General features: G+C 56.6%; 74 protein-coding genes and 2 tRNA genes (1 of these 76 running past the window's edge). 48 read left to right on the forward strand and 28 right to left on the reverse strand.

All coding sequences use genetic code 11. The features are described from left to right. The 6 genes in view from atpB to H5T64_02150 are tightly spaced (at most 28 nt apart) and all read left to right on the forward strand, a layout consistent with a single transcriptional unit that may run on beyond the window. Nucleotides 1-213, forward strand: the 3' portion of a protein-coding gene (atpB, locus tag H5T64_02125; GenBank protein ID MBC7263137.1) for a F0F1 ATP synthase subunit A. It extends 513 nt beyond the left edge of the window; 213 of the gene's 726 nt are visible here — the last part of the coding sequence; its start codon lies off the left edge, out of view; the stop codon is at nucleotides 211-213. 18 nt (nucleotides 214-231) lie between these two features. Next, complete coding sequence (gene atpE, locus H5T64_02130; protein ID MBC7263138.1) at nucleotides 232-501, forward strand: ATP synthase F0 subunit C; 270 nt, start codon at nucleotides 232-234, stop codon at nucleotides 499-501. A gap of 8 nt (nucleotides 502-509) precedes the next feature. After that, a complete protein-coding gene (locus H5T64_02135) occupies nucleotides 510-1,295 on the forward strand; it encodes a F0F1 ATP synthase subunit delta (GenBank protein MBC7263139.1) in 786 nt (261 codons plus the stop codon). A gap of 28 nt (nucleotides 1,296-1,323) precedes the next feature. Next, complete coding sequence (locus tag H5T64_02140; protein ID MBC7263140.1) at nucleotides 1,324-2,832, forward strand: F0F1 ATP synthase subunit alpha; 1,509 nt, start codon at nucleotides 1,324-1,326, stop codon at nucleotides 2,830-2,832. Next, the gene (locus tag H5T64_02145; protein ID MBC7263141.1) at nucleotides 2,829-3,182 is read left to right on the forward strand and encodes a cyclic-di-AMP receptor; all 354 of its coding nucleotides are present in this window, start codon (nucleotides 2,829-2,831) and stop codon (nucleotides 3,180-3,182) included. The genes H5T64_02140 and H5T64_02145 overlap by 4 nt, the downstream gene beginning before the upstream one ends. A 10-nt stretch (nucleotides 3,183-3,192) precedes the next feature. Next, on the forward strand, nucleotides 3,193-4,119 hold the full coding sequence (locus H5T64_02150) for a F0F1 ATP synthase subunit gamma (GenBank protein ID MBC7263142.1): 927 nt from the start codon (nucleotides 3,193-3,195) through the stop codon (nucleotides 4,117-4,119). A gap of 85 nt (nucleotides 4,120-4,204) precedes the next feature. Here H5T64_02150 and trxB read toward each other — a convergent pair whose 3' ends face one another. Then, nucleotides 4,205-5,143, reverse strand: coding sequence for a thioredoxin-disulfide reductase (gene trxB / locus H5T64_02155; GenBank protein MBC7263143.1), 939 nt, complete (start codon nucleotides 5,141-5,143; stop codon nucleotides 4,205-4,207). A 137-nt stretch (nucleotides 5,144-5,280) separates the two neighbouring features. Here trxB and H5T64_02160 point away from each other — a divergent pair, with 137 nt between their 5' ends. Beyond that, the gene (locus H5T64_02160) at nucleotides 5,281-6,009 is read left to right on the forward strand and encodes a methyltransferase domain-containing protein (GenBank protein ID MBC7263144.1); all 729 of its coding nucleotides are present in this window, start codon (nucleotides 5,281-5,283) and stop codon (nucleotides 6,007-6,009) included. Between the two features lie 10 nt (nucleotides 6,010-6,019). Here the strand turns inward: H5T64_02160 and H5T64_02165 are convergent, their stop codons facing one another. The 6 genes from H5T64_02165 to H5T64_02190 all read right to left on the reverse strand — a co-directional run bounded on the left by H5T64_02165 (nucleotide 6,020) and on the right by H5T64_02190 (nucleotide 12,292). Continuing rightward, nucleotides 6,020-7,657, reverse strand: a complete 1,638-nt coding sequence (locus H5T64_02165) for a glycosyltransferase family 39 protein (GenBank protein MBC7263145.1) — start codon at nucleotides 7,655-7,657, stop codon at nucleotides 6,020-6,022. Between the two features lies 1 nt (nucleotide 7,658). Then, nucleotides 7,659-9,296 (reverse strand): glycosyltransferase family 39 protein, encoded by a 1,638-nt coding sequence (locus H5T64_02170; protein ID MBC7263146.1) that lies wholly within the window; start codon nucleotides 9,294-9,296, stop codon nucleotides 7,659-7,661. Next, a complete protein-coding gene (locus tag H5T64_02175) occupies nucleotides 9,297-10,925 on the reverse strand; it encodes a glycosyltransferase family 39 protein (protein MBC7263147.1) in 1,629 nt (542 codons plus the stop codon). It lies immediately after the preceding gene. 5 nt (nucleotides 10,926-10,930) lie between these two features. Further along, complete coding sequence (locus H5T64_02180; protein MBC7263148.1) at nucleotides 10,931-11,302, reverse strand: DUF2304 domain-containing protein; 372 nt, start codon at nucleotides 11,300-11,302, stop codon at nucleotides 10,931-10,933. 94 nt (nucleotides 11,303-11,396) lie between these two features. Further along, nucleotides 11,397-12,176 (reverse strand): hypothetical protein, encoded by a 780-nt coding sequence (locus H5T64_02185; GenBank protein MBC7263149.1) that lies wholly within the window; start codon nucleotides 12,174-12,176, stop codon nucleotides 11,397-11,399. Between the two features lie 42 nt (nucleotides 12,177-12,218). Beyond that, nucleotides 12,219-12,292, reverse strand: a tRNA-Val gene (locus tag H5T64_02190). Between the two features lie 347 nt (nucleotides 12,293-12,639). Between H5T64_02190 and H5T64_02195 the strand changes: the two genes are divergently transcribed. From H5T64_02195 to H5T64_02255, 13 genes are read left to right on the forward strand one after another with little or no spacing between them, the layout of a single operon-like run. Then, the gene (locus H5T64_02195; GenBank protein ID MBC7263150.1) at nucleotides 12,640-13,485 is read left to right on the forward strand and encodes a fumarate hydratase; all 846 of its coding nucleotides are present in this window, start codon (nucleotides 12,640-12,642) and stop codon (nucleotides 13,483-13,485) included. A 9-nt stretch (nucleotides 13,486-13,494) separates the two neighbouring features. Then, nucleotides 13,495-14,061 (forward strand): hypothetical protein, encoded by a 567-nt coding sequence (locus H5T64_02200; GenBank protein ID MBC7263151.1) that lies wholly within the window; start codon nucleotides 13,495-13,497, stop codon nucleotides 14,059-14,061. 10 nt (nucleotides 14,062-14,071) lie between these two features. Beyond that, nucleotides 14,072-14,617, forward strand: coding sequence for a Fe-S-containing hydro-lyase (locus H5T64_02205; GenBank protein MBC7263152.1), 546 nt, complete (start codon nucleotides 14,072-14,074; stop codon nucleotides 14,615-14,617). Next, the gene (locus tag H5T64_02210) at nucleotides 14,617-15,027 is read left to right on the forward strand and encodes a 4Fe-4S dicluster domain-containing protein (protein ID MBC7263153.1); all 411 of its coding nucleotides are present in this window, start codon (nucleotides 14,617-14,619) and stop codon (nucleotides 15,025-15,027) included. The genes H5T64_02205 and H5T64_02210 overlap by 1 nt, the downstream gene beginning before the upstream one ends. Nucleotides 15,028-15,050: 23 nt before the next feature. Beyond that, on the forward strand, nucleotides 15,051-15,938 hold the full coding sequence (locus H5T64_02215) for a CoB--CoM heterodisulfide reductase iron-sulfur subunit B family protein (protein MBC7263154.1): 888 nt from the start codon (nucleotides 15,051-15,053) through the stop codon (nucleotides 15,936-15,938). Further along, nucleotides 15,935-17,272 (forward strand): CoB--CoM heterodisulfide reductase iron-sulfur subunit A family protein, encoded by a 1,338-nt coding sequence (locus H5T64_02220; protein MBC7263155.1) that lies wholly within the window; start codon nucleotides 15,935-15,937, stop codon nucleotides 17,270-17,272. Before H5T64_02215 ends, H5T64_02220 begins: the two co-directional genes overlap by 4 nt. A gap of 29 nt (nucleotides 17,273-17,301) precedes the next feature. After that, nucleotides 17,302-19,008, forward strand: coding sequence for a CoB--CoM heterodisulfide reductase iron-sulfur subunit A family protein (locus tag H5T64_02225; protein ID MBC7263156.1), 1,707 nt, complete (start codon nucleotides 17,302-17,304; stop codon nucleotides 19,006-19,008). A 26-nt stretch (nucleotides 19,009-19,034) separates the two neighbouring features. Further along, nucleotides 19,035-23,576, forward strand: a complete 4,542-nt coding sequence (locus H5T64_02230; GenBank protein ID MBC7263157.1) for an FAD-dependent oxidoreductase — start codon at nucleotides 19,035-19,037, stop codon at nucleotides 23,574-23,576. Nucleotides 23,577-23,628: 52 nt separating this feature from the next. Next, nucleotides 23,629-24,267, forward strand: a complete 639-nt coding sequence (locus tag H5T64_02235; protein MBC7263158.1) for a CBS domain-containing protein — start codon at nucleotides 23,629-23,631, stop codon at nucleotides 24,265-24,267. A 47-nt stretch (nucleotides 24,268-24,314) separates the two neighbouring features. Further along, nucleotides 24,315-24,737 (forward strand): hydrogenase iron-sulfur subunit, encoded by a 423-nt coding sequence (locus H5T64_02240; GenBank protein ID MBC7263159.1) that lies wholly within the window; start codon nucleotides 24,315-24,317, stop codon nucleotides 24,735-24,737. A gap of 3 nt (nucleotides 24,738-24,740) precedes the next feature. Beyond that, nucleotides 24,741-25,871, forward strand: coding sequence for a 4Fe-4S dicluster domain-containing protein (locus H5T64_02245; GenBank protein MBC7263160.1), 1,131 nt, complete (start codon nucleotides 24,741-24,743; stop codon nucleotides 25,869-25,871). Nucleotides 25,872-25,889: 18 nt separating this feature from the next. After that, nucleotides 25,890-26,582: a 4Fe-4S dicluster domain-containing protein gene (locus tag H5T64_02250; GenBank protein ID MBC7263161.1), complete on the forward strand. Its 693-nt coding sequence runs from the start codon at nucleotides 25,890-25,892 to the stop codon at nucleotides 26,580-26,582. 50 nt (nucleotides 26,583-26,632) lie between these two features. Then, nucleotides 26,633-28,240, forward strand: coding sequence for an FAD-binding protein (locus H5T64_02255; GenBank protein ID MBC7263162.1), 1,608 nt, complete (start codon nucleotides 26,633-26,635; stop codon nucleotides 28,238-28,240). Between the two features lie 8 nt (nucleotides 28,241-28,248). On the opposite strand, the gene H5T64_02260 is transcribed toward H5T64_02255, so the two are convergent. The 8 genes from H5T64_02260 to nusA form a co-directional block, all read right to left on the reverse strand. Further along, nucleotides 28,249-29,700 carry an RtcB family protein gene (locus H5T64_02260; protein MBC7263163.1) on the reverse strand — a complete coding sequence of 484 codons (1,452 nt, stop codon included), beginning with the start codon at nucleotides 29,698-29,700 and terminating at the stop codon, nucleotides 28,249-28,251. 12 nt (nucleotides 29,701-29,712) lie between these two features. Next, a complete protein-coding gene (locus H5T64_02265; protein MBC7263164.1) occupies nucleotides 29,713-31,050 on the reverse strand; it encodes a bifunctional riboflavin kinase/FAD synthetase in 1,338 nt (445 codons plus the stop codon). An 8-nt stretch (nucleotides 31,051-31,058) separates the two neighbouring features. Continuing rightward, a complete protein-coding gene (truB, locus tag H5T64_02270) occupies nucleotides 31,059-31,958 on the reverse strand; it encodes a tRNA pseudouridine(55) synthase TruB (protein ID MBC7263165.1) in 900 nt (299 codons plus the stop codon). A 17-nt stretch (nucleotides 31,959-31,975) separates the two neighbouring features. Then, nucleotides 31,976-32,974 (reverse strand): bifunctional oligoribonuclease/PAP phosphatase NrnA, encoded by a 999-nt coding sequence (locus H5T64_02275; protein ID MBC7263166.1) that lies wholly within the window; start codon nucleotides 32,972-32,974, stop codon nucleotides 31,976-31,978. Then, complete coding sequence (gene rbfA / locus H5T64_02280) at nucleotides 32,934-33,311, reverse strand: 30S ribosome-binding factor RbfA (protein ID MBC7263167.1); 378 nt, start codon at nucleotides 33,309-33,311, stop codon at nucleotides 32,934-32,936. Before rbfA ends, H5T64_02275 begins: the two co-directional genes overlap by 41 nt. 22 nt (nucleotides 33,312-33,333) lie before the next feature. Next, entirely contained in the window at nucleotides 33,334-35,565 is a 2,232-nt protein-coding gene (infB, locus tag H5T64_02285; GenBank protein MBC7263168.1) for a translation initiation factor IF-2, read from the reverse strand. A gap of 464 nt (nucleotides 35,566-36,029) precedes the next feature. Beyond that, a complete protein-coding gene (locus H5T64_02290) occupies nucleotides 36,030-36,317 on the reverse strand; it encodes a YlxR family protein (GenBank protein ID MBC7263169.1) in 288 nt (95 codons plus the stop codon). 49 nt (nucleotides 36,318-36,366) lie between these two features. Further along, a complete protein-coding gene (gene nusA / locus H5T64_02295) occupies nucleotides 36,367-37,905 on the reverse strand; it encodes a transcription termination/antitermination protein NusA (protein MBC7263170.1) in 1,539 nt (512 codons plus the stop codon). Nucleotides 37,906-38,199: 294 nt separating this feature from the next. On the opposite strand from nusA, the gene H5T64_02300 reads away from it, so the two are divergent. From H5T64_02300 to H5T64_02310, 3 genes are all read left to right on the forward strand, one after another. Continuing rightward, nucleotides 38,200-38,454 (forward strand): translation elongation factor-like protein, encoded by a 255-nt coding sequence (locus tag H5T64_02300; protein ID MBC7263171.1) that lies wholly within the window; start codon nucleotides 38,200-38,202, stop codon nucleotides 38,452-38,454. A gap of 101 nt (nucleotides 38,455-38,555) precedes the next feature. Next, a complete protein-coding gene (locus H5T64_02305; protein MBC7263172.1) occupies nucleotides 38,556-39,962 on the forward strand; it encodes a DUF5107 domain-containing protein in 1,407 nt (468 codons plus the stop codon). A gap of 31 nt (nucleotides 39,963-39,993) precedes the next feature. Next, nucleotides 39,994-40,371: a hypothetical protein gene (locus H5T64_02310; protein ID MBC7263173.1), complete on the forward strand. Its 378-nt coding sequence runs from the start codon at nucleotides 39,994-39,996 to the stop codon at nucleotides 40,369-40,371. Nucleotides 40,372-40,441: 70 nt separating this feature from the next. Here H5T64_02310 and H5T64_02315 read toward each other — a convergent pair whose 3' ends face one another. Both H5T64_02315 and H5T64_02320 read right to left on the reverse strand, forming a co-directional pair. Next, nucleotides 40,442-41,137, reverse strand: coding sequence for a type II toxin-antitoxin system HicB family antitoxin (locus H5T64_02315; GenBank protein ID MBC7263174.1), 696 nt, complete (start codon nucleotides 41,135-41,137; stop codon nucleotides 40,442-40,444). Between the two features lie 39 nt (nucleotides 41,138-41,176). Next, nucleotides 41,177-43,597: an FtsX-like permease family protein gene (locus tag H5T64_02320; protein MBC7263175.1), complete on the reverse strand. Its 2,421-nt coding sequence runs from the start codon at nucleotides 43,595-43,597 to the stop codon at nucleotides 41,177-41,179. Here H5T64_02320 and H5T64_02325 point away from each other — a divergent pair. Continuing rightward, a tRNA-Pro gene (locus H5T64_02325) sits at nucleotides 43,568-43,641 on the forward strand. The two genes, H5T64_02320 and H5T64_02325, sit on opposite strands and share 30 nt — an antisense overlap. Nucleotides 43,642-43,651: 10 nt before the next feature. On the opposite strand, the gene mazG is transcribed toward H5T64_02325, so the two are convergent. From mazG to H5T64_02365, 8 genes are all read right to left on the reverse strand, one after another. Continuing rightward, nucleotides 43,652-45,118: a nucleoside triphosphate pyrophosphohydrolase gene (mazG, locus tag H5T64_02330; protein ID MBC7263176.1), complete on the reverse strand. Its 1,467-nt coding sequence runs from the start codon at nucleotides 45,116-45,118 to the stop codon at nucleotides 43,652-43,654. Between the two features lie 279 nt (nucleotides 45,119-45,397). Beyond that, nucleotides 45,398-49,714 carry a PD40 domain-containing protein gene (locus H5T64_02335; protein ID MBC7263177.1) on the reverse strand — a complete coding sequence of 1,439 codons (4,317 nt, stop codon included), beginning with the start codon at nucleotides 49,712-49,714 and terminating at the stop codon, nucleotides 45,398-45,400. 337 nt (nucleotides 49,715-50,051) lie between these two features. Next, nucleotides 50,052-50,750, reverse strand: a complete 699-nt coding sequence (locus H5T64_02340; GenBank protein ID MBC7263178.1) for a response regulator transcription factor — start codon at nucleotides 50,748-50,750, stop codon at nucleotides 50,052-50,054. Further along, complete coding sequence (locus H5T64_02345) at nucleotides 50,743-56,832, reverse strand: GAF domain-containing protein (protein ID MBC7263179.1); 6,090 nt, start codon at nucleotides 56,830-56,832, stop codon at nucleotides 50,743-50,745. Before H5T64_02345 ends, H5T64_02340 begins: the two co-directional genes overlap by 8 nt. 7 nt (nucleotides 56,833-56,839) lie before the next feature. After that, the gene (locus tag H5T64_02350; protein ID MBC7263180.1) at nucleotides 56,840-57,574 is read right to left on the reverse strand and encodes a methyltransferase domain-containing protein; all 735 of its coding nucleotides are present in this window, start codon (nucleotides 57,572-57,574) and stop codon (nucleotides 56,840-56,842) included. Nucleotides 57,575-57,592: 18 nt separating this feature from the next. Next, nucleotides 57,593-59,191 carry a GH3 auxin-responsive promoter family protein gene (locus tag H5T64_02355; protein MBC7263181.1) on the reverse strand — a complete coding sequence of 533 codons (1,599 nt, stop codon included), beginning with the start codon at nucleotides 59,189-59,191 and terminating at the stop codon, nucleotides 57,593-57,595. A gap of 72 nt (nucleotides 59,192-59,263) precedes the next feature. Further along, complete coding sequence (locus H5T64_02360; GenBank protein MBC7263182.1) at nucleotides 59,264-59,833, reverse strand: DUF1295 domain-containing protein; 570 nt, start codon at nucleotides 59,831-59,833, stop codon at nucleotides 59,264-59,266. Between the two features lie 20 nt (nucleotides 59,834-59,853). Continuing rightward, on the reverse strand, nucleotides 59,854-61,365 hold the full coding sequence (locus H5T64_02365) for a radical SAM protein (protein ID MBC7263183.1): 1,512 nt from the start codon (nucleotides 61,363-61,365) through the stop codon (nucleotides 59,854-59,856). Nucleotides 61,366-61,745: 380 nt separating this feature from the next. Between H5T64_02365 and H5T64_02370 the strand changes: the two genes are divergently transcribed. From H5T64_02370 to H5T64_02485, 24 genes are all read left to right on the forward strand, one after another. Beyond that, a complete protein-coding gene (locus H5T64_02370) occupies nucleotides 61,746-62,576 on the forward strand; it encodes a FadR family transcriptional regulator (protein MBC7263184.1) in 831 nt (276 codons plus the stop codon). A 1-nt stretch (nucleotide 62,577) separates the two neighbouring features. Further along, nucleotides 62,578-63,483: a 4-hydroxy-tetrahydrodipicolinate synthase gene (gene dapA / locus H5T64_02375; GenBank protein ID MBC7263185.1), complete on the forward strand. Its 906-nt coding sequence runs from the start codon at nucleotides 62,578-62,580 to the stop codon at nucleotides 63,481-63,483. A gap of 144 nt (nucleotides 63,484-63,627) precedes the next feature. After that, on the forward strand, nucleotides 63,628-64,671 hold the full coding sequence (locus H5T64_02380) for a proline racemase family protein (protein ID MBC7263186.1): 1,044 nt from the start codon (nucleotides 63,628-63,630) through the stop codon (nucleotides 64,669-64,671). An 84-nt stretch (nucleotides 64,672-64,755) separates the two neighbouring features. Next, on the forward strand, nucleotides 64,756-65,790 hold the full coding sequence (locus tag H5T64_02385) for a 4-hydroxyproline epimerase (GenBank protein ID MBC7263187.1): 1,035 nt from the start codon (nucleotides 64,756-64,758) through the stop codon (nucleotides 65,788-65,790). Nucleotides 65,791-65,886: 96 nt separating this feature from the next. Beyond that, complete coding sequence (locus tag H5T64_02390) at nucleotides 65,887-66,204, forward strand: (2Fe-2S)-binding protein (protein ID MBC7263188.1); 318 nt, start codon at nucleotides 65,887-65,889, stop codon at nucleotides 66,202-66,204. After that, complete coding sequence (locus tag H5T64_02395) at nucleotides 66,204-67,295, forward strand: FAD-dependent oxidoreductase (protein MBC7263189.1); 1,092 nt, start codon at nucleotides 66,204-66,206, stop codon at nucleotides 67,293-67,295. The genes H5T64_02390 and H5T64_02395 overlap by 1 nt, the downstream gene beginning before the upstream one ends. Then, nucleotides 67,292-67,792, forward strand: coding sequence for a 4Fe-4S binding protein (locus H5T64_02400; protein MBC7263190.1), 501 nt, complete (start codon nucleotides 67,292-67,294; stop codon nucleotides 67,790-67,792). The genes H5T64_02395 and H5T64_02400 overlap by 4 nt, the downstream gene beginning before the upstream one ends. Nucleotides 67,793-67,799: 7 nt before the next feature. After that, a complete protein-coding gene (locus tag H5T64_02405) occupies nucleotides 67,800-68,093 on the forward strand; it encodes a (2Fe-2S)-binding protein (protein ID MBC7263191.1) in 294 nt (97 codons plus the stop codon). Then, nucleotides 68,083-69,222: an FAD-binding oxidoreductase gene (locus H5T64_02410; GenBank protein MBC7263192.1), complete on the forward strand. Its 1,140-nt coding sequence runs from the start codon at nucleotides 68,083-68,085 to the stop codon at nucleotides 69,220-69,222. Before H5T64_02405 ends, H5T64_02410 begins: the two co-directional genes overlap by 11 nt. Before the next feature lie 180 nt (nucleotides 69,223-69,402). Then, a complete protein-coding gene (locus H5T64_02415; protein ID MBC7263193.1) occupies nucleotides 69,403-70,686 on the forward strand; it encodes a branched-chain amino acid ABC transporter substrate-binding protein in 1,284 nt (427 codons plus the stop codon). Nucleotides 70,687-70,781: 95 nt separating this feature from the next. Beyond that, on the forward strand, nucleotides 70,782-71,744 hold the full coding sequence (locus tag H5T64_02420) for a branched-chain amino acid ABC transporter permease (protein ID MBC7263194.1): 963 nt from the start codon (nucleotides 70,782-70,784) through the stop codon (nucleotides 71,742-71,744). Nucleotides 71,745-71,953: 209 nt separating this feature from the next. Continuing rightward, nucleotides 71,954-72,829, forward strand: coding sequence for a branched-chain amino acid ABC transporter permease (locus H5T64_02425; GenBank protein MBC7263195.1), 876 nt, complete (start codon nucleotides 71,954-71,956; stop codon nucleotides 72,827-72,829). Between the two features lie 58 nt (nucleotides 72,830-72,887). Next, on the forward strand, nucleotides 72,888-73,730 hold the full coding sequence (locus H5T64_02430; protein MBC7263196.1) for an ABC transporter ATP-binding protein: 843 nt from the start codon (nucleotides 72,888-72,890) through the stop codon (nucleotides 73,728-73,730). Further along, entirely contained in the window at nucleotides 73,711-74,424 is a 714-nt protein-coding gene (locus tag H5T64_02435) for an ABC transporter ATP-binding protein (protein MBC7263197.1), read from the forward strand. The genes H5T64_02430 and H5T64_02435 overlap by 20 nt, the downstream gene beginning before the upstream one ends. Before the next feature lie 166 nt (nucleotides 74,425-74,590). Next, the gene (locus tag H5T64_02440) at nucleotides 74,591-75,823 is read left to right on the forward strand and encodes an aspartate aminotransferase family protein (GenBank protein ID MBC7263198.1); all 1,233 of its coding nucleotides are present in this window, start codon (nucleotides 74,591-74,593) and stop codon (nucleotides 75,821-75,823) included. 236 nt (nucleotides 75,824-76,059) lie between these two features. Next, nucleotides 76,060-77,325 (forward strand): aconitase X catalytic domain-containing protein, encoded by a 1,266-nt coding sequence (locus H5T64_02445; GenBank protein ID MBC7263199.1) that lies wholly within the window; start codon nucleotides 76,060-76,062, stop codon nucleotides 77,323-77,325. Further along, on the forward strand, nucleotides 77,322-77,759 hold the full coding sequence (locus H5T64_02450; protein MBC7263200.1) for a DUF126 domain-containing protein: 438 nt from the start codon (nucleotides 77,322-77,324) through the stop codon (nucleotides 77,757-77,759). Before H5T64_02445 ends, H5T64_02450 begins: the two co-directional genes overlap by 4 nt. A 77-nt stretch (nucleotides 77,760-77,836) precedes the next feature. Then, a complete protein-coding gene (locus H5T64_02455; protein ID MBC7263201.1) occupies nucleotides 77,837-79,579 on the forward strand; it encodes a hypothetical protein in 1,743 nt (580 codons plus the stop codon). Further along, on the forward strand, nucleotides 79,576-81,249 hold the full coding sequence (gene ilvD / locus H5T64_02460; protein MBC7263202.1) for a dihydroxy-acid dehydratase: 1,674 nt from the start codon (nucleotides 79,576-79,578) through the stop codon (nucleotides 81,247-81,249). Before H5T64_02455 ends, ilvD begins: the two co-directional genes overlap by 4 nt. Nucleotides 81,250-81,433: 184 nt before the next feature. After that, a complete protein-coding gene (locus H5T64_02465; protein ID MBC7263203.1) occupies nucleotides 81,434-83,332 on the forward strand; it encodes an aldehyde ferredoxin oxidoreductase family protein in 1,899 nt (632 codons plus the stop codon). A gap of 170 nt (nucleotides 83,333-83,502) precedes the next feature. After that, on the forward strand, nucleotides 83,503-83,784 hold the full coding sequence (locus tag H5T64_02470) for a MoaD/ThiS family protein (protein MBC7263204.1): 282 nt from the start codon (nucleotides 83,503-83,505) through the stop codon (nucleotides 83,782-83,784). A 45-nt stretch (nucleotides 83,785-83,829) separates the two neighbouring features. Next, nucleotides 83,830-84,597 (forward strand): SDR family oxidoreductase, encoded by a 768-nt coding sequence (locus H5T64_02475; GenBank protein MBC7263205.1) that lies wholly within the window; start codon nucleotides 83,830-83,832, stop codon nucleotides 84,595-84,597. Nucleotides 84,598-84,683: 86 nt separating this feature from the next. Beyond that, nucleotides 84,684-85,676 (forward strand): hypothetical protein, encoded by a 993-nt coding sequence (locus H5T64_02480; protein ID MBC7263206.1) that lies wholly within the window; start codon nucleotides 84,684-84,686, stop codon nucleotides 85,674-85,676. Nucleotides 85,677-86,123: 447 nt separating this feature from the next. Then, nucleotides 86,124-88,880 (forward strand): calcium-translocating P-type ATPase, SERCA-type, encoded by a 2,757-nt coding sequence (locus tag H5T64_02485; GenBank protein ID MBC7263207.1) that lies wholly within the window; start codon nucleotides 86,124-86,126, stop codon nucleotides 88,878-88,880. A 78-nt stretch (nucleotides 88,881-88,958) separates the two neighbouring features. On the opposite strand, the gene H5T64_02490 is transcribed toward H5T64_02485, so the two are convergent. The 3 genes from H5T64_02490 to H5T64_02500 all read right to left on the reverse strand — a co-directional run bounded on the left by H5T64_02490 (nucleotide 88,959) and on the right by H5T64_02500 (nucleotide 92,409). After that, nucleotides 88,959-89,834 (reverse strand): energy-coupling factor transporter transmembrane protein EcfT, encoded by an 876-nt coding sequence (locus tag H5T64_02490; GenBank protein MBC7263208.1) that lies wholly within the window; start codon nucleotides 89,832-89,834, stop codon nucleotides 88,959-88,961. After that, nucleotides 89,835-90,719, reverse strand: a complete 885-nt coding sequence (locus H5T64_02495; protein MBC7263209.1) for an ECF transporter S component — start codon at nucleotides 90,717-90,719, stop codon at nucleotides 89,835-89,837. It lies immediately after the preceding gene. Between the two features lie 64 nt (nucleotides 90,720-90,783). After that, on the reverse strand, nucleotides 90,784-92,409 hold the full coding sequence (locus H5T64_02500) for an ABC transporter ATP-binding protein (GenBank protein MBC7263210.1): 1,626 nt from the start codon (nucleotides 92,407-92,409) through the stop codon (nucleotides 90,784-90,786). Nucleotides 92,410-93,222 lie beyond the last annotated feature (813 nt).

Below are 93,222 nucleotides of genomic sequence, written 5' to 3' on the forward strand. Positions count from 1 at the left end.
GTCCTCAGCGGTGAGTTAATAGTGGCCGTTGTGGCCATGCTGGCTCCACTCATTGTACCGTTGCCCTTACAGGTTTTCACTATGATCACCGGCGTATTGCAATCCTATATTTTCACCACACTGGCCACCGTTTACATTGGCGCTGCAGTGGAAGTTGCAACGGCTCCCACTCACCGGGATAGCACAACAAACGAAACAAGCCACACTAACTAGAAAGGGAAGGTATGTAGCATGGACTCCGGACTGCTAATCACTCTGGTCACTATTATCGTCACTGCCCTTGCCATCAGTATCGGCACTATCGTGCCCTCATTGATGGAAGGTTGGGCGGTCGTCAAAGCCTTGGATGGGATCGCCCGACAACCCGAAGCAGCAGATAGCATTCGTGCCACTTTGTTTGTCTCCATAGCGCTCCTGGAGTCAGTGGCCATTTATGTGCTGTTGATCTGCCTGATCCTGCTCTTCGCCAACCCATTGGTTGGCCGCGTTCTTGGCTCATAGGAGCACCGATGCTGGAACTTGATTGGGCTACGTTGATTTTCCAAGTCATCAATTTCCTGATCCTGATAGCGCTGCTGTACCGGTTCCTATTCCGACCAGGCTTGCAAGCAGTGGAACACCGTCGCCGACAGGTACAGGAGATGATCGAGCGAGCGCAGAAGGAGCACGAGGAGGCAGAAGCGTTACGTCAGGAACTGGAAGCGCGTTTGGCCCAAGTGGAGGAGGAGACAGAGATCTTGCTTTCGAAAGTTCGAGCCACTGCCTCCGAGGAAGCACAGGCTATCCTGGAGGCAGCCCGGCAAGAAGCAGAGGAGATTCTGGCGGAGGCACGTGCGGAGGCTCAGCGGGAGCGCGATCACGCCCTCGGCCAATACGCCGAGGAGATTGTAAACACCGTGTTGTACGTGAGTGGGCGGTTGTTGGGGCCCGTAACACCGCCTGAGGTGCACGATGCTTTGGTTGCCCGACTCAATGAGCACGTCTATCAAATGGGCCAGCATTCTGAACAGATCCAGATGTTCCGCCAGACGCTAGGGGATCGGAACCTGACTGCCCAGGTCTCCACTGCTCGCCCACTCACCATGGAACAGCAAGGACAACTGGCACGCACTCTGACCGCCCTCGCTGACCAGCACGTGGATCTGGAGATCACCGATGACCCAACTCTCATCGCCGGACTGCGCGTTCGCCTGGGCGATACTATCATTGACACAAGTCTGGCTGGCCAATTGGAGCAACTCAAGGAGCGTGTGCTCTCGACATTGGAGGAAAGGTTGACTCGTGTCCGAAGTTGACGCAGCGAAACGAAGCCCCCTCAATGTATTGGGCATCGCAGATCTGATTCGAACAGGGGCTGCCGCATACGAGTATCGCCCCCGGGTCTTGGAGGTTGGGACGGTGCTGCGCGTGGGCAATGGCGTGGCTACTCTATCGGGGTTACTCAGTGCTCGCACTGAAGATGTGGTTGTATTCCCTACCGGTGTGCAGGGCATGGTCCTCAATCTAAACCGCCTTCAGACGGACGTGATACTGCTTGGGCCGGATCAGGGCATCCAAGGGGGGGACATTGTTCTCAACACCGGCCGTCGCCTACGTGTCCCTGTGGGGTGGGGATTCTTGGGACGGGTTGTAGATCCCCTTGGCAAGCCGCTGGATGGCCGAGGTCCCATTGCTCCTTCAGAATGGTCACCTTTAGAAAAGGAGGCGCCGGGCATCATTGCTCGCCAGCCTGTGAACACGCCTTTACAGACGGGCATTAAGATCGTGGATGCGCTGGTGCCCCTCGGTAGGGGCCAGAGGGAGTTAATCATCGGAGATCGGCAGACCGGCAAAACTGCTCTCGCCCTAGATGCTATAATCAACCAGCGTCGAGGCGATGTTCTATGCGTATATGTGGCTATTGCGCAGAAAAAGTCATCGGTGCATTCGGCAATACAGGTGCTCCGCCAATATGGAGCGATGGATCATAGTATTGTAGTGGTCGCTAACCCCGACGATCCACCTGCACTACGCTACTTAGCCCCGTACGCGGGTTGCAGCATGGCGGAATTTTTTATGTACGAGGGTCGTGACGCGCTCATTGTATACGACGATTTGACGAAGCATGCTGATTCCTATCGTGAACTGAGTTTACTGCTGCGTAGGCCGCCAGGCCGTGAGGCTTACCCTGGAGACATCTTCTATCTGCACGCCCGGTTATTGGAACGCGCCTGTAAACTCAGCGAGGAACACGGTGGTGGTTCTCTGACCGCGCTCCCAATTGTAGAAACACGCCGCGGCCATATTGCTGCTTACATCCCCACCAATCTGATTTCCATCTCGGATGGTCAGATCTATTTGGATGCTGACCGGTTCAATCGCGGCTTTAAGCCGGCAGTTCACGAGGGACTTTCAGTCTCCCGCGTTGGTGGTGCGGCACAAACGCACGCTATGCGCGCCGTTACTGCTCACTTGAGACTGGACCTATCCCAGTTTGAAGAAGTAGCCCACTTCGCCCGGCTGGGCACCGAAGTAGACGCCGCTACGCGACGCCAGATCGCTCGTGGGCAACGCCTGCAGGCCGCGCTGAAGCAACGCCAATACGCACCTCTCTCAGTAGGTGAACAGGTTATACAACTATATGCTGCTACCTCCGGTTATTTGGATGATCTCTCAGTGGACGAGGTACCAGCCTATCTGGAGGGGTTACCCGACTTCATAGAGCGAGGGTACTCTCATGTGTACTATCCTTTGGAACGCACTAAAGAACTCGATGCGGAGATAAAAGAGGCCCTCGAAGAGGGCTTAGAAGCCTACCATGCGTATTGGAAAGAGAGGGCATTAGGGTCATGAAGATGATAATGGCTGTGGTACAGCGGGCAGAGGCCAGACAGTTGCTCGATGCACTGGTTACCGCTGGTTATGCTGTTACCTATTCCGAGAGTCGGGGGGGCCTCTTGCATCAGGCCAGCGACACACTTTTCATTGGTGTGGAAGACGAGGCTGTGGACTCGGTATTGCAGATCATTCGCGAAAACTGTCATGCCTGTGTCGCTCTCCGCGAGACTACGGCTGCTGAGGCCTCCGAGCAGTTGAATGAAAGTACCACGACGAGCCCTCTGGCTCCACCCCGCCATTCTGAAATCACCGTTGGTGGAGCAGTGGTCTTTGTCTGGCCTATTGAACGCTTCGAGAAATTCTAATCTCTGATCCATGGAAGATATCGAGCAGGTTGAAGCCCGGCTGCGCAATATCCGTAGCATCACGCCTATCTTGAGCGCCCTCCGCACCATTGCCCTTGGTGGCTGGCGGGTGGCACTTGCCAGACTGAATGCGGTGCGAGCCTATCAGGAACAACTGACCGATATATTGTACCTGATATTGCCCCGCTTGTCCGGGACTCGCTTGCACGGTCAGCCAACTAAGGCAACTGTCGCACGTCGAGGCCTGTTGGTCATTGGCAGTGAACGGGGACTGTGTGGTTTATTCACGACTTCCGTTGTCGCTGTCGCGGAGGCGGAGTTGGCTCGGTGGCGAGCCATGGGAATTGAGGGCGAACTCATGGTCTTAGGAGAGAGGGCCAGGCGCGAATTCCGTCGCCGCAACTTATTTCCTGTCTGGGAAGCCAGGTTGCCTGTGACAGGCGTGCCCTCCATCTGCCTGGCTGCTGAATTGGTGGCCAAGACGTTACCGCGTTTCAATAGAGGGGAACTGGAGGCAGTTGCGGTTGCCTACAATCACTATCTCGGTCCAGCGCGTTACGAATCGCGGGTACTGGAACTTCTGCCTCTGGTCTGGCCCCACCGTGCTGTAAGGAGACCGCCCTGGCCCCCGCCTATTATAGACACAGACCCCTACAGTCTGTATCAACAGATCACAGAGCAATTAGTGTTGATCGCCTTTTTCCGCGTGCTTCTGGAATCAGCCGCCGCGGAACAATCGGCTCGCTTTCAATTGATGGAAGGTGCCAGCCAGAATAGTCATCGCTTGATTGATGAACTCACGCTGGCCTATCATATGGCTCGGCAGCAGAGAATTACCATGGAGATGCTCGACTTGGCTGTGGGAGCAGGGCTGGTGGGCCAAAGCCAGACTCAGTGGTCAGAGATGTCTTCCACCGATATGCCCGCTGATTTGTAAGATTGCCTTGCACTCCTCATCGTGCAGGAATTAGGCCAAATGGTCTGGGCAGCAGGGCCTGGACACAGTCCATTAGTAGCAGTCATCACTGGCGCGGAGGATAGGCTCGGTCTTCCAATTCCGCCAGGAACTTGTCGGCTTCCATCGCCGCAATAGCGCCCGTACCAACCGCGGTGGCGATCTGTTTCAACACTAATTCCTGCACATCTCCAGCGGCGAAGACCCCCGGGACACTGGTGTGGCAGCGCCGGTCAGTGACAATATAGCCGTTGGCGTCCAGTTCCAGTTGCCCGACGAACAGTCTTGTATTGGGGTCGCTGCCGATGTAAATGAAGACCCCATCCACCGGCAGTGTGGATTCCTCGCCGCTCTCCATGTTGTTCAGAAGCACCGCATTGACGGTCTCCGCGCCGAGGATGGCACGGACCACACTATTCCAGATGAAACTGATATTCTCTCGGCGCCTGGCTCGATCCTGGGCTATTTGTTGGGCGCGCAGGCGGTTGCGACGATGAATAACATAGACCTTGTCTGCCAAACGGCTCAAATACAACGCCTCCTCCACTGCAGCGTCGCCACCTCCGACGACGGCTACCGTCTTACCCTTGTAGAAGAAACCATCACAGGTGGCGCAGTATGAGACCCCTCGGCCTGTGTACTCTTTTTCGCCTGGCACCCCCAACTTGCGCGGGGCAACACCGGTGGCGATAATCAGCGCTTCGGTCTCATAATTGCTGCCGTGAGTGGTAAGTTTGAAGGGGCGGCTGGATAAGTCTGCGGCAGTTACTTCATCGATTACTACGCGGGTTCCCAGACGCTCGGCTTGCTGTTTCATGCGCTCCATCAATTCGAAACCGGAGATGGCCTCCGGAAACCCGGGATAATTCTCTACTTCTGCTGTGAGTCCGGCCTGCCCACCCAGAACGTTGCCGGATATAATCAGCGGGCTGAGTCCCGCCCGGCAGGCATAGATAGCAGCGGTGTAGCCCGCTGGCCCTGAACCCATGATAATGACCTTTTCCATCGAGAGACTGCCCTCCTCCACGCGGTTAAGTTTCCGGTATCTATTCTAACTGCGCAAAACCTGCCTGGCAAACCACCTTGTTTGAGTGGCAGCATCTTTTTGGCACTTCCCACTCCTTCGGTTAACATTATTTCGCTATGGATGAAGATGCCAAGGCTATCCAACTCGGTCATCCCAGTTACGTCTGGCGCTTTGGACAAGACCGACGCCTGGCTTTGATCGCTCGCTATGCCCGGCTCGATGGAGCGCGTATCTTAGATGTAGGTTGTGGTCTGGGAACCTATGTGCGCAAACTGCGCCGCTTCAGCGAGGAAGTCTATGGTGTGGATGTGGACGCCGATCGCGTCGCCGAAGCCAGCCAGACATTGCCCAACATCGCCTGCGCCCCAGCCGAGAAACTCCCGTTTGACGATGGCTTCTTTGACACGGTCTTGCTCCACGAGGTGTTAGAACACGTGAACGATGACCGTCAGGCCATGAGTGAAGCCTGTCGAGTGCTCCGGGTTGGTGGACGTGCCGTGATTTTCGTGCCCAACCGCCTTTACCCTTTCGAGACGCACGGTGCGTATTGGGGTGGGCGTTACCATTTCGGCAACATACCTCTCATCGGCTATCTTCCCAATGCACTACGCCGACGCCTGGTCCCTCACGTCCGGGCATACACCGCGCGCGAACTGCATCGTCTGTTAGACGGCTTGCCCTGCCGCATCGTAGTGCACACCCAGATATTCCCCGGCTACGACAACATCGCCCACCGTTACCCGCGTCTGGCGCAGGTTCTGCGCAGTCTCACTTATGCTCTGGAAAAGACCCCGCTGCGGGCGCTTGGACTCTCTCACCTCTTGGTGGTGGAAAAGACCGGCTGACCCCCGTTCCTCATGGGGCAGCCACAAGGCGGTATACAATGACCGCCCATTTTCCCCCTGAGAATTTCCGCACGAATTCCAGTTCCGGTGGTGGATTCGTTGTGTCCGCGAGGAAACTCAATTGTGGACGTATCACTGTTACCTCACGCTCGTCCACTACCCAATATTGGACGCGGTTTTTGCGGGCATAGTGGATGAGGCGCTCGTAGGGTTCATTGGCCGATGGAATCCAGGGCCTTTCAGCATAAAATGGCACCTGGGTATCACGGGTCATGAGCAGCGTCTCCGGTGGAGTGTTCGCCTTAAGCCATAGTCCTGCCTCTCGTGGCGCAGGGTTCATGTCAGCCAGACCATTGGCCACAACAAACGGTTGCAAAGCGAGGAAGAGCGCGCAGAGTGCGAAGGCTGGCAGGCGTGTTCCCAAGGCGAGCCAGGCTGGGTGGGGCTCGTGCCCCATGAGGTTGGAAACCGTCTCGCGCCACCAATGACCCAATTCCGTGATCCCTTCCGCCACCCAGAGGAGAAGCACTGGGAAAAGGGGGGCGAAGTATCGTAACTCGATGTGGAAGGGCAGGAAGGATGCCAAAGGCAGGCAAAAAGCCAGAAGCATCGCCATACTCCAGACCCGTCTCTGATCCCACTTTCGAGCGAACCACGCCAGAGCGACTAACCCTAGCAGATAAAAAGGAAACGCCTGGTGAGAGAAGAGCGATTGCTCTAATGCGTTGAAGTTATGCCAGGTGCGATATAGGAATAGGCGAGGGTCTTGGCGGATGTAGTCGAGCAAACTGTACTTGAAACGATCTGGAGAGAACCAGATGATATGCTCGCCGGCCTCGTCAAGCCGCGCCAACTCGCGGTCGTAAAGCACGGGGTCGCCTATTACTACCCCTAACCCTGCTGCGTAGGTCACGCCTAATTTGCCACTGAGCAGAACGCGCCCGGTGTATCGGTATAGGTACGCTATGTATGGAGAGATCACCATAATGAAAGCCAATGCAGCCAACGCCAGATTGGTTATTGTCCTGCGGTCTCGCATTGTTCTGGTAGCCAAGCGGTAAAGTGTTACAATAGCCCACAAGAACGCCATGTGAAGCAGCGCCTCGGGTTTGGTAAGGTAGGCCAAGCCCAGCAATACACCCGCCCCTAGATGCCACCTGGCCAGGTTGGTATCCAAAGCGCGAAACCAGGCGTAGAGAGCGGTAAGGAGGAGCACGACGTACATGGGCTCAATCATCGTCCCCCAGAAGAGCACCCCTGCAGACAAAGGGGGAAAGACGCCCACTAGCGCTGCTGTGATGAGGGCAGCTGTCGTTCCGCTTGTCCGTCGGGCGACCAAATACGTGCACAGGGGCAACAGGGTGCCGAAGATCAGATAGCAGAGGTCGCTTGCCCGTTTGGCGTCACCGAGCACCAGGCCCAACGTTCCAGTGACAATGGGGAAGAGGGGTGCGTAATGCAATTCGGGCACTTGGCCTACGGTGAGCCCCCGGCCAGAAAATAGGTTGATGCCCATCAGGAGGTAATCCGGTTCGTCCCAACGCACGATGCGATCCACGCGCAGCAAGAGCAGCCGCAGGACGAAGGAAACCAAAATAATGGCATATATCGTGAATTTTGTGGCGCGCTGCTTTCCTACGTTCTCCATATTACTCTTGCTCACTCAGCCGGGCACGCAACGTGGCCCCACTCGTACTAGCCACAAGTTGGGAGTGAGCCAGGATATACGCTTGCGTGTCGCTACTCAATTGCCGTGCCGTTCGGGCATCGAGTACAACGTAATCCGATGACTGGAACAAGGCCAATATCGCATCCTGAGCCGGTTGCCGGTGGAAAACGTCTATGGCATTGGCCTCGTTGTCTTCGTTCGTTCTGCCCGAGAGCGCAAACAGCGGTGTGTTCGCCATCCCCAAGTTAATATATAACATTTCGCCATAACTGTCCACGAAGAAACCACCATCGCGCAACCCCGCCAACGGTCGTGACGACAGGAAAGTGTAGTTGGGCTCGAATACGAGCACGCTGGCTCCTTCTGGCACCTGGTCGCGCAACACGGCAGCCATCTCCAAGTGCACAGGTTTGATCTGACACAGAGCATCTCGAGTGGCCTTGGCTTGTCGGACTAGGTTACCCGCGCCGAGTACACACACCAGGGCGATCAGGCCAACTTGGAAATAAGGTAGTGGCATCTTCGCTATCTTCAGATTTGCGAACCGGTCGCTCAGCAGCCCTCCAGCCCACACCGCGAGCGGAAAAGCCAACTGGGAGAAATAAGTCGCCCAGTACGTTCTGGAAACGAGATTGAGCAACAAAGCCGTTACGCCCCAGCCGATGATCACAAGCCACTGTTCACGCTGCCCGTCCTGCCGTAGCGTCAAAATGGCGAAGACCAAACCCAATAATCCCAGGCGTACAGTGAGCCAACTCCAGGTGTAATTCCATATCTCTATCAACCGGGCGATGATACCAACCGTGCCATCAGGAGGGCGCAACAGGTGAAAAAGGTACATTTGTTTGAGGTATTGTTCCGGGCACGTGATCAGGAAATAGCCTGCCAATAGCAGGTAGGTAACTGCAACAGTCGCAGCGAAGATGAGCAAGGCGCGAAATCTTCGTTGCAGTAGTACATGCAACACAATCAATACTGGAACTATTAGCGCTGTTCCCTTCGACAAGAGCGCTAAGGTAGAGCACACGCCCGCCGCTGCCAGCGGTAGGCGTTTTTCGCTTTCTATGGCTCCCAGATAGGCGAAGAGGGCCAAGAGGGTGAACAGATTACTGGGTGCCTCGAGCATGGCACGGCGGTCCTGAGCGACCACGATGCCATCCACCGCCACCAGAAATGCAGCCAGTAGCCCCGCCCACCGCCCGCCGACTTTGCGCCCGATGAGATACGTTACCAGCACTGAAACGGTGCCCATCGCCACGCACAGATAACGGACCGCCATGAACCCGCTCGGGCTGCCCCACGGTGTGTAAGTCAGGCGCAAGATCGCAGCGAAAAGGTGGAGTGCAACAGGAGGGATAACCGCGAAGAAATCCCGGTAAGGCAGGTAGCCTTGGAGCATCAACTGGGCGCTGGTAAGATATGCCCCCTCGTCAGCGTCTTGGGCATAACGAAGTCCTTGTTCCGGAGGCACAAGCCGATACAGGCGCAGGCTTAGCGCCAGAAGGAGCACGATGATCAATGTTGCGATTTCTGTAGCGGCTGCCCTTTGCCGAAGGTTCATCATCCCCCTTGAGATACTGGCCAATGCCGTGAAACGGGCATCACCACGCGTGGGCACTCACAACATTACCTCATACACCACCATGCGCTCGCCTTGGAGCGTTTCAGAGTAGATCAGCCGTAGCCAGGCAGGCACTGCCTCGCCGGAAATGAGCCCCTCAAATTGCGGTCGCAATCTCACTTCTCGTTCATCCAAAACCCAATAGCGGACGTTTTTAGCCTGCAAGTAATCGGTGATCTCCCCGACCTCTGCGTTGGGCGTGGCAGCCCACTTCGTGTCTGCATGGAACGCAATGGCCGGATACCGTGACATAATCACCGTATCCGGCGTGACCTTATCTCGCAGCCACAGACCTATCTCCTTGTGCGCCGGACGCCAAGAACCGGTGCTGGTCTTGTTTAGCATGTTCGGCTGCATAGCCAGACAGTAAACCAAGACAAACAGCAATGGGATCAGGTTCAGGAAAGATCGGATTACCTTAGGCATCGCACCAGGAAGGCGCAATTGAGTCGCGGTGTCGGATAGCCATCTCCCTAATTCCCACAAGCCCGCTCCCAACCATACCAACAAGCCTGGCAGTACTGCCGCGATGTAGCGCTCCTGGACGAAGAACAGCACGAATCCCAACACTGGAGCAATGCTTGCCACCATGAACAACTGGCGCTGTAAGTAGAGCCTGTCCCATGGCTTCTGGAACAGTGCCAGGCCGACTGGTATCAGGAAGAAATAAGGGAAGAGCCGCCAGGTGAATAGCAGTTCGATAAATGCCCAACTGTTGCGCAGGATCAGTTTCACAAAAGCGGTTCGAGTGATGGTTGCTCCGCCCACCTCCACCAGGTAACTCTCAGGCGAGAAGAAGTAGACCTCTTTTCCTGTGCTATCCAACCGCCAGGTGGACTTATCAAAAGCAGCGGTATTGCCGTACGCCAAGCCGATGCCAGTCTCAAACGTTACCCCTGCCTTCTCGGTGATCATCCAATGACCGGTGTGGTATGCCGTGTAGGCGGCATAAGGTAGCACGAAGAGGGCCGCGCTGGCCGCAAACAGCACCAACCCTGCTAACACAGGGCGGTGGAAGAGTCGCCGTGAGAACAATTTCATGGCCGACAAGAACAAGAACAAAACCACGATGTATCCGATAGCCTCTGGGCGCACGAGATAGGCCGCTCCGAAGAGCGCGCCTGCCAGGGCATAGGCCCAGCGGCGCTCGTCCTCCAGGGCCACCAAACAAGCGTAGAGGCCACTGTACACGAGGGTGTAGTATGGTGCTTCCGTCAATGTGCCCCAGCGCAGGATCGCGCCCGTCAAGGCAGGATAGAGAGCAGCGAGCAGTCCTGCGAAGGTAGCAGGGGGACCGTAGATACGCCGAGTGATCAGATAAATCGGCAGGGGGAGCAAGGAACCGAAGACCAGGTAGCAAAGATCCGAACTCAGTTCCATATTGTGTGTGAGCGGGTAAATAATACCTGTGAGAAAGGGATAGCCAGGGGTATGATGCACATCAGGGTGACCCGTGAAACTATAACCCTGGCCAGTGATCCAATTCCTTCCTAACCAGAGGTAGAAAGGCTCGTCACCCCACACTACACGGTCAACTTGGAGTAGTGCCAGCCGCGCCAAAAACGCGATGAGGATGAGCAAAGCGATGGTGAAACGCTCTTGTCGGGACAAGGATGGCTGCGTCATATTCACTATTTCTCTGCCTCGTTCAGGTTGTTTTCTAATTCCCTCACCCGCCGTTCCAGCAAAGCGATCTCTTGGGTTAGCACCTTGATACGGTCGCCAAAATCGGAGATGGTGGTAGAGAACTGGAACAGGATCAGCACAAAAAGAAGGAAGGCGATCGTGAAGAACAGAGCGGGTGGGTAATCAATGCCCAAGGCATAGGCGATGCGATCGAGTGAGTTTATTACAATGGGCGAAATGGCAAACAATGCCGCAATTGCCAGCCAGAGGAGAGCATACTGTTCACGCAGTTTCTTGGTGCGAACCAGGTTAATCACCGTGACGAGAACAGCCAGTCCCAGGAGGCTGAGGAAAACCTGAGCACGTGGTTGCATCATCGTCCCCCTTTCAATAGAATTGCCATCGTGGCGATTTCTAAGCAAGGAGATGATACCATAGCGGGGCTATCCGGTCAATCGTGCGGCCGAGGTTCTATTGCGAACGGGCGACATGCAGGGGTCTTACCATCCACCACAGCGTCACCTCAATGGCGAAGTGGAGAGCCAAGCACAACCACAGATTATGGGTGAGGGCATAGGCAGTTGCGGTTAAGAAACCCAGGCTTCCCAAAAGCAAATACTCCTCCCGACATCCCACCGCCCGCAAGAGCGTTCGCAATCCTGGGTCCACCAAAGCGACCAGCAGTACAAAGACGAAGCCGGCATACGCGCCGTAGTAGTCGCCAAAAGCGAAGACGAAAGGACTGCGACAGAACGCCCAGGACACTTCCAGATAGATGCTCTCTCTTAGCAGAAAAGCCCATCCCCACGGCTGGTCAAGGACGGCCAGGCGGGTGAATCTCCGCCTTCCATTCTCGGACAGTCTGCGGAGCAACCGTGCCATGAGCGCCAAAAGCATGTATCCCAAGATGCCAACGACAACAGCCCAACCGATCCCTGCGATCCAATCTGATCGGGCCAGACCCATATCCCGCAAATTGACAAACCCCAGATAAAGGGCCACATAAGGCAGCCCTACGTAGTAGACCAGGCGTAGGATTTCGGCAATATGGTATTGAGCGAGAGTGGTCATGATCTGTTGCCAGCGATATCGGACTGGCTCTTGCGCCCGCTGAGATGCCCACCAGATCATGAGGTTTGCGGCGATGGCAAGGAAAGCGTAACCTAGCACGCAAGCGATGAGGCGACCGAGGTAGTTTAGTGCAAAACCCGACAATGGCGCGCCCTCCATAGCCCTGATTAGAAAAGCCACGGCCAAGCCTCCCCCTAGGCCTTGCCATGGCTCAAACATAAATGGGCGAGATAGGGCTCGAACCTACGACCTCACGGATGTGAACCGTGCGCTCTGACCGACTGAGCTACTCGCCCACAGGTAATTCAATTATACCTGCTTTGTACGAATTTGACAAATTGCGCTTTTCGACCCAAACTAAAAGACCTTGGGTACTGGCAAACCGTTCCGCTGGACAACTCGACGCAAAGGTTGTAAAATATGTGATTGGGAGATAGGCTCGATGAAGAGCCATGACCACATTTTGTTGAACACAGACAAAGGCTCCTGGTCACCGCGCGGCAGTGGACACTTGGTCACCGCGCAGTGCCAGTACAAGTGGATAGAGTACAGGCCATCGGCTTCGGGGACATCGCGGGCTGGTCGTAAGGGCGTTTGGTAGGCGGCCTTGTGATGTCCTCATTTTTGTAAAGGAGGTGGGACAGTGCGCGAAATAAAGGCCGATGAAATCTCTGCAACGGTGGCTAAACTCTGCATCGACGCCAATTACTACCTAGGCGAAGACGTCTTGGATGCACTGAGAGCGGCCAGAGCACAAGAAATATCGCCGGTAGGACAGGCTGTGCTCGATCAGATCCTGCAAAACGCGGATGTGGCACGAGAGGAGCAGATGCCCCTCTGCCAAGATACCGGGATGACGGTGGTCTTCCTTGAGCTGGGACAGGATGCGCACATTGTCGGTGGTAGTTTGGTGGATGCGATTAACGAAGGTGTGCGTCGCGGTTATACGGAGGGCTACCTTCGCAAGTCGGTGGTAGAGCATCCCTTCTCTTCCCGCATTAATACGAAGGATAATACCCCGGCCGTGATCCACACTGACGTCGTTCCCGGTGACCGCCTTAAAATCACTGTCGTGCCCAAGGGCGGCGGCAGCGAAAACATGAGTTACCTCAATATGATGGCTCCGGCGGCGGGACGGAAGGGCATTGTGGACTTCGTCGTGGACTGCGTGGATAAGTCCGGCGCCAATCCCTGTCCACCTATTATCGTGGGTGTGGGCATCGGGGGGACAGCCGACAAGGCGATGCTCATCGCTAAGAAAGCGCTCCTGCGCCGGGTCGGTGCACCCAACCCCGATCCAGAGGTCGCGTCGTTGGAGGCCGAAATACTGGAGAAGGCCAACAAACTGGGTATAGGGCCCCAAGGCTTTGGGGGCCGGGTGACCGTATTGGCGGTGCATGCCGAAACTTACCCTTGCCACATCGCCTCAATGCCAGTGGCCGTCAACATCCAGTGCCATTCAGCGCGGCATAAAGAAGCCGTGCTGTAAAGACCTAATATGTGCAGACTGTTATCTGCTGTCTGCCTAGCGGGTTTTGTCGTCACTGTGACTGGATGTGCGATTCTGTCTACCCGCTTGACGCCTACGCCCTCCGAGCCCTCTGCCATTACTGGCTTAGTGATGTTGGAGAAAGACGGCAATTACATCATTGGAGTGAATTGGACATCGCGTTCGCGGGTAACATATCGGGTGACAGGCGGTGACACGACTCTCCTCAGGAATTATGTGGGCGAGACTGTGACGGTGCACGGGGTAGTGTTCGAGAAAAGCGCTTTCTTGAAAGAGTTAGTCATCCAGCGAATAGATACTGAAGTTGCCCAGCCCGGCAGCCTTTCTCAGCGAAGCGGCATTGTCCAACGATTGGGTATGTCTATATATATGCAGGGCTCCCACAAACTCCTCGATGAGAAGGGCGGCCTCATCTGCCTGTTGAGCAGCAAGACGGCGAAGGTTGACCTCGACGGTTACGTAGGCAGACAAGTCAAGGTGACCGGAACCCTGGCCAAGACCGTCGAAGGTAATGCGTGGATTATGGACGTCCTTTTGGTAGAACCTGTAAACTAGGAGGTCAGACATGAAAATAACGACACCTCTCACGGACGAAACAATTGCGAAACTTCGCGCTGGAGATGAAGTGCACATTACGGGGACGATCTATGTGGGCCGCGATGCAGCCCACAAGCGACTGGTCGAGGCGCTAGAGAAAGGCGAGCCGCTGCCCTTTGACCCCAAGGGCCAGATCATTTATTATATGGGGCCGTCTCCGGCCAAACCAGGCAAACCCATTGGTTCCGCTGGGCCTACCACCAGTTACCGGATGGATCCTTACACGCCCCGTCTGCTCCAGGCAGGCTTGAAGGGCATGATTGGCAAGGGGAATCGCTCGCCGGAAGTCCGCGAGGCCATCCGAAAATATGAGGCAGTGTACATGGCCGCCACTGGTGGAGCAGCGGCACTCATCGCCAAATCTATCAAAGAGGCGGAGGTCATCGCCTACGATGACTTGGGTGCGGAGGCGCTACGGCGGCTGCAGGTAGAGGACTTTCCTGCCATCGTCGTGAACGATATGTACGGTGGCGACGCCTATGAAGATGGCAAAGCCAAATACCAGGTGACATAATGGCGCGCATTCAACTTTCCACTGGCAGGCTGAATTCCGACTTCGTCCGTCGGGTTGCAGAATTGAGCGGCCAGGACCTCTTGGCCTGTTACCAATGCGGCAAGTGTTCCGCCGGCTGCCCGGCTGCAGGCTCCATGAACGTTCTGCCCAGCCAGATCATTCGCCTCGTGCAATTGGGGCTCGAGGATGAGGTCCTGCAATCGGAGACCATTTGGTATTGTGCCTCGTGTTTGACATGTGTCGCTCGCTGTCCGAAAGGTGTGGACTTGGCCAGAGTAATGGAGGCCATCCGTAAGATCGCTTTAGAGCGCTACGGCGATCACATACTTGTGACCAAAATCTCGCCTGACGAACTGGCTGAGTGGCCACAACAGGCATTTATCGGCGGCTTCCGCAAATACACACGTTGATTTGTCAACCAACGGAGTCACCTATGAAGATCGCCTACTTTCCTGGTTGTACGCTGCACGAGAAGGCAGCGGGTTTTGATATCTCGGCGCGAGAAGCCATGGCCGCGCTGGGTGTCGAATTGGTGGAAATGTCCGGCTGGGGTTGCTGCGGGGCCACCTACCCTCTTTCAAGCGAGAACCTGTTGGAGTTCACGGCCAACGCTCGCAACCTCGCCAACGCCCGCAAACAGGGTGAGGAACTCGCCGTCGCCTGCGCTACCTGCTACAACGTTCTGAAACGCACCAATTATTTCCTTGCACACGACACAGAGGCGCGAGATAAAATCAACCTCTTCATCGAGGAGGAATACGCCGGCGACTTGGCTGTGATCCATTTATTGGAGATCATCCGCGATCGCATCGGATTCGACGCCGTGCGCGAACGGGTGATGCGGCCACTGACTGGGCTCAAGGTAGCCGCTTATTACGGGTGTTTGTTACTCCGTCCATTCGCCGAAATCGGCTTGGATGATCCGGAAAAGCCCCGCGTCCTGGAAGACCTAATGGCTGCGCTGGGCGCAGAAGCGGTGTTTTTCCCGCATCGCAGCGAATGCTGCGGTTCTTACATAGCAGTCAAATCAGCGGAGGCAGCGTTGATGCCCTCCTACACCATCCTCTCGGCAGCAGAGCGTGCCGGGGCAGATCTCATAGTCACCAGTTGCCCGCTTTGTCAGTTTAACCTCGACCGTCGCCAGTCCGAGATGCAGCGGAGATATTCCGGCTTCAGGCCACTGCCAGTGCTGTATTTTACCCAATTGCTCGGTATCGCCCTGGGGCTGGATGCAGGCAAGTATGGACTGGACAAACTCTATGTGGACCCGCAGCCGATCTTACGCGAGAGGGGTTTTCTCCTGCAGGAGGTTCCCGCGTGAATAGCACTCGGGCGCTCGTCATCGGCGCTGGTATCGCTGGCATCCAGGCGGCACTGGACATCGCCAATTCCGGCTACGAGGTCGTGCTGGTCGAACGACTCCCCTCCATTGGCGGGCGCATGGCCCAATTCTCCGAGACTTTTCCCACCTTGGATTGTGCGCAGTGCATTCTGACCCCGCGCACGGTCGAAGTTGGCCGCCACGAAAACATCCATCTGTTGACCTACGCAGAGGTCGAGTCGGTGAGGGGAGATATAGGCGATTTCTCGGTGCGAATCCGCCGTCATCCGGCCTATGTGGACTGGAGCAAGTGCACTGGCTGTGGCCTATGCCAGGAGAAATGCCCCAAGCGCGTGCCGTCGGAATTCGAGGGGCAGATGGGCACACGCAAGGCTATCTACACCTTGTCGCCTCAGGCGGTCCCCAATAAACCAGTCATTGATCGTGACAATTGCATCTACTTTGAACGCGGCAAGTGCCAGGCTTGTGTGAAGTTCTGCCCCGTCGGCGCGATTGACTGGGATCAAAGAGAGCAAGTGATAGAGGAGCGCGTTGGCGCGATTATCGTGGCCACCGGCTACGATCTCTACCCGCTGGCTGATCTGAAAGAATACGGCTGCGGCGAGGTCCCTGATGTGATCAGCGGCCTCCAGTTCGAGCGTTTGCTCTCCGCCTCTGGTCCCACGGCGGGCGAAGTCAGGCGGCCCTCCGACGGCAAGGTGCCCCGGGAAGTCGTCTTTGTGCAGTGCGCTGGCTCCCGGGACCCCGAAACCGGTGTGCCATACTGCTCCAAATTCTGTTGTATGTACACCGCGAAACATGCCATGCTCTACAAACATAAGGTGCACGATGGACAGGCTTATGTGTTTTACATTGACATTCGCGCGGCGGGTAAAGGCTACGAGGAATTCATCCGCAGGGCAATGGAAGAGGATCGCGTGCTCTACCTGCGTGGCAAAGTGAGCAAGATATTCCGTGACGGCGACAGAGTGATGGTATGGGGTGTGGACACGCTCAGTGGGCAGAGTGTAGAGATTGCTGCCGACTTGGTCGTATTGGCAACGGCCACCGTGCCATCGTCAGGCACGGCGGAACTGGCGAAGTTGCTTCATCTCGAGGCCGATGATTGCGGCTTTTTAATCGAAGCCGACGCCAATTTACGTCCATTAGAGACTTCGCGCCCTGGCGTTTTCTTGGCGGGAGCGGTGCAGGGACCAAAAGACATTCCCGAGGCCGTGGCCCAGGCCAGCGGTGCGGCGGCTAAGGTGCTGACATTATTTGGGCAATGGTGCGCCCAAGAGTCCATTCCTGAGGCCGCCCTCGCCTCCACGTGACGAGGGCTTGTGAACTCATAGAGGGTAACATGAAACGCATCGGTGTTTTCATCTGCCATTGTGGGACCAACATTGCTGGCACGGTGGATGTGCAGCAAGTGGCCGAGGCTCTCCGGGACTATCCCGGAGTTGTATACGCCATAGATTACAAGTATATGTGTTCGGATCCGGGTCAGAACCTGATCCGAGAGGCCATCACCCAGCATTCGCTCGACAGCGTCGTGGTGGCGGCCTGCTCCCCCACCATGCATGAGACCACCTTCCGTCGTGCCGTAGCCAACGCGGGACTAAACCCTTACCAATGCGAGATTGCTAATATCCGTGAACAATGCAGTTGGGTGCACCAGGGTGACCAGAAGAGTGCTACGACAAAGGCTATTGAGATCATCCGGACTATGGTGGAGAAGGTGCGTCGCAACGAGGATCTGGAACCTCTGGCGATGCCGCTGGTCAAGCGGGCACTTGTCGTAGGTGGGGGGATTGCTGGCTTGCAGGCTGCCTTGGATATCGCCGATGGTGGGTATGAGGTCATCCTAGTGGAACGGGAGCCCACTTTAGGTGGGCATATGGCTCATCTGTCCGGTACTTATCTGAACTTCGATTCCTCATCCGAACTGCTGGCCGACCGGTTGGATCGTGTCCGTTCTCACCGCCGCATCCGTACCCTGGTCGAGTCCGAGGTCGTGGAAGTGAACGGCTACGTGGGCAACTTTGAGGCGCGGATACGCACACGAAGGGGCGAGATAAAGGAGGAGGTGGGCGCAATTGTAGTGGCTACGGGCTACAGCCTCTTGCCAATGAGCCGCTTGCCAGAGTATGGTGGGGGGGCGGTGCCCGATGTGATAGATGGACTCCAGTTGGAGGCCATGCTTGCATCCGAAGGACCTACGGGTGGCAGGGTGGTGCGCCCATCCGACGGCAAAGTGCCCCAGCAGGTCGTTTGGGTCCAGTGTGCTGGTTCCCGCGATCCCGAACACAACATGCCCTACTGTTCGAAAATCTGCTGTATGTACGTGGCCAAGCAGGCGATGATGTACAAAAAGCAGGTGCCCGAGGGCCAGGCCTATGTGTTTTACATTGACATCCGCTCAGCAGGTAAGGGATATGAGGAATTCGTGCAATGTGCCCAGGAGGAATACGGCGTACTGTATCTACGGGGCAAGGTAGCCAAAATCTTCCGCGACGGCGAGAAAGTAGCAGTATGGGGCACCGACACCCTGAGTGGACATAACATTGAGATCGAAGCCGACCTGGTAGTGCTGGCCACAGCAGTGGTGCCCCGCGAGGATGCATTTGAATTGGGCCAGCGGTTGCGCATCAGCACGGACGCTTATGGCTTCTTCAGCGAGGCGCATCCCAAGTTGCGACCTGTGGAGAGCCTAACTGCGGGCATTTACTTGGCTGGCGCAGCCCAAGCCCCGCGGGATATCCCGGAAACCGTGGCCCAGGCCAGCGGTGCGGCAGCGAAAGTGCTCTCCCTCTTCTCCCATAAGGAAATCGTGGCCGAGCCAACGGTCGCTTACGTGGCGGCTGACATGTGCGCAGGCTGTGGCATTTGTGTCAGCGCTTGCCCTTATGAAGCACGAACTATCAACCCGGTTACGAATGTGGCCGTGGTGAACGCCGCGCTTTGCCAGGGTTGTGGAGCCTGTGTGATGGCTTGCCCGAACAAAGCGTGCTCAGTGCACAACTTTGCACCGGAACAGATGTTGGCCATGGTAGAGGCAGTACTATAGTACTATTGAGGATAGCAGATATCTCTATGAGCAACTCAGATCACTGCCCCAATCAGACGAGCAAATCCAATCCCATCGGTGCCGTCTTAGTTGTTGGTGGCGGCATTGCCGGCTTGCAAGCCTCCCGTGACCTAACTGAGGCAGGCTTCAAAGTGTACTTGGTGGAGGAAAAGCCAGCGCTTGGTGGCCTTGTGGCTCAATTCGATAAAACCTTTCCCACTAACACGAATGATTGTATCCTGTGCATCACGACGCCTAAATTGACGGAGGTGGGGCGATACCACAACTGTTGGAACATCTACCATCGCAGTAAGCAATGCGCGATGACGCCCGAATTGCTGGAGACGGGCCGGCACATTGAAGTCATCACCGGTGCTTCGGTGGAGAGCATTTCAGGTGAGCCGGGCCACTTCAAAGTCCAGGTGCGTCAATTGCCACGCTTCGTGGACCCAACGAAATGCGCATTTTGCGGGGATTGCAGCGCTGCCTGCCCAGTGGAAGTTCCGGATGAATTCAATGCGGGTCTGTCGAAGCATAAAGCCATCTACACGCTCTACCCTCAGGCCACGCCCGGTGCCTACACCATCCAAAAACGCGGCACCGCCCCCTGTCGCAACGCGTGCCCTATCCACCAGCGAGCCCAGGGATACATTGCCCTGATCCGAGAGAAACGCTACGAAGACGCCTATCGTGCCATCAAGGAGGACAATCCCTTCCCCAGCGTCTGCGGCCGCATCTGCAACCACCGCTGCGAAGATGAGTGCACGCGCGGCCGCGTGGACGAACCGGTTTCCATTATGGCTCTCAAACGCTTTGTTGCCGACCAGATCTACGCGCGCGAACGGGCACCTGTGGAACCTGCCAAACGCACACGGCCAGAGCGTATTGCCGTCGTTGGTTCGGGACCAGCGGGACTGACGGCGGCCCAGGACCTGGTGCGGATGGGCTATGGTGTCACTGTTTTCGAAGCACTGCCTGTTGCTGGGGGCATGATGCGCGTGGGCGTGCCAGAGTACCGTTTGCCTCGCCAGATCGTTGAACGTGAAATACAAGATATCTTGGACCTGGGCGTTGAACTGAGACTCAACACCCGCGTGGAGGATGTGGAGTCGCTGTTCGCCGAAGGCTACAAAGCCGTTTTCCTGGCCATCGGGGCACACCAGGGACGCAAACTCCCCATCCCTGGTGCGGACCTACCCGATGTTTGGCTTAACACCGACTTCCTGCGCCGAGTGGCACTGGGCGAAAAGATGGACCTCTCAGGCAGGCGTGTGCTCGTCTTAGGTGGCGGCAACGTTGCCATCGACGTGGCGCGGACGGCGGTGCGCTTCGGTGCAGCAGAAGTCAGCATGGCCTGCCTGGAAAGTTGCGAGATGCAACCCGCCCACCGCTGGGAGATCGAGGAGGCGCAGGCCGAAGGTGTGGTCATGTATAATGATCGCACTTTCAAAGAAATCCTCTCAGAGAACGGTCGCGTCACCGGGGTCCGGGTCTGGAACGTGCACTTCCGGGGTTTCACGCCGCAGGGCATTGATATGGATGAATTCCCGGAAACCGAACACATCCTGCCCTGTGATCTGGTTATCTTTGCCATTGGCCAGGCTCCAGACACTGGTTTTCTCTCCGCCGACGGCGACATCAAAATCGGGCGTGGGCGCACTATCCAGGTGGATGCGAACACATTGATGACCACCAGGCCCGGTGTATTTGCGGGTGGCGATGCTGTAACTGGAACCGCCTTTGTCGTTGAGGCCATTGCCGCCGGACATAAGGCCGCTCGTTCTATAGACCGCTATATCCGCGGCGAAGAGTTGGGGGCGAAGGAGCCCGTTCTTCAGCCCGTGGTCGAAATCACCGAGCAGGAACTGGCAGAGAAACTGGAAACTGGCCAGATTGTGAAACGTCCCAGGGTGGAAAAGCCGCAATTGCCTGTCTCTGAACGGGTGAGGGGCTTTGCTGAGGTCGATTTGGTGCTCACCGAGGAACAGGCCCTGGCCGAGGCCGAACGCTGTCTCTCCTGTGGCATCTGTTCAGAATGCCTGGAGTGCGTGTATGCCTGCAAGACGGGCGCGCCGATCCACGAGATGCAGGAGACTATCCGCGAATTCGAAGTGGGCGCAGTGGTACTCACTCCTGGCGCGGAACTCACCGACGCCTGGCTGACAGAAGAGTACGGCTTTGGACGCTGGCCTAATGTGCTGACTAGTATAGAGTTTGAGCGTCTGCTTTCACCAACAGGGCCGTACGGCGGCCGCATACAACGCCCCTCGGATGGCAAGGAACCGCACAAGATAGCCTGGCTACAGTGCGTCGGCTCACGAGAGCCCCCTCCTGGACGCGAGTACTGCTCTTCAGTATGCTGTATGTCGGCCATCAAAGAAGCAATCTTGGCCAAAGAGTATCTCCCTGCTCTTGAGCCTTCCATTTTCTTCCGGGATATCCGCACTTTCGGCAAAGATTTCGAGCGCTACTATGAGAATGCACGGAGGGATTATGGCATTCGTCCCATCCGTTGTTCTGCTTTCTCGCTCGAGGAAATGCCCGGGAACCACAATCTCCTGGTGCGTTACACAGACGAAATGGGGCAGACGCACGAGGAAGAGTTCGATCTGGCGGTACTTTCAGTCGGCTTTCAGTCGGACGAGAACAGGCGGTTGCTGGCAGAGCGGCTCGGTGTGAAACTCAATCAGTGGGGCTTTTGTGAGACTGGCGAATTCAGTCCCACCACTACTTCGCGCCCTGGGATTTTCGTCGCCGGGACTTTCAAAGAGCCCAAAGACATCCCAGAGGCCATCGTCGAGGCTTCCAGTGCTGCGGCCGACGCCTCGCGCCTGCTGGCTGCTGCCCGGGGCACGCTAGTCGAGGCAAATGCTTATCCTCCTGAGCGCGATGTAACGGAGGAAGAGCCACGAGTGGGCGTGTTCATTTGCCACTGCGGCATCAATATCGGTGGGGTAGTCAATGTGACGGAGGTGGTGGAATACGCGGCCAAACTACCCGGTGTGGCCTATGCCGATCAAGACCTGTACGTCTGTTCCCAGGACAGTCGAAACAAGATTCGAGACAAGATCAAGGAGCACCATCTGAACCGCTTGGTCGTGGCCTCCTGCACGCCCCGCACCCATGAACCATTGTTCCGAGACACAATTCGCAGCGCGGGTCTCAACCCGTCTCTATTCGAGATGGCCAACATCCGTGAGCAAAGTTCCTGGGCTCATGAAGACACCCCGGGTACAGCCACAGAGAAGGCCAAGGAACTCGTGGCCATGGCCGTGGCCAAGGTCCGTGCTCTGCGGCCAGTACGGCGAACCAAGTTCGAACCAGTGCGTAGCGCCTTGGTCATAGGCGGGGGCATCGCTGGCATGACCGCGGCTCTTTCCATCGCTGAACAAGGATACCCAGTTCACCTGGTAGAACGCGAACCGGAGTTGGGTGGTCACTTGCGCCATGTCTACCACTCCTTAAATGGTGAAGACCCCCAGGCTCTCTTGCATCAAACCATAGCCAAGGTGTCCTCACACCCTCGCATTTCCGTGTACACGAGCGCGCGTGTAGAAAGCATTGGCGGTTACGCAGGCAGGTATGAGACCATCATTTCTGGGAATGGCGGACGCAGGGTGATAGAGCACGGTGCGATTGTAGTGGCAACCGGCGCGCAGGCGGCAGCCACCTCCGAATACCTGTACGGCCAGGATGAGCACGTGCTCACCCAAAGTGAACTTGAGGAACGGCTGGCAGCGGGCAACATCGAATTGCTACCAGACAGCGATGTGGTGATGATACAATGCGTTGGCTCGCGGGATGAACGGCATCCCTATTGCAGTCGCATCTGCTGTGAGCAAGCAGTGAAGAACGCAATCAAGATCAAGCAACATAGTCCCAAAACCAGTGTGTATATCCTGTACCGCGATATCAGCACCTATGGCTTCAAAGAGATATATTATCACCAGGCACAAGAGATGGGCGTCGTTTTCATGCGCTACGAGCCGGAGGCCAAACCGCGCGTGTTTGTAGAGAATGGGCGGCTGTGTCTCGAGGCAAAGAGGCCCGGCTCGGACGATAAGTGGATGCTGTATCCGCAGTACTTGATCTTGAGCACGGGCATTGTGCCCCATGACAACGAGGAACTGGCACGGCTGCTGAAAGTCCCGCTCAATCAGGATGGGTTTTTCCTGGAGGCCCATCCCAAATTGCGTCCATTGGATTTCGCTACCGATGGCATCTATCTGTGTGGCTTGGCCCACTCTCCACAGAGCATTAGCGAATCCATTGCTCAGGCCAATGGCGCCGCCCTGCGCGCGGTGAGATTGCTCTCGAAGGAGGCCATCGAGGCAGCGGTCTTCACGGCAACCGTGAACGAGCGATTGTGCGCTGGCTGCGGGCTCTGTGTGGCCCTTTGCCCATCCGGTGCACGCCGGTTGGACGAAGAGCGTCATGTGGCCGAAGTCATTGATGCCTTGTGTCAGGGCTGTGGAGCGTGCAGCACTGCTTGTCCGAATGGCGCAAGTCAACAATACGGCTTTGAAAAACGCGGTGAATTGGCTAAGATTGAGATGGCGCTTGGCTGAAGCGTTCGAGAAATTGGAAGCATCAAGCAATTGAAAAAAGGAGGGAAACACCATGTTAGTGGGTGAAAGAATGACTCATAACCCAATCACAATTCGTCCCGAAACCTCGATAGACGAGGCGCTACGCATCATCCGTGAGAACAAAGTGCGGCGGCTGCCAGTGCTAGACCGTAACAAGCGCCTGGTGGGCATCGTCTCCGAGAAGGACTTGCTCTACGCCTCTCCATCGCCCGTGACTACTTTGAGCGTGTTCGAGTTGCACTATTTGTTGTCCAAACTCACAGTTGCCGACATCATGAAGCGCGACGTCATCACCACCTGCGAGACCTGCCCCTTGGAAGAAGCAGCACGCCTCATGGTGGACAACAAGATCGGCTGTCTCCCCGTGATGCGTGATGGCAAACTCGTCGGCATCATCACCGAAACCGACATTTTCAAGATCCTAATCGAATTGCTCGGGGCCAGAGAGCAGGGCGTGCGGCTCACGCTTCTCGCTCCGGATCAAAGAGGGCAGTTGGCCGAACTCACTGCTGCCATCGCCAAGGCGGGAGGCAACATCGTCAGCCTCGGGACCTTCTTGGGCCAGGACCCCACCAACCGCCTCATCACGGTGAAAGTTCAAGACGTGCCACCGGAGAAACTCACGGCGGTGGTAGAGGAATTGGGCGGAAAAGTGGTGGATGTTCGCTAATTAATCCGGGGACAGCGTGGTCCCCTATCTGACAAGGGAGCGCTCGCGTGAACGAATTTGAACCGAGAATCATCGCCTTCCTGTGCAACTGGTGCACGTACGCTGGCGCTGATCTGGCAGGCACTTCGCGCATCCAATATCCACCTAACATCCGCATCATCCGCCTGATGTGTAGTGGTGCGTTGGATACTGCCTACGTGTTAAAGGCCTTGCTGGAAGGCGCCGACGGTGTGCTCATCGGGGGTTGTCATCCCGGCGACTGCCACTATCAGAGCGGCAACTACAAAGCCCGCCGGCGTGTGGCCATTCTAAAGAACATTTTAGACCAGTTGGGGTTTGATGAAGACCGTGTTTGGTTGCGCTGGATCAGTGCCAGTGAGGGACAAAAATTCGCTGATACCGTGAGGGAGATGGTGGCCGCTATCCAAGAGAAAGGTCCTAATCCTCTCCGAACGCTCTGGGGGATCTAAACTATGAAAGCCATCATGGAGATCCGCGGAAATGACACCTTGGGCGCTTTGAGGACCTTCTTGCGCACGATGCTGGAGAAAGGTGTAGTGGATGCGCTACTTGTCCCCCAAGTTGTCCCCAGTGGTGACAACGTCGTTCAGACTCTCGTGCGCGATCCAGAGCATATGGAAACTACGGACCCCATCTCACCGGTCATCCCGGTGCAATCGGCAACCCTGGTCGCCAACCTCACGGGGAATATGCCCATCGGCGAGAATATCCCTCGCTTGCGATTGGGCGCCGTGCTCAAGTCTTGTGAGATCCGCGCCTTAATTGAGTTAACTAAACTCAAGCAAGCCAACCTGGACGACGTGGTCATCATCGGCATAGACTGTCTGGGCACGTACGAGGTGCGCGATTACGCGGCGCTCACTGGCGAGGGTGTATCTTTGACGGCCGAAGCCCTCGCTGCAGCACGACAGGGGCTCGTCGTGCCACACGGAGGCTACCAGTTCCGCGCCGCCTGTCAGATGTGCGAGTTCCCCACACCAGCGAATGCAGATATCGCCATCGGGCTTATTGGGGTGCAGAATGGCATCTTGCTGGACGTGAAGGACGAATTGGCAGAGAAATTGGGTCTTTCGCCGGACGCAGAGCCAGCAGGCCGCGCCGCTGCTGTGGAGAAGTTGGTAGCGGATCGGATCGCGCGGCGCGACGCCGTTATCTCCGAATTTCGGCAGCGGGTGGTGGATATGCCGAGCCTCCTGGCAGAGTTCTCGCGCTGCATCCGCTGCTACAATTGCATGGTGGCCTGCCCCATCTGTTATTGCAAACAATGCCTCTTCCAAGGTCCAACTTTCGACCATGACTCAGATGTGTACTATCGGCGAGCCGGACGGCAGGGGATTATACGCATGCCCACCGACACGCTGCTCTTCCATCTCACGCGTATGAATCATATGGTTACGTCCTGCGTGGGATGCGGACTGTGCACGAGTGCTTGCCCCAGCCAGTTGCCTGTAGGGACCATCTTCCGCGCCGTGGGTCAGAAGGTGCAGGCTCTCTTCGATTATCAGCCGGGTCGTAGACTGGACGAAGAATTGCCGCTCGCCACTTTCCGCGAAGATGAATTGACCGACCTTGGTGAGGGCTGATCATATCGGAGGTGTGGAATGCCGGAGAAGAAAAACGCTGAATTGATCCCCATCTACATCATGGGCAAACAGTATATGGTGCCGCCTTCCCTCACCATTATGACTGCTATGGAGTACGCTGGATACAAACTGGTGCGTGGAGTGGGGTGTCGGGAGGGCTTCTGTGGCGCCTGCGCCACCGTTTACCGCCTGCCAGGCGACTATCGCCTATACATCGGCTTGGCCTGCCAGACCATGGTGCAGCCCGGTATGTATCTGGCACAGATTCCCTCTTTCCCTATCCAGCGGGCGGTTTACAACATTGAGGAAATCACACCGACCTTGGCTACCATCGTGCGGCTTTATCCAGAAGTGCTGCGCTGCCTGAGTTGTGGCACGTGCAGCAAGGTCTGCCCGCAGAACTTGGATGTGCGCGATTTCATGGCCGATATCATGCGCGGTGACATCGCCTCTGCCGCCAATAAATCCTTCGATTGCATTATGTGTGGCTTGTGCGCAATGCGTTGTCCAACCGAGCAAGGGCAGTACAATGTGGCCATTCTTTGCCGTCGCCTCTACGGCAAATACTTGGCTCCAAAAGCCCTTCACCTCGCCGAACGGGTGGCGGAAGTGAAGGCCGGGAAATATGATGTCGAACTCGCCCAGATGAAAAAGAAGACCAAGGATGAGTTGAAAGAGTTGTATAACAAAAGGGATATTGAGCCGGAATAAACTGCCTGTGCTTGCTCAGAACCCAGTGTGAAAAACAAGGAGAGTATTCCATGACTTATACACCCGAGATGCGCGAGTCCATCAAAAAAGTGGAGGCCACTCGCCCCACCCGGATGCATGAGACCTTCCCTCGTATACCGCCGGAAGAGCGGCAAACGCTTCTCCAGCGGTTTCATCCCGACTACATCAAAGAGGCCATGCGCGAGATACGGGTGGGCCCCAATAAAGGAGACCGCACACCGTTGGAACTGGCCGATTTATTGGAAGCACGCCCCGTCCTGCGCTCCGATAGCGTTGACCTCACCCAAGTGGATTACGAGACCGATGTCCTGGTGATCGGTGGCGGCGGTGCGGGGTCATCGGCTGCGCTTATTGCTCAAGAGAATGGAGCCCGGGTCATCTTGGCTACGAAATTGCGCCATGGTGATGCCAACACAATGATGGCCCAGGGTGGTATCCAGGCTGCAGATCGGCCTGAGGACTCGCCCGTTCGCCATTATCTGGATGTGATGGGCGGGGGAGGCTTCACCAATGATCCTGACCTGGTCGAGGCGCTCGTGCATGACGCGCCTATGGTCATCCAGTGGCTGGAGAGCCTAGGCTGTATGTTTGACAAAGAGCCCGATGGCACCCTGAAGCAGATCCACGGTGGGGGCACCTCGCGCAAACGCATGCACTACGCCCGCGATTACTCGGGGGCGGAGATCATGCGCACTCTTCGGGATGAGGTGCGCAACCGCCCTGACATCAAAGTCATCGAATTCTCGCCTGCCGTCGAGCTGATTATGGACACCAAAGGGCAGGTCGCTGGCGCTGTCTTGATGAATCTGGAGACCGGTGAGCACCTCGTAGTAAAGGCGAAAACGACCATCCTGGCCACGGGTGGTAGTGGACGATTGCATTACCAGGGCTTCCCTACTACCAACCATTATGGAGCCACCGCCGATGGCCTTATCCTGGCGTACCGGGTGGGAGCAAAATTGTCTTTCATCGATACGATGCAATACCATCCCACCGGCGCAGCCTACCCAGAACAGATCCTGGGCTTCCTCGTGACGGAGAAGGTGCGCGGCCTCGGCGCCCAGGTTACTAATGTGGATGGGGAACAATTCGTGTATCCCCTGGAAACCCGCGATGTGGAAGCGGCAGCCTTCATCCGCGAGTGCAAAGAGCGGGGTAAGGGCGTGACTACACCCACTGGCCGCCAAGGGGTCTGGCTGGATTCGCCTATGATTGACTTGATCCACGGCCCAGGCACCATCCAGCGAGAGTTGCCGGCCATGGTGCGACAGTTCCAGCGTTTCGGCATTGACATAACAAAAGAGCCGATGTTGGTCTACCCCACGCTGCACTACCAGAACGGTGGCATTGCCATCAAACCTGACGGTTCTACAGCCATCCCGAACCTATTTGTGGCAGGCGAGGCCGCCGGGGGCATCCATGGGCGCAACCGATTGATGGGTAACTCGTTGCTCGATATCACCGTCTTCGGTCGGCGTGCAGGGCGGGCAGCCGCAGAGCGGGCAACAAAGGTGAAGTTAGGTCGGCTGACCCTGTCACATCTGGATGATTGGGAGAAACAATTGAAAGAAGCAGGGCTGGACCCGCAGATCACAGCCCCGCTATTGTTGCCGGATTACACCAGACACGTGAGATAAGCCCGGCTTTAGCCCTTCATCACCCCGATGGGCTCCAGGCGCGCCACCTTGCGCGCTAACCCAGCCTTGTGCACTACCTCCACCACGCGGTCAATGTCTTTGTAGGCATCTGGTGCCTCTTCGGCCAGCCCGGCCATGCTCCCTGCCTTCACTACGATGCCTTTCTGTTCGAGTTCGGCTCGCAGTTGCTCGCCTCGAATCTGGCGCTTGGCAGCAGCCCGGCTGGCCACCCGTCCTGCACCGTGACAGGTAGAACCAAAACTTTCCTCCATCGCTTGTTTTGTGCCCACTAATACATACGATGCGGTTCCCATATCACCGGGGATGAGGACGGGTTGGCCTACGTCACGGTAGTCTGGCGGCAGTGCGCTGTGTCCAGGGCCGAAGGACCGCGTTGCCCCTTTGCGGTGCACACATAGTTTCACCTTCTGGCCGTCAATCTCATACTCCTCGATCTTGGCGATGTTATGCGCCACATCGTAGATTAAGCGCAGGTGCCAATCTTTCACTTTACCTCCAAGTACTTCCTCGAAAGTGCGCCTCGTCAAGTAGGTCATCACCTGTCGGTTGGCCCAGGCGTAATTGGCCGCACAAACCATCGCCGCGAAGTAAGCCTGCCCCTCCGGTGAATCAAAAGGTGCGCACACCAGTTCGCGGTCTGGTAAACGGATCTTGTAGCGATCCACTGCGCTCTGGAGCGAACTCACGTAGTCGGTGCAGATCTGATGACCCATAGCCCGCGAGCCGGAGTGAATCCATACCGCAATGTCTCCCACACGGAGCCCGAAGCGCTTTGCCACCTCCTCGTCATAGACTTCGACAATCTCGTCAATCTCCAAGAAGTGGTTGCCTGAACCCAGCGTGCCCACCTGGTCATTGGCGCGTTTCTTAGCCCGCTGACTCACCTTGCTGGCATCGCCTCCAGCCATGCTGCCGCCCTCTTCGGTATGTGCCAGGTCTTCGTCGGTAGCATAGCCCCTGCGCTTAGCCCAACGCGAGCCTTGCTCCAGCACTTCGTCCAGATCACGAGCACTGACCTGCACATCGCCCCCCCGACCCACACCGCTGGGCACGTTCTTGAAGAGAGCACTCATGAGTTGCTGTATGTACGGCTTAATCTCTTCCGCACGGATGGCGCTGGATAGCAACCGCACCCCGCAGTTGATGTCGTATCCCACTCCTCCAGGCGAAATCACCCCGTTAGGTAAGAGAGTCGCCGCCACCCCTCCGATAGGGAAGCCGTAACCCTGGTGCATATCGGGCATAGCCAGGGCATAGCGCACTACGCCAGGCAGGGTGGCGGTATTGATTAGTTGCTCCATGGATCGGTCGCGCATGGCCATTTCTAGTAAGTCATCGTCGGCGTAAACGCGCGCCGGGACACGCATGTCAGGACGATACCCCTTGGGTATCTCGTACAGCACATCGCTCAATTTTCTCAACTCGCTCTTGCTGACCATTTTGATCCCTCCTCACACGTCAAAGATGATCGTCGCCACGAATCCATTTGCATTCTCCTCGATGTGCAGCCCGTGGAACGTAGCAGCCTTGATGTGTTTGTAGATGCAAGTAGGTGGGCCACCCCGCACAAGTGCTCTCAGTTTGGTATCCGAAAGTTCTGTGATGGTGAATTCTGTGTAAACTTCGTCATGCTCGTCTTGCATGTACAATAACTCGTTCAGCCAATTCACGAGCAATGCCTCGCGATCTTGAGCCGCCAATTCTATGTGCCTCTCTGGTCCCATAGCGGCTACTTTTTCGGCGCCGCACACGAGTTGGAACATCCCATAGGCAGCGTTCGCATACAAATCTGAGAGGGTGTTCCCATAAGCGCGGATCGCTAAGTCCGCGGTATGCTCGATCTCCTCGAATCTTCGGGGCTCTGGCATAAATTGTACCTCGCGCAGGATCATTTGTGCCTCTCGGACATCATTTTGTATCTGCTCCACCAGTTCTGGAGCACTCGCGAACTGTTTCTCCGAGCGCAGTCGTTTCACGAACTCGACGGCTAGGTCCTGTCCGTAAAGATCGCATCTCTCGTCGATAATATGTACTTCAACGACCCGAACCCCCTCGCCAAAGGTGGGGCGCGTGCCGATGTTTGCCACTGCCGGATAGCGGATGCCGCCAATTAGGGCGAATGCGGCGTATACACCGTCCCCAGGCATGGCTCGCTCTTCGCGCACAGCCAAATTGGCGGTGGGGAAGCCCAAGTCACGCCCACGCGCCATGCCAGTCACCACCTCGCCCGAAAGGCTGTAGTAGCGCCCTAATAGCCGTGCAGCCTCGGCGACATCCCCTTTACTCAAAAGGTCTCTTATCCCGCTGCTGCTAATGGGTTCTGAATCTCCTCGGACCGTGGGGATGACGTGCAACACATACCCAAACTCATCGCCCAGCCGGCGCAGAGTCTCCACGTCTCCCTCACGGTCCCGCCCCAGAGCGAAATCCTCGCCTGTCCACAGTTCCCTCATCCGCAGCCGGTCCACAAGAGTGCGTACGAACTCACGGGCCGGTGTTGCCGCCACCTCCGGGGTGAAAGCAAGCAGGACCATGATATCCAAGCCGAGTTGCTCCAGCAAAACGGCTTTCTCGCCCGGTGTGGTCAAATACTGGATTCCCTTTGACGAGTGCAAGACGGCACGAGGATGAGGGTAGAAAGTAACCAGGCCGCTCAGGCGATTGGTCTTCTGCGCCCGGGCAATCACTTGGCGGAGCAGAACTTGGTGTCCGCGATGGACACCGTCATAAGCACCGATAGTTAGAACGGTGTCCTTATCCAGATTTGCGTCCTCGAGCCGGTCAATCACTCGCATGGCTACTTAGGCCAGAATACTTTCTGGGGATGCCAAAGGTCTATTGCCTGATCCTGAGCCAGCAGGGCGACGAAGTTACCATCGGGCGAGTAAGCACGGCAGAGCACGCCCTGCACGGGTACCGGCAGTGTAATCTGCTGTCCGTGGATCACTCTGGCAAAGTCGTTCTCACTCAAAACCACCGCTGGGTATTGCTTAACTGCTTCGTCCATCGGCACAAGCAACTTGGTCCAGTGACCTTTCTCTGCCGCGTCTTCTAATTCAGCCAGCGTAACAGCATCCTCAGCGCGAAAAGAACCTACTGACAGTCGGCGCAAGGCGACCAGATGCGCTCCACAGCCCAAGGCCTGTCCCAGATCATGAGCCAAAGAGCGAACGTAAGTCCCCTTACCACAGGTCACAGTAAATTCTAACTCGGGTGGCATCCACTCAGTAAGTTGTATTTCGTGCACATGCACCGGTCGTGCTGCGACCTCCATCGCCTCGCCTCGGCGGGCTCGCGCATAGAGCGGTTGCCCCTGGTGCTTGATGGCGGAAAACATGGGTGGCACTTGCTCGATCACGCCAACAAACTGAAGCAGTGCCCTTTCGACTATGGCGCGGTCTGTGGGGATATCATTGCTTGTGGCAACCACGCGTCCTTCGGCATCGTAAGTATCTGTACTCACGCCTAGGCGAACGCGGGCTTGGTACACCTTCGTACTCTGCATCAAATACTCAGCCAGCCGTGTCGCCTGACCTACACAAAGCAGCAGCACCCCGGTTGCCATCGGGTCAAGCGTACCGGCGTGCCCCACTCGCTTCTGCCCCGTTATCCGGCGTACCTGAGCAACCACATCGTGTGAGGTCCACCCCGCTGGTTTATCCAAGTTCAAGATGCCAGACGGCGATGTCTGCCCCATTTGAGAGTAATCCACCCTTACGTTTCACATGGCGATGGACGGGCGCGTTTTTCCTCAGCCTGTTCGGACAGCGATTGCTCTAAGGCCGACAGCACAATCTCTCGCACTTCATCCAGCGAGCCCTTGAGAATACACCCCGCAGCCTGAGGATGACCGCCTCCACCCAAACGCAGTGCAACATCGGACACTTTCCATCCCCGGCTGGCGCGCATCCCGGCTTCGATGCGACCGTCGTTACGCTCGCGGAAAAGCACGGCCACATCGGCATCCGACGTGCTAGCCAGGAAATTAACGATGCCGCTAAGTTCATCTGCCGAGGCGTCGTAGCGGTGCAGCGTCTCGTTGTCTATCGTTGTGTACAGGATGCGTCCTCGCCTTTGTGCGTTCACAAGAGCCTGCCCCCACAAGTAAATAGCCGAAGCGGGCAGCCGGTTGTACACCAGTTCTGTGATATCGCGAAGGGATGCTCCCGCCTCCATCATAGCCACCGCCCGCCGGAGTGTATCCGCCGTGACGTTCGGGGTGCGGAAGCATTGTGTATCGGTTACCAGCCCTGTGAGCAGCCCTGTCGCGGAGTTTATATCTAACGGGACATCTAATTCATTTGCCAAATCGTAAATGATCTCGGCTGTGGAAGATATATCCTCCACTAAATTCACGTCACCGAAGTGCGTATTGGTGATATGGTGATCAATGTTGATCACCGGCACAGTTGCGAAAACTGCCATATCATACAGTGCTCCGATGCGCTCGGTATCGCTCGTATCCACCACGATGATCAAATCACAACCCTCAGGGTGGTGCGGGAGGATCTCACCAGCACCGGGCAGGAACCTGTAGCGCGAGGGAATCGGGTCGGCACAGACTACCGAGACGTGCTTGCCCATCCGACGCAAGAGCCACCCTAATCCCAGTGCGGATCCGATGGTATCCCCATCCGGTGCGATGTGGCAGATCACAACGATGGATTTCGCCTCAGCGATGAGTTTCTTCGCCCGTCTGATCGTTTTGTTCATTTTTGAGCCCACCCAAGAGGGCATCAATACGCACTCCCCGATAGAAAGCCTCATCCAAGCGGAATTCCAGATCGGGCACGAATCTCAGGTCAAGGGCATGAGCCAATTCGCGGCGGATGAACCCTCTGGCATGTTCCAAGCCATCCAGAGCGGCCTTCGTCTCTTCGGCCTCACCGAGCACGGTGACGTATACACGGGCCAGTTTGAGATCTGCGGTGATCTCCACCCCTGTAACGGTCACGTGTTCGAGACGAGGGTCCTTCATCTTTCTTGACAGCAGGTCGCTGACCTCATGATGAATCAAATCGCTGACTCGACGTTGACGACGATTGGCCATCTGTCTTTCCGGGGTGAACGTCTTAGCTCACCCGCTCCTTTCTGTAAAACTCGATCACGTCACCCTCCTGGAAGGCATCAAACCCGTCGAGACCGATCCCGCACTCTAACCCGGCTGCCACCTCACGCACATCTTCAGTGAAGCGGCGGAGTGATGCCACCCCACCATCGAAGAGCACTTGGCCATCACGCCAGACGCGGGCCTTGGCGTTGCGGGCCGCCTGACCATCGGTTACCAGGCAACCCGCGACATTACCCCGCTTGCGGATGTGGAAGATAGCGCGCACTTCTGCATGGCCAATGGTCACATCCTGATAGACGGGCTCTAAGAGACCTTGGAGGGCTTTATCTATGTCGTCCACCAATTTGTAGATGATGTCATAAAAACGAACATCCACACCATTGGCCTCGGCGGCGCGAGCAGCGGCAGTATCCATGGAGACGCCGAAGCCAATGACGATAGCATTGGAGGCTACGGCCAGCATGATATCCGACTCGGTGATGTTGCCAATGCTCTGGCGCAGGAATTTAACCTTAAGTTTCTCACTGCTTAATTTCTCCACAGAAGAAACAATGGGTTCAATGGATCCCTGCACATCTGCTTTGAGGATGATGTTGAGTTCTTTCACTTGTCCAGCAGCCGCTTGGGCGTAGATTTCGTCCAAAGTCAGCCTTTTCGTTGGTCGCTGCTCGGTTTCCCGGCGCGCCATTGCCGCCTCATGAGCCAATGATCTCGCCTCGCGTTCATCTTTCACAACCCGGAACGATTCACCCGCCACAGGAACGTCCTCAAGCCCCAGGACAAGCACTGGTGTGGAGGGTCCAGCACTTTCGAGGCGTTCCCCTTTATCATCAAATAAGGCGCGCACCTTGCCATAGGTTTCGCCGATGACCACAAAATCTCCAAGGCGAAGAGTACCTTCCTGCACCAGCAAGGTGGCCACAGGTCCCTTGGTCTTGTCCAGTTCCGCCTCGATGACTGTGCCGCGGGCTGGCTCATCTGGCAAGGCACGTAGTTCTTGGACATCGGCTACCAACAGGATCATTTCCAACAGCGCGTCAATACCAATGTGCTTCTTGGCCGAGACGGGCACGCAGACTACATCTCCACCGAATTCCTCAATGACCAGGCCGGCGTCGGCGAGTTGCTGCTTGACCAAGTCGGGGTTGGCATTTTCCTTGTCGATTTTGTTGAGGGCTACAATGATGGGAACGCGAGCCGCGCGGGCGTGGTCAATGGCCTCCAGCGTTTGCGGCATTACCCCATCGTCGGCAGCGACTACCAACACGGCGATGTCCGTGACCTTCGCGCCTCGCGCGCGCATGGCAGTGAAGGCCTCGTGTCCTGGTGTGTCCAGGAAGGTGATCTTGCGACCGTGGTGTTGTACCTGATAAGCGCCGATATGCTGGGTGATACTGCCAGCCTCTCCTGCTGCGACGTTGGTCTCGCGGATGGCATCCAGCAGGCTGGTCTTACCGTGGTCCACGTGTCCCATTACCGTCACCACCGGCGGGCGCAGAGTTAGGCGCGCCACCTCCTCGGCCGTGTACTGGCGTCGGGTCGGCGTTTCTTCAATCGCCTCTTCAACCTCCGGCTCTGGTGGGCGTTCTTCGATTGGCCGGAATCCCATATCCTCGGCGACGATGGCAGCGGTTTCATAGTCAATCTGCTGGTTGATATTCGCCATCACGCCGTTTTTCATCAGTTCTTTGATCACATCAATCGGGCTGCGCTTCATTAAGGCAGCCAAATCGCGAACACTGATGGTGCTGGGTATCACAATTTCATTAGATATCTCTACGGCGGGAGCCTGGGATGGCTCTATGGTAGGAGCCTCGATTGCCGGTTGCTCGGTAACCGCCTGAGGCATAGTTGTAGGCGCTGGCTTCGGCGGTACAGATGTTTTGGCTCTTCTTGCGCCGCTGACACGTTTTGATGCTGCTGGACGCTGACCCTTTGCCTGAGTCTCTGGCGTGGAGACCGGACGCGGCTTCTCTTTCGGCACAGGCTTCTTGCCTCTTCCAGGTTCGCTCCCTTTGCGAGCCACAGGCTTCTCTCCTTCTTGCGGTTGTCCTCGAGATGCTTTTGCTCTGGATTGCAAGGGAGCAGAATCCGGCTTGCTAGTCGGCGAGTCGTGTGTCATCTGCTTACTCTTGCGTCTGTCCGGCCTTGTAGCAGCGGTAATTGTTTTTTTGCCCTCAGGTTGAGAGGGGACGGAGTCCGTAGCCCTCTCTACCTTATTTTTTCTTGTCATACGCGCCTCCCGCTCACTCTCTCCCCTCACACGACGGCTTCAATCGCCTGGCGCTCACGAATTATCCGGCTTGTTCACTCAGAAGCGCCTGGACAATGTGATACTCGGTGTATGAGTGCTATGTCTGTTGTGTGAGGCGAGAGCGCAAATTAAGAATGTTATACTGTAGGCACGCGGTATGAGGGACACTCGCGCAAACCGAGGCATCGGATGCTTGTATCAGCGCGATTCAGATTGCTTCCAAGCGAATGCCCGTTCGCGCCAATGTCATGGGTGCGGGGGTTTCAGGGGGAGGAAAAGTCACCTCAATTTGCCATACTGATCCTCCCACACGATGAGTCTCTGTTTTTCCCACGCGCTCATATTCATACCGCTGGTTTTGTGCTCCACCTCCCGCGCCGGACCAGCGCAGGAGGTGAAAATCTCTCCTTGTTTTGGACCGTCGTCATTCCCATAGCGTGGACCTACGCCCCCTCTGCCTCTTCTGGCAAGTTGGCTGCGTATTCCCTCAAGGTGGTTTCTTGCTCGGGCGACAGTTGGATCTTGAGGGCGTAGCCTATTCTACCTTTTGCCAGGGCTCCTGTCCAGCACTTCCGTGCCCGACACAAATACACCCCACGGCCAGATACCTTGCCAGTTTCGTCCACGCGCACATCTCCCTCTGGGGTGCGTACAATCCGAATCAATTCTCTTTTGCTCAGCACCTTGCGACATTCAACGCAGGTGCGCTGCGGTATGTGCTTCTTGCGCATCCGTGATATCCAAACCCCGGCCACAACCAACTTGCGAATTCCCTACGGCTTAGTACTCCTCTTCCTCGTCCCAGGGCTCTCGGCTGCGGCCCGGCTTGCGTTTGCGTTGCACGATTACTTGGCCAAGCCGCTCATCGTACACTAGTGCCCGTCGGCGTTCCTTACGGCGTTTCTTCTCGCTGATTTTATGGTCTAGTGTTTCCTCTTCTTCCTCTTCTTCCCAGAACTCCTCATATTCTGGCTCCTGGTCAACTGCCTCTATCTCTTCTGGAATGGGCATCGCCTCAACTACCGGTGCAGCAGCCAACGGCTCCTCCACAGCCTGGGGCTCAGGCTCTATTGGCTGGGTTTCCTCTGTCGGGACTAATGCTTCCTCTGCGGCTTCGGCTATTTCAACCACGCTTTCTTCTGCCACTGGCATTGCCTCGCCCTCTTGAGCCAGCGAGGCCTCTGCTTCGGCGAGCAGCGCTTGAGCCGCGGCAATTGCTTCGGCTTCCTTTTCCGCCTGGGCAGCTGCCTCCGCCTCTTCAGCAGCCCGTCGCTGGGCCTCTTCGGCTGCCTCGCTTGCACTCTTGATGTCTATGCGCCAGCCTGTCAGTTTCGCCGCCAAACGGGCATTCTGGCCCTCTTTGCCGATGGCCAGCGAGAGTTGCTTATCGGGCACGACAACAGTGGCCGTCTTGCTCGCTTCGTCCAGGACGACGCTATCCACTTTGGCAGGGCTTAATGCGTTGCCGATGAACGTGGCCATGTTTTCATCCCAGGCCACTACGTCAATTTTCTCGCCGTTCAATTCGTTCACTATGTTCTGAATGCGCACGCCTCGCATACCCACACACGATCCCACTGGGTCTACACCGGGCTGAAGGGCAGCGACAGCAACCTTCGAGCGTGACCCCGGCTCACGGGCAATGGCCTTCACCTCTACAGTGCCCGCTGCGACCTCGGGCACTTCATCTTCTAACAGGCGCTTTAGCAACTGGCGATGGGTCCGCGAGACCCATACCCGTGGCCCGCGGGGCGTTTTCTCCACATCGTAGACATAAACCTTCAGGCGCTGGTTCTGAGCATAGTACTCACCTGGGATCTGCTCACTGGGAGGCAGGATCGCCTCGCCTCGGTGTAGGCTGAGCACGACATTGCCCTTCGGGTCCACATTGCGCACCGTGCCACTGATCTTCTCGCCCACTCTCTCGGCCCAGTCGGCATATTGTGTATCGCGCTCGGCCTCTCGGATGCGCTGCAAGATGATCTGTTTCGCGGTTTGTGCCGCGATCCGGCCGAAGTCCCGCGGTGTCAACTCTACCAACACCGTGCTGCCAATGCTCGCTTTTGGATCTATCTTCTGGGCATCGGCGAGTGAGATCTGCGTGGCTGGATCCTCGACCTTTTCCACGACCAGGTGTTCAGCAAACACGCGCGCCTTTCCTGTCTCGGGGTCAATTTTGACCGAGACATTCTGTGCTGTGCCATAATTCTTCTTGTACGCCGAGGTCAGCGCAGCCTCGATGGCCTCGAAGACCACCTCGCGAGCCAGGTTTCTCTCATTGCACACCTGTGCGATGGCGATGAGAAAGTCGTTCTTCAAACTATCAACCTCCTGCGGTAGATGTACATCCGCACGTGTGAATAGAGGCCAGTCCTGGCCTCCCACAAGAAGAAAAGTGGGAAGTCCGCCCACTTTTCCTCAAAATGATGCGCTACTAAAGTATACCAGAAAGTTCCGATTTAGGCAAGTGCTGGGTTTCATTGTTTTCCGTCTGATATCCTGTACCACTGGACAAACGCTTCACATTGATGTATATTCTCTGTGGACGATGAGAAGGATCGTGGACGTTTCACAGAAGGGCTCGAGAAAGGATCACGCTGGAGGAGGTGAAAAGTGGCCGAGCAACTGATTGGTACAGTGTCACATTTTTTCAACCGCATCGAAGTCGCTGCTATTGAACTCGCTGGCACGCTGAAAGTGGGCGATACCATCCACATCCTTGGTCGTACGACCGACTTCATCCAGGAAGTTACCTCCATGCAGATCGAGCATCGTAACGTGCCAGAAGCGGGCAAGGGTGATTCCGTTGGCATCAAGGTGATCGATCGCGTGCGGGCCGGAGACAAAGTCTACAAGATTAGCTCCTGATGTGTCAGGCGGACTGAACGGGGCAACGTTGTAAGCCAGCACTGGAGCGAGAATCTGCGCAGGGGCGTATTCTCGCGTCAGGTGAAGGGGCCCGGAGAGATATGGACCTCAGCGTTGAGAAACGCGAAGGCTTCACAGCCTTGGCGATCCAGAGTGATGCCTTGCGCGTTACCGTTTTGCCCGAATTGGGCGGCAAAATCGTTAACATCATCGATTTGTCCAGTGGGCGGGATGTACTCTGGCACAATCCCTGTCGCCCATACAAATGGCGCCGGTTGGGCGACCGTTTCGAGGATCATGATTTTAGCGGCTTTGACGAATGCCTGCCTACTATTGCTCCTTGTCCGTACCCGGAGGCTCCCTGGCGTGGCATCCTATTGCCAGACCATGGTGATGCCTGGACCCAGGCCTGGGAGTGGTGGTTTGAAGAAGAGAGTTTGGGCATGCGTGTGCGGGGCATACAGTTGCCCTACGTGCTGGATAGACGTATCGCTTTGCAAATGGGCAGCACACTTTTTCTTTCCTACTGCTTAGCGAACGAATCGCCTTATCCATTGCATCTTACTTGGTCTGCCCACCCGCTGTTCGCAGTGGGTCCAGGCACGCGCATCTTACTGCCAGTCGTCGGACAGGTGTATGTGGATAGTTCCTACGGCGGCCGATTGGGAGAACCTGGGAGCAAACATCCCTGGCCCATTACGTGTGATAAGAGAGGGCAGCACACCGATTTGAGTGTTACCCCACCACTGGAGGCAGGTTGGGCAGACAAGTTGTACGTCACGGCATTGCGTGAGGGCTGGGCTGCTCTCTATGACCCGTCAAACGACTACTATGTTTTGCTTTCGTTCCCTCTCGATGTAGTACCGTATCTCGGCATCTGGCTGAACGCCGGGGGATGGCCCGAAAGCAATCCAGTGTACCATCTGGCGCTCGAACCCTGTACTGGCTACCCCGACCGGCTCGATGTGGCTGTGACATCTGGTACGGCGATGAGTCTGAGACCGAGCGAAACTGCCAGATGGGAACTCGTCATCACCATCGGACATGGCCGCGTAGCAGGTGTCATCCATGAGAGTGTGGAGATCCATGCGTCACCAGCGTGTGTATGGGAAGCGCTGACCCGGGAGGAGCAATTGCGATGTTGGTGGGGCGAGGGAGTCCGCCTGGAGCCCTGGGTAGGAGGAGCCTTCGTGGAGCCATGGCAGCGGGAAGATGGTACGCTAGTTATCACCTCAGGCCGCGTGGTGGAATTTGTTCCTGCCAGGTGTTTGACCCTTACCTGGGCTGACGAAGGTTGGCCAGGCGAGACATGGGTCGCATTCCATTTGGTTGGCATTCCGGAGGGCACCCGTTTGACAGTGCGGCACGGGGGATGGGAGGCTTTCCAAGCGGACGAGGGGACCACATTGCGGGAAACCCATCGTCAGGGTTGGCGCGAGTTGCTCGGTTTGCTGACGCGATGGCTCGAGGACTCAGACCGCAACTCAGAAAGGCCAACCTGCGTATAAAAAGTGATTGAAGAAAATCAGGAGGTTGCACATGAAACGTCCGGATGGCATCTTGGTGATCAGCATCTATCAATGGGTCATAGGAGCAGTCTGTTTGTTCGCGATCTGCGGATTAGGGTTCTTGCTCCTGATTATGGGAGCGGTCTTGACAGAGGAACCCGACGCCAGAATTCCCATGGCCGTTCTCGCTACGGTCGTCGTCTTCGGGGCAGGCTTGCTGCTGCTCTACGGCCTGGCCCAAGTTATCGCTGGTTGGGGGCTCTATCACATGAAACCCTGGGGCCGAATCCTGACCATCATCCTCTCTGTATTGCGACTGCTGAACTTTCCAGTCGGCACCATCATTGGTGGAGCCATCATCTACTACCTGGTACGCCCAGAAATTGAGGCCATGTTCAAGGGCGACTGAACGTCTCGAAAGCGCATTAGCGAGCCCCTCCACTGGGAGGGGCTTTTTGGTTATATGGTAACCTCTGTTGTCATCGCACGAAACGTCCGGATGGGCGCAGGCGCTCTGCTATTTCGTCTATATGCTCGCGTTCGTGCTCCAGGAAGCGCCGGAAAACTTTGCGTGCACTCCACAATTCACCATCTCCAGCGGCCACTACTCTGCTACGGTCTTCTGTCGTCATACTACGTAGCCGTTGGACAGCCAACTCGCGCACGAGGGCCAACCGGTCGAAGACATTGCGACGCGGGGGCAGGCGAGGCACGTCGTGCCAAATGCGGGTGAGGTACCAGTGTTCGGCGTTGGCGATGTGACGCAATATCTCGCGGATGGTGCGCACACGCGGCAGGGGGCGGGCGTCCAAAATCGAGTCTGGCACATCACGCACCAAGCGCAGCAATATATCGCGGGCGTGATCCATCAGCCGCATGAACCGCTCGATCTCATCCTCTGTGACAGGCACACGCTCAGGTTCGTAGAAACCGATAAGCCCAGTGGTCACGGTGCTGGGATTACGTTCCACGATGTCGAACGCGATGGGTTCGCCCTCTGGTGGGGCGGTTTCTCCGTATTCTCGCAACCAAGCCAAGTATTCAGCAATAGCCTGGGGCAAACGCTCCTCTGCTTCCTCTGGAGAGTTGCCCTGGGCGATGCAGCCGGGCAAATCGAGGACGTGGATCATAGTGTGACCGTTGCGTTTCGTCTGCATGTAAGCCGCGTATCGCACGATAAGCCTCCTGGTCATATTGGACATAAACACCGAAACCTATTCATATCTCAGTGCCTCCCGCGCAGGCAACCGCGCTGCTGCCAACGCCGGTCCCAGACTGGCTACCACCGCTAAAGTCAATGCAAATATCACTCCTGAACCGACCAGATAGGGTGGGTAAAGAAAAGGTATCTGAAATAACACGCCCTCTATGAAACGCACGAATGCCAGACCTAAGGGATAGCCTAAGACAATCCCTGCCGCCCCACCCAACAGCCCCATCGTGCCCCCCTCTGTCAGGTAAACCTGGACGAGATTGGCATCGCTGGCGCCAATGGCGCGCAGAACCCCGATTTCCCTCCGCCGTTCTACCACGCTTAATGTGAGCGTATTCAACACCCCGACGCCGCCTGCCAACGCTACAAGCAAGGTCATGCTATATAGCACAACTGAAAGCAGGCGCGATTGACGCTCGGCCCCGGCCAGGTCACGGTAGGCTGCTTCGACTCCAGGACGCAGGTAGCGATATTCGCGATCAATGTCAGCCAGCACTGCCTCGACTCCACTCGGGCTCGGGTCGTGCACCTGGATGCCGAAGAATGACGTCCATCCCTGTTGTCCTAACAGGCGCTCGAATGTGCTCAGGGGGATGAAAACCTTTCCTGCTACTCGGCTCCCCAGGAAGATGCTGTTATCTATGACGATGCCCCTTACGTGGAAGTCCCGCGTACCTGGCCCGGCCTCCACCTCGATCACATCGCCCACACGGATACCTTTTGCTGCAGCCAGGTCAGCAGAGACCACGGCGCCAACGGGGTCATTTAGGGAGAGCCACTCGCCATCTTGCATCTGAGGGCAATAAAGCACCGTATTCGGGGGCATACCCCACAGCCGGGCCGGGGCGTGGTGCACCCAGCAATCTGTGAATTGCCAAGGTTCCGCGACGGTCACACCTGGCACTGCCTGCAAGGACGCAGCGAAGCCCGTGCCCACCGGTTCGCTAAACCAGACCCAGGCGTCAGCGTTGTAGATGCGGAAGAGATCGCTGACCGCTCGACCGACCGAGAGACGTGTGCTCTGGGCGGCCAGTAACGCGGCGGTGGCAATGGCGATGAAAGCGATGGTGAGCAGATGCCGGGCCTTGCGTCGAGCCAGGTTGCGGACCGCCATAGCGGGCAGAGGGGGCACAGCGGATAAGCGGAAGAGACAGCGATCCACCCAACCCCGGCCGTAGGTGGAGGTGATGCCATAAGAACCCAGTGCCTCCCGTACAGGTATCTGCGCCGCCTGCCACGCTGGAGCGAGGCTCGCGAACAGCGTCACGGCGACGCCCACGATAATGCCAAGACTCAGGCCTGCCGGAGATGGGATGGTGCTCACGGGTATGTTCAGCGCCCGCCCAGTGCGTGCCAGAAGAACCCATCCGCCGAGTGTGCCGCCTACCAGACCGAGTGTGGTGCCTGTCAATCCGTAGATCAATGCCACGACCAAGTAAAGGCGCAGTATCTGTGTTCGTGTGCCACCCAGCGCTTTGATCACGCCGATTTCGCTCACCCCTTCGGCAACTATGGCGGCCATTGTGTTGCTCACCAGAAAAGCGCTGATGACGAGACCCACTCCGGAGAAAAGATACACCAGGCGAATAATCGCATCCAGTTCCCGCTTTCCCTCGAAGTGCTCAGGGTCACGGATAACGGGCGACGCATACGGGATGCCGCGCTTCTCGAACACGCGAGCGATGTCCTGCGCTGTTTGTTCTCGCAGGCGGAAATCGCGCAATCGAATGAGCACGCGGTTATTGCCAGAAATGCCCAGGAAATCGCGGGCCCGGATGATGGGCACATAAGCCAGGATGAGGTTTGTGAATTCAGCCGAGGGATATTCCGGGCTCAGTGCAAACCCGCTGATGGTGAGGGTATGATCACGATTCCCTGTTCCCGCGCGGATGGTGATGGCTTGACCGATGGCGACGTCTGTTACATCTCGCACGGAGGTGTCGAGCAGAATGCCGTCCCAACCCGGATAGTTCCCCTCTTGCAGAAGGATGCGGTTCACGCGGATGTCGGAGAAATCCTCAATGCCCATCAATAAGACATCGCGCCAAAGGCCGCCCAAGTATGCCTTCGCATATAACGTGGCTCGCAATTCGACCTCTTCGACATTTGGCAGGGCCAGTAGGCTGCGCCGCAGGGCGTCGGGAGCATCCCACACCCAGTAAGAGAGATCCGCCTGGGAGGTGTCGGCGTAAACGGCGCGTTGTGCGGCGGCGATGTTCTGCGAGGTGGAGACAATGGCCACCAGCCCGGCCACACCTGCCGCAATGCCGAGGATGGTGAGGAAAGACCTCAATTTGCGCACCCATACGTCTCGGTAGGCCTTGCGCCAGATGCCGTTCATCACCTGCACCATTTGGTGATATGTCGGAAATGGAGTATAATGCTCCTTGGTCGGGGCGTAGCGCAGACCGGTAGCGCGCACGGTTCGGGTCCGTGAAGTCGGAGGTTCAAGTCCTCTCGCCCCGACTGGACGGGGTCATTCTTTTGGAATGGCCCCGTTCTCTTTGACCCCTTCCCACAGGGCATCGAGTTCCTCCAAACTCAGTTCCTCGGGCCGGCGACCCTGTGCTGTACATTCCTCTTCCAGCGCTTTGAACCGCCCCTCGAATTTGAGCGCTGCGGCACGCAGAGCCAGTTCGGCATCCACATCGAGCCATCGCGCTAGATTCACGATCGTGAACAAGAGATCGCCCACTTCGCTCGCCCTGGCGCCGCTGCTCTCCGCGGCCCGCAGTTCTGCCAGTTCCTCGGCCACTTTAGCCCATACTCCCTCGATGTCTGGCCAGTCGAAACCCACTCGCGCGGCACGGCGCTGGATGGCCTGAGCCCGCGCCAAGGCTGGGAGCGTGCCCGGGACGCCAGCCAGGATAGAGGCAGGTTCTTCACCGCCCGCCTTCTCGTGGCGCTTAATCTCCTCCCAATTGGCGATCACCTCACTCGGCCCGCTCACTTGTACATCGCCGAAGACGTGGGGGTGGCGGCGAATCAATTTGGCTAGTATGTGGCGCACCACATCCACCATCTTGAATTCACCTTCCTCCACGGCGATCTGTACGTGGAGCAGGATTTGTAGGAGCAGGTCGCCCAGTTCTTCGCGGAGCATATCGGTGTCATCCTTCTCCAAGGCGTCTAACACCTCATAGGCCTCTTCTAACAGGAAGGGGCGGAGCGAGCGATGGGTTTGCTCCCGGTCCCAGGGACAGCCTCCCGGCGCTCGCAGTTGCGCAACCACAGCCTGGAACGCTTCCAATGAACCGGGCGGGATCAGTGGTGGGAGATAGAGGGTGGTCAGATGTTCGATGTCCGGCTGGCGATCTAACTCGTATAATGGAAGCCGTCGCTGGCTCGCCTGGGCTGTGCCAGCGGACCACACCAAGGTAACTGGATGATCGTCGGGGTAAAGATTCATCAGGGTGAGTTTGACTTCGGCGGCCAGGGGGCGGCTGTAAAGTTGGGCTACCAGCACCGGACGGTCGGGGTTCAGTGGGGGATGGTGAACGGTAGCCAGTTCTGTGGCGTCGGCGAGTTGCAGGCCTTCCAATGGGTCCAGTCCCAGCAGGGTACACACCGGCTCCAGGAAACTGAGACCCTCTACGATGCGTACTGGTAAGCCCTGCTCCGATGCCAGAGCCAGCACTCGGCGCACCGAGGCCTCGCCCACCAGCGGGTGTCCGGGCACGGCGTATAGGACGCCATCGGGCCGCCGAGCCAAATCCAACAGCCGCTCGGCGATGGCCTGATATACCGCCTCGAATGAGGCTCCTTCCTCATAGAGGGCATCGAAAGATTCCACCTGTATGCCCCCGGGGAGACCGGCCACCGCCGGGTGTCGGCGTGTGCGCAAGTAGATCTCTCTGGCAACCCTTATGGTCTCTTGCGCCTCGCTGGTGAGCAGTTTCGGGTCGCCCGGCCCTAACCCCAGGATCGTGATTCCTTCCGCCATATCCACCTCCCACAATCTCATTATACAGCAGTGCGCGACGCATCGGAAAGACTGCACGCGGCGAGACCTAATGTTCCCCCCAGTTGCACTGCGGGATGCCTTATCAACTGCCGCTGAATGGCAGTGCGCGGCAGTACAACTGCCGCTGAACGGTGCTTGGCCTAAAGTCGCCCCTAAGACGGACTGCACCCTTGGTCATCGTCGTATCTGCTAGCAATAATGAGAGCGCTGCCGCATCGCCGCGGCAGCGCTCTGCAGAGGACGGGTGTGGGCGGGACGCTACTTGGAGGTTACGTCCCGCTTTTCCAGACCCTGCGAGTACGTGATGATCTGGGCAAGGGACATGCCTCCGTTCTCGATCAGGTCAGCGTGAGGCCCATAGGTCAATCTCTCTATGATTGTACCTGCCTGGTTCGTGCGATAGATATCCCAGTTGCCGGGCTCATCCCGATCGCTCTGGAAGAAGATCCAGTCGCAGGAGGGGAACCAAGCCGGTGCCTTATCGTTGGCTTCGAAGTTGGTGATGTTGGTCACGTTCTCGCCGTTGACATCCATCACCCAGATGTCCCACTCACCGCCGCGGTTGGACTGGAAGGCGATCCACTGGCCGTCCGAGGACCAGACGGGGCGCACATCGGCCGCGTCATTGTAGGTCAGGCGCACCAGGTTGTTGCCATCCTGATCCATGCGGTAGATCTCCCAGTTGCCATCGCGGTCCGACTGGAAGGCGATGGTGCGGCAGTCCGCGTCCCAGGCGGGCTGGGCATCCGATGCCTCGTGGTTGGTCAGGCGGATGACGTCTGTGCCGTCCAGGTTCATACGGTAGATCTCCCAGTTGCCGTCGCGGTCCGACTGGAAGGCCACCCATGGGCAGCCGGCAGATGGAGCGATATCGGTGGCTGGGTTCTCGGTCAGGTTCACCTGGGCGCTGCCATCGCGGTTCATGCGGTAGATCTCCCAGTTCTCATCGCGGAAGGACTGGAAGAAGACCCAGAAGCCTGTCGGGTGCCAGGTTGGTGCGGTGTCGTCTGCGTCATTGAAGGTCAGACGCGTCTGTTCGCTGCCATCGTTCTTCATGCGGTAGATTTCCCAGTTGCCGTCGCGGTCCGACTGGAAGATGACCTCATCCACGCAGTCCGGGCAGCCCAGGAGAGGCATGGCGTTGCCGAAGTCCAGTCCCTCGAAGCCGGTCGGTGCCGGGCTCAGCAGACGGTAGGTCCCATCGTGGTTGAAGTGCACGCGGTAGACGCCGTTGTTGGTATCGGGATAGGTCTGGATCCAGCCTTCTTGCGGTACTTCCTCGATGGTATGGTTGCCTACAAGCGGGGTGGTGAGAAGCCACTTGCCGTCGGCCCCGGTCTGGGTGCGGTAGACCTCTCTACCAGCAGCATCGCGGATGATGATGGTCCAGCCACTCAAGAGTGGTTCATCCGGGTCCTTCTGCCCGATGTTGACCACATCGTGGAATTTGCTGCCCAAGACCACTGGTGTCCACCAGGCGAAGCCGAAGTCCGCGTCGCGGTATTCCAGACGGTCGCACGTCAAGACGACAGGCTTCGGGTTATTCGCCGTGGTCAGGAAAGCACCTGCAGGCAAGTTGGGATCGTACTCATCCACTTGCACCCAGTAGTCGCCTAAAGGCAGGCAGTCGAACTCATAGTACCCGAGGGCGTCGGTCTCGGTGCAGCGGATCAGGTTGAAGTACTTGTCGCGCAGGCAGACGGTGATGTTCGCCAAGCCAAATTCCCAAGGATCCTGGGCCTTGTCTTGGTTGCCGTCGTGCCAGACGTAATCGCCGATCAGACCATCCAAGACGGTGACGTAGGTCTCGCAGGTAGCGGAGTTACCACAGTCGTCGGTGACGGTCAGTGTAACTTTATATACGCCCGGGCCAACCTTGGTGCCGGCCACTGGGGACTGGGTAATGGTGAGAGTTTGGTCGCAGTTATCGCTGGCCACCACTTCGGCGGTGAGATCGGGGATTTCGGCCTCGCACTCCGCGTTGACGTAGAGAGTCTTATCCGGTGGGCAGGAGATGACGGGCTTCACCTCGTCGGAGGTGAAGGTGATCTTCTGCACGCAGGTGGCCTCGTTACCGCAGTCGTCGGTGGCCTTCCAGGTGCGGGTGATGGTGGTGACGCAGCCCGAGGTAGAGGAGGAGTCGGAGTAAGTGATGGACGGGCTGGGGTCACAGTTATCGGTAGCGGTGGCGTAGCCTGCGGCGGAAGGGCTGGTGTCTTCAGGGTTGCAGCCCAAGTCCTTATCCGGTGGGCAGGAGATGACGGGCTTCACCTCGTCGGAGGTGAAGGTGATCTTCTGCACGCAGGTGGCCTCGTTACCGCAGTCGTCGGTGGCCTTCCAGGTGCGGGTGATGGTGGTGACGCAGCCCGAGGTAGAGGAGGAGTCGGAGTAAGTGATGGACGGGCTGGGGTCACAGTTATCGGTAGCGGTGGCGTAGCCTGCGGTGGATGGGCTGGTGTCTTCAGGGTTGCAGCCCAGGTCCTTATCCGGTGGGCAGGAGATGACGGGCTTCTCGCAGTCTTTTACTGTGACGTTGAATGTGCAACTCGCGGTCCCGCAACTGTTCTGGGCATAGCAGGTAACCTGTGTGGTCCCCACGGGGAAGGTGCTGCCAGAAGCCGGTACACACCACACCGTCAGCGGGGGAGTGCCCGTAGCCGTTGGTGCGGGCCAGGTAACCACCGCGCTGCATTGGCCAGGGTCGTTACACACCGTAATGTCCCCAGGACACTGGATTGTTGGGGGTGTGCAGGCTCCCTCGCACGATGGGCCCGTCACAGTGCCCGTATCGGTCTCCTGTCCGGCCTTCGTGAACCATCCCACCTGGGTTGAGCTCCAGATACCGTTCAGAGTGAAGCAGAAGACCGCGCTCTGCCCTGGTTCTATGCTATACTCCCACTTGATGAGGTGGCCATGGCCAGGCCAGTGATGCTCATCGGTGAACTGATTGGTGTTGGGATCGGAACTCAGCACTTCGTGCATGGGGTCGTCGCAGAGATCTAGGTCCCAGTGGCTCAGGGCGGGACAAGCCTGGCCGCTGGCCAGGTTAGTCACCCGGTAGCACCAAGTTTGCGTGTTGTTGGGGTTGTTGACTACGGACACGAACTCCACACTGAACTGTCCGGCATTCTGGCAGGTCTGCCGATTGCCGAACTTGCGGGTGACAACATCGTTCGCACTTTTTACCTGAAACTCTTGCTCCAATCCGCCACTGGTAGTAACATCCCAGCCTCCCTGGGGCGTCTCGACCAGTTTGTAGTCCCCTGTCGGCTGGTCCGTCCAGATGGCCGCGCCGGTAGCATACTCGGTGGTTTTGGTCCCCACCCAGTCCCAAGCGCCAGAGATCTTCCGGTACAAGGTGAACTCCCAGCCACCCAGGCGGTCCTCTCCAGGGTTCTCACTGCCGTTCCCGTTCTTGTCGTTGAACTTGATGACCTGGATAACCTTCAGTTCCACGTTGCCGAACATCAGCGTGGCGCTTTCGCCAGTGCCGAGGGTGACTTCTCGCTTGCCATCAGAGGGGTCGGTGTGCATCCAGCCCGACTTGTCCTCCTCCACTACTCTGTATTGCCCAGCGCTCAGGCCGGTGAAGATGGCGTTGCCACTGTAGTCTGTGTCCTTCTTCGTCTGATAATCCCAATTGCTGCCGACCTTTTTGTACAGTTTCATCTTCCAGCCCTGAACATTGGCCTCGCTGGGATCCTGTACGCCGTTCATGTTGTCGTCGGCGAACTTGTGGGCGATGATGGTGCCTGTACCCATCCAGGTCTTCGTGGCGTAGGCGCGGACTGGCATCTCGCTCGGCGTGGCCAGGAGCATGTTCTGGTGTCCTGAGCCAATGTACATGAAGTAAGTTCCGGCGGGCCAGGCGAGCATGGCCTCAGCAGTGATGTTGGCCGTGCCTGCTGTGGTCGAGTAGATGGTGAACTGAGCATCGCCCATGCCATCGGTCTTCACCGTGATGGTCTTCACATTGGGGTCACTGGGACTGAAACTGCCGAAGTTCGTGGTAACTGTAACGTCCCTGTTCCCCGCCGGTTGTCCGAGGTGCTCGGCGCGGATGGTGAAAGTGTGGCTTGTATCACCTGGCAACTCGTTTACCACATGGGCGGGCGTGATCTGCAGGCTCGGCCAAGTCTGTTGTTGGCAGTTCGCTTCGGCCTCTGCGATCAGGGCATTGACCTCATCTGTGTACTTACAAGGCGAGAAGCCGTCAGTATAGTACCAGAGAGCCTGTTGGACCACGCAGGCGTTGTGGTTATTCCGAGGCAAGGCCGGAGTGCCGTACTTGCTCAGGATGTACCCGATGGGACAGGGGGTCTGCCCTGACGCCTGGTAGCAGTCGCCCTTGTAGATGTAATTGTCCAGGTCGAAGCAGAACATGACCATATTGGTTCCGCCGACGTTGACATAGAGCTCCCCTATCCAGGAGTACCCGCAGCCGCTTTCCCCGTAGCCTTTATTCCCCTCGTAACAGGCGGTCCAATCTGCCCATGCTACCGAAGCGGCAGCCAACATGAGGACGAGGACGACGCAGAGAACGATTCCTCTCACTATATTCGATTTCTTACACATACTGCCTCCTTGCATTTGTTGTGTGGCTTATGTACTTGAACAATACCAATCTCTTGCTAATCTCCCCTCCTCCTGTTGGGCGGCTCATCCTACTGTTATCATTCTGTAGGCACCTGCGACACGCAGGTACAACGAACTTGGCCACGAGCCAATTTCTAATCCCACTATACAACAACAAAGTAAACCCACGGTCAACGGACGGTTCCAGTTTCCTTACAGTTTTTGTAACTTTGAGGAACGCCTTGTTCACTAAAAAGAAACCCTGGGCGATGGTCCACATCGCCCAGGGTCGGATGGTTTTCCGTTCTGGACAGCGGGTCAGAGCGGGTTCGGGCTGCTATTCACTCTTCATGAAGCGGTAGCCGAGGCCCCGCTCCGAAACGATGTATCGCGGGTTATCGATATCCGGCTCGATCTTGCGTCGCAGACGGTAAATGAATAGTTTCACGTAATCGGTGTCGCTGATGTACTCGGTCCCCCACACCTTCTCCAGGATCTGCCGATGCGTGAGGACGCGTCCGGCGTTCTCGGCCAGGTAGAACAGCAGGTTCAGTTCGGTGGGCGTGAGGTCCACCCGTTCGCCGTTCAGGGTGACCATCAGCCGGTCGGCATCAATGACCAAGTGTTCGTCCGCGTACAGGACCCCGCCACGCACCGGTTCACCAGCCTGTGCCCGCCGCATCACCGCCTCCAGGCGCGCCTCCAGTTCCTTCAGGCTGAAAGGTTTGGTCACATAATCGTCAGCCCCTAGTTTGAGGCCCTTGACCCGCTCGTCCTCCTGGGTCCGCGCGGTGAGAATCACGATCGGCACGTCCGAGAGTTCGCGTATTCGTCGGCACACCTCCCAGCCATCCAATTTTGGCATGGCGATGTCCAGTATCACTACGTCGGGCCGGTGAGCGTACAACTGTTGTAGCCCCTCCAGGCCGTTGGCCGCGAAGAGAACCTGGTAGCCGACTTTGGTGAAATACAGGTCGAGTGCCCTAACCAGGTCCAAATCGTCCTCGATGATGAGTAATTTCCCCTTGCTAGCCATTTTGGCCTCCTTCTTCCGTCATTGCTGCTTCTTGGAGAGCGCCTTCTTTCGGTAATATTACAGTGAAACGGCTGCCCGCTCCTAATTCGCTTTGCACCTCGATCTTGCCTCCGTGGGCCTCCGTGGCCTCCCGCGCCAATGCCAGGCCCAAGCCAGCACCTTTGATGCCCAATTTAGCGGCTATGGGTGCGCGATAGAATTTCTCGAACAGGTGTGGCATAGACTCTGGCGGTATGCCCACTCCATGATCCTGCACGCTCAGGATGACATTTCCGTCCTTCTCGTAGGCCGACACGTTCACGAGACCACCGTCGTGGCTGAACTTGATGGCGTTGCTCAGCAGATTCTTGACCACGATGGTGATCATCTCCCGGTCGGCCTGGATGGGGGGGAGGTCTGTATCCACATCTACTTGGACGGTGATACGACGCTGCTGGGCTTGGATGTGCAGGAGTGATACCACTTCATTGATTACCTGACTCAGGTCCAGGGGCGCGCGCCTGGGCTCAAAGCGCCCGGACTCGAGCCGCGACAGGTTCAGCAAATCGTTCACGATATCGGTGAGCCGGTCTGTCTCGCGCTCGATCACCTGCAGGAATTGTGCCCGCATCTTCAAATCGCCCTCGTCTAAGTGGTCGAGAAGCAGTTCCGCATAGGCCTTCACCGTGGCCAGTGGGGTGCGCAACTCGTGCGACACGTTGGATATGATGTTGGATTTGAGGCGGTCCACCTCTTTCAAGCGGGAGATGTCGGTGAAACTGAGCAGGTAGCCGAAAATGTTGCCTGTGTGGTCGCGCAGAGGGGTAACGCCCATCAACACATCGCGGTTTGCATCGGTGCCTCTCAGGACCAATTCCTTCGATGGCACTCGCTCTCCCGCGGCCATGCTCTGTGAGAGAGGGCTGTTGGGCGCGGTCAGGCTTTCACCGAACACCTCATCCAACCGACGACCTACAACCTCCGCGCCCCGATAACCAGTGATGGTTTCGGCGGCGGGGTTGAAAATCAGGATGCGCAGGTCCAGGTCCACGACGATGATGCCGCTGAAGGTTTCTGCCACAATAGTATCGCTCTTGCGTCTTTCCTCCACTGCTTGCTGGTAAAGCCGAGCGTTCTCGATGGCCACGGAGACTTGGCTGGCAATGGTGCTGGCCAAGGCGATCTTCCCGGCCTCGAATTGCCTCCCGGGCTCCACGTAGTCTAAGGCCATGAAACCGATGACCTCATCTTTGCGCACCAGCGGGACGATGAGCACGCTCTGTATGCCGAAGGGAACGACCCAATCTGCCGGCAGAAGACCTAGCGTCTCGCCTTCTAACACCAAAGCCTGGCGCTGGCGCATCACTTGCACCAGGGCAGGGATCTCTTCGATGGCCTGAGAGTACGTTTCGGGCTTGAAGCGAGCCCAAAGATCTTTGTCCACTTTCCCAGAAGCGAACTGTGACATCAAGGGCACAATGTGTTCGCCCTCGGGGTTCAAGAGGAATATACTGCAACGAGTGACATCGCAGACCCGGGCCGTGCGGTGGGCGATGATTTTCAGCACTTGGGTCAGGTCCAGCGTCGAGTTCACCGCGTTCGCAATGTCAAGCAATAAGGATGACTCCACAGCGCGGGCGTGCTCGGCGGCGTAGAGCCGGGCATTTTCGATGGCGATGGCCACCTGGTCGGCCAGGGTTTGCAAGATCTCGAGATCTCCCGCGCCGAAAGCGCCTAATTGCGCGCTCTGCACGTCCAGTACTCCGATGACCTCCTCCCGCAATTTGATGGGGACAGCCAACTCGGATCTCGTCTCCTTCATCTCCTCCACAAAATAGTAGCGAGGCTCTTTATCTACATCGTTGACCAACAGGGGCTGCCCACTCCCGGCCACCCAGCCGGTGATCCCCCGTTCCCCCACTTTGAGACGGATGCCTGGAGCAGCTCCTCCCTTCTGTCCGGCACTGGCTCTGAGAACGAGTTCCTGCGTCCCTGGATCCACCAGGAGAATATTGGCATAATGATAGCCAAAGGTCCTGGCCAGCAAGTCCACCACCCGATATAGTAGTATGTCCAATTCGAGCAAGGAAGTGACGTCCTTTGCCACCTCGCTGACGGTCCTCAGTTGAGTGGCTCGGCGCTGCTCCTGCTCATAGAGTCTGGCGTTCTGGATGGCGGTGGCTATCCGGTCTGCTAATACTTCCATGGCCACAACATCCTCTTGACCAAACTCATTGAGACGGATGCTTTGCACATCCAGAGCCCCGATGACTTTATCACCCATCTTGATGGGGACACACAACTCCGATTTGGTGAGTACCTCTGGCAGAAAACCAGGGATGTAGTAAGGGTCTTTGCTGATGTCATTGGCCAACCAGGAACGACCCGTTCTGGCGACGTAGCCGATGATGCCCTCGTCCAGAGACTGCTGATACCCCTCCGCCACAAAGCGCTCGTAGCCGCCGCTGGCAGCGCGCAACAGCAATCGGCGGTGTTCTTCGTCCACCAGGAAAAAGGCTACGTTGTAATAATGGAAGCTCTCTCGGATAGCATGGGTTACTTCTTGGATCAACCTATCGGCTTCCAGGAAGGAAGCAGCCTTTTCGCTCACCTTGCTGATGAGCGCCATCTGGGCGGCCCTCGTTCGCTCTGCCTCGAAAAGCCGGGCCCGCTGGATAGCGATGGCCGCCAGATCGGCCAGGGCCAGGAGCAATCCCCGGGCTCGGTCATCTGGCGGTATGGCGTCCAGAGCGATCACGCCAATGACCCCCTCCTTGGTCCGCAATGGCACGTTGGTGAGTTGTGGCGGGATGCGACCTGCCTGGCGCAGAACCCGGGGGTCAGAGCCGGTATCCGGTATTTCCAGCATCTCCCCGGTTTGGATGACGACGCCGAAAGTGCCTTCGTGGGCGTAGACAGGGCGGGTATTGAAGGACTCCACTGCCTCCGGCGGCAAGCCCCGCTGGGTCGCGATGCGCATAGTGTTCGTCCTGGGATCGAGGAGCACAATGGACCCCTCTTCTCGACCCACCAGGGTCATGGCCTCTCGTAGCACAATGTCCAGGATCTCTTCCAGGCTGAGGGCGCGGTTGATGGCTTCGCCCACCCGGGTGAGAGCAGAGAGTTCCCTCACCCGGGCCTGAGCCTCTTCGTACAGACGAGCGTTCTCGATGGCCAGGGCAGCCTGGTTAGCGAAAGCCAGCGCAGTCCGCGCCATTTCCTCGCTGTAGGCGCCGGGCTGCCGGTGGTCCACGGTCAAGAGACCGATCACCTCGCCCTTGACCAGCAGGGGAACACCAAGCCAGCCTCGGACGTACTCAGTGCCGCCCAAGCCCCGGAAACGCCCGTCTTTCTGAGCATCGGGCAAGAACAGGGGTTGTCGGGTCTCCACGATGTGGCGGGCAAGAGCGTCCTCTTCCAAAGAAAAGGAGACCTGCAAGGCGCGCTCGAGGTCGGGGAAACCTCGCCCGGCTGCAATTCGAATGGTCTGGCCTGAGAGGAGTATGATAGAGGCGCTATCGTAGGCAACGAGTTTCCCGAGTTGTTCCAAGATTCGATCGAGTACATCTCTCAGGTCCAAGGTCGAGCCCAAGACGCCGGCAACCTCTCTCAACGTATCGGCGACCTTTCGTCTCTCCTGCTCCGATTGATAGAGGCGGGCGTTCTCGATAGCCAGGGCTGCCTGGTGAGCAAAGGCCTGGAGGGAATGGATCTCATCATCGGTAATGGTCTCCCTCACTGTGGCTACCAATATGTTCCCCACCGGCTTGTTCTTGATCATAAGGGGGATGGTGGCCATGGTCTTGATGCCCGCCATCTCCTGGACGATTTGGCATATCTCAGCGCTCACGACGGGGCGGAAGAGGTCATATAGGGAATGGGTGGTATATACGCGGCCGGTGAGGGTTGCTTGCACCCCCAAGTTCTCTTTCTGTGCCAAGGCCACTTTGCCTTCGATCACTTTCATCCCGGCCAAAGATTCTCCCGCCTCTACCAGCGCTGGGTCAATGGAATACGCGCGCACGGTGAAGCTACTGGTTTCCTCCTCGTACTGGGCTAACAATGCCGCCTGGTAGCCCAGGCTCACAATAGCCTGGACAACCCGATCCAACACCTCCTGTAGGTTGAGGGTCGAGGCCACTTGTAGGCCCACTCGCTGCAGGGCAGTCAGTTCCCGGACGCGTTCGCGCAGGCTTTCATCGGTGCGTCCGTAGAGCCTGGCGTTCTCAATAGCGATAGCGGCCTGGTTGGCAAAAGTAGTCAGCAGTTCTATTTCGTTCGCGGCGAAATCGTGTGGGCGGCTGTAGTAGGCAGTCAGCACTCCGAGCGTGCCCTCTTTCCCTCGCAGGGGCACATCCACGAAGGCGCGGAATCCCTCCGTGCGAGCCAAGGCCACAAAGTCGGCGAACCGTGGGTCGGTGAAGATATCTCCTACCACCAAGGGTGCGTTCAGTGAAGCAGCCAGGGCCCGTGCGCTCTCGCCCACTGGCAATCTCTGGGAATGAGCGATGAATTCCTCACGGAGCCCCCACCCGGCAACCAGATCCAAGGTGTTGTTCTGAGGGTTTAATTCGAAGAGCGCTGCTTTCTGGCAACGCATCACCTCTGGGATGGCCTGCACGATGGTCTCCAGCACTTCTCGCACGTTCAGTGAGGAGGTTACTACCGAGGAGATTCTATTGAGCAGGGCCAATTCATCCACTCGCCTGGCCACGGCGAACAAATGGGCATTCTCGATGGCCACCGCGGTCTGGTTGGCCAGCGTCACCAGGACAGTCTGATCATCGGTAGAATAATCTTCGCCCGAGACCTTAGGACCGATGACGAAGATGCCGATCAATTCATTTTTGACCCGCAGAGGGATCAGCAGTTCTGCTTCTAAATGTGCCAGATCCTCTCGTTCCTGGGCCCACAGGGCCCGGAACTGGGGCCCGGCTTCGATTGCTTGACGGGTCAAGACTGTAGTCTGGCCGGTCAACCGCTCTACCAGCGGGTGATCGGGCCGGAACCGAATGGCGCGGATATGCTCCGGCGCATCCTGAGGGGCGGCCATGTACAACTCCCCTGTCTCCCCCTGGCGCAGAAAGAGATAGGCCGAACGAATGCCCATCGTGGTCTGCACTTCTCCCAGGAGCAACTTGCCCAGTTCATCGAGGTCAATGATAGTTGCCGCGCTCTGGCTCAGGCGGCGCAACATCTGCTGCGCATCGTATTGTTCGCGGAAGATGAGGCGGTCCAGCACCAACTGGGCTCTCTCGCGGAGGGGCCGCACGAGAAGGGTCAACACCGCCACCCCAGCCACCGTGATCAAGACAATGCCGCCACCCACCTCCTGATGTGCACGCTCCAGGGCAAAGAAACTCAGTAAGTATACGGAAACGAGAGAACCTACCAATAGGACGTACGCCAACCCCCGACGTATCACCACCCGGATGTCTAACAGCTGGTAGCGGAAGATGACGTAAGCGATGAGCAGGGCATTGATGATATTGCCCAGAACATCCAAAGGATAGATCTGTAGGGCAGGGACAAACGAAGTAGCCGTTCCGATCAGAACGAAGGTGATTCCCGATAGCAGGTAGCGGAGGCGGTTCTTCTGCAGCCAGGAGCGGCTGCGCCGATGTTCACGGGCGAGTAAATATATGGTGCGGCCCACAACGGAGTAGACTGCCAGCGAGATGACCGCTACCAGCGGGCCGAAGTGGGGCAAGTATGCTGCGCCACTGGGGCTGGGATGGGCCAGAGCAACATCGGCCACGACTAAGTCCGTGGGTGTTAGGGCGATCGCCGTCACAAAAGTTGCCCAGGCCACCGGGTTCCACCACTTGTGTGGGGGCAGCATCAGGAAAGCCTGCACAAAGAAATAGTACACGATAAGGGGTATACTGGCGCTGACGATAATCAATCGGTAAGCCAGTAGCGCACTGTGGGAGTCGTGGGCCAGGCTGACCAAAATGAACACGACCTGCCAACAGGTCATCGTCAGCAGGTAAACCAGGAAAATTAGATTGGTGCGATTGCGCAGGTTTTGGCGCAGGCTGACGACTACCAGGCTTACATAGCACACCAGCGCAACATAAGACGCTATCAGTACTAAGGACATGCCCTATTCACACCCTTTGGGCGGGCGGGCTCTTAACAGACCTCATCAGTAGGATAACTGGGTACCATCTCTCTGTTGGATGTGGGAAATCGTGAATTTCGATGTCGGACAGGCCGAACCGTTCTAGCCAAGCACGCCACTCGGCGATGGTGTACGTTTGGGTGAAGGCCAACCCCTCCGCTCGCGCTTGGGCACTGAAACCGCGGGATAGTTGATAGAAGAAAAGCAGGAGGCGCACGACGACCTTGCCGCTGCCCGTGCGCCAGGCGGGGCTGGCTCCCATATCGGTGATGACCAGCCGACCGCCTGGTTTCAGAACCCGCACCATCTCTGCCAGGGCATCTTCCACTACGGTGTGATGCATGGCCATGGAACTGACGACCACGTCGAAGTCCTCGTCGGGAAAGGGCAGGGCCATGGCCGAAGCGTGGTGCAATTCGATGCGCTCCTCGAGCCCCGCTGCCTTTACGTTCTGCGTCGCTCGCTCCAACATAGCCGGGGTGATGTCCACGCCGACTACCTTTCCCGCCGGCCCCACGCGCTTGGCGGCGGCGATGGCGATGGCGCCGGTGCCTGTTGCCACGTCCAGAACACGCTCCCCGCCTGCTAACTCCATGCTCTCCAACAGTCGCATCATTAGGTCAGCATATTTGATGCTGCCGTACTGTTCGACCTCCTTGACGAAGGTCTCATCGTAAGTGGGTGCCCACTCACGGAAGGCTTCTTCTACCACACTGGCCATTGTATCTCCCCTCCAGTCTTAGGCCGAGAGCAACGTCTCTACCACAGTATCACGGGCATTGACACGCGGCGGCTTCAGATGTGCCAGTTCGGCTCCCTGCTCCTGTTTCTTCTTGATATAACGCCCAAATGATCCAGGGGGTAGCAAAGTTACTTTCAGCGGGTCTATGCCCAGCATGGGCTTCATCTCGGCATAACCCGGGTCCAAGTTCGACAAGGCTGTGTGCAACGACTGGGTAACTTCCTCCAGCGATGTCGTAGCACCCTCTTTCAGTTCCACGTACGCATGGAGGACGGGTTTATCCCCCACATATTCTTTCCGTGCTGTCCAGTCAGCGTAGGGGATGCCGGAGTCCGTAAAGACTTGCCATAAGGCCTTCTCCGTCAGGCGGGTGAAACCTCCCAGGTCTATTAGGCCGTCTGCGCGGGCGTAGAACTGCATCTGGGGGATGTCTACGCCTAATTCATCATCGCGCAGGGCGATGATCTCAATGAGGTCACCGATGCGATACCGGGTGAAGATGCCGCCATGGAAGTTCGTCACCACCAATTCGTAAATACCTGGGCTGAGTTCGTCCAGCAAGAGAGTGGAGGGCCGATACGTAGGATCTTCGCAGGTGCGCAGGAATTCCGTCTCGGGGATGAATTCCAAGAAATTGCAGTCCGCAAGAAAGGTCATCCCCTTGCGATTCCAGAGTTGGACGGCGACGCCTCCAAACTCGCTTCCGCCGTATCCTTCCAGTGGCTTGCAACCCCAGTATTCCTCAATGCGGCTGGCGAAGAAAGCCGTGTCCATTCCCCCGGCCACAATGCCCTTGACCGACCAGAGGTCTTTTGGTAGGAGTGCCCGCCCCTGTCGTCTGCTATTCAAGAAGCCACGGCCAAGACGAAATAGCACATTGGGCTTCAAATAGTCCGCTGATAGTTTCATAGTGCGACCCGAGCGGCTCTGGAACTGCTCGGCCACACCTACCAAGACGCTGGAGAGGCCGTAGAAAAGGTCAATGCCTGCGTCCAGGGCCATCTTGAACCCTGCTTCGACGCGCTCCTGAAAGCCCATCGTATCGCCTTCGCCCATAGGCGGCAACATGCGGACCTCCAGTTGCTCTTGCAACCCTCGGCCCAAGAGTCCACCGGTCATATAGGGCGGCGGCGCCAGTGTGTAAAGACACGTGTCACCTGGTTCAAGGCGCACATCGCCGCGCCCGGCGCAGGAAGCGAAAATGAAAGAGGTGATCATAAATTCGCTCACCTTCTCGTAGAACTCGCGGGGGTAGGGGGCCCACTTGCACTCGTACTCTCCGGAGCGGCCGGAGGTGCGTACCCAGACGTAGGGCGGGCGAGGCAGCACATCGCCGCGCTTTTCCGGCAGATACGGCGCGTAATCATCATAGGTGGTCAGTGGAACCATAGCCCGGAACTCCTCCACACTGCGCGGGACCTGACCACGCATCAGTTTGCGGCCGAGTTCGCAGGAGCCGAGCACCTGGATTTGCTCCAGGAGCAGGCGTTTCTGGACCTGCATGAACTCTTTCAGACTGAGGTCTATGAAGCCGCAATACTTCCGCCACACCTCATCCCGACGTCCCTCCCTGAGCAATTGTGCTGCGGTAACCATGTGCATTTCTCTCCTTTCTTGTGCTTTAGCATTGTCGGACAAATCTATGGTCCGAAGGGCGGACCAATGCGTTCAGCCCTTGCGAAAGGACTGCACGCAGCGGCGAACGCTTTGCGCGTTCGGTATTAGCATGGGAGTCTGCTGTTGATATTTCCTATACGCATCGCCGAACACTGGCACGAGATAGACACGCTCCATTACATACACGCGCAGAACAAGGATGGCCAGCCAAAGGATCGCGCTCGTCAAGAACAGCCACCCGCCAGACATACAATAGACGGCCAGAAACAAGAGCCCACTCCAGAGTACCTCAGGATGCCGGCATAAAGCGTAAGTGCCTGTTGTGACTAGTTGATCGCCCACTCCATCGCGCAAGTAGGTGGAACGAAATGGTATCTCCCAGAAAAGAGAGTATGCCAGTAGAACAATGGCTGTGACAAGCAACGCGATCCCTATCGCCGTCCTGACCGCGGACATAGTTTCCGTTGAGGATTGCAACGCTGCCATCCATACGGCAAAGCAGAACACCACCGTCGTCAAGATCTCGATCAGCAGTTTCCAATACCGGATGCCCCGGAGGGCAACGATGTCCAACAGAAAATTGGCGAGTAGTGCAACTGTGCCCAGGACCGTGTACGCCATATCTGCACCTGAGAACCATCTTAGAAAAACGGCCCCAACCGTTTGCCAACCTGTCGGACGAGGGACAGTTCCGGAGTTCCTTCGCAGGCTGTTTCGCCCTCTCGCCACACCAGTCGAACTGCCCGATAGAACTGCCTTATCTCGTCTAAAGAGTAGCCCAGAGCAAGCAAATATCCCACAAAGTATTCGCCCCCCGGAAAATAGGTGGAATTCGTTACCCGCCCTATCACTTCCATCATAGCGGCAAAAGCCTCTCCACTGTTCATAGTGCGGTGTTCCCAGGTCATTCGCTCACCGATGATGCCGTATCTCGCACGGTTCTCATAGATATGAGTGTGGGGAGCGACGTCGAGCACGTAGGGGCCAAAGGTGTCTGGTTGAGCCTCGTTTAAGACCGCAATCGTGTTTTCTATGGTTTCTGCTGTCTCCCCAGGAAAGCCGATCACCAAATTAAAGTGGGTGATAATTCCAGCCTCACGGGCCATACGTGCGGCGTTTATGATATCCGCTGGTGTGTAACCCTTGTTCATGCTCCTTAGAATGCCGGCATCGCCAGATTCCACCCCGATATCCAGGGCCGCGCATCCTGCTCGTTTCATCGAATCCAGCAGTTCCGGCGTCAAATCGTTCACGCGCCCGTAGGCCGTCCAGCGCAGACCCAATCCTTTGGAGGTCAACTCCTGATAGATGGCATCACAGACCTCGGTGCATCGTCGGCGAGGCGCGGTAAAGCATGAGTCCACGATGCGGAATACACGCGTGCCGTACTTGGTCATACCGCGTCGAAACTCCTCGACAACCCGCTGCGGTGACTTGTGTCGAACGGGTTTGTCCCAGTAATGCACCTCGGAGCAAAATGCACAATTGTAGATGCACCCACGCGCGGTCTCCACGGGGAGTACGTTTATGTACCCATCTGAGCCTTGAGGAGTGAAGCCCAAGAGTTCCCAGTCCGGGTATGGTAAGGAATCCATAGCCAGAAAGGCACGGCGTGGGGTAATCACTGCCTTGTTGTTGTGCCGGAAAGCAATGTCGTTCACGTGTTCCAGAGAGGAGCCGGCCCGGAGCGCTAGGATCATTTCGCGGAAGGTTTCCTCTCCTTCGCGCAGGATAATGGCATCGAGAGCGGGGATATTCTGCAGCAGGATCTCTGGTGGGATAGACCAACTCAAGGGGCCACCCAGGATAATTTTAGCGCTGGGGGATGCTTCTCGGACGGCATCGGCAATTGTCCGAACCCATTCCTCGCCCATGAATGTGGAGGAAATAGCGACGATCTCGCTGCCGTCAAAGGAAATCGTATCGGGAGCGAAATTAGCCAGCGTAACATCGGCTCGCTCATGCGCGATCAGGTACGTTGCCACGGCCACAGCGCCGAGAACTGGGGCCATCAGGCATATACGCTCCTTTTGTCCCAGTAGCGCCGGCATGAAGAGCGGGAGAGCCGGTATGCCGTCCGCGCTCGCACGTGCGACCTCGTAGGGCTCGAAGCCTGTGATGATGAGTATGGGTGGTGTATGGCCCACGGGCATCGTGACAACGTCCTTTGTTACCATCTGCTTGCAGTTGCACAAAACTGGGCGCAAGACAAATGTTACCTGCTTTTGACTAATTATATCACAATTTACGGAAAATGGCAAAGGGACACAACTGAAAATGTCCTAGAGGCGTTGACCATATCCATATACCTGCACAGAAAGGAGAAGGCAGCCCGGTGATGTTATCATTTGACTTGACGCGCCAGGTTGACAAATTTCCTGTTCGGTGCTATAATAAAACTGTCCTGATGGTTAGGTTATCAGACCACCAAACCACCAGCAATTTTTGCCCGATGGAAGCGCAATCGTTGCCTGACCATCATTGGCACCGCGGTCAAAAGTAGGCAGTTGCTTCAAAGAGGGAAGCGTCGGCGATGGTGTTTACCCCGGTAAAGACGCAGAGGGTTTACACCCAGATCGTGGATCAGATCCTCGATCTGATCAGAGCGGGTGAATTCCCGGATGGGACGCAGTTGCCCCCGGAGCGTGACCTTGCCGAACAATTGGGGGTGAGTCGGGCATCCCTTAGGGAAGCGTTAAGTGCCTTGCAGATACTTGGCTTGGTTGAGACCAAGCCGGGGCAAGGCACTTTTATTTGCGCGGAGAAAATCCCCTCTCTGCTTCAAGTGGAAGCCTCTTGGCTCTACGAAGAAGAAGAAAGCCCCTTCGCTATCCTGCAGGCAAGAAAAACGGTGGAACCCCATATAGCATCCCTCGCGGCGAGACAACGTTCTGACGCAAGTTTAAAGCGGTTAGATGAAATACTGAATTCAGTAGAGGCCGATCCATCCGATCGGATTATCTTCACCGAAGGGGATCGTAAGTTTCACAAAGCCATCGCGGAGGCCACTGGCAACCCCGTGTTGGTGAGCATGATGTCCATTGTGTACGAATTGATGGGGCACAAACTATGGCTGACTCTCATGATGGATTCTACTTTAGCCACTGCAGGACGGGTGCAAGAGGCTCTGGTCGAACATCGGAGGGTGTACGAGGCTATCAAGGCACAAGATGAGACGGCCGCCGCCGACCGAATGAACGAGCATCTGGAAAGAGTCGGGAGACTGATGATGGAAGCCGAACTGGTTCCACTGAAGGAGCCTGTCACTAACCCCAAACAAACTGAGAAACAAGAGGCAAACCGCCTTAACAAAGTCGGTACCTTGAGAGAGGACATAGAAGCAAAATCAAGAATGGGGGGCTGATATGACAACCAAATTGCAAGGGATCTTCACCGTTTTGGTCACGCCGATGACTGCGGCAGAAGAAGTGGACTATAAGACATTGGCGGCGCTTATAGATTACGTGATTGAGGAAGGAGGAGTTCACGGCATTATCCCCCTCGGTAGCACCGGGGAATACTACGCCCTAACCGCAGAAGAACGCAGAAAGGTAGTGGAGGCTACTTTTCAAGCGGTTCGAGGTCGCCGGCCAGTTGTGGTGGGCGCCAATGCTACGACCACACGAGAAGTGATCGAGCATTGTCAGCACGCGGAGAAGTGGGGAGCAGCGGGAGTAATGCTGGCCGCACCATATTACTCGCTGCCCACTGAGGATGAGTTATTCGAGCACTACAAGGCTGTTAACGACGCGATCCACATACCCATCATGCTCTATAACTTCCCGGCGCGGAGCGGTGTGGATCTCAAGCCCAGGTTGGTTCAGCGGTTGGCCGAACTCGATAATGTCCAGTATCTGAAAGAAAGCACTGGCGATATCACCCGAGTCAGCGAGATCATAAGGCTTTGTGGTCATAAGATAACGCTTTTCTGCGGTTACGATAGTCAGGCTTTGGAGAACTTCGTTTTGGGAGCCAAGGGTTGGGTGGCCGGAGCCAGCAATTTCATTCCCAGAACCCACGTCAAATTGTTTGATCTGGCTGTCAACAAGGGCGATTTTAGGACTGCCAGAGAATTGTATTACAAACTCCTGCCTATTCTATCGGTTTTAGAAGGAGGCGGAAAGTACATCCAGTTCGTGAAAGCGTGTTGTGGCTTGGTGGGTCATCCGGTAGGTCCGCCGCGCCGACCGCTATTGCCCGCCACCCCTGACGAAGTCGCTGAACTGGAAAAAGCACTCGACCAAATTAAAGGAGAAGAGAAAGCACACTGACGGATCAATCTTACGCAGGGGTTATATCGTCCTTTCGTTTGTGTGGAGGCGATCTGCGTGAAGACGTGGGCGGTTAAGCAAGAGTCCCCCTCGCTTCATTAAATATTCGAAAGAACACGGCTACAAAACGGAGCACAAGAGGGTATGAAATTTGAAAAGATAATCACAGCCGTGGACTCCCACACAGTTGGGAACGCTGAGAGGGTCGTCATCGGTGGAGTGCCACCTATCCCTGGCGAGACCATGCTCGAGAAGTTGAAGTATGTGCGCGATCACTGGGACCACCTGCGTACATTTCTCGTACATGAGCCCCGGGGGCATAACAACATGTACGCCGCTCTGCTCACCCCGCCCACCGTGGAGGGTGCAGATTTCGGGGTAATTTACCTGGAGCCGGGTGGCTATGCGACCATGTGTGGACATGGGACGATTGCTGTCTGCACCGTGTTGGTTGAGACAGGCATCGTGGAGGCTAAGGAGCCCTTAACCGAGATCGTCCTCGATACCCCAGCCGGGGTGGTGCGAGCCCAAGTAGCGGTGAAGGATGGGTTGGCAGAGTCTGTAACTATCCAGAACGTCCCCTCTTTTCTGTACAAGCCAGACGTAGTAGTAGATGTCCCGGATGTGGGACGGGTGAAGGTAGATATTGCCTATGGCGGCAACTTCTATGCCATCTTGCCAGCGGAGAGTGTGGGATTAGAGATCAGCCCTGAACACGCGAACGAAATCATATCCTGTGGGATGAAAATCTGGAAGGCAGTGAATGAGCAGGTGGAGATCCACCACCCTGAAGAGCCGGAGATAGATTGCGTGAACTATGTGGAATTCTCGACTCAGGCTACTGACCCGCGAGCAACGATGAAGAATGCGGTGGTCGTGCCGCCAGGGGGTATAGACCGCTCCCCCTGTGGGACCGGGACGAGCGCGAAGATGGCGACGTTGTACGCGAAGGGAGCGCTTGGCCTAAACGAAGAATTCATTCATGAGAGCATCATAGGCAGCCTGTTCTACGGCAAACTGATTGAGGAGACGAAAGTGGGCGAATACAAAGCAGTAGTCCCCACCATTCGAGGCAGTGCTTATATCATGGGGATTCAGCAGTTCGTGCTCGACCCCAGGGACCCATTCCCCGCCGGATTCTTTCTGGGACGGAAAGAAAAGTTGTACGGGGTTGGATTTGAGTCTTAGGTTCCCGCGTTCACATCGGCTCGACGGGAAAGGTAACGCCTGATTGGAAACAGGGGGTTGGAGACGAGGGAGGCATAAGGAAGGATGAGATTCAAAAGGATAATCACGGCCATAGACTCCCATACCGAGGGTGAGCCAGCGAGAGTGGTGATCGGGGGAATCCCTTATATCCCCGGTAATACCATGTTTGAGAAAAAGAGATTCGGGGAGCAGCACCTCGATCATCTACGCACCATGCTTATGTATGAACCTCGGGGACATAGCGCCATGTCTGGGTCCATCATCACCCAGCCGACCGTTAAGGAGGCTGACTTCGGAATTGTCTTCATCGAGGTCAGCGGTTGGTTGCCCATGTGTGGCCACGGAACCATTGCTGCCTGCACCGTGCTGGTGGAAGCGGGCCTCATAGAAGCACGAGAGCCGGTCACCAAAATCGTACTGGACACCCCGGCGGGCATCGTAAGAGCAGAGGTGCAGGTGAAAGATGGGGCGGTGAAGGGAGTGACTATATGGAATGTCCCTTCCTTCTTGTACAAATCTGACGTGGAAGTGGATGTCCCCTCCTTAGGAAGAGTCAAGTTGGACATCGCTTGGGGGGGCAACTTCTACGCTATCCTGCCGGCAAAGAGCGTGGGCCTAGATGTATCACCGGAGCACACGATGGACCTCATTCATTGCGGCCGCAAGATCAGGCAAGCCGTCTATGAGCAGATCGAGGTGGCGCACCCCGAAAATCCCCTGATCGATCGCGTCACCCATGTGGAATTCTCGGCCCCACCGACTCACCCGAAGGCGACCATGAAAAACGCGGTCATTTACGGGCCTGGTCAGGTGGATCGTTCTCCTTGTGGGACTGGCACGTCAGCCAAGATGGCCACTCTCTACGCCAAAGGAGAACTGGGCTTGAATGAGGAGTTCGTGCACGAAAGCATCATCGGCAGCCTCTTCTATGGGAAACTGGTCGAAGAGACTCGGGTGGGCTCGTATCCCGCTGTGGTGCCAACTATCAGTGGCCGAGCCTATGTGATGGGCATCCAACAGTTTGTCCTTGACCCAGAAGACCCCTTCCCAGCCGGATTCTATTTGGGAGAAAAGGATGAACTGTTTGGTGGAATTTGAGGGTAGTGCAGTTGCCGACCCTCGAAGAAGATCGCCGTGGACTCACGGAGGTCCTCGCTGAAACGTTTACTCTCTGTAGTTGCCAGGGATTCTGATATGCGCATCAAAGAACATCCCATATTGGGGAGATTAGAAGAAAGGGCTACTGTAGAAATCGAAGTGGACGGTGAGATCATCCCGGCTGTTCCTGGTGAGCCGATTGCCGCCGCCTTATTAGCAGCAGGGAAGACTATCTTCCGGTACACTCGAAAACTCCATGAGCCGCGGGGAGTCTTTTGCGCCATTGGGCGGTGCACGGACTGCATGATGATCGTGGACGGTGTGCCCAATGTCAGAACTTGCGTCACTCCTGTCAGAGCGGGGATGAAGATCCAGACGCAACATGGGCTGGGCGAGTCTCAGGAGTGCGCGTGATGAAAAAGACGGAACTGGCAATTGTGGGGGCTGGCCCCGCAGGTCTTTCTGCCGCAATTGAGGCGGCCAGTGCTGGGGTACGGGTTACTTTGATCGATGAGAATCAAAAACCCGGCGGGCAACTGTTCAAACAGATTCACAAATTCTTCGGCTCAAAGGAGCACTACGCCGCTGTCAGAGGGTTTGACATTGGCACCAAACTGCTGGCTGAGGTTGAGAAGAGCGGCGTGGAAGTAATGTTGGATTCCACCGTCTGGGGAATTTTCGGAACGAATGTCTTAGGCATCATCCGCAACCAAAAGAATATCTATTTGAGGGCCGATAAAATCCTTTTAGCCACCGGAGCAATGGAAAATGCCCTGGCCTTTCCGGGTTGGACTCTGCCCGGGGTGATGGGCGCAGGCGCCATTCAGACTTTGATCAACATCAGTCGTGTTCTCCCTGGCAAAAGGGTTATCATGATCGGTTCAGGCAATGTGGGTTTGATCGTGAGTTACCAACTATTGCAGGCAGGGGCTCAAGTGGTCGCTGTGGTGGAGGCTGCTCCCAAGATCGGCGGGTACGGAGTACATGCCAGCAAACTGCGCAGGAATGGGGTTCCTATCCTTACCTCCACCACCATAAAAGAAGCGAAGGGAGAAGGAAGAGTCGAGAAAGCAGTTTTGATTCAACTGGATCCGAACTGGAATGAAATCCCAGGGACGGAGAGAGAATACGATGTGGATGTCATCTGTCTTGCCGTAGGCCTTTCACCCCTCTCCGAATTGGCCTGGATGGCTGGATGCCAGTTTGAATATATCCCTGAACTGGGGGGACATGTCCCCATTCATGATTTGAATATGCAGACTACCGTGCCGGGGATCTATGTCGCCGGGGATCTATCTGGCATAGAAGAGGCTAGTACTGCGATGGAGGAGGGGAAACTCGCTGGAATTGCCATAGCGGAGTCGCTTGGCTATATCTCGTCGGAGGAAGCGAAGATCAGAAAAGAAGCGGTCTCGAAGAGATTGGATGTTTTCCGCACCGGGCCATTTGGGGAGGCGGTCAGGAGGGCCAAGGAGAAATTGCAACGACGAGGCGAGTCCAAATGACATTGGAAAAAGATGGCGTTCTCTCTCCAGAGGAATTGGCTCATTTGCCAGGCGTTCCTCCGGCAGAAAGGTTCCATGAGGGTCCTGTCGTAGTGATCGAGTGTGCGCAGGAAATTCCTTGTAACCCGTGTGAGGGGGCCTGCCCAGCCAGTGCAATACAAGTGGGCGAACCGATCACGAATCTGCCTGTCCTTGCGGCTGACAAATGCACCGGATGCGGACTTTGTATCCCCGTATGCCCGGGGTTGGCTATTTTCGTGTTGGATATGACATATTCCGATCAAGAAGCCACAGTGCAATTGCCCTACGAATTCTTGCCTTTACCTGAAAAGGGAGAAATTGTAACTGCCCTGGATCGGGAAGGAAGGGCGGTTTGCTCTGCTCGGGTGGTCAATGTGCGCAACCCCAAGAAATTTGACCACACCGCAGTGATCACTATTGCTGTCCCGAAAGATCAAGCCATGAACGTGAGAAATATCGCCGTGGATCGGAGATAATAAAGAGATGGCGGAAGAGGACCTTATCATCTGCAGGTGTGAGGAGGTATCTCTCAACGAGATCTTGGCGGCCATTCAAGAGGGGGCCAGGACTATCAACGAGGTAAAGCGAAGGACGCGCGCGGGGATGGGGCTCTGTCAGGGCAAGACCTGTCGCCGATTGGTCACTCAAATCCTCGCCAGACAAACGGGTCAGCCAATGGGCGATATCCTTCCCTCGACCTTTCGTCCGCCGGTGAGGCCGATTGCACTGGGCATACTGTCGTCAGTGGAGGGAGAGGAAGAAGACGATGTTCCCTGATGTAGTGATAATCGGTGGGGGAATCGTTGGGTGCTCTTGCGCGTACTACCTCTCCCGCGAAGGAGTGAAAGTCCACTTGGTGGAAAGGGGCTCGATCGCGTCAGGAACCTCTGGGGCCTGTGAAGGTAACATCTTGCAGTGGGATAAGCAGCCTGGGATTGAGTTGAAATTGGGGATTGCCAGCGCATTCTTATGGGAAACCTTAGCCGAGGAACTCCCGTTAGACATAGAATACGTGAAGAAGGGCAGCATACTGGTCGCTGAGAACCAAGAGGGTTTAGACAGTGCTGGGCAAATAGTGAAATCGCTGCAGAACGAGGGGGTACCCTGCCAACTGGCGACTCGGGAAGACCTCCTTGAGTTAGAACCGAACCTGGCTCCCGACATCACCGGTGGCGCCATTTTCCCGGAAGACGCCCAGGTCCAACCCATGCTGGCCACAATTGCCCTGGGCCAGGCCGCAAAAGACCAGGGTGCGGTTATCCATACCTTCACTGAAGTGAAAAACATCGAACTCTCCCCTGAGCGATCGGTAGTTGCGGTGAATACAACAGCGGGTCGAATCCCCACCCGAGCCATAGTGAATGCGGCGGGAGTGTGGAGCAATGCGATTGGGAAAATGGTTGACCTGGATATACCGGTGCTCCCGCGCAAAGGGCACATAGTCGTTACTGAACCGGTGGCCAACATAGTCAATTGCAAGATGATGGAGGCCGGCTATACACAGGCAGTGGAAAGCGATGAGCGAGGGCTCGCTATCGCGGCAGTGGTCGAACACACCTTGAGCGGTAACATATTATTGGGAAGCAGTCGCGAATTCGTGGGCTTTGACCGCTCTGTGAATCCCGACGTCATCCGCGCTATTGTGGCCCGCGCCCTTCGTTTCTTCCCTGCTCTAAAGAACATTCATGCCATCCGCACCTACGCAGGGCTAAGACCATATACGCCGGATCACCGTCCTATCATTGCCGAGGCAGACACTGTGAAGGGCTTCTATGTGGCCACCGGACACGAGGGGGCTGGCATCTGCTTGGGTCCTATCACCGGCAAACTGATCGCTCAGATGCTAACCGGTCAAGCAACAGATCTGCCGATAGAACAGTTATCGTTATCTCGTTTCGACGACTGATTATGATAGATGGAAGGTTGACAAGTTTCGGTTTTTGATGCTATATACAAGGCAGCAAACATCAAGGAAAACGCGGCGGTCTGAAGAGTTGGGAAAGGAGGTGATAGAAGCGTAGGTACAAAGAATTTCGGTCGGCTATTTCAAACTGGAGAATGGTGAAATCAAAAAGGAGGAATCACCATGAGAGGGAAGTTTCTGACCGTGACGCTTGTCGTCCTAGTTCTCAGCCTGGTTGTGGCCGCTTGTGCTCCGGCAACTCCAGCACCGACGCCGGAGAAGGTGGTGGAAACCAAGATCGTCGAGAAGGTGGTTACACCCACGCCACCCCCAGCGCCGAAGCCTATCAAAATCGGCCTACCCGTGATCCTCACCGGGCCAGATACCTACGTGTTCGGCGAGATGGTTCGAGACGCCGCACAACTGGCCGTGGAGGAGATCAACGCTGCGGGTGGAGTTTTGGGCAGGCCGCTGGAACTCGTCGTTATGGATGATGCCGGAGACCCCGCACAAGCCGTGGCCGTGGCACACAAGTTCTGCGAGGACCCCGAAATCGTAGCCGTCATTGGCCACACCTTCAGTGGTACCACGATCCCCACTCTGCCCATCTACAATGAGTGCCGGTTGGCCCAACTCGAACTCGGCAGCAACCCGCGTATATGTGTGATGGGCTATGACCACGTGTTCCGCATCACATGCGCGAACGACCTGATCACCGGCTACGCCGGAGCAGATTACGTGGTCGACAAACTGGGCATCAAGTCCGTGGCCGTCATCCACAACAAGACGATGTGGGGCGAGGCCGTGGCGACGGTGTTTATGAAGAGGTGCGAGGAGCTGGGCGTGAAGGTAACCAGCTTCCAGGGTGTAGACCAAAACGCCGTGGACTTCACCCCTACCCTCACCAAGGTCAATGCGGAGAACCCAGAGGCGGTGTACTTTGCTGGCTACTCCGAGAGCGCTTTGGTGCGCAATCAGATGGTGGACTTGGGGATGAAGCAGTATTACATCGCCGCCGAAGCCACCAGTTCAGAATATGTTGACGCTGTGAAAGAGAGAGGCATCGGCACGCTTGCCCCCACTGCTGCTCCTCCCCTTGACTTCAGGCCGGAGACGAGAAAATTCACCGAAGCCTTTAGGGAGAGGTGGGGTAGAGACCCCGAGGAGTGGTCTCCGGTCTACTACGATATAGTCTACGCCCTCGCTGCTGCCATCAAGCACGCTGGCACTACCGACCGAGAGGCCATCATCAAGGCCCTGCATGAGATCGAGGTCCCCAGTATTGTGCACCCCGGCGGCTTGGCGTGGGATGCCACTGGAGAGCCAAAGCATCCTGTCGCCTTCGTCTGGGAACTCCAGCCCGACTTGCAGATGAAGGTCGTGTATGTCTGGGAAGGGACACCGCCTTACCAAACCATGTCGTACGAGGAGTACAAGGCTCTCGTCGAGTCGTTGCTGGGGAAATAGCAAGCTGAAATGGGCTTGGTTGACGAGGAGACTCGGCAACCAAGCCCATAAGTTTAACTTTATTCCACATTTTGGGGGGAGGGACAAATAATATTATGACCACTTTCGTGCAGCAATCTTTGAATGGCTTAACCATTGGCATGATTTATGCCCTAATCGCTTTGGGCTACTCCATGGTTTACGGCGTTTTGAAAATGGTGAATTTTGCCCACGGGGATTTGTGCGTTCTAGGCGCTATGTTCTCTCTCATTTTGCTCCGGGCAACGGGTATTACAAAGGGTCGCCTGAATATTATCGAGGTCCCGTTGACCGGCACAAGACTCCTGGGGGTTCTAGCGATGGTTTTCTTGGGTGGGATGCTTTGCTCCGCGATCACCTCCCTGATCATTGAGAGGTTAGTCTATCGCCCGTTAAGGCGGGCCTCTATTTTAACGGTTTTGGTCAGCGCCTTGGGGGTTTCCATCGCTTTGGAAAACGCGATGATGCTCGTCTTTGGGCGCCAGCAGAAAAGTTTCCCATCGCTCTTGCAGAAAACATATTTCACTATCATGGGGGCCACTTACTCAAATTTGCAGGTGTTTATCGCCCTATTGACTATCTCCTTACTGGTAGGCCTGTTCTATCTCGTAAACAAAACCACCTTGGGGAGATGTATTAGAGCAGTAGCAGAGGATAAGGATATGGCTGGCCTACTGGGGATTGACGTGAATCGCGTCATTGTAGCGGTTTTTGCTCTCGGTGCCTCTCTGGGAGCAGTCGCCGGCATCTCCCATGCCATGTACTATGGGCAGACCTATTATCTCACCGGATATCAACTTATGATTTTGGGTTGGGCTTCCGCTGTGATCGGGGGCATTGGCGATATGCGAGGGTGTGTCATAGCGGGGCTGTTGATAGGTCTTCTGGAGGCTGTCGGCGGAGGTTATCTCCCCATACTTACCGGCGGATTGCTCGGCGCTGATTACAGGCGTATTTTCGTTTTCCTCGTGCTGATCATTACGTTAGCAATCAAACCCTCTGGAATTCTCGGTAAGCCCGAAGTTATTGTGAAAGCATGAGACAGTCAAGTTCAGTTAGGAGGGACAAAACCGTGTCCGACTACAAAGATGAGGATAAAGTCATTCCCCGACCGTCAGGATTCTCTCTAAGTCAGGTGCTGCAATATTGGGATGCGCTTGTGGGCAAGGTGTGGGTGAGGAGGCTATTGCTGATTTGCGCGGCTATCTTGCTATTGGCCCTACCGCGATTCATAACCAGCAGCTATTGGATGCGCATCGTGGACATAGCGGGGCTCTATGTGATGATGGCTTTAGGATACAACTTGATGTTTGGCTATACAGGTCTCTTCAACCTGGGTTTTGCGGGCTATTTTGCCATCGGAGCGTATTGCTACGCTATTCTTGCTTCCCCTTTGCACGAAATGCACCTTCCTTTTCTTGTAGTTCTCCCCTTGGCGGTTGTTTTGACATCCTTGGTATCTTACCTGTTGGGTATCCCCTCACTATCGCTCATCGGCGATTACCTGGGGTTGGTAACTTTGGCCTTTGCTGAGATCCTGAGAATACTGGTGAATAATCTTGAGTTTACCAATGCATCCTATGGGATCATAAACATCGATCCGATTAGCCTGCCTTTCTTCACCTTCCAAACCGTGCAGGATTACTACTACCTCATCTTGCCCATCTGCGCGATAACGTATCTGGTCATAAAACGTTTGGAACAATCCAGGATTGGCCGGGCGTGGTTGGCGATCCGTAACGATGAAGAGGCTGCAAGGACATCTGGGTTGGATACCCGGCGCTTGAAGCTGTTGGCATGTGCTATCGGTGTGGCTCCAGTGGGGCTGGCAGGGGTGATCTTCGCAGGTATGCAAACCTTCGTTAGCCCCGAAAGTTTCACCTCGAGAGAGACCTGGTTGATCATTGCGATGGCCATTGTGGGTGGTCTTGGCAATGCCGATGGGGCGGTTTTAGGCGCGCTTCTGCTCACCATATTGCCAGAGCCCTTAAGAGGGACGCCCATAGAAAGCGCGAGGGCTCTCATTTACGGGCTGCTCTTGATATTCTTCTCACTTTTCCGCCCCCAAGGGATATTGCCAAGACGTCATCGGGCTGGCGAGAGCGAAGCAGTGCGGACAACCTGATATTAAGACATCGAGATCGCGAGGAAGCGTATTCATATCTCAGAACGGAGGTTGTGTCATGGCTTTAGCCGTTGACGATTTGAGTACAAGCAAACGCCCGAGCGAAACCGGCAACGAGTCAGGCAATTTCTTGGTGGTTAGAGACTTGTCGAAAGATTTCGGGGCGCTTAGGGCAGTGAATCGAGTGAGTTTTGAGATCCATCATGGGCAAATCTTCTCACTAATAGGCCCAAACGGTGCAGGCAAAACGACCACGTTCAATCTCATTACGGGGGTCTTACCTGCTACGGCCGGTGAAGTAACATTCTGTGGGCAAAAGATCCTGGGCTTGCCGGCACATAAGGTGACGGAGTTGGGGATCGCTCGGACATATCAGTTGATCCGCGTGTTTAAGAACATGAGCGTGTTGGAGAACGTTCAAGTCGGCACGCATTGCCGAACCCACAATGGGGTCTGGGATGCGATCCTGCGGGGCCCGAAGGCAAGGCGCGAGGAGAAATGGAGCCGTGACCGTGCCCTAGAGTTGCTGCGTTTTGTGGGTATAGACGAACATCGAGATAAGTTGGCGGGCACCCTGACCTTCGGCCATCAGAGACGCTTGGAGATTGCCCGGGCGTTAGCCACTGAGCCGAAACTGTTGCTGCTCGATGAGCCTACCGCGGGCATGAACCCCTCGGAGAAAGACGCGATGATCTCCCTGATCTACACGATCCGGGACCAAGGCATTACCGTCATGCTGGTAGAGCATGACATGAACGTGGTGATGGGCATCTCTGACTGGATAGCGGTTCTGGACCATGGGGTTAAGATCGCGGAGGGCACCCCAGCAGAAGTGCAGCGCGATGAAAGAGTCATAGAAGCATACTTAGGAAGGTGGGCGCATGAGCTTGCTGCAAGTTGAAGATCTGGTAACGAAATACGGTGAGATCCCCGCCCTGAGGGGGGTTTCCTTCGAGGTGAAAGAAGGCGAGATCGTGGCCCTGATTGGTGCGAACGGGGCGGGGAAATCCACCACCCTGATGACCATCTCTGGGGCATTGAAGCCATCCAGCGGGAGGATCATCTTTGATGGGAAAGAGATCCAAGGAATGCCCTCGCATGAGATCGTAAATCTGGGGATTATGCAGTGCCCGGAAGGAAGGAGATTGTTCACCACCATGTCTGTGGAGGAAAACCTCCTCTTGGGCTACTACAGTCGTCGTAACGAGGGCAATCCCACCGAAGCAATGCGCAGGGTCTTCAAATTATTCCCTGTCTTGGAGGAACGTCTTCACCAATCCAGTGGCACCCTGAGCGGAGGGGAACGACAGATGCTGGCCATAGGTCGGGCGCTAATGGCCAAGCCCCGACTCCTGATGCTAGATGAGCCTTCTCTAGGGTTGGCGCCCAAATTGGTAGAAGCGGTTCTGGATACCGTCAAACAAATTCGTGACGAGGGCGTCACGATCCTGCTGGTGGAGCAGAATGCCCGTGCAGCCCTGTCTATGGCCGATCGGGCCTACACCCTGGAAGTCGGGCAGATCACATTAGAAGGAACAGGACAGGAACTCCTCCGAGATGAAAGGGTGCTGAAGGCATACCTCGGCGGAAAATAGCCCTGTGCACCCATTGAGAGAGTTGAGGATACACGCGGCATTTAACGTGGGTCTGAGGAGTTGGTCCTTGTGTCCTATGTGACAGAGAGGTCAAAAGAACTCTTCGCGCGAAGCCTGCGGGTGTTGATTGAGGGTGTTAGTTCTCCTTCCCGGGGGCCGGCCAATTATGGCGAATACCCCCCTCTTTATTGAGCATGGCGAGGGCTCCTACATCTACGACGTGGATGGCAATCGCTATGTGGACTGGATGATGTCCTACGGTCTGGAGCCACTGGGCCATGCTCACCCCCTCATCGTCGAAGCGGTGAACGAAGCCGTCCGCACCGGGCCGCATTTTGCGGCTGCCACGGAGATAGAAGTAGAGGTGGCCGAGTTGCTCCAGCAAATGGTGCCCAGCGCAGAGCGCGTGCGCTTTGCCAACACGGGCACCGAGGCGACCATGGCAGCCATCCGGCTGGCGAGAGGTTACACGGGCAAACCCAAGTTCCTCAAATTCGAGGGACATTATCTCGGCTGGTATGACGACTTTCTGGTCAGCGTCCATCCCACAGAGCCTGTCAGGCTGGGCTACCGTAACGACCCGATCAAACTTATCGAGAGTTCGGGATTGAACCGGCATGCTTTAGACGACACCATTGTGGTCCCCTGGAATGATCTGCAGGCTGTCGAGCGGGCCATTGATACCTATCGCGGGCAGATCGCGGCGGTCATCACGGAGCCGGTGATGGCCAACATGGGCATCATTCCCCCAGAGCCTGGCTATCTGCAGGGGCTACGCGATCTGACCCGTGCCCACAACATTTTGCTCATCTTCGACGAAGTCACAACCAACCTGCATGTCGCGCCAGGCACCTGTCAGGCGTATTATGGTGTTGAGCCTGATATTTCCACGTTGGGTAAGGCGCTGGGGAATGGATTGCCGTTGGCCGCCATTGTCGGTCGGGCTGATATTATGGAGGCGTTCGCCTGGGGCGGAGTACTGCATTATGGGGCGCAGAACGCCTCGCGCATAGGGCTATATGCCACACGGACAGGCCTGCGGGAACTAAGCCGCAACGACGGCGCGGCTTTACGTCACGCGGAGCGCATCGCACGCAAACTGTCTGATGGACTGCGCGATCTGTTCAAAGCGCGGGGCACGAGGGCAATTGTGCAGAACGTGGGTGCGATGCTGCAGATCTTCTTCACCGAGCGCCCGGTCATCCGCGATTATCGTGAGTTCTGCACCCACGTGGATCAATCCAAATTCAAGGAGTTCGCGCGGGCGCTTTTCCGGTACGGGGTGTACATGAGCCCCTCTCCAGTACTACACTCCATCGCAACAGCAGCCCATACGGATGAGGACGTACACTTCACTCTCGAGGCAGCGCGAAAGGCTCTTGACGATATAGAACGATGAGTTTGCAGCGCGAGGGTGTGCTGAGGGAAGCATTTAATGCCTCCCAGTTGTCATAAGGATAGATCAAGGTGCCCAGCACCTTGGGGATGACTATGCGCTCTTTATGGATGTACTGCACGTCCTCGCCCGTTCCTTTTGAACTGTTACGCCGGCTATAACGTCACAAATCGATTCCAAATTTGCTCCTCATGCCGGAGAGGCGCGCACGAATAGATAGAGGCGTAGGGAAAAAGAAGATGTCCGTCGTCTTGAGCGAGAAAGATAGAGCCATGTTAGATGGCAAGTATGGGGAAGCAGCGCGGCTTGCCATGTCCATCTTGGTGAGGATGGCCGAGGTCTATGGTGCTACGGAGATGATGGATGTAACCCAGGCTCACATTGACGGCTGCGGCCTAATGAGCGAATCTGGCCTGGAGTTCGCGGAGACTTTGGCCGCCCATGGGGGGAGAGTTTCCATCCCCACAACTTTGAATATGATTCCCCTGGATCTTCAGAACTGGAGGCAGTTCGGTATACCGGAGGACTTTGCAGCGAAGGCCATCCGGCTGGCTAAGGCTTACACAGATATGGGGTGTATCCCCACTTGGACCTGTGCACCTTATCAAGGCTACCTAACGCCCAGGTTTGGCCAGCAAATAGCCTGGGCCGAATCGAATGCCATCGTCTACGCCAATTCGGTTCTGGGGGCACGGACCAATCGTTACGGGGATTATATGGACATCTGCGCTGCTATCACAGGCAGGGTCCCCAAGTATGGCCTCCACCTGAAACACAATCGCAAGGGTCAAATTCTTCTGCGGCTCGTGGATATCGAACCCGCTGTATTACAGGACGACACTTTCTACCCGGCATTAGGTCATCTCATTGGCACTCTGGCCCAGGATAAAATCCCCGTGATCGAAGGACTCCCTCCAGGGGCAACAAGTGATCAACTGAAGGCTTTGGGCGCGGCTGCCGCCTCTTCCGGTGCGGTGGCCCTCTTCCACGCAATTGGCGTGACCCCGGAGGCGAGCACTCTGGAAGAAGCCTTCCAGGGTGATGCTCCAGAGCGAGTCATTGACATCCATTCCTCTGATCTACTGGCAGCGCGGGCAGATTTATCCACGGCAGAAGAAGGAGCCAGGCTCGATTGGGTTGTTTTGGGCTGCCCTCATTTCTCTTTCACAGAGTTCGAACGGCTTGCGGAACTCATCCGGGCACATAAAGGTCGGTCCGTTCACCCAAATGTGAAGTTCCTCATTATTTCGAACCAAGTTGCTTACTCCTTGCTGCAGAGGAGCGACCTGATGGACGTCCTCATGGACTTTGGGGTTCGGATCACCCTGGATACTTGCGTCTTTCACACTCCAATAATCCCTTCCGATGCGAAAGTGCTGATGACCAATTCTGGCAAGTGCGCCTATTACGCGCCGGGCGAACTGGGCCTGCAAGTTGCCTTCGGCAGCATGGCAGATTGTGTGCGCTCCGCTGTGGAAGGGTATGTGTGCCGGGGGAGAGCATGACAGGCAAAATCTGGATCGGCCGGCCAGTGATTGCCGGCTCGGCAGCGGGGATAGCCTTAGTGTCAAAGGAGCCTCTCAGCCTCTGGGGTGGATTGGATACCCGCACGGGAGAGATCATTGACCGACGTCATGAGCGATCCGGAGCAGTTGTTGCGGGAAAGGTGTTCGTTTTCCCACAGGGGAAGGGTTCCAGCACGAGCAGTGCCGTCCTGCTTGAGACCATCAGGACGGGTGTAGCGCCCGCTGCAATCATTAACCTGAAGGTGGATCCTATCTTGGCCTTGGGGGCCATTGTTGCCGATGAACTGTATCACCGAACGGTGCCCATCATAGTTCTGCCGGAAGAGGACTTCTGCTCTATAAGAGAAGGGGATTACCTCGTCATCGAACCCAATGGCGTGGTGAGGAAAGTAGAAGTCAACGGAACCCCCTGACGCTCTCGCCTGGAATGCAACTTTCGATCACAGGAGTATCCTGTGATTTGCCTGAGAGATGTATGTGAGGTGATTTGGTGGAAGCGATAGAAGCCATTCTACGGGAAGCAAAAAGGGTCCTTCCCCCGTGGGATGAAGTGTCTGCTGAAGCCCGTGAACGAGCCGAAAACATCGAAATAGGCCAGACGCTCTTCTTGAGGAAACACGGGGTGGCTTCGGAAGCAGATTACAAGAGGCGGGCAAAACAGCAAGGCAAGATAATGCTCCATGCCCATATCGGCCTGAACAGCTGGGAAGAGACCAAGATAGCCTTGCTCTATCTGGATGACGAAATGTCGAAGAGGGGCTTGGAAATAGACAGATTCGGCCTATGCCTCGATCGAGTGATGGCTTATCCGCCAGAGATGCGCGATTCTGTTCTGCGTGAAACCGGCCCCCAGTTAAAGTCCCTCGAGGATTGGATAGAAGTGGGGCAGGTTGTGCCTATGCAACCCCATGCGGGGGATTTTATGATCGGCTTTCCTGCCTCCATGATCAATACCGAGAACGCGCTGCGGGCAGGAATCACCACCATAGGAAACCTGTCTCAGTATTTCGCACATGGCCTTCCGGCTTGGACAGACGAAGTGACGACGACTCTCGAGACAGCGAAGGCCCTGTCGGTTATGGGCAGACTTAAAGATAAAGGGACGTTGGTTCATTCCTATCTCGATGATGGATTCGGCTCACTTTTCAATGACTACGCCGATGTGGTAGGGTGGGCGTATTTAGAGAAATACATAGTGGAGGATCTTTTTGGTGCGAAATTAGCCCATTGTTTCGGAGGGGTTACCGCTGACCCGCTGATGAGAGTGGCTTGGGTAATGATCATCAAAGAGATCCACGGCGAGGACTGTTTGGGTTCCATGTGGTATGGCGATACCATTTCCTTCAGCGAGGACTTTGACAAGAACCTGGGCCTTAACGCCGAGTACCTGCTCTGGGATATGGTCGCCCAATTGGTCTGCCCCACTGGCCATGCTATGGTCCCGTTGCCGGTCACGGAAGCAGTGCGGATCCCCTCCGCCAAGGAGATCCTGCAAGTTCACGTTTTCGCCCGGCGTGTCGAAGAGTCTGCGCGCCGCTTAGCGCCCCATCTCGACCTCACGAAGGCGGAGAGAATACGAGATAGATTGATCGAGTCTGGAAGAGGCGTGTTCGAGCGCGCTCTTTCAGGCCTACAGGCACAGGGGGTGGACATCCGGAATCCGCTGGAGACGCTTTTTGTGCTAAAGAAGATGGGTGCGGAGAGGTTCGAACGAGAATACGGCGCAGGTGTCCCAGATTCCACTTGGCCACGAGGCAGAAAACCGGTGCAACTCACGGATATGTTTGCGCGGACTTACGGATTGAGCCAGACCATCGCTCGGGATCTGCCGAGAGTGAGGCGAGGGGGCAAGGTCGTGTTGGCTTCTACGGATGTGCACGAGCACGCGCTCTTCATAATCCAAAAGGCTCTCGCCGCCATGGGTCTATCACCTATAATGGCTGGCCCAGAAAAGCACCCCGCTGAGATCGTGAAAATCGCATCCATCGAGTGGGCAGACGCAATCGTAGTGGGTACATACAATGGTATGGCGCTCGAGGTAGGGAAGACACTGCGCGGTGCACTGGATGAAGTAGGGTTGAAGGTGCCGGTCTTTATGGGCGGAAAGTTGAATCAAGTGGTTGAGGGCAAAGCGCTCCCGGTAGATGTTTCTGCCGAGATAGCGGCACTGGGCTTGATTCCTTGTCAGACAATTCAGGAACTGCTCGACAAATTGGGAGAGAAGTTCAGATGACACAAGGAGATAGTTTCGTCGGCCCACAGGCCGCACATCGGCGACAGATCTACAAGGGTGCCGGTTATGCGCATGACGACTTCGGCAAGCCGCACATCGGGGTGGCAAATGCGTGGACGGAGGCATCGCCAGCCCACATGCACCTCAGAGAATTGGCCGAGTGTGTCAAGGCAGGGATCTGGCAAGCAGGAGGAGTCCCGTTCGAGTTCGGCGTTTTCGCCACCTGTGGAAATATCGCGGTTGGTACAGAGAATATGAAGTATGAACTCGCCATCCGAGATGTTCTGGCTGCCTCAGTTGAGATCATGTCCAGGGTGCATCTCTTTGACGGCCTGGTCTTGCTTGCCTCGTGTGATAACATCATCCCCGGGTTGCTGATGGGAGCAGCGAGGGTCAACCTCCCCTCGATCATGGTCTCCGGCGGTCCCATGCTCGCGGGCGAATGGCGAAAGGGCACCGTGCTGCCCCCCGATGTGAATGAAGCCGTTTTCGGTGCGCTTCCTCTTGGTCTCATCAGCGAGCAGGAATTGCTCGAGATGGAGAACTGCGCTTGTCCAGGGGCAGGAGCCTGCCCAGTAATGGGAACGGCTAACACCATGCAGATCTTGACCGAGGCTATGGGAATGGCGCTCTCTGGCTCAGCGACTATCCCTGCTATTATGGCGGGTAGGCGCCGGGTGGCTCGAGAGTCTGGTCAGAAGATTGTGGAGTTGGTGAAGGCAGGTATCCGACCTTCCGACATCCTCGATGAGAGGGCTCTCCGAAACGCTATCGTTGTGAACGCGGCCATTGGCGGATCGACGAATGCACCCCTGCACATTATGAGCATAGGCAGGGAGTTTGGCATCGAGATAGAGTTGGAGTTGTTTGATGAGATCAGCAGGAAGACCCCGCTTTTGGCCTCGGTGGTTCCCAATGGTCCGCATACGGTGATTGATTTTTACAAAGCAGGCGGAGTTCCTGCCTTGTTGAAGGAACTGGGCGATTTGATAGATTTGAGCGCTCTGACCGTCAATGCACGCACCATCGGCGAAAATATTCGGGGCGTTCACGGCAGTCGTGGCGAGGCGATTGCCCGTCGGGATAAGCCAGTGCAACCAGAGGGAGGGTTTGCAGTGCTCAGGGGAAACATAGCCCCGCACGGTGCAATCGTTCGCACATCTGCTATCAAGCCGGAGATGCTAGTACACAGGGGGCCGGCAAAGACCTTCAACAATGACCAGGATGCATGGGAGGCAATTGTGCAGGGCAGGATACAACCGGGCGACGTCATCGTGGTGCGCTATGAGGGACCGAAGGGCGCTCCGGGGATGAAAGAGGTGATGCTATCCACCGATGCCCTGTACCGGATCGGCCTCGAGGGGTCGGTGGGGCTGATCACGGATGGTCGCTTCTCCGGGTTCAATCGCGGCCCAATTGTGGGACATGTTTCCCCGGAAGCCATGGAGGGTGGCACGATCGCTGTCATCGAGGATGGCGATGTGATTGAGATAGACATCCCTGCTCGGAAATTGAATGTGGCACTCTCAGAGGACGAGATCCAACGGCGGCTAAGAAATTGGCAGCATCCAGAGCCTAAGACGAAGAAGGGGTTCCTGGCGATCTACGCTCAGATGGCATTGCCAGCCCATCAGGGGGCTGCAATGCAGAGATGGGACTTCTCTACATAGATTTTTGGGTGAATGGGCGGAATGAAAAAGTTATCTGCCCCCAGAAACACCCCATTGGGCCCTAGGAAGGAGGATCTTATCGGACAAGTCGAGTAAACAGGGGTGCGTTTTCGAACCAAGGGAGCGACGCAGATAAAGAGCATGAGGCTGTCAAGAAACTTCCAAAATCCAGTGGAGGGGCAAAATGCTTGGATATATGGGAAAGATTCTGCGGGTCAACCTGACAGATAAAAGGATAACCGAGGAGGAGTTAGAAGAAGGTGTCGCCAGACAATTTCTCGGCGGCAGGGGCCTGGGTGCGAAGATCCTGTTTGACGAACTCAAGCCCGGCATTGATCCCCTTGGACCCGAAAACAAGTTGGTTGTGGCAGCGGGTGTCGTCACCGGTATACCGTTCGGCGGGAACTGCCGGTACGTGATCATGGCGAAGTCCCCGTTGACAGGCATCTGGGGAGAGGCAAATGCGAGTGGCTTCTTTGGGCCGGAACTGAGATTCGCGGGTTTTGATGCGCTCGTGGTGGAGGGCAAGTCTGAAAAGCCGGTTTACCTATGGATTCACGATGGAGAGGCGGAGATTCGAGATGCGAGCCACCTGTGGGGCAAAATTACCGGAGATACCGAAGGCCTGATACGGGAAGAGTTGCAAGATAGTAAGGTCCGGATCGCCTCCATAGGGCCTGGCGGCGAGAACCTGGTTCGATTCGCGTGCGTATTGAGCGACATTCACCACGCGAATGGCAGAAGCGGTATGGGCGCGGTAATGGGCTCCAAAAAATTAAAGGCAATCGCAGTCCGTGGCACTCAGAAGATACCGTTGGCGGACAGCGGGAGGGTCTTGGAATTGGCCAAACGGGCCAACAAAGAAGTCTGGGAGGGTGCATACGGTGATCTCCTCCACAAATACGGGAGCGATGGCGATCTGGATGATCTCCATGCCACGGGTCGCCTGCCAACCAAGAACTTCCGGCGGTGCACCTTTGAAGGGTACGAGAACCTAACTGGCGAAACCATGGCGGAAACCATTCTGGTCAGGCGAGACCCCTGCTTTGCGTGCCCTGTATCGTGTAACCAGGTCGTCGCGGCAAAAGAACCGTATGTGGTTGATCCAGCCTATGGCGGGCCAGAATACGAGACGGCTGCTGCCCTGGGTTCTCTGTGTATGAACGACAACCTCGTGGTCCTGGCGAAAGCGAACGAACTTTGCAACAAGTACTCCATAGATACGATCTCAACTGGCGTAAGCATTGCCTTCGCCATGGAGTGTTATGAGAAAGGCCTGATTACTAAAGAAGACACCGGAGGGCTGGACCTCACCTGGGGGAGTGACGAGGCCATCATTCAACTGATTGAGAAGATTGCCAGACGAGAGGGCATTGGGGATCTCTTAGCCGAAGGGGTGAAGAGGGCGGCTGAAAAAATAGGCAGGGGCGCCGGTGAATTTGCAATGCATATTAAAGGGCAAGAGGTGCCCATGCATGAACCAAGAGGAAAGAAAGGCGTGGGATTAGCGTACGCCATTTCCAACCGGGGTGCTTGCCACTTGCAGGCCGAGCACGATGACTTCTTCGAAGACGAGGCTTGGTTGTTCCCCGAAATAGGCTTGGACCAGACAGTACACAGGCTGGATATGGGCAAGGACAAAGCCAGAATGGTCAAGGTTTTGGGGGACTTCAAGGCCCTGTACGATAGTCTCTCGGTGTGTATGTACGCATCGTGGCCAGAGGGCGGCGTGAAGCCACACACCATCAGGGACATCGTGGCAGCAGCAACGGGATGGGATGTCACGATGACCGAACTGATGCTCGTTGGGGAGAGAGCCTTTAACTTGTGCAGGGCGTTCAACGTTCGCGAGGGGATCTCGAGGAAGGACGATGTGCTGCCAGCCAGGCTGATGGAGCCCCTGCCAGAAGGTCTATACAGTGGCGAGGCCATACCGCAAGATGCCTTTGACAAAATGCTGGATTACTACTATGAGTTCCGGGGGTGGGATAAAGGGACTGGAATTCCGACGAGAGAAAGGCTCGAAAATCTGGGATTAGGTTATGTAGCAGAGGAGTTGGGTGCCTTAGGGCTGCTGAAATAGAGGGGCAAGTTGCATAAACGGATAGCGTGCTTTCAGATGCGGAATCTCTATGACGGAGATTCCGCATCTCACTACCCTTTTGGTCCCAAAGGGTGTCTGGGGTCCTCTGAGTAGGTGTGCGTCGAGCGTTGCTATCGCAAATGCTGGAAAGATAAGAGGTGATTCCGCTTATGAAAGTGAAGGTCGAGTTCTGTTGTGGATTGGCTCTGCGTCTGAGCAGAGAAAAGGCAGCACTCATCGAGGTGAGCGATGATGCCACTTTGCGCGATGTCTCCAAGGCTCTCGCGGAAAGGTTCCCCGCTTTTCTAGGCCCGCTCATCGTTCCAGAGACGTATGATTTGGTCAAGCCCCACTTCTTCAATGTGAACGGGCAGCGCGTCGCGCAGAGTTTAGATATCAAAGTCAAGGACAACGAACGCCTTTTGTTGATGTCCCCTGTCGCAGGGGGGTAGAATTTCAGGAGAGGGAACAAGGGAGAAAGTGGGGTGTTATAGAGAATGAAATTGCAGGATAGGGTGGCGCTTATATCCGGGGGCAATTCAGGTATTGGCCGGGCCACAGCCGTGCTCTTCGCCAAAGAGGGAGCCCGAGTGAGTATTGTGGCACGTGATGAGACGCGGGGTAGTCAGACGTTGGAGGAGATTGCAAAGAGCGGTGGACAAGCCATCTTCCTTGCCTGTGACATCCGGAAAGCCGGGGATTGCCAGAAAGCCGTAGAGCGCACAATCGAGGCCTTTGGCCGCCTCGACATCCTCGTTAATAACGCCGGCGTGATCTATCCGGGCAAAACCGTGGTAGATACTACGGAAGAAGAGTGGGATCGCACAATGGAGGTCAATGTAAAAGGCGCTTACTTGATGTCCAGATATGCCATCCCTTGGATGGTGAAGAATGGCGGCGGGGTCATCATAAATACGGCTTCCGTCTGGGGGTTAGTGGGTGGTAAGGGGGCAGCCGCCTACTGTGCTTCCAAAGGAGCGATGGTGCTCCTCACAAAGGCCATGGCCTTGGATCATGCCAGCCAGAATATCCGCGTGAACTGTATCTGCCCTGGCAGTGTGGACACGCCGATGTTGAGACAGGAGATGGAAGAATTAGGGGGCGTTGAGAAACTTCGCCCTGTATTCGAGTCTAAACACCCACTGGGCCGTATCTGCACACCTGAAGAGGTAGCCAAAGCAGCCCTTTACCTGGCTTCCGATGACTCAACCTTTGTTACCGGGTGTTCTTTGGTTATCGATGGTGGCCGTACCGCAGGTGGATGACGCCTTTTAGAAGTTAGAGACCACGCGGTTGTGGCGAGTCCCTCTATGTGCACAGCGTCCTCTGTGATCTTAGGAGGTGTTCTGAGATGAAACTCCGTGTGCTGACGCAAGCCGATGTAAAGCAGGCCATCTCTATGCCCCAGGCCATCGAGGCGGTGAAAAGGGCTTTCGCCCAATTATCGGCTGGCCGCGCCAATGTGCCCCTGCGCACCCAACTAGCCGTGCCAAAGCACAATGGAGTGGCCATCTTTATGCCCGCCTATCTGGAAGAGACCGATTCCATGGCCGTGAAGATCGTCTCCGTCTTCCCAGGTAATGTGGATATGGGGTTGCCCACCATCCACGCCTTGGTCATCGTGGTGGATACAGCCACCGGCCAGCCAATCGCAGCTATGGATGCCACCTATCTGACCGCCTTGCGCACCGGAGCCGCCTCCGGTGTAGCCACCGACCTTCTGGCCCGCCGCGATGCCAGCCGAGTGGCCATCTTCGGCACGGGGACACAGGGTCGCACCCAACTGCAGGGAGTGTGCGAAGTCCGCGACATCACCCGAGTCTGGGTCTACGACCGGGTTCGCCATAGGGCCGAGCAATACGCGGCAGAAATGAAATGCCGGGGCGGGCGGATCCCCGCCGATATTATCGTGGCCGATTCCCCCGCCGAAGCGGTGGCCGAAGCGGACATTATCTGTACGGCCACCACCTCTACCACCCCTGTCTTCAGCGATGCCCACCTAAAGCCGGGTGTGCACATCAACGGCATCGGTTCCTACAACCCTCAAATGCAAGAAGTGGATGAAGCCACCGTCGCCAGGGCCAAGATCGTGGTGGATTCCCGTTTGGCCTGCTTGGCCGAGACCGGAGATCTCGTCATCCCCATAAGCAAAGGACTCATTTCTGAGAAAGACGTTCACGCTGAGTTAGGCGAGATCATCTTGGGATGGAAGCCTGGGCGCGAGAAAGAGGATGAGGTAACCTTTTTCAAATCGGTGGGCAATGCGGTCCAAGATGTTGCGGTGGCTCAGGTGGCCCTTTCGGTCGCGGACGAGAGGGGGCTGGGCATTCAAGTAGAGTTGTGAGGCTCAGCGAAGCAATTTGGGAAGTTCTCCTCGGCTCTATCGCGAACTAATGGGCATTCTCAAACACCCCTGGCAGACCTCAAACCTGTAACCCCATTGTTCACAGCGTGGCGCTCTACCCCCGATGAGCTGGAATGCTCTGTGACACCCATTTAACTGGACGATGATCGTATCGTTCAGGAGGATTGTCGTCCAATTGTCCGCTTTTTGTCTGGTTCCCGACCGATTCCTGTCAGGCAAGAAACGCTCATTGGGTTATAATAAAGGGAATTGAGCCTCTGGGTTCTCCAAACGCTTTTGATATATGAACCCTTTTGGCACATTTATGCCTCCGTATTATAATTGCGCTCGTGATCGGCAGCGCGGATGTACGCATAGGCTGGGCTGCCGACTTTCACGTGGAATGATAGCGAAACGACACTATGGTGCTAAGCAGAGTGGCTAGCGATGAGGGAACATATCTGGCATGCTAAGAAAGTCCGTGAAGTCCTCGATCATTGGGGAGTAGACCCCCAACAGGGTCTGGACTCAGAAACTGCCCGGACACGGCTGGCGGAATGGGGCCCCAACCTCCTTCAGGCAAAGGCGAAGGCCAGCCCCTTAGAACAATTCGTTCGTCAGTTTACGGATTTCATTGTATTGGTGCTCATTGGTGCGGCCCTCCTCTCCGGGCCCCTGCTTGGGGAGTGGACCGATGCCATCGCCATTTTGGCCATCGTGTTTCTCAATGCCACGCTGGGCTTCATCCAGGAATACCGTGCTGAGCGCGCCTTGGAGGCCCTGAAAGAGTTGACTGCCCCGATGGCCACTGTCCTACGTCAAGGCGAGACCACAACCATCCCGGCCAAAGAGGTAGTCCCCGGCGATATCATTCTCCTGGAAACAGGTTCCCTGGTCCCGGCGGATGCACGGCTAATAGAAGCCCATAACCTACGTACCAACGAGTCCTCGCTGACCGGGGAGTCCACGCCAGTGGAGAAAGTGGCCAACGAAACCCTGGATGAACAAACGCCCCTGGGCGACCGCCGCAATATGGTCCACTCCAGCACCGTTGTTGTGTATGGCAAGGGTCGTGCCGTCGTCACAGCCACGGGGATGAACACGGAACTGGGCAAGATTGCCGGGATGTTGCAGGAAATCGGCGAGGAACAGACGCCCCTGCAGCAAGAACTGGACCGAGTGGGCAAATTGCTGGTTTATGGCTGCCTGACCATCGTAGCAGTGGTCTTTGGGTTGGGGCTCATACACCAAGAACCCCCGCTGGAGATGTTCCTGGTAGCGATCAGCCTGGCGGTGGCCGCGATTCCAGAGGGCCTGCCAGCAGTGGTTACGATTGCCCTGGCCTTGGGTGTGCAGCGCATGGTGAAGCGCAACGCCCTGGTTCGCCGGCTGCCATCGGTGGAGACGCTGGGCGCGGCCACCGTGATCTGCGCCGATAAGACGGGCACACTCACCGAGAACAAGATGACTGTCCGCCAGGTGGTTACAGCCAACCACAACATCTACGTCACGGGCGAAGGCTATATGCCAGAAGGGCGTTTTGAGGTGGACTCCGGGCCCTTGAGCGTTGACCACTGTGATCTCCAACTCGTCCTCAAGATCGGGGCTCTGTGCAACAACGCCGAACTGAAAGCGCCAAGCAGCGGTGGCGACTGGACCGTACGTGGTGACCCGACCGAAGCCGCCCTGCTCGTCTCGGCTGCCAAGGCCCATATCTCCCTATCGGCATTAGAACATGACTATCCGTTTGTGGAAGAGATACCCTTCGATGCACGGCGCAAGCGGATGACCATTGTGCGAGCGGTGAGCGATGACCAAAACGCGCCTCCAGACGTAAATTGTCAGGCCCTCTCCAAAGGAAGGCGTGTGGCCTTTGTCAAAGGCGCGCCAGATCTCGTGTTGGAGTTGTGCACCCACATTTACGTGGACGGCAAGGTCGAAAGGCTGTCTGACCGAAAACGGCAACAACTTCTGGAGACCAATAGCCAATTGGCTGGTCAGGCGTTGCGCCTATTGGCCATGGCCTATCGGCCATTGGATAGCGACGGCCCTTACACCGCCGAGAATATCGAGCGGGATTTGATTTTCGCCGGGATGCAGGCCATGATAGACCCACCGCGTAGTGAAGCCAAAGCAGCCGTGGACAAATGCAAGCGGGCTGGCATCGAAGTGGTGATGATCACTGGCGACCATCGTAACACGGCCGTTGCCATTGCCCGTGAGTTGGGCCTCTACAAAGAGGGTGATCTGGCGCTCACCGGGGCAGATTTGGACAAAATCGGCGATTCAGAACTCGAACAGATAATAGAGCGCGTCCGCGTCTACGCCCGCGTGTCGCCGGAACACAAATTGCGCATTGTGCGGGCTTGGAAAGCGCGAGGCCACATCGTCGCTATGACCGGCGATGGCGTGAACGATGCCCCGGCCCTGAAGGAATCCGACATCGGCATCGCCATGGGGATCACGGGGACGGATGTGTCAAAAGAGTCTTCGGATATGATACTGGCCGACGACAACTTTGCTTCTATTGTGGCCGCAATCGAAGAGGGGCGGGCCATCTTCGATAATATCCGCCGGTTCATCCATTACCTGCTCTCCTGCAATATCGGCGAGGTGATGACCCTTTTCGTGTCCTCGCTGATCCCTGGATTTCCATTGCCCCTCTTGCCCATCCAGATCCTGTGGATCAACCTGGCGACGGACAGCGTGCCCGCCTTGGCATTGGGTGTGGAACCGGCCGAGCCCGGTATTATGGAGCGGCCACCCCGCCCGGCCCGAGAGACCATCATCACCAGGGGGATTGCCAGCGTGATGGGGTTCCAGGGGTTGCTGATCGGCCTGCTGACTCTGGGAGCCTTCGCCATCGAGTATTATCTGGTCGGTGGCGGGGTGGAGCGGGCGCGGGTGATGGCCTTTTCCGCAACCATCTTCGCGCAGAACCTGCACGCTTTCAACTGTCGTAGCCAGCGACATTCGCTGTTACGGCTTGGGCCATTTTCCAACCCTTGGCTGGTTGTGGCATTCCTTCTGGTGGTCATCAGCGAGATGGCCATCATCTACCTGCCCTTCTTCCAGCCGGTTTTCGCCACGATGCCCCTCTCGCTCCAAGACTGGGGGATCGTGATCGGACTGGGTAGTATCCCCCTGATAGTGATGGAGGCAGTGAAGTTATTGCGAGCATGGCGCGAGAAGAGAAGGTGCTGAAATTGTTGTCTACCCAACAAAAAGCCGGAGCCAACGCCCCGGCTTTTTGTCTTTGTGATGGTGCTTCCCTTGACCCGCCTACGTTCTTGCCATCTGCAATAACCACTCTGGCACCCAGAACTTGCCCCATCCCAGAATGCTCAGCGCCGTAGAGAGCAGGAAGATGCCCACGCTGATGGCGATGAGGATTTTGTCGCGGCGCTGGTAGGTGAGTTGATGTAGCCAGGTGCGGCGTGCCACGCCAAAGGCTCGCAGGTCCATAGCGTCGGCTATCTCCTCGCCGCCGACGATGGCACCGATAGTTACCGGCACAATGAGTGGGGCAAGTTTGCGAATCTGGCTCACGATGCCCCCCTCGAGGCGCTCCAGTTCGTACCCGCGTGCCTTCTGGGCATCGAGGGTGATCGAGAAGTCACGGCCCAGTGTGGGTACGAAGCGGAAAGCCAGGTCGGTGGCGTAGGCAAATTTGTCGGGCAAGCCCAGGCCGCGGAAGGTGACACCGTAGAGCCGGGGGTCCACAGTGTAGGGAATGATGATAGCCAGTCCGCTGATGGCCAGCATACGCGTCATCTGGCTGAGGCCGAACATGACGCGCTCGGCGGTGACGGGGAAATTGATCTCGCGCCCGAGAATGGGGAGGGTGAAAGAGGGGAGATAGAAGAGCACGTGCTCCTCGGTATAAACACCGGTCCCCCCTCTTCCAGTCACGAACGCGAGCAGGGTCAGGAAGGTGATGAACCCCCCAACCAGAATCCATACCCGCCGGGTTTCACGAAAGGTGAGCCTAGCCAGCACGAACTGGCCCAAGGAGACGGCCAGGAAAAGCAACATCACCCGCAGGTCCCAGAACTGGATGATCGAGAACAGCATACACAGCATGAAGATGAGACGGGCCCGAGGGTCCAGTTTCTGGATGATGGTATTCCGTTCCCGATATCTCCAGGTGACCAGCATTTACCGGCCCGTCCTCTGAGCGACAGCGAAATAGGCCACCAGCAAGATGGGCAACAGGATGACCATATTGAGGATGTTCGGCACCGCTGCGGGCATGAACTCGCCGATGACTGCGGTCATCAGGCTGTAGCCGTTGATCCAGATGTCGGCGATAGCGGCGAAGCCGATGCCGATGATCACCCCCAGCGCGCCCCATACCTCTGCGGCGGCTACATCCAGGTGGAAGCGTTCCAACAGGAAGCGGCCTGCGATTATCAGCACGCCGGCGATGACGGCTGCCCAAGACCAGAAACTGAAGTCCTCGATCTCGCCTGTCCAGGGGCCGATCACCTTTGGATTGATGAACACGAGTGCCGCGAAGATGGCCAGCAGGACGATGGTGACGACGGTCAGCGTGTTCAGGCTGCGCTTCTTGTCAGCGAAGAGGAGGACCAAACCGGGGACAAAGCCCATCAGGCCGTTGCCCATGTCCCAGGCCGGATAGACACCCCAGCCGCTGAGGAAGTCACCCAGGATATTGCCAGCCGCGCCGGTGAAGAAGCCCACCACCGGGCCAAAAATATACCCGAAGAAGATGGGGATCACCACCGCCGGGCGCAGGGCTACTTGGCTGACGGACGGCATAGGGATGGTGTTGAAGACCCAGCAGAAAACCCCATAAAGCGCGGCGCCGAGAGCCATGTAAACCACCTGGCGGGTTCCAACCTCCCAGGCTTTATTGTCCGCCGTGGCGAAGTAAATGATGAAGATGAGCACCGCACCAATGGCCACGAAGACGGCCCACATGATCCCCTGGAGTTGGCCTCCCGAAGCGATATTGACGAGAAGCATGAGGGCAATGAGCAAAACGAAGACGGCCACCCAGGTCAATAATTTGTTCTGCATCTCCATTCTCCTTTCTTGATTTTATTTGGTTTGACCCCGCCACCCTCCACGCGGAGTTAAGCCACTACGTTCCGGAGCAGCGAGCCAGCGCTTCGGCGCGCATGAATCGTCCCGTGCGTCCCAGTGCTTCCAGATTGGCTTGCAGGAGCGATGTCGGATACAAGTGACATTCTCTTAACAGTTCGGGATCCGAAAGCACCTCCTCCGGCTTCCCGTCGCCGACGATGCGTCCCTCATCCATGAGGACCACCCGGTTGGCGTAACTGACCGCCAAATCGAGGTCATGGGTGATGAAAAGAATAGCCGAGAAGTAAGGCAATCGCAGGATACAATCCATGAATTCCATGTAATTGCGGTAATCCTGTCCGGCGGTAGGCTCATCCATTGCCAGTATGCGCGAGCGCATAGCCAAGATCGCAGCGATGCTAACCCGCTTCTGCTGGCCGAAACTGAGGGCCAGGGGCGGGTAGTTCTCCAGTCCCCTCAGGTTCAGGGTGCGCACCGCCTCCGCCACGCCCTCCTCGATGTCCTGCGCGCTGTAGCCCAAGTTGCGCGGACCGAAAGCCAGTTCTTCTCGCACCGTCGGCGCGAAGAGCATGTGGCTGGGGCTCTGGAAGACGTAGCCCAGGGTGCGCGCCAGTTGCGCCGTGCTCGTCTGGCGCGTATCCTGCCCGGCCACGATGACCTGACCCACGGTGGGCTTCAGCAAGCCGATGGCATGTTTCACCAGTGTGGTCTTGCCCGCGCCATTGGGGCCGAGGATGGCGAGCACGTCGCCGGAACGGATGGTGAGGTTGATATCGCGCAGGGCAGTGAGACCATCTTGATAGGCGAAGGTAACGTTGTCAAACACGACCAATGGCTCGCCCGCGCTGACTTGGGCAGTAAAGGCTGCGGCGGATTCCATCTCGGACTCGATTTCCTTGGCCTTCTCCATCACCAGCGGCGCAGGCAACTTCACCTCACCGTATTCGACGGCGCGGGCGAAGCCGTCCAGGTCACCGAAGTAGCGCTGCTGGCCTTGCACCAGAAAGAGCGCCTTGTCGGGTCTGATGGAGAGCACATCCTCGACGCGGTGCTCGATGATGATGATCGTGCGCCCCTCGTCGGCCAAGCGGCGTATCATCGCCAACGCCTCGTGGGCACTGAATGGATCGAGGTTGGCGAGCGGCTCGTCGAGGAGGAGGATGGAGGGTCGCATGGCAAGCGTGCCGGCAATGGCGACCTTTTGCTTCTCGCCGCCGGAGAGGTAGAACGTCTCGCGGTCGCGCAGGTGGTCAATGCGCAGATAGTCCAGCGTTTCCTCGACGGTATCTATGATCTTCTCGCGGGGCCAGCCCAGATTTTCCAGCCCGAAAGCCACTTCATCGAGCACGCAACTGCCCATGATCTGCTTCTCGGGGTCCTGGAGCACCGTGCCGACGATGCGGGAGATATCGGCTAATTTCATGCTGGTAGTCTCTTGACCGTAGAGGAGGACGCGACCGCGGAGGTCGCCCTTGTAACTGCGGGGGATGAGGCCGTTGATGCAGCGCATCAGGGTGGTCTTGCCGCAGCCGCTGGCCCCGGCCACCAGCAATATCTCGCCGGGCCAGAGTTCAAACGAGATGTCCTGGATGGCCTGGTCGAGGCGAGTGTGATAGCGAAAGGACAGATTCTCGACAATAACAGCAGGTGTATCTGTGGCCAACTGGTTTCCCTCGATCCCGTGCAGGGCCCGGTAGGAACGTCAGGATCATCGTGGCCGAAAAATCAGTACAAATTCTCTTCACAAATCCTCTTACATCATAACCGAAGCCGCCGAAAAGGTCAAGAGGAAGTGTCGGCGTCGCCCCCGGCGGTGCCCCACAGTCCTTCAAACTCCAGCAATAGCCATCCCAGGAATCAAGACATTTGTTGGAATCGCAAACATCGGCCGCCTTAACACAAACTCCTGGTGAATCACAAGTCCCGTTGCTGCAGGAACTGGTAGCGCCAGTCAGCCTTGCTCCCGACTGAACCGCCCCTGCCACCCGACAGCATTTCTTATAATGCGCCCCCGCCGTCCCGCAGGCCGAAAGATCCCCGGTACAAATACCGGGAGCGATGTCTCCATCCGCATCATAATCACAGGATGCCCCTGGCCTATAACACTCATCACAGCGGTCAGCCGTATTACACGAAGCATACTCCCACTCCCATTTCCAAGAGTACCGCCTTTCGCTTCCGGTTCGGCAGCAAATCGGCCAGGCATAACTCCAGGCGGGTACAGCCCCACAATTTGAGGAACCACAACAAAATGCTGGGGGTTTATCCTCCTCGGGGCAGCAAGTTGGACGGCAACCCCCTTGGTCACTACAGGCAAGGTTGGCATTACAAACAGTGCCAGTACAAGTATTAGCAGCAGAAACCTGGTCAGGAAAGGCTAAGAAGCAGAAAAAGGCAACAAGACTGATTAAAAGAACCTTTCTTTTCATAAATCTAAAATTCAAAATTTTTATTTGAAAGTTCTATCTCCTTTCCA

This window comes from Chloroflexota bacterium, from assembly GCA_014360825.1.
Lineage (GTDB): Bacteria > Chloroflexota > Anaerolineae > UBA2200 > JACIWT01 > JACIWT01.

What these genes read in the sequence shown, in the direction of transcription:
- H5T64_02385 (MBC7263187.1), top strand. Translation starts at nt 64,756, where the DNA reads ATGAGATTCAAAAGGATAATCACGGCCATAGACTCCCATACCGAGGGT.
- H5T64_02480 (MBC7263206.1), top strand. Translation starts at nt 84,684, where the DNA reads ATGAAACTCCGTGTGCTGACGCAAGCCGATGTAAAGCAGGCCATCTCT.
- H5T64_02345 (MBC7263179.1), bottom strand. Translation starts at nt 56,832, where the DNA reads ATGTCCTTAGTACTGATAGCGTCTTATGTTGCGCTGGTGTGCTATGTA.
- truB (MBC7263165.1), bottom strand. Translation starts at nt 31,958, where the DNA reads ATGGGGCAGACATCGCCGTCTGGCATCTTGAACTTGGATAAACCAGCG.
- H5T64_02210 (MBC7263153.1), top strand. Translation starts at nt 14,617, where the DNA reads ATGGCGCGCATTCAACTTTCCACTGGCAGGCTGAATTCCGACTTCGTC.
- H5T64_02370 (MBC7263184.1), top strand. Translation starts at nt 61,746, where the DNA reads ATGGTGTTTACCCCGGTAAAGACGCAGAGGGTTTACACCCAGATCGTG.
- H5T64_02135 (MBC7263139.1), top strand. Translation starts at nt 510, where the DNA reads ATGCTGGAACTTGATTGGGCTACGTTGATTTTCCAAGTCATCAATTTC.
- H5T64_02450 (MBC7263200.1), top strand. Translation starts at nt 77,322, where the DNA reads ATGACAGGCAAAATCTGGATCGGCCGGCCAGTGATTGCCGGCTCGGCA.
- H5T64_02420 (MBC7263194.1), top strand. Translation starts at nt 70,782, where the DNA reads ATGACCACTTTCGTGCAGCAATCTTTGAATGGCTTAACCATTGGCATG.
- H5T64_02340 (MBC7263178.1), bottom strand. Translation starts at nt 50,750, where the DNA reads ATGGCTAGCAAGGGGAAATTACTCATCATCGAGGACGATTTGGACCTG.
- H5T64_02245 (MBC7263160.1), top strand. Translation starts at nt 24,741, where the DNA reads ATGAAAGCCATCATGGAGATCCGCGGAAATGACACCTTGGGCGCTTTG.
- H5T64_02145 (MBC7263141.1), top strand. Translation starts at nt 2,829, where the DNA reads ATGAAGATGATAATGGCTGTGGTACAGCGGGCAGAGGCCAGACAGTTG.
- H5T64_02180 (MBC7263148.1), bottom strand. Translation starts at nt 11,302, where the DNA reads ATGATGCAACCACGTGCTCAGGTTTTCCTCAGCCTCCTGGGACTGGCT.
- H5T64_02430 (MBC7263196.1), top strand. Translation starts at nt 72,888, where the DNA reads ATGGCTTTAGCCGTTGACGATTTGAGTACAAGCAAACGCCCGAGCGAA.
- H5T64_02440 (MBC7263198.1), top strand. Translation starts at nt 74,591, where the DNA reads ATGGCGAATACCCCCCTCTTTATTGAGCATGGCGAGGGCTCCTACATC.
- H5T64_02410 (MBC7263192.1), top strand. Translation starts at nt 68,083, where the DNA reads ATGTTCCCTGATGTAGTGATAATCGGTGGGGGAATCGTTGGGTGCTCT.
- H5T64_02230 (MBC7263157.1), top strand. Translation starts at nt 19,035, where the DNA reads ATGAGCAACTCAGATCACTGCCCCAATCAGACGAGCAAATCCAATCCC.
- rbfA (MBC7263167.1), bottom strand. Translation starts at nt 33,311, where the DNA reads ATGGCCAATCGTCGTCAACGTCGAGTCAGCGATTTGATTCATCATGAG.
- H5T64_02290 (MBC7263169.1), bottom strand. Translation starts at nt 36,317, where the DNA reads ATGCGCAAGAAGCACATACCGCAGCGCACCTGCGTTGAATGTCGCAAG.
- H5T64_02310 (MBC7263173.1), top strand. Translation starts at nt 39,994, where the DNA reads ATGAAACGTCCGGATGGCATCTTGGTGATCAGCATCTATCAATGGGTC.
- H5T64_02495 (MBC7263209.1), bottom strand. Translation starts at nt 90,719, where the DNA reads ATGCAGAACAAATTATTGACCTGGGTGGCCGTCTTCGTTTTGCTCATT.
- trxB (MBC7263143.1), bottom strand. Translation starts at nt 5,143, where the DNA reads ATGGAAAAGGTCATTATCATGGGTTCAGGGCCAGCGGGCTACACCGCT.
- H5T64_02365 (MBC7263183.1), bottom strand. Translation starts at nt 61,365, where the DNA reads ATGCCCGTGGGCCATACACCACCCATACTCATCATCACAGGCTTCGAG.
- dapA (MBC7263185.1), top strand. Translation starts at nt 62,578, where the DNA reads ATGACAACCAAATTGCAAGGGATCTTCACCGTTTTGGTCACGCCGATG.
- H5T64_02415 (MBC7263193.1), top strand. Translation starts at nt 69,403, where the DNA reads ATGAGAGGGAAGTTTCTGACCGTGACGCTTGTCGTCCTAGTTCTCAGC.
- H5T64_02475 (MBC7263205.1), top strand. Translation starts at nt 83,830, where the DNA reads ATGAAATTGCAGGATAGGGTGGCGCTTATATCCGGGGGCAATTCAGGT.
- H5T64_02435 (MBC7263197.1), top strand. Translation starts at nt 73,711, where the DNA reads ATGAGCTTGCTGCAAGTTGAAGATCTGGTAACGAAATACGGTGAGATC.
- H5T64_02255 (MBC7263162.1), top strand. Translation starts at nt 26,633, where the DNA reads ATGACTTATACACCCGAGATGCGCGAGTCCATCAAAAAAGTGGAGGCC.
- H5T64_02465 (MBC7263203.1), top strand. Translation starts at nt 81,434, where the DNA reads ATGCTTGGATATATGGGAAAGATTCTGCGGGTCAACCTGACAGATAAA.
- H5T64_02260 (MBC7263163.1), bottom strand. Translation starts at nt 29,700, where the DNA reads ATGGTCAGCAAGAGCGAGTTGAGAAAATTGAGCGATGTGCTGTACGAG.
- H5T64_02165 (MBC7263145.1), bottom strand. Translation starts at nt 7,657, where the DNA reads ATGGAGAACGTAGGAAAGCAGCGCGCCACAAAATTCACGATATATGCC.
- H5T64_02335 (MBC7263177.1), bottom strand. Translation starts at nt 49,714, where the DNA reads ATGTGTAAGAAATCGAATATAGTGAGAGGAATCGTTCTCTGCGTCGTC.
- H5T64_02350 (MBC7263180.1), bottom strand. Translation starts at nt 57,574, where the DNA reads ATGGCCAGTGTGGTAGAAGAAGCCTTCCGTGAGTGGGCACCCACTTAC.
- H5T64_02305 (MBC7263172.1), top strand. Translation starts at nt 38,556, where the DNA reads ATGGACCTCAGCGTTGAGAAACGCGAAGGCTTCACAGCCTTGGCGATC.
- H5T64_02390 (MBC7263188.1), top strand. Translation starts at nt 65,887, where the DNA reads ATGCGCATCAAAGAACATCCCATATTGGGGAGATTAGAAGAAAGGGCT.
- H5T64_02250 (MBC7263161.1), top strand. Translation starts at nt 25,890, where the DNA reads ATGCCGGAGAAGAAAAACGCTGAATTGATCCCCATCTACATCATGGGC.
- H5T64_02205 (MBC7263152.1), top strand. Translation starts at nt 14,072, where the DNA reads ATGAAAATAACGACACCTCTCACGGACGAAACAATTGCGAAACTTCGC.
- H5T64_02485 (MBC7263207.1), top strand. Translation starts at nt 86,124, where the DNA reads ATGAGGGAACATATCTGGCATGCTAAGAAAGTCCGTGAAGTCCTCGAT.
- ilvD (MBC7263202.1), top strand. Translation starts at nt 79,576, where the DNA reads ATGACACAAGGAGATAGTTTCGTCGGCCCACAGGCCGCACATCGGCGA.
- H5T64_02470 (MBC7263204.1), top strand. Translation starts at nt 83,503, where the DNA reads ATGAAAGTGAAGGTCGAGTTCTGTTGTGGATTGGCTCTGCGTCTGAGC.
- H5T64_02400 (MBC7263190.1), top strand. Translation starts at nt 67,292, where the DNA reads ATGACATTGGAAAAAGATGGCGTTCTCTCTCCAGAGGAATTGGCTCAT.
- H5T64_02175 (MBC7263147.1), bottom strand. Translation starts at nt 10,925, where the DNA reads ATGACGCAGCCATCCTTGTCCCGACAAGAGCGTTTCACCATCGCTTTG.
- H5T64_02200 (MBC7263151.1), top strand. Translation starts at nt 13,495, where the DNA reads ATGTGCAGACTGTTATCTGCTGTCTGCCTAGCGGGTTTTGTCGTCACT.
- H5T64_02150 (MBC7263142.1), top strand. Translation starts at nt 3,193, where the DNA reads ATGGAAGATATCGAGCAGGTTGAAGCCCGGCTGCGCAATATCCGTAGC.
- H5T64_02380 (MBC7263186.1), top strand. Translation starts at nt 63,628, where the DNA reads ATGAAATTTGAAAAGATAATCACAGCCGTGGACTCCCACACAGTTGGG.
- H5T64_02445 (MBC7263199.1), top strand. Translation starts at nt 76,060, where the DNA reads ATGTCCGTCGTCTTGAGCGAGAAAGATAGAGCCATGTTAGATGGCAAG.
- H5T64_02160 (MBC7263144.1), top strand. Translation starts at nt 5,281, where the DNA reads ATGGATGAAGATGCCAAGGCTATCCAACTCGGTCATCCCAGTTACGTC.
- H5T64_02490 (MBC7263208.1), bottom strand. Translation starts at nt 89,834, where the DNA reads ATGCTGGTCACCTGGAGATATCGGGAACGGAATACCATCATCCAGAAA.
- H5T64_02405 (MBC7263191.1), top strand. Translation starts at nt 67,800, where the DNA reads ATGGCGGAAGAGGACCTTATCATCTGCAGGTGTGAGGAGGTATCTCTC.
- H5T64_02275 (MBC7263166.1), bottom strand. Translation starts at nt 32,974, where the DNA reads ATGAACAAAACGATCAGACGGGCGAAGAAACTCATCGCTGAGGCGAAA.
- H5T64_02425 (MBC7263195.1), top strand. Translation starts at nt 71,954, where the DNA reads ATGCGCATCGTGGACATAGCGGGGCTCTATGTGATGATGGCTTTAGGA.
- H5T64_02395 (MBC7263189.1), top strand. Translation starts at nt 66,204, where the DNA reads ATGAAAAAGACGGAACTGGCAATTGTGGGGGCTGGCCCCGCAGGTCTT.
- H5T64_02355 (MBC7263181.1), bottom strand. Translation starts at nt 59,191, where the DNA reads ATGGTTACCGCAGCACAATTGCTCAGGGAGGGACGTCGGGATGAGGTG.
- H5T64_02235 (MBC7263158.1), top strand. Translation starts at nt 23,629, where the DNA reads ATGTTAGTGGGTGAAAGAATGACTCATAACCCAATCACAATTCGTCCC.
- infB (MBC7263168.1), bottom strand. Translation starts at nt 35,565, where the DNA reads ATGACAAGAAAAAATAAGGTAGAGAGGGCTACGGACTCCGTCCCCTCT.
- H5T64_02360 (MBC7263182.1), bottom strand. Translation starts at nt 59,833, where the DNA reads ATGGCGTACACGGTCCTGGGCACAGTTGCACTACTCGCCAATTTTCTG.
- H5T64_02215 (MBC7263154.1), top strand. Translation starts at nt 15,051, where the DNA reads ATGAAGATCGCCTACTTTCCTGGTTGTACGCTGCACGAGAAGGCAGCG.
- mazG (MBC7263176.1), bottom strand. Translation starts at nt 45,118, where the DNA reads ATGGCGGAAGGAATCACGATCCTGGGGTTAGGGCCGGGCGACCCGAAA.
- atpE (MBC7263138.1), top strand. Translation starts at nt 232, where the DNA reads ATGGACTCCGGACTGCTAATCACTCTGGTCACTATTATCGTCACTGCC.
- H5T64_02225 (MBC7263156.1), top strand. Translation starts at nt 17,302, where the DNA reads ATGAAACGCATCGGTGTTTTCATCTGCCATTGTGGGACCAACATTGCT.